Genomic DNA, 107,093 nt, shown 5'->3' with positions numbered 1-107,093 from the left:
TGCTCAAAACGGGCGTGAGCGCCCGCTACGAAACGGTGGAGGGTCAGGTTGTGTTCTTCGATCCGATCATGGCTGAAACGCGCTTTGGGTGCGGTTTGTCGGCTTCGGTTGCCGCGCCTTCGTCCGTTGAGCAGATGATGGAGCGTCTTAAAGGCCAAGATTTTGCTGCGCAGGCGTTCCCGATTCCCGGATTCGAAGATCTGAGCGCAGAGGGTCTTGCCTATGCGGAACTCCTGAAAGACCTGCGCCGTACCAGAAAAGCCGGTGGCGATGGGCGTGAGATCGACAGGGAACTTCGCCTGATGTTTCGCGAGCGTATCCGGATGCAGATCGAGTGGACATGGCAGGCATTGTTGCGCTGCACCTGGAGCGAGGACGGGTTTCGCGAGAGGCTTGTCGAATTCTGGTTCGATCATTTTTCTGCGACCGGCAAGAATCGTGAGTTCAAGAAACTTGTTTTTCCCTACATGGAGACAGCAATTCGCCCGCATCTGTCCGGCCGAATGGAAAATCTTCTGACTGCCGTCGTCACGCACCCGATGATGCTGCACTTTCTGGATCAGTCCGCGTCGGTTGGCCCCAACAGCGCCTTTGCGCAAAAGCGGGCCGAAAAGAATGTCTTGAGAGGGCTGAATGAGAACCTGGCGCGTGAAATTCTGGAGTTGCATACGCTTGGGGTGGACGGGCCCTACGGTCAAGAGGACGTGCGCCAGCTGGCCGAGCTTCTGACGGGGCTGGTCGCGACGCCGTCAAGACGAACCGAGTTCAGAAATGCCCGGTCCGAGCCGGGTGCGGAAACGGTTCTTGGGCGCAGTTATGGTGGAGACGCCGGTGCGATCGACGATATTCATGCGGTGTTGCGCGATCTCGCGCGGCACCCGTCGACGGCGGCCCACCTGTCGTGGAAGCTGGCGCGTCATTTCGTGTCCGATAGGCCGGACCCCGGCTTGGTGAAGGCCATGACCGGCACGTATCTGGAAACTGACGGCGTGCTTGCAGCCGTTTATGAGACAATGTTGCGCCATGATGCGTCCTGGGGGGATCTTGGGGCGCAAGGGAACGCCAAACGCCCGTTCACCTTTGTGGCCTCGAGCATGCGGGCGCTGGGTGTGCAGGCGGAAAGAACGCGCGAAATTGAGCCGGGACGCGCGCGTCAGATCGTTCTGACGCCAATGTCCCTGATGGGCCAGCCGCGTGAAACCCCGCCTGGGCCACAAGGGTGGCCGGAAGAAGATGCGCATTGGGTGACTCCACAGGGGGTGGCCGCGCGGCTGCAATGGGCGATGAGCGCGCCGTCGCTTTTGTCCGACCCGCTGCCGGACCCGCGGGAGTTTGTGGTGCAAGCACTGGGACCGCGGGCGCCTGCCGATGTCGTTTTTGCCGCGAAGGCCGCCGAAGACCGCAGGATCGGAACCGCACTTGTCCTTATGTCACCGGCGTTTCAGCGCCATTGAGGGAAGGGAGAGGAACCATGGCCAACATGTTGTCGAGACGTGCATTCCTGACCCGGGCGGGCGCTGTCGGGTGCTCTCTTGCCGCGAGCCCGTTTGTCACCACGGCGAGTTTTGCCGCGTTGCCGACGGACAATCGGTTGGTGGTGATCATCCTGCGCGGTGGAATGGATGGACTGGACGTTCTGCGCCCGTGGGGGGATGCTGCCTTTGCACAGGTCAGGCCGGGATTGGCAGCCGAGCGTGACCATGCGCTTGACCTCGACTCGTTTTATGGCGTGCATCCCCGAATGGCGCCGCTTTTGCCGTTGTGGCGGGCGGGGGAGCTGGCATTTGTTCAGGCGGTGTCGACACCCTATCGAAACAAGCGCAGCCACTTCGACGGGCAGGATATTCTTGAGGCAGGCACGCCCGGGCTTGAGGGGGGGGCAGAGCGCAGCGGATGGCTTAACCGGATGCTCGGCGGGATGCTGGGCGTGGATGCCCGCACCGCCTATACGATCGGAATTGATCCGATGCTTCTGTCCAGTGGCCCGTTCCCGATCAACAGCTGGTCGCCGGACGTGGATGTCGTGCTGAGCGCACAGGGGTTGAGCCTGTTGCGCGTGCTATACGAGGCGGACCCTGCCTATGGCTCCGCTTTGGAGCAGGCGGTTGCCCTTGCCGGTCAGGATGGTGATCGGGCAATTTTCGAGACGGCTGGGGCGCCGATGATGGATGCGATGCAATCGAACATGGACATGGGTGGCGCCACGGGCGGCAAGCGCCACGTGCGCGTTGCCGAGTTTGCGGCTCAGCAGCTGGCCAAAGATGCGCGGGTGGCCTGCTTTTCCTTGGGGGGATGGGATACACACCGCGGGCAGCTCAGCGCGCTGAACGCGCCGGTCAAGCGTCTGGCGGATGCGCTGGTTACGTTGAAAGCAGGGTTGGATGATGCTGCTTGGGGCAGGACGACCGTTCTGGCGATGACCGAGTTTGGCCGGACCGTGCGGGAAAACGGCACCAAGGGGACAGATCATGGCACGGGCGGCACTATGGTGCTTGCGGGCGGAGCGCTCAGAGGAGGGCGGGTCCTTGGGCATTGGCCGGGGCTTAACGAGGCCGATCTGTTCCAGCGCCGCGACCTGATGCCGACAGGGGACGTGCGGCACTGGGCGGCTTGGGCGATCCGGTCGAGCTTTGGTCTGGAGCGAGGGTTCCTTGAGGATACTGTCTTTCCGGGCGTGGAGATGGGGAAGGATCCGGGACTGCTTTCGTGACGCTTTGAGGCGCATCGCGGCCCTTTCCCCCCGTGCTGGACTGTGCAACAAATCGGTCTGGAGCAATGGGGAGTTCTGGACATGCGCGACGACAGGCCCGTGGGGGCGGCCGTACCCGGATGGACACCGCCGCCGGTTTCCGGTGGGGCGGTTCTTGAGGGGAATTTTGCCCGGCTCGAACCGTTGAATGCCGAGGCGCATGCCGCCTTGCTTTTCCGGGCATATCAGGCGGATGACTGGGTTTGGGACTACATGCCCTACGGCCCTTTCCACTCTGCGGCGCAATACCACCGCTGGGTGCGCGAAACCGTGGCTAATCCGGATCATTTTTTCTATGCGATCTATTCCAAGGAGGCGCGTACCTTTACCGGAGTTGCGTCTTATCTGCGGATCAAGCCCGCGGCCGGGTCGATCGAAGTGGGAAACATCAACTTCTCCCCGATGATGCAGGGCACGCGGGCGGCAACCGAGGCCATGTTCCTGATGATGCAATGGGCGTTCGAGGCCGGGTATCGCCGCTATGAATGGAAATGTGATGCGCTCAACGCGCCGTCGCGCCGGGCGGCGCAGCGGCTGGGGTTGAGCTATGAAGGCGTGTTCCGGCAGGCGCTGGTCTACAAGGGCCGGAACCGGGATACCGCGTGGTTCGCCGCGATCGACAAGGAATGGCCCGCGCTCAAGCAGGCCTTCGAGGTGTGGTTGTCGCCACGCAATTTCGATGCTGCGGGACGACAGAATGAAAGCCTGAGCGACCTGACCCGGCTGGTGCGCGTTGCCGAGGACCCGACGCTCTGAGCCACGTCAGATCGCGGAGGCCTGCGCCAGGCGATCCCGCATCATCCCATTGAGACGTGCCAGTTCCGAGACCGGCATCTGACCAGCCCGTCGTGCGCGGCTGATGGATTCGACCACGTTGAGAAGTGGTGTGTCCTCGGCGCTGCGCGCGATCCCGGAGAGGAACTGTGTCACATAGTCGATGGTGGTATCCTTCGCCCCATCCTGCAGCGCGTCGGCGGCGTGCAGAAGGTCGTCGCGATAGGCCACGGGATCGGCCAGGATCGTTTCGTCCGCCACTATGCGTGGTCCCGGCGGGCGGTGATCGCCGGGCAGGCGGGACAGGATGGCCTGCTGGAATGTGGCCAGGCTGGAGAGCGGCTTGGTCAGGAACCCATCCGCCCCGGCGCCAACGGCAAGCTTTTCGCCAAGATCATCGCCAGACGTCCCCAAAATAACGTCGATCCGCGGCGCGGCGTTGGTCAATTCCCTGATCAGGTCTGTCCCGGAGCCATCGGGCAGGCCGAGATCGACAATCGCGACATTGGGACGGTAGATCTGCAGGTGCCGACGCGCCGAGGCAAGGCAATCGGCCCGCCGGATGCGTGCGCCCGAGCGCAGACACATCAGCCGCAGCGCGTCGCAGGCGAAACGGCTGTCTTCGACAGCAAGGATGGTCAGGCCCAGAAGAGGGCGCTGTGGGGTGGGCACGTTAAGTGGATTAATGAGCGAGCGGTCATCCATTGCGAAACTCCTCTGGCAGTAAGGCGGTGAGACCGGATCAGAGTAGGGCCAACTTGCCTAACGAAGCGTTAAGCAAGCCGCGACCCCCTGACGCTTGCGCAGGCGCGCGGGGATGATCATAAGAGGTGCGGACTTGAGACCCTTTATGACATGAGGATACCGACATGATTGGACGTTTGAACCACGTGGCGATTGCCGTACCCGACCTTGAAGCCGCTTCGGAGCAATACCGCAGCGCGCTTGGCGCAAAGGTGGGAGCTCCGCAGGACGAGCCGGATCACGGTGTAACCGTGGTGTTTATCGAACTGCCCAACACCAAGATCGAACTGCTTTACCCGCTGGGAGAAAACAGCCCCATTCAGGGCTTTCTCGACAAGAACCCGTCGGGCGGTATCCATCACGTCTGCTACGAGGTGGAGGACATCATCGCCGCACGCGATCACCTCAAGGAGACCGGCGCGCGGGTGCTGGGAACCGGAGAACCGAAAATCGGTGCGCACGGCAAGCCGGTGCTGTTCCTGCATCCCAAGGATTTCAACGGCTGTCTTGTGGAACTGGAACAAGTATAACATATGAAGGGCGGGCGGCGATCAGGCCGCCCGCAGCTTTTGGGAGGCTCCCTGCATGACGATCACCTCGGCCATCGTGCTTTACGCGGTTCTCTGGTTCATGACTTTTCTGATCGTGATCCCGGTCCGTCTGCAGACGCAGGGGGATGTGGGGGAGGTCGTTCCCGGCACCCATGCCGGTGCGCCAGAGCATCACAACCTCAAGACCAAGGCCAAGATCACCACCGTCGCAGCGGCGGTAATGTGGGGCATCCTTTACTGGATCATCACCACGGGCGTGATCACCGTGCGGGATTTTGACTGGTTCAACCGGATGGGCCCGGCGCCTGTCGAGGCAACACAGTAGGGTCAGACGCCGCAGAACCGGCTCACCGGGGGTAGGGCGGGTGAAACCCGTGCCCTAGCGATCCCCGAGTTGGTGGTAGAGATGCGTGAAGGTCGCCGCGCCCAAGATCGGGATCAGCAGGTTCACTAGCGGAATGGACAGGGGCATCGCCATCAGCGTTCCGGCGAGCCAGATCGTGCCCATGTGTTTCTTGCGCAGGGCCTTGGCGCCTTCGCGTCCGATGCGGCGCATGGCGGCCAGCTGGAAGTATTCCCGTCCCAGCAGGAACCCGTTCATGCCCCAGAAAATGAAGAGGGCCATAGGCGGAAAAAAGGCATAAAGCACCAGTGCCAGCAGGTTGGCGGCGATCAGCACACCGAGGAAGTTCACGGTATCGCGCACCGCATCCCAGAAGGGCACCGGGTCCACGGCGGGCAGGTTGGGGTAGTGGCGGTCCTCGACCGCCTGTGCTACTTCGTCAAGGAACATGGAGGTGATGGCCGAGGCCACCGGCACCATGAGAAAGACCGAAAGTGCGATCATCACGAAGAACGAGGTCCAGGTGATCAGATCGGGCAGCCATGTGACCTCGCCAATCAGCTCCTGCACGGTTTCTGCGGCGCCAATCCAGTTCAGGAAGGCGAGAAAGGCAACATAGGCGGCCACCAGAAGCGCAAAGGTCAGCCCGACGCCCAGCAGGAGCACCCGGCGAAAGCGCCGGTCGCCCATCTGTCCGAGGGCCTTGAAAAACGAGGTGACGACTACTGTGAAACCCATGTGACCTTTTCCTCGATGTCGGGGCGGGGGCGTTCGGGGGGGGCGGCGCGTTCAGTGCCGATATGGATGAACCCGGCGACGCGTTCATGCGGGGCAAGGCCAAGGCCCTTTTCGACAAAGTCGCGATCATGGCTGGCCCAACCCGAGAGCCAGTTGGCCCCCCAGCCCGAGGCCAGCGCGGCATTCAGCAGTTGCAGGCAGACCGCGCCCGCCGAATAGGTCTGTTCAATGGCCGGGATCTTTTCGGCAATGACAGGGGCTTCGATCACGACGACGGCAAGGTCGGCATGGGCGAACTGATCGTGGTTCTTGGTGATCTTGTCCGGGTCAATGCCAAGCGCTGCGCCACGGTCTTTGACCAGCCCGGCAAGGCGGTTCAGGGCGGATTTCTCCAGCACGATGAGCCTCCACGGTTCCAGCTTGCCGTGATCAGGTGCGCGCAGGGCGGCTTGCAGGAGCGGCGCGAGGTCGTCGCGGTTCGGGATCGGGGTGGTCAGGGTTTTGGCGGGGCGCGAGCGGCGCGTCAGAAGAAAATCGAGCGCCTGCGGGTTTGGATCGGGCATATGTCTGGTCCTGTCGTTCCGTTGGATTTCATGTCGGCACGTGGCCGCAAAAGTTCAACCTTTTTCGGGTGATGTTGCGAAATAGGCGGCCAATTCGGTGATCTGCTCGGCGATGAAGGCGTCAAAGCGGGCGTTGGGCTGGCGTTTGCTAACGGTGGCGGCCATGGGATCGGGGGCGTGTTTGTCCGAGCCGGACAGTTCCTCGATCGTGGCATGGCCGCAGAAAGGGACGTAAGCCTCGGAATAGCCGCCCTCGTGCACCAGCACCAGTTTGCCGTCACAGAGTTTTTCGGCGGCCTGTTTCATCTGCCGGGTCATCTGGCGGAAGGTGTCTGCGGTGGCAAGCATGCGGGCCAGAGGATCAAAAATGCCCGCGTCATAGCCGCAGGCAACTACGATCAAGTCGGGCTGGTAGGCATCCAGCGCGGGCAGGACAATGCGGTTCATTGCGTCGAGATAGGCAACATGTCCACAACCCGGTGGCAGCGGGACGTTGATGTTGTAGCCCAGCCCGTTGCCGGTGCCGCGATCTTGTTTGTCACCCGTGTCGAGCGGGTAGTTGTATTCCTGATGCAGCGAGATCGTCAGCACGTCGTCGCGGTCATAGAAAATGGCCTCGGTGCCATTGCCGTGATGCACGTCCCAGTCGATCACGGCGATCCTCTTGCAGCGGTTTTCGGCAATGGCGGCTTCGATGGCGATGGCGATATTGGCCAGAAGGCAGAAGCCGTTGGGCCAGTCAGGCAGGCAATGGTGCCCCGGCGGGCGCGAGAGCGCATAGGCATTGTCCACCTCGCCGCTCAGCACAGCGCGGACGGCGGCGGTGGCCAGCCCAGCGGAGAGCGCGGCGAGTTGGAACCCGCCTTGGCCAAAAGGCGTGCGCAACCCGAGATCTCCGCCGCCCTGATCCGACATCTCCCTGAACTCATCCAGAAAGGCGCGGGGGTGAACGCGCAGAAGGTCATCCATGCTGGCCGCGTCGGCGCTGCGCAGATCAAGATCACCGCTCAGCCCGGTCACATCCATCAGGTTCTTGAGGCGACGCTTGGTTTCGGGGCTTTCGGGCAGACCACCGGCGGCCAGCGGCTGAACAAGCCCGCCAACGGGCAGGGTCAGCGCGTAGTTGCCTCCCGAATGCCAGAAACAACGCTCGTCCCAGAAAAACCCCGTTGCCATAAGCGCTTCCTCTTGATGCCCCGCATGGGTAAATAACCAGCTAGCCAGGGTGAAGTAAATCGCCCGCTTCGGAAGGGGCTCCATGAGTGAAGACCTGAAAACGCTGATCCGGCCCGGTGTCGAGTTTGCCGTGCGGGTGACGCCCCGCGCCGCACGTAACCGGATCACGGTAGAGGACGGCGCGGTCCGGGTCTATGTCACGGTGGTGCCGGAAGGCGGGAAGGCAAATGCCGCCGTGCAAAAGCTTTTGGCCAAAGCACTGGGCGTGGCCAAATCGCGCCTGATGCTGGTACGTGGCCAAAGCGCGCGCGACAAGACTTTCCGCTTGGAGACCGGGTGAGGCCCCGGCCGGAATCGCGCAGCCTTGCCGCTTCTCAATGGGTGCAAATACCCCAGGGAGTCGCAGCCTTGCTGTGACAGGGCAGCGCCCCGCTGTCGCTTTCAGTCCTCGTCGCGCTTGAGAATGTAGACCCCTTCGGGCAGGTCCAGCGCGGCCGCAAGATCCTGGGCCTGATGATTGGACAGGGTGATTTTCTGCACCGTATCCGTACGCGCATCATATTGTTCGATGGTGATGCAGTCTTCGAAAAGGTGGATGATCACATCTTCGCCCAAAGGCTGAGTGCCTTCGTCGACAAGGGTGACAATCGTGGCGTCAAATTCGTGCTCGATGCTGAACATGTTCCCAGAGTAGCGCGCCTGCGCCGGACTGCAAGCATTTCACACTGGAAACGGGGGCGGCGCAGGGCTAAATTTCCGGAACCCCAAAGGGAGAAGTGTCATGCGTCTGAGTGTATTACCCCTTGTTCTGTTGATTGCCGGATGTGTCAGCACGACTTCTGATCCCGCGCCGTCGAAACCTGCGCCAACACGGGCGGCGACCCCGGCCATCAGCCTGGACGAAGCCAACCGGCGCCTGGCCCCCGTCAAGTCGCGGCTGGAACCCGTGGCGGAACGTGAATGTCGCCAGCGCACGCGGCAAAACACCAATTGCGATTACGCAATTTCCGTCGACAAGCGTCTGAACCTGCCCGCCAATGCCTATCAGACCGAAGACCGTTCCGGTCGCCCGCTGATCATATTTACGGCGGCCCTGATTGCCCAGACCAGAAACCAGGATGAACTGGCCTTTGTCATGGGGCACGAGGCAGCGCATCACGTGGCTGGACATCTGAACCGCACCCAGCAGGATGCGCTGGCCGGGGCGGCGGTGGGCGCGATCCTGGCGAGTGTCATGGGGGGCAACGCCGAGATGGTCGACCTTGCGATGAACGTGGGTGCGGATGTGGGCGCGCGGTCCTTTTCCAAGGAATACGAGCTGGAGGCGGATGCGCTGGGTACGGTGATAGCGCATCGTGCGGGCTATGACCCAGTACGCGGGGCCGAGTTCTTCAACCGTATTCCCGATCCCGGCGATCAGTTCCTTGGCACGCACCCGCCCAACAAGGCGCGCATGGCCATCGTGCGCCAAACAGCGGCCAAGCTCTGAGTGATGCTGCAACTGAAGAATGTCGTCACGGATCGAGGATCGAAATACGCGGTTTCGGGGGGCGTGGCGCGGGACAGGCACGAAGTGGACGCCTTTCTCAAGGATCTGAAGCGGGACCGGAAATTCGCCAAGGCAACCCACAACACCTGGGCGGCGTTGTTTGCTGACGGAACGCCTCTCAAGGGGGATGACGGCGAGTTTGGCGCCGGAATGGTGATCTTGCGGATGCTCGAACGCGAGGGGCTTCATGATCATGTCGTGGTCGTAACGCGTTGGTATGGCGGCACAAAACTTGGTGGTGATCGGTTCCGACGGGTTCAGGATTGCGTGCGTGCCTATCTCGATGCACGCGGTTGATGCAAGTCAAGGGCACCTTTTGATGTCGGTGATATCGTGCCCTGCATGAGCATTTGCGGAGGCCGCGATGACAGACAGGATCAAGACGAGACGACATGCCGCGCTGCTGGACGGGGCCGCGCGCCGCGCTGGCGTTGATTTGCAGGAGGCGGCGATTGCCGGTGCCCTGCCGTTCGAAGGGATCGGGGAGGCCATGCAGCGTTGTATGGCCTGCGACGATCCGGATGCCTGTGCAAGATGGCAGGACAGTGTGTGTGGCGTGCTTCCGGCGGGCGCTGACGGGTTGCCGGGCTTCTGCCGGAACCGGAGATTGATGGCCGAGCTCGGGAGGCAGGGCGGATGAAGCCTCTTGGCGAAAGCAACACGCATTACTGGCTGGCGCAGCGCATGGCCAAGGTCACGGAAACCGACCTGGTTGCGGCAATGGCGCAGGCGGAGCTGACACAGGCGGAATGGGCCGAGATGGTGGAAGACTGCCGGGGGTGTGACTGGACCCGCGGCTGCAAGCGCTGGCTCGCGGAACATGACACCGAAAGCGCAGAGGCACCGCCGCGGGACTGCGTGAACCAGGACAAGTTTGAAAAGCTCAAGGATGCGTTGGAGGCGCTGGAGTAATGGGGATCGTGCAGCCGCTGGGAGACCCGGCAAAGCATTTCTGGCTGACGCGGAGCGTGGCGCGGGCCATGGGCCTGTCGCTCAGCGAAGCCATGGCCGAAGGGCATCTGTCGGCCAACGGCTATGCCGATCTGGTGACGCGCTGCCGGACCTGTCCGAGCGTGGCGCAATGCGAGGCATGGCTGGCTACGGCATCGGGGCCGGGGCAGGACGCGCCGGAGTGCTGCATGCACAAGGAACTACTGGATCGGCTGGCATCCCGCCGCTGATCCCTTGAGAGAGGACGAAAGATGGGACTTTTCAACAAGCTGGACAAGCATTCCGGCCTCGTGTCGGAGATGTCGGACCGGGTTGGCGTGGATTGGGAAGAGGTTTTGACGACCCGCCCGGAGTTGGCCGTGAAGTATCGCTCTGCAGTGATGAAATGCACCCAGTGCCGGGATGTGGGGGCGTGCCAGGGGTGGCTCAAGACGCACCACAGCGCCAAGCACGCGCCGGAATATTGCGAGAACCAGGACCTGCTGGACGAATTAAAGACCGGGTAAGGGGGCGTTGCCCCCGTCGCAGTTTTGACTGCGACTCCCCCGGGTATTTCTGGAAAAAGAAAGATATGGGCGTCTAGCCCAGACGGTTGTGTGATCCGTCGCAGAGCGGTTTTTTACCGCTGTGCTTGCACCCACAAAAGAAGACCTTCTTGCTGGCCTCGGCAGTGTATTTGACCGGAGTGAGGCCGGTATCCTTGTGCGAGCCATCACAGAACGGTTGTTTGCCTGAGCGTCCGCAGGCGCACCAGAAGTAGGTTTTGCCTTCTTCGACCTTGATGGGGAAGGGGGCTTTTTGCGCAATGATGGGTGTGTCTGTCATGCGGTTTCTCCGTTGCGATTGCGCTTGAGATGGCGGCGGTAAAGGGTAGGTGCAAGGACGTGATCGTAGGTGAAAGATGCGATCCGGTACAGCCCCGGCAGCCCGGTGAGCGTGGCGAGCCAGCGATAGCGCGGCATTTGTTTCCACAAGATGCGGAAGGCGTCGAGGCCGGAATAGACCAGCCCGAGATGCATGACATGCAGGCGTTGGGCCGCCATGTCCGGGTTGATGCCCCACGCGGCGCCGTCGGGGCCGTTCAGATCGTCATAGCGCACGGAGAGGGCGCGGGCGTCGGTGTGGCGCTGATAGTGGCAAATTTCGGCGTTGCAGACCGGGCAGTCGGCATTGAAGAGGACGCGGGTTTCGGCGGGCATGGGGGCTATTGGGTGATGGTTTCTAGACGATACGTGTGGGGAGGGGAACTGGTTGCAAATTTCATTTTTTTGGTGGCCGCTCATTTTGCCGCACACTCTTGTGCCAAAATATTTGGAACTGTAGGGTCAGGACTCATAGCCAGAAAATGACGAGTGCCGCCAGCGCGATGGCTGACAGGAATACCTTTGGGGATCTGTCGTAACGGGTCGCGACCCGCCGCCAATCCTTGAGCCTGCCGAACATGATTTCTATGCGGTTGCGCCGTTTGTAGCGGCGCTTGTCGTACTTCACCGTTTTCTTCCGCTGTTTTCGACCGGGGATGCAGGCGCGTATCCCTTTGTCTTTCAAAGCTTCTCTGAACCAATCGGCGTCGTAACCACGATCTCCGAGCAGCCAATCTACTTTTGGCAGGCTGCCAACGAGAACCCGTGCGCCGGTGTAATCACTGACCTGACCGGCTGTCACAAAGAGGTTCAGAGGACGTCCTTGGCTGTCGCAAATGGCGTGCAGCTTTGTGTTCATGCCGCCCTTGGTGCGCCCAATCAGACGCCCACGCCCCCCTTTTTCACGCCCAGACTGGACGCCGTGCGATGAGCCTTCAGATAGGTGGCGTCGATCATGACCGTTTTCTCTTCACCATGATCAGCAGCCAAACCAATCAGCATCTCGGCGAAGATGCCCTTGTCGCTCCAACGCTTCCAGCGATTGTAGAGTGTCTTGTGCGGGCCGTATTCCTTGGGAGCATCACGCCATCGTAACCCGTTGCGATTGATGAAGATAATGCCGCTCAGCACCCGGCGATCATCCACACGAGGTTTGCCATGGGACTTGGGGAAGAAGGGCTCAAGGCGCGCCATCTGCGCGTCGCTCAACCAGAAAAGATCAGACATGTTTACCGCTCGTTTTTCGAGTCGTGAATTATGCCGCCAACCGGAAATCAATGGGTCCTGACCCTAGGCTTTACGGGAGCTTTGGTTGATTTTTTTTGTTATGGGTGCAATGGAATGCTTTTGGTCAAGTACTGCAAGTCGGAACATAACATCACCAAAGGTTCGAAGCTACTCTTGGGAAACTTGTTTAAGTACCGCGATATTGAAAATCAGGAGCTTTTGGACGATGAAGAAGGAAAATACACTTTCAGATTGACTATCTCGGATGGAGTTGATCTGGATCAAAACTTCGCAAACCTATTGTTTCAAGGATAAATAGCATTTGGTGACACAAGCAAAACACCAAGGTTTCCCGGCAGCTTCTCGACATTTGTAAAAAAGCTAAACATTCAAAGCATAGGAGAAGACTCACTGAAAGTTTCCGAGGCGGAAGTTGACATCGAGATGTCTGTACCAAACTGCTACGTTTTTTGCATGACTTTGGCAGAAAACGCAGACCAAAACCCGTTCGAAAACTATGATGACTATTGGACAATCCATAGGGTCAGGACCCATTGATTTCCGGTTGGCGGCATGATTCACGACTCGAAAAACGAGCGGTAAACATGTCTGATCTTTTCTGGTTGAGCGACGCGCAGATGGCGCGCCTTGAGCCCTTCTTCCCCAAGTCCCATGGCAAACCTCGTGTGGATGATCGCCGGGTGCTGAGCGGCATTATCTTCATCAATCGCAACGGGTTACGATGGCGTGATGCTCCCAAGGAATACGGCCCGCACAAGACACTCTACAATCGCTGGAAGCGTTGGAGCGACAAGGGCATCTTCGCCGAGATGCTGATTGGTTTGGCTGCTGATCATGGTGAAGAGAAAACGGTCATGATCGACGCCACCTATCTGAAGGCTCATCGCACGGCGTCCAGTCTGGGTGTGAAAAAGGGGGGCGTGGGCGTCTGATTGGGCGCACCAAGGGCGGCATGAACACAAAGCTGCACGCCATTTGCGACAGCCAAGGACGTCCTCTGAACCTCTTTGTGACAGCCGGTCAGGTCAGTGATTACACCGGCGCACGGGTTCTCGTTGGCAGCCTGCCAAAAGTAGATTGGCTGCTCGGAGATCGTGGTTACGACGCCGATTGGTTCAGAGAAGCTTTGAAAGACAAAGGGATACGCGCCTGCATCCCCGGTCGAAAACAGCGGAAGAAAACGGTGAAGTACGACAAGCGCCGCTACAAACGGCGCAACCGCATAGAAATCATGTTCGGCAGGCTCAAGGATTGGCGGCGGGTCGCGACCCGTTACGACAGATCCCCAAAGGTATTCCTGTCAGCCATCGCGCTGGCGGCACTCGTCATTTTCTGGCTATGAGTCCTGACCCTAAGACACAGGCCACTCAATTCGGGATTAATCTCGCCAATCTGATTAGACGGCAGCTAAAGGTTTTGAGTGTGTCCGAGGCAATCGCAGAACGGCATTCGCTTGTAACTTTGCCACATGTTGCAATTGATGTTCGTCACCAAAAGGTGATTTATCGAGATAGAGACATTCACATTACACCTGAAAACCTCATTTCGTACGATGAACTTATTAGGATCTTCAGAGAGGTCGTATTCGTGAAACCATTAGACTACCAAAATGAACGCGAATACCGATTTATTTTCGACTTTCGATTTGAGAATGAAATCTACCCCGTAAAGAAGCAAGATCAATTTCTGGACTTGAATGCGTTGTTATTCGGCCTTGCCTGAAATAATACCCCACAAATCATACTCCCCCGCCTCGTCAACTTCAACGCGAACGATATCCCCAATCGACAACCCCTCGGTCCCTTCATCAATAAACAGGTTGCCGTCAATCTCGGGGGCGTCGGCTTTGGTGCGGCAGGTGGCGATGCCGTCGGCGTCGATGTCGTCGACGATGACGTCCATGGTCTGGCCGACCTTGGCGGCGAGTTTGGCCTCGGAGATGGCCTGCGCCTTTTCCATGAAGCGGTTCCAGCGGTCTTGTTTGACCTCTTCGGGGACGTGATCGGGCAGGGCATTGCTGCGCGCACCGTCGACGTTTTCGTATTGGAAGCAGCCGACCCGGTCGAGCTGGGCTTCGTCCATCCAATCCAGAAGGTGCTGGAATTCGGCCTCGGTTTCGCCGGGGTAGCCGACGATGAAGGTCGAGCGCAGGGTGATGTCGGGGCAGGTGGCGCGCCAGCGGGCGATCTCGTCCAGCGTTTTGGCCCCGGCGGCGGGGCGGGCCATGCGTTTGAGCGTGTCAGGGTGGCTGTGCTGGAACGGGATGTCGAGATAGGGCAGCAGCGCCGTATCCGGGTCGGCCATGAGCGGGATCAGGTCGCGCACATGCGGGTAGGGGTAGACATAGTGCAGGCGGACCCAGAGGTCCTTGGGCGTGCCCAACTGGCCCAGTTCACGGGCGAGATCGGTGATATGCGAGCGCACCTCGCGGTCTTTCCACGGGTGGGTGGAATATTTGCGGTCCAGCCCGTAGGCGGAGGTGTCCTGTGAGATCACAAGGAGTTCCTTGACGCCGTTTTCGACGAGTTTCTCGGCTTCGCGCAGGATGGCGTGGACGGGCCGTGAGGCGAGTTTGCCGCGCATGTCGGGGATGATGCAGAATTTGCAGGCGTGGTTGCAGCCTTCGGAAATCTTCAGGTAGCTGAAATGGCGCGGGGTGAGTTTCACGCCCGAGGCCGGGAGCAGGTCCACGAAGGGGTTCGGGTCAGGCGGGACAGCGGCATGCACCGCGTCGAGCACCTGTTCATATTGGTGTGGGCCGGTCACGGCGAGCACCTTGGGGTGGGCACCGGTGATGAACTCGGGCTCGGCGCCAAGGCAGCCGGTGACGATGACCTTGCCGTTTTCATTGAGCGCTTCGCCGATGGCGTCGAGGGATTCGGCCTTGGCCGAGTCGAGAAAGCCGCAGGTGTTCACGATCACCGCATCCGCGCCGGAATAGTCGGGTGAGATACCATAGCCTTCGGCCCGGAGCCGCGTGAGGATGCGTTCGCTGTCGACCAGCGCCTTCGGGCAGCCAAGCGAGACCATGCCAATGGTGGGCTGGCCGGGGCGTTTTTCGCCGGTGAGGGTGGCACGGGCGAGGTCGGGGCGGAGGTTGGGCGGGTTCGTGGACATGGGGGGCATATAGGGGATGATGGCGGGTTTGGGAATTGCTGAATTGTGGGGGTAGTGTTCGCGGGTGCGATCACTTCCAGCGCCAGGATCCCGCTCGTGAATTTCGTCAGAAACCCGTTTCGGGCTTGGGGAGGACTGGAAGGCATAAGTTGCCGTTTTTGGAACCGGGTGCAGCGCGCACAGCCGCTCTTCACGACCCACGCTCTTTTTCCTTGGTCTCGGATTGCGGCAGCGGTTTCGGTTGCGGTGAGGGGGCGCGGGCTTTTCCCCGTGGATACACGTGCGTTTGAGTTGCGTGGGGCGCTTGGGCGGGCGTAGGCTGAAACGAGAGCAGTCACAGGAGGGGCCCATGCGTCTGATCCGTATTCTTTTCATGGTCATTGTTGTCGTGGCGTTGGGGCTGGTGGGGCTGGTGATGCTGTTGCCGGGTGAGAAGATCGCCAGGCTGGCCGCCGATCAGGTCAAGGCGATGACCGGGCGGGATCTTGTGTTCGAGGGCGAGGTCGGGATCAGCTGGTATCCCGTGCTGGGGGTGTCGACTGGGCCGGTGACGCTCAGCAACGCCGACTGGTCCACTGGCGGCGCAATGTTCCAGGCCGAGAGCGCGGCGATCGGGGTGGATGTGATGAGCGCCTTGTCGGGCAATATCCGGATCACCCGGATCGAGGCGGTGGCGCCTGACGTTTTGCTGGAAAAGGCTGCGGATGGACGAGTGAACTGGGCGTTGGTGCCCGCAGGCGACGCTCCGGACGACGAAGGTGCGAAGGCTGCCGGGCCTGCGCGGCAGGTGTCGCTGGAATTGTTGAGCATCCGCAAGGCGCGGGTGCGTTATGTCGATCATGGCGGTGATCGTTTCGAGGTAGCGGATCTCGATCTGGACTTGCGTTGGCCCGGCGTGGACCAACCGGCAGAGATCGCGGTGACGGCGCGGCCCGCGGGCAAGGATGTGGAAGTCGCGGCGACGGTCGGGCGTCTGGACGATCTGCTCGCGGGGTCGGTATCGTCGCTTGTCGCAACGATCAAGGCCGCAGGTGGGCGCGTGGATTTTGACGGGCGTGTCGGCATGGCGCCCGAGGCGGCGGGGCGCGTCGTCGCCGATCTGCTGGATTCGGCGGCGTTTCTCCGGGCGTTGGGGCTGGAGGCCGGATTGACAGGGCGTGCGCGCATGGAAGGGGAGGTGACGCTGACGCGGGCGCAGACCCTGTCGCTGCGCAAGGGGATCGTGACCGCTTTGGGCAACACAGTGAATGCCGAGGCGGATGTGGCGCTTGGCGGCAAGCGGCCCAAGGTGACGGCCAATATCGTTGCCGGGAAGCTGAACCTTGATGCGATGATGGGAGGAGGTGCGGACAGCGGTACGACGGCGCCCGCCGATGGGTGGTCGAAGGCGCCGATTGATGCCAGCGCGCTTGGTCTGGTGGATGGTCGCGTCGTGTTTGGTGCCGAAGCAATTGACCTGGGCGGGATCGACATTGGCCGCACACGGGCCGTGGTGGAGATCGACAATGCGCGGGCGGTGGCCACGCTCAAGGAACTGGCGGCTTACGAGGGCGCGGTGCAGGGGACCTTTGTTGCCAACGGGCGCAGCGGGTTTTCCGTACGCGGTGATCTGAGCGTGCGCCAGATTGCGCTCAAGGGGCTTCTGGGGGCGACAGCGGGATTGAACCGGTTTACCGGCAAGGCGGACATGAAAATGGATTTCCTTGGGGCGGGCGGTTCGGTGCAGGCGATCATGGACAGCCTTCAGGGCAGCGGGAACGTGGCCGTGGGTCGTGGAACCATCGAGGGGATCGACCTCGACAAACTGTTTCGCGGCGATCCCACGGGGGGTACGACGGTGTTTGACCAGATGTCGGCAAGTTGGACCATCGACAAGGGCGTCATGAAAAACGATGACCTGCTGATGGAATTGCCCAGGGTGATTGCGCGGGGCAAGGGCAGCGTGGGGCTTGGCAAGCAACGTATCGACTACACGCTGACCCCGCAGCTGCGCCGGGAAGACGGCAAGGGGCTGGCGGTGCCGGTCAAGGTTGAGGGACGTTGGGACAACCCGCGGATCACGCCTGACATGGACGCGGTACTCAAGCAGAACCTTGCCGAAGAGCGTAAGGCGCTTGAGGAAGAGGCGACCAAGCGCGTGGAAGAGGAGCTTGGCATCGTGAAAGAGGAAGGCCAGTCGACCGAGGACGCGGTCAAGAAACGGCTGGAGGACGAGGCCAAGAAGGGGCTGTTGAAACTTCTGGGACAGGAGTAGTCGGGAAGATTTGACGGCACTGGGCAAGGGGCCCGGTCCGTGACAGAAAGGGCGTCATGATAACCGCCGCCCGTACCCCACCGCATGTGACGACGCTGGTCCTTTTGACCGCGATGTCGGTGGTATCGCTCAACATGTTCCTGCCATCACTGGCCCATATCGCCGAAGATTTTGATGTGCCCTATGGCGTCGCGAACCTGTCGATTGCGGGATACCTCGCGGTAACGGCCGCGTTGCAGCTGATCATGGGGCCGTTGTCGGACAGGTATGGACGGCGCCCGGTGCTTCTTGTCGGATTGGCGATTTTCGTTTTGGCCTCAGTCGGGGCGCTGCTGGCTCAGGATATCCGGGTTTTCCTGGGCTTTCGCATGGCGCAGGGTACCGTGATCGGTGCCATGGCGATCAGCCGGGCGATGGTGCGCGACCAGTTCGACGCGCGTGAGGCGGCCAGCCTTCTGGGCTATATCTCGATGGCCATGGCGGTGGCACCCATGACGGGGCCAATGCTGGGCGGGGTGCTGGATCAGGTCTTTGGCTGGCGGGCGAATTTCGTGTTTTTTGCGTTGGCGGGGGCCGGGTTGTTCATCCTCGCCTGGGCCGATCTGGGCGAGACCAATAGCTCGCCTTCGAAGACAATTCTGTCGCAGTTCCGCACCTACCCGGAGCTGTTCCGGTCGCGTCGATTCTGGGGGTATGCGATCTGTATCACCTTCTCGCTAGGGGCTTTCTATGTCTACGTCGCCGGGGCGGCGCTGGTCGGGGCAATGGTGTTTGGCCTGTCGACGGCCCAGATTGGCGTGACGGTTGGCGCGATCACCATGGGCTTTGCGCTGGGCAGTTTCCTGTCTGGGCGCATGGCGCGGCGGCATCCTTTGTTCGTCACCGTGCTTGCCGGACGGCTGGCTGCGACCCTTGGGCTGTGTCTTGGGGTTGTGTTGGTTCTGAGTGGGCTGGTGCATCCGGTGAGCTACGTGGGCTGCGTGATGTTCGTGGGATTTGGCAACGGGCTGACCATGCCCGCGGCCGGCAGCGGTGTGATGTCGGTGCGTCCGCAACTGGCAGGCAGTGCCTCGGGACTGTCGGGCGCGATGAGCGTGGCCGGGGGCGCCGTGCTGACATGGATGGCGGGATCTCTGCTGACGCCAGAGAACGGTGCATTGGCGCTTTTGCTGATCATGCTCTTGAGTGTGGCCATATCGCTTGTGGCAGCACTTTATGTGCGTTGGGTAGACCTGCGTGACCCGCTCCCGGCTTGACGAACCACATTGGCGCATGGCATGAGCAGGTCATGACACTGAACCGCCTCATCTCTGTTGTGTATTATCCCCTGACCACATAGTGGCGGGGCTTTTATCATGTTCAACCGCCGCCTGACCGGGGGTTGATGAGAGGCAAACATTGACAAATCGACATCCCGCGATGCGCGGCCCAAGGAAAGGGCCCCTGTCATGGGTGTTCACGAAAATCTGTCGCTCGGCCTCGTCGGCTTTGGCGCATTTGGCAAGCTTGTGGCGCGTGAGCTTGGCGCGCATTTCGATCTGGTTGTGAGTGATCCGGCCTATGTCGGCGCGGTGCTTGAGGACGGGCGCGCCTTTGCCATGGGGGAGCTGGAAGAGATCGCGGCTTGCGACGTGGTGGTGCTTGCCGTGCCGGTGGCGCGGATGGCGCATCTGTGTGAGAAGCTGGGGCCTATGTTGCGCCCGGGGACCCTGGTGCTGGATGTGGGATCGGTCAAGCTTGGTCCGATGCAGGTCATGGAAGAGCACCTGCCGCGTGACGTGGAAATTATCGGTACGCATCCGCTCTTTGGTCCGCAAAGCGCACAGGGCGGCGTTGCCGGGCGCAAGATTGCGCTCTGTCCCCTGCGCGGCACACGGTGGCGAGTCGTGGCGGCGTTTCTGCGGCGGCTGGGGTTGGAGGTGATCGTGACGACCCCCGAAGCCCATGATCGCGACGCGGCAACTGTGCAGGGGCTGACCCACCTGATTGCCAAAGTGCTGAGCGACCTGGGACCGTTGCCGGAACGGATGACCACGGCGAGCTTTGATCTGTTGCGGGATGCGATTGCCATGGTGAAGGATGATCCACCCACGGTGCTGCATGCGATAGAGGCCGCGAACCCGTTTGCCGCAGAGGTGCGCGATGCGTTTTTTGCCCGCGCGGAAAAGGTGCGCGCCCAGTTCGAGGCGTGATCCAAAGGAAAACCCCGGGCCGTCGCCCGGGGTTTGCAGGATTTGTTCGGGAGCGGCCCGGGGCCGCTCAGCGCTTGCGGTCGCGGCGTGCACTCATCGGCTGGAAGGCGACGCCGACATGGGCTTCGCAATAGGGTTTGCCCGCCTGCACAGGGAGGCCGCAGAACCAGAAATCCGGCGTCGCCGGGTCGCCCACGGGCCATTTGCAGGTGCGTTCGGTCAGTTCCATCAGCGACAGCTTCTTCGCCGTCTTTTCAACCTCGTTGACCTTGGCGAGAGCCTCGGGGCTGATCTCGTTGGCCGAAGGCTGCGGCGGCAGGGGCTGACCGGCAGGAATAATGGCCTTGCGCATCGGCTGCGCCGGACGCGCGGCGACCGCCGGTTCGGTTTTTGGTTCGGGTTTGGCCTCGGCCTCGGGTTTGGGTTTTGGCGCGGGTTTGGGTTCGGGCGCGGGTTTGGGCTTGGCCTCTGCCTTGGGCTTGGCTTCGGCCTTGGCGCCGCCGGAGGTTCGGTTGGACAGGCCAAGCCGGTGCACCTTGCCAATAACCGCGTTGCGGGTCACGCCACCCAGTTCCTTGGCGATCTGGCTGGCCGACTGGCCTTCGCCCCAAAGTTTCTTCAAAAGCTCTACGCGCTCGTCGGTCCAGGACATCCGTGTTTCCTCAGCTAAAAAGCGGCCCGCATCAGGCCGCCTCTGCATTTCTTGGTCAGGGGCCTATTCTAGCCACCCCATTCGGAGTTACAAGGCCGAGAATCACCCTCAGCCGTGTTCAGGCACAGGAGAAGACGATGAATCAGCTCGATATGGGTGTCAGACGCTTTGGCCGGGTCAATTGGTTGGGGCTTTGGACGCTGATGAGGCGCGAAGTCTTGCGCTTCTGGGTGGTGTGGACGCAGACCCTTCTGGCGCCCCTGGTGACGGCCGGGCTGTTCATGCTGATCTTCTCGATTGCTATTGGCCCGTCACGCGGGGCAGTGATGGGTGTGCCCTTCATCGAGTTCCTCGCACCGGGGATCATGACCATGACGGTCATTCAGAACGCCTTCGCCAATACTTCGTCCTCAATCGTGATTTCCAAGGTCCAGGGAAATATCGTGGATACGCTGATGCCGCCGCTCTCCCCGATGGAAATCGTGGTTGGTTATCTTGCTGGCGCTGTGGCGCGCGGCGTGGTGATTGCTCTGGGGATCACGATTGGGCTCGTGCTTGTGCTGGGAATCGGTGTGGCGCATCCCGTGTGGGCGCTGACATTCGTGACGCTCGGCGGTGCATTGATGGGGAGCGTGGGAATCGTCGCAGGGATCTTCGCCAACAAGTTCGACCAGATGGCGGCGATCACCAACTTCATCGTCACCCCGCTCGCCTTCCTGTCGGGCACTTTCTATTCGGTTTCAGCGCTTCCCGGCGGGCTGCAGGTGCTTACCCGGGTGAACCCGATCTTCTACCTGATTGATGGCGCGCGCTTTGGCGTGATCGGTGTATCCGACAGCGATCCAGTTCTTGGTCTGAGCGTTGTTGCCGGGGTCACACTTGTCGTGTCGGCTTTGGCCTGGCGGATGATCAGAACCGGCTATCGTCTCAAGAGCTGACCGGTCGCGCATGGGTATTTTTGACCATTGAGAAGCAGGAAGGCGTCTTGTTTTCTCAATGGTTTCAAATACCCCGGGGAGTCCCGCGCATTCTGCGCGGGGCGGGGCAGCGCCCCACAGGCTCAGCGTGCTGAGCCGCGCCCAAGCGGGATCGAGCAGCCTGCTGCGATGCATCCAGGGCGGGAGGGCTAGCGCCAGAAGGCGACCCATTCGATCAAGTCAAAGAACTTGCGGGCCAACACCATCGTGGCTTCGCCGTCATTCAGGAGAAGATCTGCGCCCAGCCCGGCGAGGATCAGGACAGCCAGAAAAACAGCGATAGGGTTTGTCATGACGCAATGCGCCCCCGGATAGTGGTCAGTCAGGACAGATATGCCCGACCGCCTCCGGGGGCGCAAGCGTTGTGGAGAGGATGGGTTCAGAGGCGACCCATCAGTGCAGCTACGTCCGCCATGCGGGCCGAGAAGCCCCATTCGTTGTCATACCAGGCCAGCACACGCACGAGACGGCCACCGATGACCTTGGTCTGGTCAGCTGCGAAGGTGGAGCTTTCGGTGGTGTGGTTGAAGTCGATCGACACCAGCGGCGCCTCGTTATAGCCCAATACGCCTTTCATCGGGCCGGCGGCGGCCTCGGCCATGACTGCGTTCACGTCGGCCTCGGTCACGTCCTTGCCCGCGGTGAAGGTCAGGTCCACAGCTGAAACGTTCGGTGTGGGAACACGGATTGCCGAGCCGTCGAGTTTGCCTTTGAGTTCGGGCAGTACTTCGCCAAGCGCCTTGGCGGCACCGGTCGAGGTGGGGATCATCGACATCGCTGCTGCACGGGCGCGATAGAGGTCCTTGTGGCGGCGGTCGAGCGTCGGCTGGTCGCCGGTATAGGCGTGGATCGTGGTCATGATCCCGGATTCGATGCCGAAGGCATTGTTGAGAACCTTGGCCACCGGTGCGAGGCAGTTGGTGGTGCAGGAGCCGTTCGAGATCATCGTGTCGCCGGCTTCCAGAGTTTCCTCGTTCACACCGAAGACGATGGTCTTGTCCACGTTCTTGCCAGGAGCAGACAGAAGCACTTTCTTGGCGCCGCGTTCCAGGTGTTTCTTAGCCTTTTCGCCATCGTTGAATTTGCCGGTGCATTCCAGCACCACGTCGACACCGCCCCAGTCCAACTCGTCCATGTCATAGGTCGAGTACATCTCGATCGGGCCGCGGCCCACGTCGAGGGTGCCGTCGCCGATCGTCACCTCGTTGGCAAAGCGGCCATGGACGCTGTCATAGCGGATCAGGTGGGCTGCGGTTTCCACAGGGCCGGTAGCGTTCAGCTTGACGACCTTGACGTCGTCGCGCGCTGCTTCGGCGATGTGCATGAGGGTGCAGCGGCCAATCCGGCCGAATCCGTTAATACCAACGGTAACAGTCATGATGTTCTCCTGACCAATATCAGATGCGTGTTCGATTTGGGGGTTTCCTATAGTGAACAGTGGTTGGGGGGAAAGGGCGAAATCACCAAGGAATGAAGGTGTTAGCGTTAAATGTGGCGGCGTGACGCCCGGTGGCGCTAACGATCGCGCTGTCGCTGCGGGCTTTGCCTCATTCAAGGATGCTTCGCTGCCCACAAATGCTCCATGCGCAAGCTTCGGGCAGGACTTGTGACAAAAATCCCCCTCGGTCAGACGCGCAGGCTGGCCCGACGATGGAAATGGGGCTAAAGCTTGGGGGATCGGGAGGGAATGGCGATTATTGCGCCATCGCGGGTCTGACCCGAAGGCTCTTTGAAGGAAGTGAATGATTATGTCTGATGTTTTGAGTTTTGACCGGCGTGCCCTGAGTCTTGCAGCCGTCCTTGTGGGAGCCACCGGCGTCGCCGCGCCGGGGTGGGCTGATGGGGCCGGGAGCGGTGCGGTCGCGAAGTCGCCCTTGGAGCAGCACTATCGCCACCAGTTCAACTTCCCCACCGGCGTTGTTCTTCCCAAGGGCGCCTTGGACACGTGGATCGGGGCGCTTCACACGATACCGGGCACCAACACAAATTCGACCGGGACCGGGAACCAGTTTTATTTCGGTGGTTTTCAATACGGGATTGCCGATCGGTTTCAGGCCGGACTGTCCTATTCGCTGTTTCAGGATCCGCCGCCAAAACCGATCAACGGCAGTATTCCCCCGATCCGGGTGGAGGTGCTGGCCCTGAGCGGTGCCTATCAGTTCGTCGATACCGGGAGCTGGAAAATTGCGGCGGAAGCGTCGATCGAGCATGCCCTGTTCGAAGGGTTGAACGGCAACGCCGCCGATGAATTCCGGGGGGCAATCGGCGCGCTGAACGTGCCGATCAGCTATGTGCCGAATGATCAGTGGATGTTCACGGTCACGCCGGGGGTGTCTTTTCTGCCGGACAAGATGGGAGGCGTGCCGCTTTATGGCACGCTTGGCTATATCGGGGCGGGAGTGAACTGGAAGCCGTCTCTGCGCTGGAGCGCCTATGGCTCGGTTACGGTGCCGGTGACCGGGAACAATACGATCCGCCAGTCCGGTGCGATGGACCGGGAGCCCGTCTGGACAGTGGGTGCGCGTTATAACGTGTCGCCCAAGACGGCATTGGATTTCTTTGCCACCAATGGCATGGGCGTGACACCGGCCACGCGGGCACTGACCTTCTTCCCGGATGGCGATACGACGCTGATCGGCGCGACGATGACATGGACGCCCGGCACCGGGCCGGGATACCGCCCCAATTACCGTGGGTTGTCGGGAGAGCCGCTGACCCGGCGCCAGACCGATCTGCAGTTGGACGGGTTCACGCTGAGTTCACCGGACACGATGACGCCGGGCACCTTTGCTGTCACCGGGTTTGGCGGATCGCAGGGTAGCTATGGCGGTGGGTTCAAGATCAGCCCCGATTACGATTTCCAGGTCGAGGTGGCTTATGAGAAGCGCGCCGATGACGGCACGACGGGCGCCAAGGTGCCCAGCACGGACGCGGTCTGGCTGGTTGGGGGAAGCGCGCGCTTCATGGACCAGAACAACGGCAGCCCGTTCTCGCTGGCGGTCAAACTGCTGATGGGGCGGGATACCAGCGCCAACCTGAATGGCACATTCTATGCCGGGTTGCCGATGTCCTACAAATCATCGAGCCGGCTGGCCTTCATGGCCGAGCCCAAGGTTTCAGCCTGGGGCCAGAACGAGTTTTTCGGCTTTGGTCTGGGGGTGAATTTCGAAGTGGCGAACGGGTTGAACGCGATTGCCGAGGTGACACCGGTTGCAGGGGATGCGGACGAGACTGTGTGGGCTGCGGGCCTGCGCTATCACGTGCCACGGTCACCATTGAGCCTGGAGTTGAGCGCGAGCAACGCAATTGGGCGCTATGGCCATGGCACGCTGATTGGACAGGACGACACCAAGGTGACACTAGGCGGGACATTGGTGTTCGATGGGAGATCCATGAAGTTCTGGAATTGATTCCAGTGAGTTAAAAGGGGCGCCGAAGGCATTTCCTGTGGGCGCCCCTTTTTGCGTTTGGCGCTATCTGTAGGTATTATGGCACGATCTGCGAGTTGAATTTGCCCAATCCTGCTTATGTTTCATCTCAGAACCAGAGCGCAGCGAACGGGAGAGCCAATTTGGAATTGATCGTGGATGGTCAGCGTCATGAAGTGGATGTCGAAGAGGACATGCCGCTTTTGTGGGTGCTGCGGGACGAACTTGGCATCAAGGGTGTGAAATACGGCTGCGGGATCGCGGCCTGTGGAGCGTGCACCGTTCATATCAACGGCGAGGCGGTCCGGTCCTGTCAGACATGGGTATCGGACGTGGACGGGCCGGTGACGACCATTCAGGGGCTGGGTCAGCCCGGAGCGCTGCACGCGGTGCAGGAGGCCTGGATCGAGTTGCAGGTCGCGCAGTGCGGCTATTGCCAGTCAGGGCAGGTGATGCAGGCGGCGGCTCTGCTTGAGCAGACGCCGATGCCGAGTGATGCCGAGATTGACGAGGCCATGTCGGGCAACCTGTGCCGTTGCGGCACCTATCCACGTATTCGCGCGGCGGTAAAGCTTGCCGCGCAGAAGGCACAGGGGGCCTGATCCATGGGAAAAGTTGGCAAGATTGCACGACGGTCGTTCCTGATTGGGTCAGCGGCTGTTCTGGGGGGGGTGGCTTTCGGTGTATACCGGGTCAAGACACCTTATGCGAACCCGCTTGAGAATGGACTGACCGCCGGGGCGGCGACCTTCAACCCATGGGTGGTGATTGACGGCGAAAAGATTACGCTTATCGGTCCGCATGGAGACAAGGGGCAGGGTGTCGCCCATTCACAGGCGCTTTTGATCGCCGAGGAAATGGACCTTGAACTGGGGCAGTTCGAGACCAGCTTCGGCAAGCCAGACAAAGCCTATTGGAATACCGCTATGGCCGAGGAGGGCGTCCCCTTCATGGCCACGGATACTGGGATGGTGGCCGAGTCCATGCGCGGAGTCATGGGCGGGGTGATGAAACTCATCGGGCTACAAGGCACCGGGGGATCGACCTCGATGCCGGACAGCTTTGACAAGCTGCGGCGGGCCGGGGCCATTGCGCGGGAAACGCTCAAGGCGGCAGCGGCACAGGAAACCGGGATCAACACCACGGCGCTCAAAACCGAAGCCGGCCATGTGGTCCTGCCGGATGGGCGCAAGCTGTCCTACCAGTCGCTTGCCGGGGCTGCGGCCGGGATCGAACCGGTGACGAAGGTTACGTTGCGCAGGCCGGACCAATGGCGCTTGATCGGCAAGCCGACGCAGCGGCTTGATATCGTGGCCAAGTCCACGGGTACACAGATTTATGGAATCGACGTTGAAATTCCCGGCGCGGTGAAGGCGGCGGTGCAGACCAATCCGCGCCAGGGCGGCGGATTGAACAGTTTTGACGCGTCTCAGGCGCGCAGCATGCGGGGCGTGAAAGATGTGGTCGAAGTGACCGGCGGTATCGCGGTGATTGCGGACAACACCTGGCGGGCGATTAGGGCCGCCGAGGCGGTTGAATGCGATTGGGGCAAGGCGCCATATCCGTCCGAGCAGGACGGGCATTGGGCGGCGATCGAAGCTTCGTTTTCTGAGGACAAGCTGGACAAGACCTGGCGCGATGAGGGGGATGTGGATGCAGCTCTGAGTTCCGGCGCGGAGGTCGAGGCCGAATACCGCGTGCCATATGTGGCACATGCGCCGCTGGAGCCATTGAACGCGACCGTACTGGTGGAAGAAGACGGCGTAACGGTGTGGACGGGTCACCAGTTTCCGCGCCTGCTGCAGCAACTGGTTGGCGCGATCACAGGGCATGATGCCGAGCAGGTCAATTTCATCAATCACTACATGGGTGGAAGCTTTGGCCACCGGCTCGAGTTCGAGCATGTCAAGCAGGCGGCCGAGATTGCCAGCAAAATGCGCGGCACGCCGGTCAAGCTGACGTATTCGCGCGAGGAAGATTTCGCGCATGATTTCCCACGTCATCCGGGCATGGCAAGGGCGCGTGGCGCAGTGCGCGACGGTAAGGTCGAGGCGCTGGACCTGCAGGTCGCAATGCCGTCGGTGACAACGTCGCAGATGGGGCGGGCCGGGTTGCCGGTGCCGGGGCCGGACAGCCAGATTGCCGCGGGTGCGTGGAACAACCCCTATGGCCTGCCGCATTTCCGCATGCGGGCCTACCGCGTGGAGGAATTGGCGCCGGTGTCGTCATGGCGCTCGGTTGGTGCCTCGGCGGGCGGGTTCTTCTTCGATTGCGCGCTGGACGAACTGATCCATGCCGCCGGAGCGGACCCGATGGAGGAACGTATTCGCCTGATGCAGCATGAGGTAAGCCGCAAAGTGCTTGAGGCAGTGGCTGAGATGTCAGACTGGGGTAGCCCGCTGGCGGCGGGAAAGGGGCGCGGAGTTGCCTTTGTCGAGAGTTTCGGCGTGCCTACGGCGGAAGTGATCGAGGTCAGCGCCACGGATGCGGGCATTCGTATTGACAAGGTCTGGGTTGCGGCAGAGGTCGGCACGGTGATTGACCCTGTCAATTTCGAAAACCTTGTTCAGGGGGGCGTTGTCTTTGGCCTTGGTCATGCAATCAATTGCGAGATCACCTATGCCGATGGTATGGCCGAACAGCGCAACTATGACAGCTTCGAAGGGATGCGGCTTTATCAATGTCCCGAGATCGAGGTACGGGGGCTGGAGAACGGCGATACAGTGCGCGGAATTGGCGAACCACCAGTGCCGCCGGCGGCACCGGCCCTTGCCAATGCGATCTTTGCAGCCACGGGACAGCGGATTCGCGAATTGCCGCTGTATCACCATATCAATTTCGTGTAAAAGTTGAGTTCCGGAAGTCTGCCGCATGTAAGGGCTGGTCTTCCGGGGCTGACTCTCATTGAGGTCAGCGTGACACAAATCTACTCTTTCGCGCCCGTTCGGGGCGTGACTAGGGTGCAGGCAACAATTGCACGGGGCCGACATGAGCGAACATCGAAAAATCCTGCACGTGGAGGATGACCCGGACATCCGGGAAATCGCCAAGATGGCATTGGTTGATTTCGGCGGGTTTGAACTCTTGCAATGTGAAAACGGAGAAGTGGCGCTGGCACAGGCGGAGAGCTTTGCGCCGGACGTGCTCCTGCTCGACATGATGATGCCGGGCATGACGGGGATTGAGACGCTGGCGGCTCTACGAGAAATCGAGGCTTTCAGAAACACCCCGGCGATCTTCATGACAGCAAAGGACGTGGCGACGGAATACGAGGAAGTTCTCAAGCAGGAAGCGGTAGGGACGATACAGAAACCGTTCGACCCCATTGCTTTGCCGGACCAGATTCGCGCGATTGCCGCGTCGTCGGTGTGACGCTTAGTCTTCGCCCACCGCGCGGCGCAGTTCCTCTGCCACCAGATCCGTTGCCAGAAGGATATCGTACAGCGCCTCTTCGCACAGGCGTGTGCTGCGTCTGGATACGATGACCGCTTCGGCCTGCGCCGCCTGGTTCCCAGCATCTGTCAAGCCGTAGGTGGCGCATATCCCCGCCAGTTTATGGATGGCCGTATGCAACAGGTCGAGTGTCTTGGGACAGTCCCCGCGCGTCAGAAGTATTGCGGTCAAATCTTCCAATTCGGCCTCGCGTGCGGGCAAACCGGACAGGAACTGGACACGCAACTTGGCGAACTTGTCCATGTGACTTGACGGGAAGTGACCGTTGTTGGTTTGGGAGTCGGGGAAATGCATCATTTGCCTGGCCCTTTAATGAGGGGGAACTCTATGTAAAAACGGGTGCCTTTGCCGGGTATGCTGTCGTAGTCAATATGGGCGTTGTGGTCCGTGACAATCTGTTCTGCGATCGACATGCCCAGCCCGGTGCCGTCATGGTCTCGCTTATCCGAACCATCGACCTGGGTGAACTTGCCAAAAACGGCGTCGCGAGAGTTTTCTGGAATGCCGATGCCAAAGTCACGGACTTCGAGAATGGCCAGATCACCCTCCCGGCTTGTGCTGATTTGGACTTCGGAACCGGGTGAGGAAAACTTGATTGCGTTGGACAGCAGGTTGTCGAGAACCTGCATCAGGCGTTCCCGGTCGGCCATGACATGCAGACCCGGATCAGTGCGGGTGATGGACAGGCGGACGTCGAACTTGTCACCATAAGGAGAGTTGGACTGTACCGCGTCGTCCAGCAGGTCGCTCAGTTCCAGTGGTGCGAAATCGTAGGTCATCTTGCTGGATTCCATTTTCTGGATATCCAGCAAGTCATTGATCAGCTTGCTCAGGCGCTGGCTGTTTTTGTGCGCGATGTCGATCATGCGGGCCGCGCTTTGCGGGTTGCCGGTCAGATCGGTGTCGCGCAGAAGACCCAGAGCGCCGTTGATCGAGGTCAGGGGCGTGCGCAATTCGTGGCTTACCACCGAAACGAACTGGGATTTGACCTCGTAGGCATCGCGGGCCTTGTCGCGTTCTGCGCGCAGTTCTTCCAACTGGTCAAGAGCGCGCTGGTAGAGACGCAGGAAGATCATCGAGCATTCCAACACGAAATAGAGCACGAAGATGGCGGTGGCAAAATGCAGCCACATCTTGGAGCCGTAACTGGGACCATGGTTCCAGATATCGTGCGCGGGGATATAGATGAAGAGCGCACCGTAGATGACCAGCCGGACAGCCAGGACCTGTGGCAGCTGATGGTTGTTCACAGCTGCGAAAAGCCCGGCGGCAAAAAGGAAGAACAGCGATGTAAAGTGCTCGGCCGGACCCTCAAGCTCGGCCACGAGCAAGGTAAAGATCGCCACGGCCAGCGAACTAAACGTGTTGGACGCGAATAGCGCCGCCAACAGGCGGCGCGTATGGCGAAAGGAGTGATCTTTTCTGTTGACGACCTTGAGAGATACGGCGCTGTCAAAGATGTCCGCCAGTTGGCACAGAAGGTAGCAAAAGCCTGCGACTGGCAGGCTGTAGTAGAACCCGCACAGCAAAGCGGCGCCGAAATAGATGCCCTGACGCTGCCAGAACAGGGCCAAGCCGCCGCTGGCAAAATCATGGACCTGTTTTTCCAGGCGGTGGGCTTTTTCCACGGTGGGCTTGCCGGTGTGAAAAACGATAGACGACAAGCGCTTCAATGCCCGTCTGACAGGGTGGGCATTGGAATGGCCTTTGGAATAGTCAGTGTGCATTCTGCGTCTACCGGTGTGGGAGGGGCCTTTTGCCCCGCTTATGTGAATTTCGCGTATATCAACATGGGATTATGGCCGAAGCGTGGTCGTGTTTCGGTATGATTTCGATAAGCCGTTCAGTGCATCCAGACAAGTTCGGGCATGTGATAGGTGCGTCCTGAATGGCTCAGGTCAGGCAGCCTGCGTGTGGCGCGGGTAAAGTCGAGCATCATGAACGTTGTGTCGATATGGCTTGTCTTGTGCGGGATGTAGCCGGACTGAGAGAAGGTTCCAGTCGCTTCGACAACATCACCGGGGCGCATTTCGTCCCGGAACCGCGTGATGAGTTCGGAACTGCGCAACGTGAAACAGACCCGTTCGGGATAGGCGTGTCCCGGCGCCTTGGCACCTGTGGTCGGGGCAGGGGACAGATCGATCAGAAGGCGGGGTTCTGGCTCTCGCAGGAACAGGGTTCCGGCAAGCTCACCCTTGACGTGAAAAGTCATGAAATATGGTGTCATGGCATCCTCTTGGCAGCGATCATCTTTGGGTCCGACTGCGGACCGGGTCAGGTTCGAGACTGCCGAGGCAAGGTGGCGAATTCGTGGTCAGGTCTGGGTAATTCCACGAAACTGGGTGCCATACTCTGTTCCGGGGCTCGCCAATTGGGGCGAATTACAGCTCAACTACCGTATAACGGGAAAATTTTCGGGGTGTTTCTGCCACAGTCAGTGCTCCGTCGCGTCAATTTGGACTTTTTTGGGTGGAAAGAACGGCTGTTATGTGTCTCTACTAAAAGAAAAACGTTGAGGCATAGTGTTGGTTTTCGGTTTTCGAATGCGATGTTCGGAATGCTCAGGGGGCGATCTGCCGCCTGTCGAGATGGCATTCGAAGCGTAGGGATCGTGGCAAACACGCTCGGGCTTGTCTGCACACAGGTGCACCGGGTAATCCTGAATTGTCTCGTGAAAATGTGCCCGATTTCGGCTAACCCGGGATCGGAGATGTCGGTAACGCCTGCGGTTCGGACGAAACCTGATACTTGAGGAGAGATGGGGATATGCTGACGACGACCCTGTCCTTTGAAAACATGCACAACCATGGCGAGCTTCTAGTCAAGCTTCTCAAGGCGCGCCGACAGAGTTTCATTGTTCAGAACAACTGGGACCTGCCCGAGGCCGAGGGCATGGAGTATGACCAGTATGATACGCCCGCGAGCCGTTGGATCGCTGTGCATGAGAATGGAGAGGTTCTGGCGGGGATTCGTCTCACGCCAACCACGGCAAAATGCGGTATGTACTCTTATATGATCCGCGATGCGCAGAAGGGAATGCTGGAGTCGATACCGTCGAACCTGTTGTATTTCGAGGCGCCAGTTGATCCGGATATCTGGGAATCGAGCCGCGTATTCATTTCCAACACCGTACCAGCCAAGATGCGCACCAAAGTTCAGGCGCAATTGATGAACCAGTTGATCGAAACAGCGCGTGAACTCGGGGCCAAGAAGGTGCTGGGGTTGGTCCCCGCAGTCTGGTCGCGCTGGATTGGACGACTGGGGTTGCTGGCGGAACCAGCGGGCCCGGTCATGGAGATGGACGGGGCCCGAGTGCAGGTGGCGCTGATGGATCTCGATCACACGCATCACTAATGAAAAAAGCGGCACCATCGAGCGCCGCTTTTGTTTTTTGTTTTATGAAAGGTCGGCGTCAGCTGAACGCCTTCGCGCCCTGATTGGGCGTATCGTCCTCTTGAAGCGCGTCCTGAAGCAGCACTTCATAGGCGCGGCGTTCCATTTCGCTCTGGAAACCAGAGCGGGGACGCACGCGCATGGACTTGCGCAGCATGGCCAATACCTCGCGTTGGTTTTTCACGCGCTGTTCGGCATTGGCCGACGCTTTCTGCAGCGAAAACAGGGCACCTGCGCGTGTAAGCGATCGCATGGCGACGGGTTCGCCGACGCAAATCTTGACGTGTTGGTTTTCCACATGCAGCGAGGGCACGTATTCAAGGCGGCTGTTGAGATCGACCTCGAATTTGGTGTGCGAGAAATCACGGATCCGCGGCACGATGCACAGGAACACGCCATTTCCACGGTACGTTGCCATGGCGTTGTTGTCGCCCAGGACCGAGACGGTTTCGCTGGCGATGTCGGTGAGGATCTGGCGGAAGGCGATATGGCTCACGTTTGAAAAAAGGCGTTCGACAGCGGCGATTTTCACCGCGAAGACCGACGCGCGCAGCAAGGAGCCGCGCGACAGTTGCATGATGTAGTTTTCGAAAGCCACATAGCCGACGACCTGGGTTACGCCAGTGAGTTCGACTGGTTCATTCAGGCTGTGGGCCGTGTTGGTGATCAGGTCGCGCTTGAGGGCGGACATCTCTGAGATGCTGTCACTGACACGCGCCTGTTCTTTGGACAGCTTGTCGGCGACGCTGATACGGCTGAATAGTTCGAGAAAATCGAATGGTTTGGTGACGTAGTCCGTGGCACCGGCCGCAAAAGCACCGTCGATGTATTTCTTCTGCGACATCGCCGTCAGCATGATGATGGGGGTTCGGGAATAGCCTTTCACCTTGCGGATCTTTCCACAAAGCGTGATGCCATCCATGACCGGCATCTGAATGTCGAGAAGAAAGCAGTCAAACGGTGTTTCTTCACGGGCCATGATACGGATCGCTTCGGGGCCCGATGGGGCGGTCATGATCGTGTGTGACGTCTTGGCGGCGACTGCTTCGGTGAGCAGCTCGCGGATGTTTTCGTCATCGTCGACGGCCAGAATTTTCATATCGTCAGCCCTTTCATTGGCTGTTCATTCTGCGGATCAACATAGAACTGAACCTTTACACACACACCGGACCGAAGGGTCTTCGGGCCAGTGCAGGTTAAAGGCTGCTAAAGGAATGCGTCGAGAAATGGGCGAAAGCTTGTTTATTCGAAATTGACACGATAATGCCGTGAATTTTCCACGTCATGACGCCTATTCGCATCAAAAATGGATCGAAAGTGCCTGAATTCAGCACGCTAGACCGTGTCGTTCATGCGAATCGGACGCCAGTTCAGCAGGTCAGTTGCTGCGCATCAGGTAGATATCCATGATCCAGCCATGCTCGGAGCGGGCCTTGGCGCGGGTCTCGACAATCGTTTCGGCGACATCTTGCAGCGGGCCTTGGAGAAGAATTTGCTGGGGCATACCGACATATGCTCCCCACCAGATATGGATGTCATTTGCGGGGAGGGTCTGAAAGGCGCAGTCGCCATCAAGCATGACGGCCACTGTAGCGGCGTCAGACGGCCAGCCCAGCATGCGCAGGTTGCGCCCGGTGGTGATCTGTACGGCACCAGCGAGCGTGTTGAGCGGGATGGCGTGGGCGGCGGTGAGCATTTGCAGTGATGTGATGCCCGGTACAACAGACACGTCAAAGGTCAGCCCGCGAGCACGCAAGCGATCGGCGATGCGCAGCGTGGAATCGTAGAGCGAGGGGTCGCCCCAGACCATGAGTGCCACATGGCCGTCACCGGGAGCATGTTCGCGGATCAGCGCGCTCCAGATTTCGGCCAGCGCGTCATGCCAGGTGTTTACCCCGTCGAGGTACTTTGGCGTATTGGCGTCGCGCACGGGATAGTCGAATTCGACAGTCTTTGGCGTCGTTTTGAGAATGTCGTTCGCAATCATCCTGCGAAGATCGGCCAGTTCGGTTTTCTCGTCTCCCTTGCGCGGCAACAGGATCAGGTCGGCGCCTTCCAGCATGCGGATGGCTTGCAGGGTGAGATGGTCGGGGTTGCCCGATCCGATGCCGACGAGAGAGAGGGTGCGCATTGAAGTGCCTCCGGGAGACGTATTTGCGGGACGGTGAAAGGTCAGGTGCTTTCGGCCAGTTCCCCGAACAGGATCAGGCCCGGCGCGTTCGAGATGGTTTCCGAGAGCTGGGTGGCCAGTTCCTCCATCGTGCTGCGCTGCAGGGTCTGGTCAGGGTGGCTGACATTTTCAGCAAGGAGCGCAGGGCAGTCGCGGCGCAGGCCCGTGGCAAAGAGCTTCTCTGCAAGAGCCGGAAAAGTTCGTTTGGGCATGAACAGGACGGTGGTGGCACCGGGATCGGCGAGGGATTGCAGGTGCAGGTCTCCGGGCAGGGCTCCGGCGACATCATGGCCGGTGACAAACTGGACCCGGCGCGCAACGAGGCGGCGGGTGAGCGGGATTTGCGCTGCTGCGGCGGCAGCGCAGGCCGAAGTGACGCCGGGGATGATTTCAAAGTTGATTCCGGCGGCGCGCAGGGCGTCGATCTCTTCCTCGAGTCGCCCGAAAATGCCGCTGTCCCCGGATTTCAGGCGTACGACATGGCCACCCGCCTTGGCATAGTCGACGAGAAGCTGGCTGACATGGTCCTGCTTTGGCGAGGGGCGACCGGCGCGTTTGCCGACACCGACAAGATCGGCCTCGGGGGACGCGTATTCGAGGATCGGCCCCGAAGAAAGGTCGTCAAACAGGATGGCGTCGGCCTTTTTCAAACGGTCAACGGCCTTGAGTGTCAATAGTTCCGGGTCGCCGGGGCCGGAGCCGACGAAACTGACAAATCCGCTCATGCGCTTGCCTCTGCTATCAGGTGGAAGAAGGTACCGGTGGTGAGGCCGCGTACGGAGCCGGTTTCGGGAACCGGGTTTCCGTCTGCATCGCCCACCTGCGCCAGGGGCGCGTCGGGTTCCTCCAGGATGGTGGAGTAGTGGAATTCGTGACCTCGGAGCCGGGCGCCACCGGCAAAGCCGGGCATGGGGGCCAGTAGCGTGGCCTGCCGATAGCCAAGGTGGAACTTGCGCTTTTCGTAAGACGTTACAAGGCCGAGTAGCCCGGCCATCTGGTGACGGGTGCCGTCCTTGTCGATCAGGGCTTCTCCCAACGCCATGTAGCCACCGCACTCGCCATGTACGGGCTTGGTCTGAGCGTGAGTGCGCAGTCCTTCGAGGTAGGCGGTGTTGGCAGCAAGGGTGCCTGCATGGAGCTCAGGATAGCCTCCGGGAAGCCAGACGAGATCGGCGTTTGGAGCGGGGGCTTCATTGGCCAGCGGCGAGAAGGGCAGAATTTCTGCGCCGGCGTTGCGCCATCCGGTCAGGACATGTGGATAGGTGAAGGAAAAGGCCGCGTCCTGGGCCAGTGCGATGCGTTGGGCCGGGGGCTTGGGCAGGGTGCCGGTCGCGGCGGGGCCCGCCTTGGCCGCAGCCTTGATCGCGTCGATATCGACATGTTCTCGCAGGAAGGCGGCATAGCCCCGGATCGCCTGTTCGAGATCGGGGTGCTCGACCGCCTGAATGAGACCGAGATGGCGCTCTGGCAGGGTCAGGTCGCCACGCCGGGGCAGCACCCCGAGCACGTTGATCCCGGCCTGATCCATGCCGAGGCGGGCCAGCCGCTCGTGGCGCGGTGAAGCGCAGCGGTTGAGGATCACCCCGGCAAAGGGCAGATCGGGGTTGTAGGATTTGAAACCGAGCGCCGTGGCGGCTGCGGATTGCGCCTGACCGCCGACATCAATCACTAGCACGACCGGCCAGCCCATTTTCAGAGTGGTTTCCGCCGAAGAGCCAAAGCCGCTTTCGCCGCGTGTGGCCACGCCGTCAAACAGGCCCATGGAGCCTTCGGCAATGATGATGTCAGCGCCTGATGATTGCTGTGAGATCCCGCCGATCAGGTCTTCGTGCATGGCCCAGGTGTCGATGTTGAAGGCCGGCCGGTGCGCTGCGGCGCGGTGAAAGGCGGGATCGATATAGTCCGGACCGGATTTGAAGGGCTGGACCGCGAGCCCGTCTTCGGCCAGCGCACGTAAGAGGCCGAGCATGACCGTGGTCTTGCCGGTGCCGGAAGAAGGGGCGGAGATCAGGAGGCCGGGGGCGGTGGTCATTTTCTTGCGGACCTTGCAATATGTTGGGAGCCGGGAACGGGGGCCAGCCCCCGGACCCCCGGGATATTTTTGGCAAAAGGAAGATGAGGGTTATTATTAATCATCGCCGTGACTCCAGCTCGACCAGGGGCTGTCCGCGGTTTGTGGGCGATAGCGGCGGTCGTATTCGGTGGCATAGAGGCAGGATTCGTCGAAGCCTTCACCCGCAAGAGCCGGACCGACGAGGATGAGCGCGGTGCGGGTGATGTTTTGTGTGACGTCGTCCTTGAGGGATGCGAGCGTGCTGCGGATCACCTGCTGATCAGGCCAGCTTGCGCGATAGACCACGGCCACGGGGCAGCCGGGACCATAGGCCGGGGTCAGATCAGTGATCACCGTGTCCAGATTGCCGATCGAGAGGTGTATCGCCAGCGTCGCGCCGGTGGCCGCGAAATTGGTGAGCGTTTCCCCCGAGGGCATTGAAGAGGCGCGGCCTGGTGTGCGGGTCAGGATCACGGATTGGGCAAGGCCCGGCAGGGTGAGTTCTGTTTGCAGCGCAGCGGCGGCGGCGGCAAAGCTGGGCACGCCGGGGGTGACGGAAACGGGGATGCCTTCGGCCCGCAAACGGCGGATCTGTTCGCCCATGGCAGACCAGACCGAAAGGTCGCCGGAATGCAGGCGGGCGACGTCCTGTCCCTTGGCATGGGCGGCCTTGCAATGGGCCACAATTGCGTCGAGATCGAGCGGGGCGGTATTGATGATCGTGGCGCCGTCCGGGCAGTGAGCCAGGATTTCGTCCGGCACGAGGGATCCCGCATAGAGGCAGACGGGACAGGCGGCGATCAGGTCGCGCCCCCGGAGTGTGATCAGGTCGGCGGCGCCCGGTCCGGCGCCAATGAAATGCACGGTCATGCGGGCGATCCTTGGGCAAGGGCGCATGTGGCGCGCCGGTCGGTTGAAATCTGGCGGGGTGCCAGCAGGGCCGCGTGTGCACCCGCTGCGGCAAGGGCGCAGGCTTCGGCCACGCTGCCCGTGGCGCGATGCTCTTGCGCCTTGGGCGATTGGGTCAGTGTCTGTGCCGATTCTAGCAAGGGGGCGGGAACTGGGAACACGGAGAGACCAAGCTCCTGGGCTAGCTGTTGGATGCTTGGGGCATACGCTTTGTCCGCGGGCGCTGCAAGCAGGGTGGGGACATGCGGCCCCGTCTGCGCGAGAGCGTCTCGCAGGCTTTGCGTGGTCGCGATGCCGCGAAATCCGAACCCGGCGACGATCATTTCACAACGCTCCATTGCACGATGGGATAAGCGGACTTCCAGCCGCGCTTGCGCCCGAGGGGGTGGGCATGGGCCAGTTCGATGCGCATCAGATCGCCGCCCCGATCACCGTGCCACAGTGCGAGCAAAGCCTCGGCTTCGAGCGTGACGGCATTGGCGACGAGGCGTGCACCCGATGGCAGCGCGGCCCAGACGGTTTCGAGCATGGTTTGGTTCAGACCGCCGCCAATGAAGACGGCATCCGGCGCCGGCAGATCTGTAAGCGCATCGGGCGCCGTGCCCGTGACAACGGTCAGGCGGTCTGCGCCGAGTTCGGCGGCGTTGGCGCGGATGCGCTCTGCGCGGGTAGGGTCGGTTTCGATGGCAGTGGCTTGCGTGGTCGGGTGAGACCAGAGCCATTCGATCGAGATCGATCCAGAGCCGCCGCCGATGTCCCAGAGATGCTCGCCCGGATGGGGAGCCAGTGCCGAGAGGGTCAGGGCGCGTACGGGGCGCTTGGTGATCTGGCCGTCATGGTCAAAAAGGTCATCTGGACGCCCCGTGGCCAACGGGAGGGCTGGGCCTTCGCCCGCTATGTCGAGGCCAAGACAAACCGGGTGTTGGATATCAGAGAGATTGAACGTTTGGGCCGTGGCATATCGAACACGCTGGCGCGGGCCGCCGAGGGCCTCCATGACGTGAAGGGTGGTTGGGCCAAAACCTTGTTGCACGAGCCAAGCGGCGAAATCCACGACAGAAGGGCCGTCCCGCAGGGTGACAAGCGCGCGCTGGCCGTGATGCAGGTGGGGACGCAGGCGGGCGAAGGGGGCGGCGTGCAGCCCCATGGTCAGGGTCTGTTCCAGAGGCCAGCCAAGGGCAGCGGCTGCCAGCGACATGGTCGAGGGGGCGGGCAGGGTGATGTACTCGCCCGGTACGAGGTGACGGGCGAGCGTTGTACCAGCGCCGTGCCAGAAAGGATCGCCTGACGCCAGGACGACAGTGGGTGTGCCCCGGTGGGTCAACAGTTGGGGGATGCCGTCGGCAAACGGGACCGGCCACTCTACCGTCTTGGCGGTCAGGTCGGATATGAGGGAAAGGTGGCGCGCGGCGCCCATCACCACTTGCGCTTCATCCAGCGCTTTGCGACTTGCGGGGGCGAGGCCATCCGGTCCATCTTCGCCCAAGCCCACGATGGTCAGCCACGGAGCGTCAGCCATGTCTTGCAAACTCCTTATTCTCGGCGGCACAACCGAGGCCAGCATGCTTGCCCGCGCGGTGGCGGAACGCGGCATGAATGCCGTGTTTTCCTATGCGGGCCGGGTTGCCGCACCCAGGGTCCAGCCGATCCCGCAACGGGTGGGCGGATTTGGCGGGGTGGACGGGTTGGTCCGCTATCTTCACGAGCATAACATTACGCATGTCATTGACGCCACGCACCCTTTTGCCGCGCAGATGAGTTGGAATGCCTATCATGCCTGTCGGAAAGCCGGGGTGGACCTTGTTGCCCTGACCCGCCCCGCCTGGCGCGCGCAAGATGGCGATGAGTGGACCTGTGTCGCGGATGTGTCGGGGGCAGTTGCGGCCCTGGAAGGACCGGCGCGGCGCGTAATGCTGGCCTTGGGCAAGCTGAACCTGCCTGCCTTCTCCGCGCAACCGCAGCATCACTATGTTCTGCGGTTGGTCGATACCCCCGGGGACGAGATTGCCTTGCCGCATCACACGGTTGTTGTCGCGCGTGGGCCGTTTGATGTGGCCGGGGATACGGCATTGTTCCGGGAACACCGTGTGGATGTGGTTGTGTGCAAGAATGCCGGGGGTGTTGGAGCAGAGGCCAAGTTGCAGGCTGCGCGAGACCTGAGGCTGCCTGTGATCATGATCGATCGACCGAAGCTGCCGCTGCGGCTGGAGCTGGCGGTGGTTGAAGAGGTATTGGAACGGGTTCAGCCGACCTGACACGGACGCCCCGTCCCCTCCCGTTTTGGGCGACCATGGGCCTTCACAGATCATACGTCTTCGACCGAGCGCGGCGTGTAGACGAAAGGCGCGCCGTTGCGCTCGATAATCCGGGTGCGGGACGAGCCCAGAAGAACCACCGTACGCATGTCTGCCATGTCCGGTGTGGCTTCGGTCAGAGGCACGATACCGATCCGCTGATCCGGGCGCGAGACATTGCGAGCAAAGATGATCGGACGAGCGTCGCCGCAGGCATCCTGAAGCGTTTTCAACGCCTTCTCAAAGCCTTCCGGGCGTGATTTGGAGCGGGGGTTGTAGAAGGCCATGGCAAAATCCGCCTCGGCGGCAAGGCGCAGGCGCTTTTCGATCAGGGCCCAGGGTTTGAGGTTGTCGCTGAGATTGATGGCGCAGAAATCATGCCCGAGCGGCGCTCCGCAGGCCGCGGAAGCGGCCAGCATGGCGGTAATGCCGGGCAGGACCTGAATGTCGAGGTCGCGCCAGTCGGGTTCTCCGTGCTCGACCGCTTCGAACACGGCGGCGGCCATGGCAAAGACGCCGGGGTCGCCGGATGAGACTACCACGACATGTTTGCCCTCCGAGGCCATTTCAAGCGCATGGCACGAGCGGTCGATTTCGACGCGGTTGTCCGATGGATGCAGCGTAAGGCCGGGGCGTTCGGCAACGCGCTCCACATAAGGGATATAGCCGACGATATCAGTGGCCCGGTCCAGTGCGGCCTGCACTTCGGGTGTGATCAGGGCATCGTTGCCGGGGCCGAGTCCGGCGATAACCAGCGAGCCGGTCATGGGCGTCGTCCTTGTCCATGCACGATGACGATGGAAAAATACGGCGTGCCGTGGTCGGTCATTTCAGAAAGTTTGGTCACGGTCTGTTTGCTGCCCATTGTTGCAAACTGCACAAGCCACGCGTTGTCGAATTTGCCGCCATCCTTGAGCGCGGCGACAACCTTGTCGTAGTTCGAGCCGATCTTCATGATCACCAGCGCGTCGGTGCGACGGATGTAATCGGTGAGCTTGTCCTGTTCGAGCGTTCCCATCAGCACGGTCAGCACATCATCGCCCCAGGTGATCGGGGTTTCGGTTGCAGTCCACGCGCCGGACATACCGGTGATGGCGGGTACCACGTCCACCGGGACCACGTCGCGTAGGCGCGCATAAAGATGCATGAAGGAGCCATAGAAGAACGGATCCCCTTCGCAGAGCACCACAACGTCTTCGCCCGCGTTTGCCAGTTCGATCAGGTGCTGCGTGACCTCGGCATAAAATGCGGACAATAGCTCATTATAGCGCGGATCATGCACCGAGATCTCGGTGGTCACGGGGTATTCCATCGGGAACTCGATGGCGTTTTCCGGCAAGAGGCCTTCGACAATCTGGCGCGCCTGTCCCTTGCGCCCCTTTTTACGGAAAAAGGCGACGTGCTTGGCATTGGTGAGGAGGCGGTGCGCGCGCACGCTCATCAAGTCGGGATCGCCGGGGCCAAGCCCCAGCCCATAAATCGTGCCCATGTTCATTCCTTGCGGCTGGCGATGGCGTTGATGGCGGCGACGGTCATGGCAGAGCCGCCCAGACGCCCCTCGACGATCATGCAGGGCACTGGCTGATCGGCCCAGAGCGCGTCCTTGCTCTCGCGTGCACCGACGAAACCTACCGGGCATCCGATGATCGCGGCCGGGCGCGGGCAGGCGGGGTCTTCGAGCATGTTCAGAAGGTGAAACAACGCTGTGGGGGCATTGCCAATGGCGACGATGGCGCCACCCAACCGGTCACGCCAGTGTTCGAGGGCTGCGGCAGAGCGTGTGTTGCCCATTTCAGCGGCCAGCGCGTGGATGCCTTCGGCGTGCAAAGTGCAGATCACCTCGTTGTTGGCGGGCAGGCGTGGGCGGGTGACACCCTCGGAGACCATGCGGGCGTCACAGAAAATCGGGGCGCCGTCTTCCATGGCCTTTCTGGCGGCGGCGACCATGCCGGGGGTAAAACGGACGTGTTTCTCAAGGCCGACCATTCCGGCGGCATGGATCATTCGAACAACGACCTGTTCTTCGTCGGCGTCGAAACCGGCGAGGTCGGCCTCGCGGCGGATGGTGGCAAAGCTCTCATCATAGATGGCCTGGCCGTTTTTTTCGTATTCATATGGCATCAAAACTCTCCGATGCGCTGGGCAAGGGTTTCGGGCGCAAGGCCGGTTTCGGTGGGCTCATCCCACGGGCGGCCATTGCGGACAAGGTTGAAAGCGCCGTTTTCGCCGACAAGGGTCGTGGAACAGGCGCGCGGGCGGGCGCAGCCTTTGGCGCAACCGCTGATATGCAGAGGGCGTCGGGCAAGCGGCGCCAGCATGCGCGCAAGCGCGCGGGTGTCGACGCTTGACGCGTTGCAAAGTGGCGCACCCGGGCATGCGTCGATCCTCAGGAGCGGGTCGTTGGCATCGTTGATGAAATCGGTGGTGGGCGCCATTTCGGTGTCTTCCAGAAGGAAGAGCCGCCATGGGGTCACGCGCATGGCCGTGGCCCGTGTCGCGTTGAGCAGAGCGGCAAGACGGGAGGTGGGCAGTTGGCCGAAGGCAGCGCCGTAAAGAGCGTCGGCTTTGGTCTGTCCCGGAGCCACCGGTTTCGCGGGGGCCGCTGGAAGTGCGGCTTGCCAGTCCGCCGGGGGCTGGGTGAAGGAAACGTGGTTGCCCATCCGTCGATGCACCGGGCCGCCGGTTGTCACGAACCAGTGGGCCATGTCGATCAGGGCGTCGATGGCCGTGTCCGGCGTAACAAGTCGCCCGCGTGACATACCGTCCGCGCGCAGGAGGATGTCGCCGGTCGAGGTCCGTTCGAGCCGAAAATCGGCCGAGTTGGCGGTGAACATCGGATTGGGCCCGAGGTCGATGGCATAGCCGACCTTGGCGGGCATCTCGGGCAACTCAGCGAGCCTTTCGGTCAACTCAATGGCAAGACGGTGGGTATCGTCGCCTTCCTGCCAGAATGGCGTAATCAGGATGTTTCGGCGGCTTTCCAATGCAGGATCGTCGGGGAGAAGATCAAGCGCATGCAACGCGCGCAGAAGCGGTTCGTGGTCAGCCGCGGCGACACCCCGGACCTGCAGATTGGCGCGACTTGTAAGGTCGATCAGGCCGGAACCGAAGCGCTCTGCTGCTGCGCAGAGTCCCAGCATCTGGTCACGCGTCAATCGTGCGAGGGTTGGGCGCACGCGCACCACCAGCCCGTCGCCGGACATCATCGGACGATAGGCGCCCGGGCACCATCCCTTGGCGTCGGGGCGGATCATGACAGGCGCTCCATATCTGCTAGGATCGAGTTCCGGCGGGTTTGCCACAACCCGGCTTCGTGCAAGGCGGCAAAGCGGTCCCGCATGGCGGCCAGTGCCTTGGGGTTCTCGCGTTCAAGAAAAGCGATGATTTCGTCACTGCCAAGGGTTGCGTCGTGATAGGCATCAAACAGTTGGGGGGGCACCGCCCCGGCGAGATGGGCAAAGGCGGCCATGTGATCGAGGGTGGCGGCCATTTCCGCGCCTCCGCGGAAACCATGGCGCATCATGCCCGCGAGCCAGTCGGGATTGGTGGCGCGCGCATGCACGACGCGGGCGATTTCCTCGGTCAGACCACGGGCGCGGGGTGCATCGGGGTTGGTGTTGTCGACGTGATAGAGCGCTGCGGTGCCACCGGTTATCTTCTGCGCGGCGGCAAACCCGGCCTCGTGCGCGGCATAGTCCGACGCGAGCAGGAGGTCGGTTTCGGGCAGGTCCTGAAGATGCACGAAACTGTCGGCTTGTGCCACGCGTTCCGCGATCCCGTCCCGATCCTGGGTTTCGGCGCCGGTATCCAGAGCCCAGGAGGAGGCGTTGAGCCAAGCCTCGCCCGCCGCGCGGCGGCCTTCGTCCGAGTAGTCTTCGATGTCATGGCCCATGCCGAGCCCATAGCTTCCCGGCGCGGGGCCATAGACGCGGGGCGCCGTGACGCGACCTGCAAACGGGTTCCAGTCGGTGGCTTCGTCGCGTTCGCTGAGCGCACGGATGGCCTGGCCGAAGAGGGCCGATAGTGTGGGGAACACATCGCGGAACAGGCCGGAGACGCGCAGGGTCACATCGATGCGCGGGCGTTCGAGCATTGCGATGGGCAGGATTTCAACACCGCTGACGCGTTCGCTGCCTTCGTCCCAGACGGGTTTGGCGCCAAGAAGATGCAGGGCCATGGCGAATTCTTCGCCAGCAGTGCGCATTGTGGCCGAGCCCCAGAGGTCGACGATCAGGTTCTTGGGGTAGTCGCCTTCGTCCTGCAGGTGTTTGCGGACCAGTTCCTCGGCCAGTTTCACCCCTTGCGCATAGGCGGCGCGGGTGGGGACCGACCGGGGATCAGTTGTATAAAGGTTGCGCCCGGTAGGTAGCACGTCATGGCGCCCGCGATAGGGAGAGCCAGATGGACCCGCTTCGATCCGCAAGCCATTGAGAGCACGCAGGAAACCTTGTTTCTCGGACGCAGCGGAAGGGGTCGCATCAAAGCTGCCCGACGCTTGGGGCGCGCGCCCAAAGATATGCAGACCGTCCCCGAATTGGCTTTCCTTGATGTCACACACAAATGTGTCGATGCGCGTGATCGCCTCGGCAAGGGATGTGGCGTCGCCTAGTCCAAGTTCCCTTTGTAATCCAAGTGCTTGTGCCTCATCGCTGATGTTTTGCTGCAACCTGTCGCGGCGCTTGGGATCAAGGCCGTCGGCGTTGGAAAACTCATCAAGCAAGGATTCCAGCCGGGCAAACCGCTGTGGGGTGGCTGATGTTTTCAACGGTGGGGGCACATGGCCCAAAGTGAGTGCGCCGATGCGGCGTTTGGCCTGTGCGGCCTCGCCGGGGTCGTTGACGATAAAGGGATAGATCACCGGCGTGCCACCGATCAATGCATCGGGCCAGCATTCACGGGAAAGAGCCACGGATTTGCCGGGCAGCCATTCCAGCGTGCCATGGGCGCCCACATGGATCAGGGCATCGGTACCTTGAATCAAGCGCAACCACAGGTAGAAGGCGACATAGGAATGGCGGGGTGTGCGGCTGAGGTCGTGATATTCGTCGTCGCGCAGCGTGTCTTGCCCGCGTTCGGGTTGTAAGGCGATAAGGACATTGCCGCGGGTTGTGGCGGCGAAGTGAAAGGCGCCATCGCGGAAAGTCGGATCGTCTTCTGGCGCACCCCATGTCTCGGTGAGCGCGCCCTGAAGCGTTTCAGGCAAGATCGCAAGCGCGGCTTTGTATTCTTCGAGCGGCCAGCACAGGGTTTCGGCTTGCAGGCTGTCGCGCACCGGGCAAGGGGAAGTGGCGGTATCGTACCCCTCGCTCGCAATGTCCTCGAGCATCGCCTCGACGCTTGCCAACGGGTCAAGGCCAACCGCATGGGCCATGTTCCAGTCTTTCCCCGGATAGGTGCTCAGGACGACGGCCAATTGTTTGTCAGAATTGGGTTTTTGGCCTAAGGACACCCAGCCCTGTACCTTGTCGGCCAACGCGCTGATGCGTTCGGATTCGGCTCGGTGGCCGAAGCGCGAATACTCAAGTGCAGCGTCTTTCTTGCCCGGCTCTTTGAACGAAGTGACGCCCGCAAACAGGCGTCCATCGACCTCGGGCAGAACCACATGCATGGCAAGGTCCGCCGGAGACAGACCGCGTTCGGCCTCGGCCCAGGCTTTGCGGCGAGATGTGGAAAGCGCGACCTGAAAAACCGGTGCGTCCGTAGCATCCAGAGGAGAGGTGCCGTCATCACCCTTGCCGGAGAAGGCCGTGGCGTTGACGATGGCGGCTGGCGTGAGCGTACGCAACTGATCAGCCAGCCATGCGGCGGCCTGAGGCTGTTTGAGTGAGGGGGCAAACAGGCCGATCACGTCAAAGCCGCGGCTTCGGAACGCGGCAAACATGGCCTCGATTGGCGCGGTGTCTGCGGCGCTGACATATGCGCGGTAGAAGGTCAGTGCGATCAGGGGCTTGGACGGATCGCAGATGTCCTCGGCTTTGCAAAGACCGGATTCGGGCGTCCATGCGCCGACATCGGGCAGGTTCTTGGAGCCGGGCACAGGGCGCGCATAAAGCCCTGCGGCCAAGGCAAGCTGTGCCAAGGCGGCCTGTGCGGCGATCGCACCGCCGGTGTCACAGAGGTGGGTCAGACGATGCAGCGTGCTCACCGGGAGGGTCGAGACCTCGTCAAGTCGTTCGTCGGGACGACCATCTGCGGGCAGCACGGCGAGCGCGATGCCCTTTTCCTGAGCCAGTGCCTGAACCTGTTGGATGCCATAAGGCCAATAGGAAATGCCGCCGATCAGGCGGATCAGGATGGCCTTGGCGCCGTGCAAGGTCTGTTCGATGTAGGTATCGACGGAAAGCGGGTGTTTTAGCGCCGCGAGATTGGCGAGCCGGAGCGAGGGCAGATCGCCACCCGCGCGGTGCCAGCCTGCCGCGAATGCGCCAAGGTCGGAATCGGAAAATGACAGCGCCACCAGATCGGCCGGGGACTGGCCCAGGTCGATCGGGGTTTCGGTCTCATCCAACCCGTGGCTTTCGCGAAAGACGACGTGCATGGGATTTAGTCTACCAGAGCGGCCCGGATCTTGTCGGGGTTGATGTCGTCATGCTCGGCAATGACCACCATGCGGCCCTGACGGGCTTCTTCCGGCCTCCACGGGCGGTCGAACTGATGACGGACGCGTGCGCCCACAGCCTGAACCAAAAGGCGCATGGGTTTGCCGGCGACGGCGGCGTAGCCTTTGACGCGCAGGATGTTCTGTTCCTTGGCCAGTTTCTCGATCTTGGCCGCGAATGCTACGGGATCCGATTGCTCTGGGATGTCGATCACGACGCTTTCGAAATCGTCATGTTCATGATCGTCATGGCCGTCGTGATGGGAGGGGCGGTTGTCCATATCATCCTCGGCAGCCGCGCCAAGACCCAGGATCACGCGCGGGTCGACTTCACCTTCGGCGACTTCGACCACAGGTAGGGGGCGTGGGGCTTCGGCGAGCACGATGGCCTTGGCCTTGGCCACGCCTTCGGGGCCAGCAAGATCGGGTTTCGTCAGTAGTACGATGTCAGCGCAGGAAACCTGATCCTCGAAGACTTCGGAAAGCGGGGTTTCGTGGTCCAGCCCTTCGTCCGCTTCGCGCTGCGCATCGACGGCGGCGACGTTGGGCGCAAAGCGACCATCGGCTACGGCCTCGGCATCGGCCAGCGCGATCACGCCGTCGACAGTGATTTTCGAGCGGATGTCGGGCCAGTCAAACGCTTTCAAAAGCGGTTTGGGCAGGGCAAGGCCGGATGTTTCGATCAGGATGTGATCGGGGCGCGGCTCAAGCGCCATGAGGGCCTCGATTGTGGGGATGAAATCGTCAGCCACGGTACAGCAGATACAGCCGTTGGCCAGTTCCATGATGTTTTCCGCCGGGCAATCGGGGATCGCGCAGGATTTCAGGATTTCTCCGTCCACGCCGACGTCGCCGAATTCGTTGACCACCACGGCCAGGCGTTTACCCTGCGGGTTCTGCATGAGGTTGCGGATCAGCGTGGTCTTGCCCGAGCCAAGAAAGCCGGTGATCACGGTGACGGGGAGTTTTTCGAGAGTGCTCATTCGGGGATCTCCAGGGGGGGAATTCGGGCGATGCAGTTCTTGCGGAAATGGATGGAGCGCTCGCGCCATGGCACAAGCCCATCGGCGGTTGCGGCGTATTTGGTGACGCCGTCGGCCACCAGTTCCGCGTCCTCGGCTCCGGTGAAATTGCCATAGACATAGGTCCAGCGTTCGTCGCCACCGCGCAGGGTGATGGAACAGCCGTGGTCGCAATTGGAAAAACACTCGACCCCGCGCAGGGTCACGTGGGACGGCAGGTCTGCCGCTTGCAGCGCCTCGAAAAGCCGGGTGCCGGGGCGGGGGCCTTCCTGATCGGTCGGGGCCCCGGCACGGCAGGTGGTGCAGACCAGCAATTCGACAGGTGCGTCGGCGTCGGCCATCTTGTCTTCCCTTGTCGGGGACGGGGAACAGCGACGGGTTGCATTGCATCAGCCCGACACCGGAAACACCCCGTCCGGTTCACGTCATCTCGTTTGCTGGCAGGTCTCCCGGCTTGCGGATTTCGGCGCTTTGGCCTGCGGTGGCCCGGCCTTCCCGGAAGAGATCCAGTGGCATCGGGCGACCTTTCCGGTCACGGTCGCGGGGGCGGCTGCGCTTGGGGGCAATGTCCTGCCCCGTGTCGCATTCCCTATTCACCTGTTCTACAAACAGGCACCAGCGCGCCCAAGTGAGGCAGCGTGGGGGTCTTTGTCAAGCAGGAGAGTGGGCCGTTGATGTCCCAGAACCCTACAAGCGACCGGGTGTGGCCCGAAACCGGCCTTTGGGTCGCATCTTTTCGCGTGATGTTCCCGCTGGCGGCGCTTTGGGCGGCGGTTTCGGTGGGTTTTTGGCAATGGGGCGCAGGGATCTGGCCGAATCTGGAAGCGGGTTTGGCGTGGCACATCCACGAGATGACATTCGGTTTCGGCGGGGCGGCGCTGGCGGGGTATTTGCTGACCGCATGCAGCAGCTGGACCGGGCGGGCTCCGGTTGGCGGCTGGCGGCTGATCGGGATTGCCGCACTGTGGATCGTGGCGCGGGCGCTGGTGCTTTTGGGCTCCGCGCTTGCAGCGCCATTGTCCACGGCGTTTTTTTGGAGCGTGGCGGGCTGCTTGATCTGGGAGGCCAAGCAGGGCGGGCGGCAGTGGCGCCCGGCCTTCATCACGATCTGTCTTTTGGCTGGTGTCGGGTCGGTTCTTTTCCTGTGGCGGGGTGAAGCGAGCACGTGGCCGGTATTGGGTTTTGCTGCCTTGTTGGTGTTCGTCGGTGGGCGAATGGTGCCGGCGTTTCTTTTCAATGCGGTTGGCAGAAAGTCTGTAGCGGGACCCTGGATGATCGCGGCGCTGGCGATTGGCGTTGCCGCAAGTGGCGTGGCACCGGGGGCATGGGCATTGGCCGTGAGCGTTCTATTGCTGGTGCAGGTCGCGAAGTGGCCGGTCAGGGTGGCAACGCGAGACACTCTATTGGCGATGCTGGTGGTTGCGTATCTTTGGCTGCCCGCTGGACTCTTGGCGATGGGCGTGGCACGGGCGATGGACTTATGGCCCGTGGCAGCAGGGTTTCATGCCTTGGCGATGGGTGCGATGGGCGGTTTGATCATGGCGGTCTCGGCGCGGGCGTTCGCTTGGCGCGCGACCGGCGTGTTGAAGGCGCGCCGGGGCGTGGGGGCGGCATTCGGGCTTGTCATGACGGCGGTGATCCTGCGCATGGGCGGGTTGCTTGATGCGGCGGCGGGGCTGTGGTGTGCAGGCTGGCTGATCTACCTCGTCGTCATGCTGCCGCATCTGCACGGGCCGGTGCCGCGCCCGGTGTTCAGCGGTGCACGCGGAAAATGAGGGGCGCTTGTACTTGGTGCAGCGCTATGGTTTCGTGCCGCGCAATACACCTTGCCCAAAGAGAGCGACATGACCGATCAGAACACGCGCCACACCGAAAAGATGAAGAAAATCAAGGCCGCGCGCGATCGCATGATGGCGACAAAGACGGACGAAAAGGGACTGATCATCGTGCATACGGGGCCCGGCAAGGGCAAGTCCAGCTCGGGATTCGGAATGATCATGCGATGTATCGCGCATGGCATGCCGGTTGCGGTGGTGCAATTCATCAAGGGGGCGATGGCGACCGGGGAACGGGCTTTTCTGGAGGAGCATTTTCCCGAGGAGGTGAAATTCCACGTCTCGGGTGAGGGGTTTACCTGGGAGACGCAGGACCGCGAACGCGACATTGCCAAGGCGCAGGCAGGTTGGGATTTGGCAAAAGAGCTGATCCGCGACCCCGCGAACCGGTTCGTGATGCTGGACGAGATCAATATCGCGCTACGCAATGACTATCTCGATATTGACGAAGTGGTGGACTTTCTTTTGAGCGAGAAGCCGGAGATGACCCATGTGCTTTGCACAGGGCGCAACTCCAAGCCCGAGTTGATCGAGGCGGCTGATTTGGTGACGGAAATGACGCTGGTCAAACACCCGTTCCGGGATGGTATCAAGGCGCAGGCGGGGGTGGAGTTCTGATGGCCGTCAAACGTCTGTTGACCGAGTTCGGAATGGGAACGTCGCTTCGGCGGCAGGATTACACCGAGGCTGCCTGTCGCGCGGTGCGCGACGCGTTGTGGCATAATTCGATCAACTTGGCCGAGCTTTTTGGTAAGCAAAAAAGCGAGATGCAAATCACTGTTGATGTGGCAGTTCAACAGCCGGATGCGGTGGATGTGGCCCAGGTGGCCGCGGTTTTTCCTTATGGCGAGGTCTCCGTCGCCGTGGCGCAGGGTGGTTTGGACGTGCAGCGCGCCGACGGCGGCAAGCCGACGGTTATTGCCAACGTCGCCATCTCGGTGGCGCTCGATCTGGAGGGTGCCGCATGAGCGAGCAGCGCTTCATTATCGAGATGGGTATGGGGAACGACCAGTACGGTCAGGATTATACAAAGGCCGCAGCGCGCGCGATTGAGGATGCGATCCGGCATTCGTCGATCCCGATGTTCGATGCACTTGGTATGGATCACGCGGCCATGCGCGTCCAGGTGACGGTTGGGGTACAAGAGCCGGACAAGGTTGATTGCGGAGTACTTTTGACGACGCTGCCGCGTGGGCAAGCCGAGGTTAAGGCGGTGTTTGGTGGGCAGAACGTGACCAACCCGGACAGCGGCAATGTGCTGGTGATTGCAAGCGCGGCGGTGGAAGCTTTCCTGCCGAAACAGGGGTAGGTCATGTCACGTGCGGTGATGATACAGGGAACGGGGTCCAACGTCGGCAAGTCGATGCTTGTGGCCGGGCTGTGCCGGGCGGCGGTGCGGCGGGGGCTTTCGGTATCGCCGTTCAAGCCGCAAAACATGTCCAACAATGCCGCCGTGACCAGCGACGGTGGCGAGATCGGGCGGGCGCAGGCGTTGCAGGCGTTGGCGTGTGGCAAGCCTCTGACGGTGGACATGAACCCGGTGCTTCTGAAGCCCGAAACAGACGTTGGTGCGCAGGTCGTGGTGCAGGGCAAAAGGCTGACTACGGCCAGGGCACGGGACTATGCCAAGTTGAAGCCGACCCTGATGGGGGCTGTGCTTGAGAGTTTCAACCGATTGAAATCACATAATGATCTGGTGATTATCGAGGGCGCGGGCAGCCCGGCCGAGGTCAATCTGCGCAAAGGCGATATTGCCAATATGGGTTTTGCGCAGGCGGCGGATGTGCCGGTGATCCTTGCGGGGGATATTGACCGGGGCGGGGTGATCGCCCAGATTGTTGGAACTCAGGCGGTCATGGATGCTGACGATACGGCGCGTGTTGCGGGGTTCCTCATCAACAAGTTCCGCGGCGATCCGAGCCTGTTTGACGATGGCTATGCCTTGATCGCGGAGCGGACCGGGTGGCCGGGGTTCGGCGTGTTGCCCTATTTCGCCGATGCCTGGAAGCTGCCTGCCGAGGATGCGCTGGACATCGCCAATGCGGAACGGGATGGCGGGGTGAAGGTCGTGTGCCTGAGTTTGAGCCGCATTGCAAATTTCGACGACCTTGATCCGTTGGCGCAGGAGCCGGGCGTGAACCTGACCATGCTGCGTGCGGGGCAGGCGTTACCCGGTGACACCGACGTGGTGATCATTCCCGGCAGCAAGTCGACACGCGGCGATCTTGCCTTTCTGAGGGAACAGGGCTGGGACGTCGATCTTGCCGCACATGTGCGGCGTGGTGGTCATGTACTTGGGATTTGCGGGGGATATCAGATGCTTGGGCAGGTCGTGCGGGATCCAGAGGGAATTGAAGGGCCTGCTGGAGAGACCAAAGGGCTGGGGCTTTTGGACGTTGAAACGGTGATGACACCGGACAAGCGGTTGAGCGAGGTCATGGCCAAGCACACAGGGTCCGGGCAGGTTTTTCGAGGGTACGAAATCCACATTGGCCGAACCGAAGGTACGGATCGTGTGCGGCCCTTTGCGCGAGTGGATGGGCGCGATGAAGGGGCGATCAGCGCGGACGGGCGCGTGGCGGGAAGCTATCTACATGGCATGTTCCGCGAGGACGGGTTCCGGACAGCCTGGCTTGGGGGGCTTGGCGCCTCGGTCGGGGGTGTCGGATATGATGCCACCGTCCAAAGCGTTCTGGATGCATTGGCGGACCATGTCGAGCAGCACCTTGATGTCGCGGGGCTTTTGGCCGTCGCGCGTTGAGATTTAGGGCCTTCGGCGAGAGTATTTTGGGCAAAATGAAGATCAGGGCCGCGCCATGGATTGGCGCAGGGCGCGGGTGGAAGTGCCATAGGCGGATCGGAAGGCGCGGGCAAAGCTGGCCGGGGAGTTGAAGCCGGTGACCAGCGCGATGTCGCGGGACGGGAGCGCGGTGTCGGTTGCCAGGCGATGTGCTTCAGCAAGGCGCAGAGACAGGTAGTGAGACTTGGGGGATTGGCCCAGGTGTCTTTTGAACCGAAGCTCCAGGCTGCGCAGGGTCAGGCCGCAGCGCGTCGCGATTTCCGACAGGGGCAAGGGGTCGTCGAGCGTTGTCTCCATCAGCTCCAGCGCGCGGGCGATTTGGGGGTGATGTCGCAGGGGGCGGGGGACCGATCCGGGGCTTTGCTGACCGGCGGGCATGGGATCGTAGAGAAAAGCGCCTGCGACCCGGCGCGCGAGATCGTTGCCATGGCGTGTGGCGATCAAGTGCAGCATCATGTCGATGCAGGGCGCAGCACCGCCGCTTGTTGCGTAAGGGCCGGAGAGGCAGAAGCGGTCGCGACGGGTGTCGACCAGCGGGAAGCGGCTGGCGAACTCGTCGAGATCCTCCCAGTGGGTTGTGGCCTGATGGCCGTCGAGCAGGCCCGTGCTCGCCAGGATCCAGGGGCCACCGTCGATGGCGGCCATGGGTGTGCCGAGCCGCGCCAGACGGCGCAGGCTGGACAGAAGGCGTGGCGTGGCGTGGTCCTGCAGACGGAATCCGGCCACGATGATCAGGAGGTCGCAGTGGCTGAGCTCCGTGATGGGCGTGCCGGTCACGGCAAGACCGCTGGTCAGGTGGATGGGGGCAGGGGTGGGCGTGTGAAACTGCCATCGGAACAGCGCCTTGCCCGCGCGGCGGTTGGCGGCGCGCATCGGGTCGACGGCGGCGGCAAGGCTGAGCGTGTTGCAGTCATCAAACACGAGCAGCGCCGTGTTGAGCGGTCTGGGATCAGGTGAAAAGACGGTTTTTTCGATTCTCATCAAGTTTACTTCGTAAAATGTAAAGTGGCGGGCGGCAAGTAGGTGAATACTGGATCAAACGACCGGAAAGGAATCGCTATGCCGCTGGAAATGAATCGCGAGGTTTTTATCACCTGTGCCGTGACCGGATCGGGGGGGACGCAGGATCGCAGTCCACATGTACCGCGTTCGCCTGAAGAGATCGCAAACAGTGCGATCGCTGCAGCCAAGGCGGGGGCGGCGATTGTGCATTGTCATGTGCGTGATCCCGAAACCGGGGCGCCGAGTCGTGATCTTGGTCTTTACCGCGAGGTCACGGACAGGGTGCGCGACAGCGCGACGGACGTGGTTCTGAACCTGACGGCTGGTATGGGGGGTGACATTATCTTTGGCGGGGTTGAAGCGCCGTTCCCGGTGTCGAACGCGAGCGACATGGTCGGCGCGACCGAACGGGTGGCGCATGTGGCCGAATGCCTGCCGGAAATCTGCACGCTGGACTGCGGAACGATGAACTTTGCCGAGGCTGATTACGTCATGACCAACACGCCGGGCATGCTCACGGCGATGGGAAAAATGATGACAGATCTGGGGGTTAAGCCCGAGATCGAAGCCTTTGACACCGGGCATCTTTGGTATGCCAAACAGCTTGTGAAGGACGGCGTTCTGGACAGTCCGGCGCTTGTGCAGCTGTGCATGGGGGTGCCGTGGGGCGCGCCGGATGACCTGAATACTTTCATGGCGATGGTCAACAACGTGCCGGATGACTGGACCTTCTCGGCCTTTGGGCTGGGGCGGAACCAGATGGCCTTTGTGGCGGCCTCGGTGCTGGCCGGGGGCAATGTGCGCGTTGGTCTGGAAGACAACCTGTGGCTCGACAAGGGGGTGCTGGCGGAGAACTGGCAACTGGTCGAGCGGGCGCAGACCATCATTGAAAACATGGGCGCGCGGGTGATCGGACCGGACGAAGTCCGCGCCAAGCTGGGGCTTGAAAAGCGCGCGCCGCAGGGGTGATCCGGGGCTGAAATGGTCAATGGTTAACGCGTGGTATAGGCGGGGAACGGCACGTCGGTATGACGTCGGTATTGTGTCGGTATCGCATCGGTACCGGTTTCGTGCCGCTTCGAGTGGCGCCAAAGCGTTAACCGGCGCGGACCACGCGGCATTGAAAGCAATTGTTGGCCGCGCTGCGCACATCGACAAAGGCGATGTCGGCCCGTGCCAGCAATTGTGTGGCATAGTCGGCAATCAGGTTGGTCGGGGTCACTTGTCCGGTGCCGTAGACAATCCTTTCCTTCGCATCATAGCCACGCAGGATGTAGCCCGGCGATTTGAGGATTGCCGGGACATGGGGCGAAGACGCCGCGCGTGTGCAGGCATCGGCACAAAGAAAGATCGGCCCCGTTTCGGTATAGGCGTGCAGCCTTTGAAAGGGGCGATGCGCGAGGATCAGATAGTCTTGCCCGGGCGGCGTTTCGCCAAGGCAATGGCGGCAGGGATAGGCGCCGCCGTCGGACAGGTGGCGTTCAACCGGGTGCCCATGGGCGTCAATGCCGGTGGTGCGGATGGCGGTGACGGTGTCGGTGGGCAAGGCCTGAAACAGAATGGACATGAGCGCTCTCCTTAGCATGGGGGAACGCTAGGGGGGGCGGCGCTGTGCGGCGACCCGAATCTTGCGGGAAAGGAAGACCCAAAATGAAGACGGCAGCGATTATTGGCGGCGGGGTAATTGGCGGCGGATGGGCCGCGCGGTTCCTGCTGAATGGCTGGGATGTACGGGTGTTCGACCCGGACCCCGAGGCGACCCGCAAGATTGGTGAAGTGCTGGACAATGCGCGCCGGTCTTTGCCGGGGCTGAGCGATACGGCCATGCCCGAAGAAGGCAGGTTGAGTTTTCACGAGACGATGTCCGAGGCGGTGCAAGGCGCGCAGTGGATTCAGGAAAGCGTTCCGGAGCGGCTGGAGCTGAAGCAGAAAGTGTACCAGACGCTTCAGGAACATTGTGATGCGGGCGCGATCCTGGGTTCGTCGACCAGCGGGTTCAAGCCGAGCGAGCTGCAGGGCTGCGCCAGCCGCCCCGAACAGATCATGGTCGCGCATCCTTTCAACCCGGTCTACCTGATGCCGCTCGTGGAACTGGTGCCAACGGACAAGAACCCGCCCGAAATGGTGGAAAAGGCCAAGGAGATCCTGACGGGTGTTGGCATGTTCCCGTTGCATGTCCGCAAGGAAATTGATGCCCATATCGCGGACCGTTTCCTTGAGGCGGTGTGGCGCGAGGCGTTGTGGCTCGTCAAGGACGGGATCGCGACCACGGAAGAGATCGACGAGGCGATCCGAATGGGGTTCGGCATCCGCTGGGCGCAGATGGGGCTGTTCGACACCTATCGCGTGGCCGGGGGCGAGGCGGGCATGAAGCATTTCATGGCACAGTTTGGCCCGGCGCTGGAATGGCCGTGGACCAAGCTGATGGATGTGCCGGAATTCACCGATGAGCTGGTCGACCTGATTGCGGGGCAGTCGGATGCGCAGTCGGGACACATGAGCATTCGCGAGATGGAACGCATTCGCGACAACAATATCGTGTCGATGATGCGGGCGCTGAAGGCGCAGGATTTTGCCAGCGGCGCGGTGCTGAACGCGCATGACAAACGACTGTCGAGCGAAGCTGGCATGGTGCGGCAGATGGCCGACATTGCCGATCCGGCTCAGCCGGTGGTGACGGTGGCGCGGGCGGTGCCGGTGGATTGGCTTGATTACAACGGCCACATGACCGAGAGCCGCTATCTGCATGCCTTTGCCGACGCGACGGATCGGTTGATGGAGATCGTGGGGTGTGATCAGGAGTATATCGCAACGGGAGGCAGCTTCTTTACCGCCGAGACCCATATCCGCCATATCGACGAGGCACATCTGGGCGCGCGGATCGAAGTGCGCACGCGGGTGTTGAACGCCGAGGGCAAGAAGATGCATGTCTGGCACGAGATGTATGCCGGAGAGCGGCTTTTGGCGACGGGGGAGCATATCCTGATCCACGTGAGCCTTGAGACCCGTCGTCCGGCACCGCCGAGTGACGAGATCGCACAAAACCTTGCGACCCTCGCCGGGGCGCAGGCCGGATTGCCGTCCCCCGAAGGCGTGGGGCGGTATGTCGGGCAGCCGCGTTGAAGCGGGTTCTGATCACCGCCGGGGCCTCGGGCATCGGGCGGGCAATGGGCGAGGCGTTCGACCGGGACGGTTGGCAGGTTTGGATCTGTGACGTGGATGTTGGCGCAGTTGCGTCCGTACCGGACCATTGGCGTGCGAACGTCGTGGACGTCACAGATGAAACTTCGGTAGCCGCGCTTTTTGCCGAGATTGCCTCGGAGTGGGGTGGGATGGATGCCTTGTGCGCCAATGCCGGGGTCGCGGGACCGACGGCGGCGGTTGAGGAGATTGCCCTGAGGGACTGGCAAGCCTGTGTCGCGGTGAACCTCGAAGGTGCATTCCTTGCCGCGAAATACGCTGCCCCCATGCTGAAGGCGGCCGGGCGGGGCGCGCTCATCGTGACCAGTTCGACCGCTGGTCAGTATGGTTACCCTTATCGCGCGCCCTATGCGGCGGCGAAATGGGCGGTGATCGGATTGACCAAGACATTGGCGATGGAACTGGGGCCGTTTGGCGTGCGGGCAAACGTGATCTGTCCCGGATCGGTCGAGGGGCCGCGCATGGAAGGGGTTCTCGCGCGCGAGGCCGCGGCCAAGGGCATGACGCGGGACGAGGTTTATGCCGGTTATGCGTCAGGGACGGCGATGGGGTCGTTTATCGAGGCGCGGGATATTGGCGAGATGGCGGTGTTTCTGGCATCGGACGCGGCGCGGTTCGTGAGCGGGCAGGTGATCGCGGTGGACGGGTTTACCGTCAACCCGGACCCGAAGGTCTAGGGGGCGCTGCCCCCGTCGCCATGGGCGACTCCCCCGGAGTATTTCCGGCAAAATGAAGTTGTGTGGTCAGATCAGCGACTTGAGGTCCGCGATATGGTCCGGGATCTGGCGGGCGGTGATGTCGGATTGTCGGACCAGGTTGTCGAAGTGTTCGGTGAAGGCGGTCACGCGTTCGGTATCGCGGAAGGCTAGGTAATTGCGCCCGAGGTAGAGCACGGCCAGCAATGGGCCGAAGATGGTGATCGGGCTTGAATAAAGCCGGTGCGCGTCGAAGAGATAGAGGCGCAGGCGGGGGTAGAGCTGGGCGGTGAGGTCGGCAAACATGTCGAGCTGGCGGCGGCGGATGTCACCGTCGAGGCCCTGATAGTAGCCGACACCGCGTGCGAAGGCGTCAACCTCGTGGCGGGGCAGGGCGATTTCATAGTCCGATTGCGAGGAGCGCATCCAGTTCAGGCGATCTCGGGAGGCGTTGATGGCCTGTTCCGTCGTACGCCCCAGATGGGGCGTGTATTCCCATTCGAGCATGTCGTCTGTCTTGAGCATGTCTGGCAGACCCGCGGGGACGTGGCGGATCTTGTAGCCCGCTGCCTCCTGATGCCAGCTGAAGATCTGTTCGTCCACCAGCGCGCGCGGCGCTGCGGTCAACGATAGTGCGTTGGCGAGGATGTCGGCGGTGCTTTCGGGGCGATCGGTGAGGGAGAGCAGCCAGTCCGCCGAGACCCCGAGCGCCGCAGCGCATTCGCCCACCACCTGGGCATTGGGCAGGCGGGCGCCGTCGTCCTTGAGCAGTTGTGACACGGTAGAACGGTCTACGCCGATGCGGCGGGCCAATGCGCTTTGAGTCATGCCCTGATCCTGAAGCGCGATGGCAAGGCGTTGGCGGAACCGGGTGGCGCGCAGACGTTTGTCGATAAATTCACTCATATGGTGTTTTTTATCACGGATGTCGAGTTTTGTTAATCATATTCGGAATTCCGCGGCAGGGCGCGCGTTGGTAACGGTTTTGTGAAGCAAGACATTGGAGACGACATGGAGACCCGGGGGAGAACAGTCCTCAAGGCCGTGATCTGGAACATCATTGGCCTCTGCGTGATGTCGGTCGTGGGCCTTGTTGCAACCGGATCGGCAGCGGTGGGTGGGACGCTGGCCATCGTGAATACGGCGGTCGGGCTGATGCTCTATTTCGTGTACGAGCGGATCTGGTCGAAGATCCACTGGGGGCGGCGTCATGCGTAACATGCACAGGCAGGCCCCTGCCGGAATCGAGTGGCCGACTTTCGGGCTGGTGGTCCTCTGTTATGGCGCCTTTGTCACCGGGACGGTGTGGCTGGCGTCATGGTGGTTGCCGGCAGGCATGATCGTGACGGCGCTGGCGTTGGCGCTGCATTCCTCGCTGAGCCACGAGGTTTTGCACGGACATCCGTTCCGTTCGCGATTTTTGAGCGAGGCGTTGGTGTTTCCTGCGATTGGCCTCTTCATCCCCTATATTCGGTTTCGGGACACGCATCTGGCGCATCATCTGGACTCGCGGCTGACCGATCCGTACGACGACCCGGAAAGCAATTACCAGGACCCGGCGGTCTGGGCGCAGCTTCCGGCGTGGCGGCAGAAGGTGCTGACTTTCAACAACACCCTTGCCGGAAGGCTGTTGATAGGACCGCTGGTGGCGCAAGAGGCGTTCATGCGGACCGACTGGCGGGCGATCCGGGCGAGGGACCGGGCGGTCCTGAACGGGTGGCTCTGGCATATCCCGTCGCTGGCGCTGGCGTTGTGGTGGATGTTCGCGGTGTCGCAATTGCCGGTCTGGGCCTATCTCGTCTCGGCCTATGGAGCGCTTTCGATCCTGAAAATCCGCACCTTCCTTGAGCATCAGGCGCATGAGCGCGCGCGCGGGCGGACCGTGATCATCGAGGACAAGGGGCCGCTGGCGTGGATTTTCCTCAACAACAATCTGCATGTGGTGCATCACATGCATCCGCGCATGCCGTGGTATCGCCTGCCCGTGCTGTTTCGCGAAAACCGGGACCGGTACCTGTCGCGAAATGATGGGTATTATTATCGCTCTTACGGTGAGATTTTCCGCCGCTATCTATGGGCGCGCAAGGACCCGGTGCCACATCCGCTCTGGCCAAAACAGTGAGGAGCGGGCACTAACGCCCCATGGAATTGTGGATCATTGCCTCGGTCGCGGCCGCGCTGTTTCAGTCGGTGCGTTTCATGCTGCAGAAGCATCTCGCACAGGTGAAGCTATCTGCGGCAGGGGCGACCTTTGCCCGGTTTGTTTACTCAGCGCCCCTGGCGGGCTTGATCTTGGCGGTCGTATTGCGGAGCCAGCGCCCCGACATGGCTTGGCCGGGCGCGGCGTTCTGGGCCTTTGGCGCGGTTGGCGGCGCGGCGCAGATCACGGCGACGGTGTGCACGGTGATGCTTTTTGGGCGGCGTAATCTGGCCGTGGGCATGACCTTTATCAAAAGTGAAGTGTTGTTGACGGCGCTCATTGGCTTTGTGGTGCTGGGCGAGGCGGTGTCCGGAATTGGGCTGCTGGCGATTGTGCTTGGGGTGATTGGCGTACTGGTTCTGTCCGGACCTTTGGAAGGCGGGCGGGGCTGGCGGCGGTTCCTGTCACCCTCGGCGGCGCTGGGCCTTGGGGCGGGGGCGCTTTTTGGCGTATCGGCGGTGTTTTATCGGGCGGCGTCGCTGGAGGTCGCCTCCGATGCGCCGATGTTGCGTGCGTTGGTGACGCTGGCGGCGGTCACGATGATGCAAATGCTGGGCATGTGGGTCTGGTTGCGCTTCCGGGAGCCGGGCGAGGTTGGCCGCGTGCTGGGCGCGTGGCGCAGCGCGGGGTTCATTGGCCTGACCAGCATGGCAGGGACGTTTTGCTGGTTCACGGCCTTCACGCTGCAGAATGCGGCCTATGTGAAAGCCGTGGGGCAGGTGGAGCTGATCTTTGGCGTGCTGGCGACGCTCTTGGTTTTTCGAGAGCGTATCAGCGGGCGTGAATATCTTGGTATCACGCTGCTGGCGCTGTCGATCCTGGGGCTTGTGGCGCTGGCCTGATTATTCGTCGGCCATGTTGGGTTCGCGGCCCTTGAGTCGCAGGAAAAGGCTTTCTTCATCGCCATTCTTGAAAAATGGGACATTCGCGGGCGGCGTCGGGTCCTTCACACGGCCTTCGACCTCGGCCAGAACGACCTCGGTGATGAAGGGCAGGTCAAATTCGCGCGCCTTTTGCAACGGAATCCACTGAAGATGAGAAAGCTCGTCACAGGCGGCGGAGAAATCATCCAGATCGGTGGCAATTTCGTCAGCGTCCAGAAGGAAGAAACGCGCATCAAAGCGGCGCGGGCGGCCCGGGGGGGTGATTGCACGAAACACGAATTGCAGGGGATGCGCCGTGGGCACGTGGCCGGTGGCGGCGTAGGTTTCCCAATCCGACGGCGGAGTGATGTCCCATGTCCCCTGCTGACCGAGGATGAGCCCGGTCTCTTCCCAAAGTTCGCGGATGCAGGCCACGCCAAGCGGGTGCACGAGCGATCCGTCCGCGTCTTCCTGCAGGCGGTCCCGGCAGACGGCGGGCATCTGCGTGGCCAGCGGGATATCCGCATCGGCCGCATCCACCGCGCCGCCCGGAAAGACGAACTTGTTGGGCATGAAGGCCGCCTTGGCCCCACGCTGCCCCATCAGGATATGGGGGTCGCTACCGCGATCGCGCAGGACGATCACGGTGGCCGCATTGCGGATGGCGGTCTTGTCAATAGTCATGTCTGCCCCTGCTTTCTTGTTCGGGGCTAGCCGCGCGAGTTGTCGAACCCGTGCATCCGTCGCGCCCATTGAAACGCGACAACCGCCCCCTTCAGTCTTGGCAGAAGGTAAAGCGAGAGCGCGACCGCGCCAACCGCAAAAATGGTGAACATGATCAGGGGCTCGGGGCGCCAGGTCACGAACACGATATGCAGAAGCGGCGCCATCAGGTGCCCGACGAACAGGATCGTCAGGTAGGCGGGGCCATCATCGGCGCGCTGGGGCGTGAAATCCTCTTTGCAGACGGCACAGTGATCGCGCACTTTGAGATACCCTTTGAGAAGGGGGCCGTTTCCGCAATTGGGACATTTCCTGCGCCAGCCCTTGATCAGGGCCGGCCAGATTGGTCGGTCTTCCGCTGTGGCGGTCATGGTGTTCATTTTTTCCCTCGCTGTATCGGCACAAAATGTGGGCATTCGGCCCATATTTAAAGGGTGCAAAATGCCTTGCGTCCCGATGTCGCAAAAACGCGTTGCCAAGTTGTTGCATTTTTTTCGACGGAAAGCGGTGGCCGGCACGTTTCAGATGCAACGAACCGGGCAGGAGGCCGGGTTCGGAACACTGGACACCACGGAACCGACCAAAGGAGTTCTGAGACATGAAACGCAATTATTTCATCGCTGGTATTGTTGCCACGGCATTGGGTTTGACGGCAGTCAGCGTTGCCGCCAGCGGATATGGCGGCAAAGACAAGGGACCGCGCGGTCCGAAGATGAGCTTTGAGGAACTGGATTCGAATGGAGACGGGTTCGTCACCCAGGACGAACTGGATGCGCATCACAAGGCGCGGTTCGATGCCATGGACGCCAACGGTGATGGCGTGATCAGCGCCGAAGAGCTCAAGGCGGGCATGATGAAACGCGCCCAGGAACGCGCCGAACTGCGCAGCGCCAAGATGATGGAGCACATGGACGCCGATGGTGACGGTGCGCTGAGCATGGAAGAGATGCAGCAGGGCCGAAAGGGCATGGGCATGAAACGGGCCGAGGGCAAGGGCACAATGATCGAGCGGTTCGACAGCGACGGGGACGGCAAGATATCGAAAGCAGAGTTCGATGCAGCCCGCGAGCAGATGGGCAAGCGTCATGGCAAGATGCATGGCGGCATGCACGGCGGCATGAAGGGTCAAATGAAAGGTGTGGACCAGTAAGGTTGATGGTCGGGCGGGCATGCGTTTTGCCCGCCCGGCAATTGCAAGATCACGCGTGAACAGCTAGCCATCGGTCCCAATGGACATGCCCTACGATACGCAAGAGGATATTCCCGACGACGCCTTGTTGGTGCTTTATGCCAACGGGGACGCTGCGGCGGCGCGCGTCCTGACGCTGCGGTTGACGCCTCGGGTATTTTCCCATGCCTACCGGGTTCTGGGCGACCGGGACGAGGCCGAGGACGTGGCGCAGGAGGCATTGATCCGGTTGTGGAAGGTCGCGCCGGACTGGCGGCAAGGAGAAGCCAAGGTCACGACATGGCTTTATCGGGTGGTGGCCAATCTCTGCACGGACAGACTGCGCAAGGCGCGGGGTGTGGCGCTGGATGCGGTGGCCGAACCGGCGGACGAGGCGCGTGGGCCGGCAGAAACCTTGCTTGAGCAGGCGCGGATGGATGCGTTGCAGGCTGCGCTTGGAGGCTTGCCCGAGCGGCAGCGTCAGGCGGTGGTGCTGCGCCACATCGAAGGTTTGGGCAATCCCGAGATTGCCGAGATATTAGAGATCAGCGTCGAGGCGGTGGAAAGCCTGACGGCGCGGGGAAAAAGGGCGCTGGCGGTGGCATTGGCCGGGCAGCGCGCAGCGTTGGGGTATTCGGATGACTGAGAAAGACACGGACGACAAGATGCTGGACGCCCTGTTTGACGCTGCGCGTGAGGATGCGGCGGCCTCCCCGTCAGCGTCACTGATGGCGCGAGTGCTGGAAGATGCGTCGGCGTTGCAGCCATCTGCTGAGCCCGGGGCAGTGCAGGGGCGACGTGACGGGTTCTGGCGGGCGCTTTTGCGCAACCTGGGTGGATGGCCATCGGTAGGTGGTCTGGCAACGGCGGCGGTCGCCGGGCTCTGGATCGGGATCGCAGGATCGACCAGCCAGATCGGCAGCACGCTTGGAGCGCAGGTGTTGTCAGGAGGGCAGGACGCGGTTCTGTCCGAGTTTGACAATAGTTATGCGTTCCTGTTGGACTAGGGGAAGATCATGACGCAAGACACGGAAAAGAAACCCGGAATGCGGCGAGGACTGCGGTTGTTGCTGATCGGCTCGCTGGCGCTCAACCTTTTGGTGGTGGGTGTCGTCGGCGGCGCAGTGATCTCGCACCAGCGGGGCGTGTTTGGCAGCCACCCGGACCGGTTCGGTTCTCCCTATGTGCGCGCCTTTTCGCACGAACACCGGCGGGAGATGGGCAAGGCGTTGCGGCAGGCCTATCGACAGGCGGATGTGGACCGGCGCGGTGATCGGCAGAGTTTCGAGCGTGTGGTCGCCTTGTTACGCGCGACACCGCTGGATCGGGATGCCTTGCGCGAAGAACTGGTCAAGCAGGCCATGGGAAGTGCGGTTCGCCGCGACATGGCGCAGGGGCTCTGGCTTGAAAAAATTGAAGCCATGAGCGGTGCGGAACGTGCCGACTATGCGGATCGGCTGGAGGATAGCCTCAAACACGGCAACAGGAAGAAGTACGACAAGCGCGACTGATCGCCGTCAGGCCTAGGCCGGGGCCTGTCCAAGTGTGACCTGGTCGCGGCCATGGGCCTTGGCGCCATAAAGCGCCTGGTCGGCGAGATCGATCAGGTCCGTGGCGCTGTGGGCAGGGCTTTCCCCGGCCTTGGGCAAAGCGGGTGGATTGCCGACGGTGACACCGATGCTGACCGTGACCGGGATCTGGATGTCGCGCCCTTGCAGGTAGACCGGATCGGCGCGCACGGCTGCGCAGAGGCGGCGAGCAACTTTAGTGGCGTGTGCCCTGTCTGCCCGCTGCAACACGATCAGGAATTCCTCTCCGCCAATCCGGGCAATCAGGTCGGCTTCGGTCAGGGTTTCTCGCATGCGGCGGGCGATCTCTGACAGCACGACGTCGCCCGCCGCGTGGCCGTAGCGGTCGTTGATGGACTTGAAGTGGTCCAGATCGGCCACCATCACCGCGAAGCTTCGGTTCATCGTGCGGGCCTGGCGGGCGATGCGCGCCAGTTGCGGCAACGCGTAGCGGCGGTTGTGCAGACCGGTGAGCGGATCGGTCACGGCGGCGTTCAACCCGTCCTGCACGTTCTGGCGCAAGCGATCAACGAGACGCTTGCGTTTGATCAGTGTCGCCAGTCGGAAAGACAGCTCCTCGGCGTCGAACCCCTCGGTCATTACGTCATTGGCCCCAAGGTCAAGCGCGTCGACGCAGGTTCCGTTATCCGGGGTGGACAGGACGGCAAGGATGACCGCCTTACGGGTTGCAGAGCGCGCGCGGATCTCGGCGATGAAACGAAGCCCCTCTTCGGGAGCGCTGGGATCGAGCGCGATCACGAAGGCATCGGGCACCGGATATTTGGCGAGGTTGGAGAGTGCCACGCTGAGCGGATGGTGACGCAGTTCGTAGGGAACTAGTGGTTTGAGATGGGTGCGCCAGCGCACCCCCTGGTCCGGTGCCGCAGTTGCAAAAAGCACCGATGCCGGGTGTTCGAATCCCGGCGCGACTTCGGCAAAGCCCAGCATCCGGGCGGTGGTATCGCGCAGGCGCAACTCTTCTATCGTATCGTGCCCCCGCATCAGGCTGCGGATGCGCGCCAGTAACACAGCGTCTTCGGGCGGTTTGCAGATCACGTCATCCGCCCCCGCATCAAGACAGGCAAGCCGGGTGCCCCGGCTGTTATCCGGCGCCACCATGATCACCGGAATCTGCCCGGTCACTTCGCGCGTCTTGAGCCGTTGGCAAAGCGACAGGCCGGTCATATCGGGCAGGTCATTGCCCAGAAGGATCAAATCGGGTGCGGTACGGGTGATCTGGGCCAGTGCATCCTGGGCGGTCGCGGCCTGTTCAACCTGGTAAAAGGCCGAGGACAGCTTGACCTTGAGTACGATGCGGTTCGTGGCAACGCTGTCGATGATCAGAATACGTCCGGGCATGAAAGAACCTGGGAAGTTGCCAAAGGGTTGAATCAATTTGTATGTGCATTGGTTAAGAAAACATTTCGAAAGCTGTGAAAAATGTCCTTGTCTGTCGAAACCGCCGAAACGATTGCTCTTCGGGCCCTGACCTGGCTTGTGGCCAATGACGAGTTGCTTCCCGTGTTTCTGGGGGCGACAGGGGCGTCCGTGGATGACCTCAAGGGGCAGGCTGCTGATCGCGGTTTTCTCGGGTCGGTTCTGGAATTCCTGACGATGGATGACGCCTGGGTGGTGGCATTCTGTGATGCGGAAGGCTTTCCATATGAAACGCCAATGATGGCGGCGCAGACACTTTCGGGCGAGGCGCGGATGCACTGGACCTGAGATACATGTCATCCAAGCGTATTGCGCTTGTGCCATGGCACTTGGCGGGGCAGTGTGCGTCCTGAAGTAAGAGAGAGGCAGATCATGCGCGCAGATGGAATCTTGTTCGACAAGGACGGTACGTTGTTCGATTTCGGGGCGACGTGGAATGTCTGGGCGGCGGATGCGATCCGGGGATTTGCAAAGGGTGATGAAGCGCTTGCGAGGCGGATCGCGCAGGAACTGGTTTTTGACCTTGAGGCGGGCGCTTTCCTGCCCGAAAGCTTCGTGATTGCCGGGACCAACCGCGAAGCCGCCGAGGCGGTGGCGCGGGCGCTGCCGGGGGCGGACGTGGGCGAGATCGAGATCAAGCTCATGGAGGATGCTGCCGAGGCACCGCTTGTGCCGGCGGTTGACCTTGCGCCCTATCTTGAGGGGTTGGCCGCGTCGGGGCTTCGCCTTGGGGTGATGACCAATGACACCGAGTTTGCCGCGCGCGCGCAACTGCGCACTGTGGGGGTCGAGGGCCATTTCGATTTCATAGCCGGGTTTGACAGCGGGTTCGGGGCCAAGCCTGACCCCCGCCCGCTTCTGGCTTTTGCCGACGCGCTGCAGCTTGATCCGGGACGTGTCGTGATGGTCGGAGATAGCACTCATGACCTGATCGCCGGGCGCAGGGCGGGGATGCAAACTGTGGCCGTGCTGACCGGCATGGCAAGAACCGAGGAGCTTTCTCCGCACGCGGACGTGGTGCTGGACCACATCGGGTATTTGTCAGAGTGGCTGCGGGCCTGAGCATTGACGGGGATCGGCCCAGCCATCGCGAGAGAATTCGAAGTCACAATGGGCGGGCGCGGCGCTTGATGCATCAAATGCGACAGGGCGTGTCGTAAAGACACAGGTTCGCGGCGCGGGCTCGTGATCTTCTGAATCGTGACAGCGATACGGGAGGCCGAAATGGGCGAAGGCGAAACACGTCGGCGGCGCGGTGGTGGACGTGCCGGAAATGCAGCGCGGCGCAAGGTGAAGGGGGCGATCGAACAGATGCCCTGGCGCTTGCCCGTCAATATGGACCGCCCAACCGAACCGCTGAGTGCGGAGGGGGTCGAGCGCATCCATGAAGGCGCGATGCGCATTCTCGAAGAGATCGGTATCGAGTTCTACAATACCGAGGCGCGCGATATCCTGAAGGAAGCAGGCTGTATCGTTGACGGGGACAACGTGCGCATGGGGCGCGAGTTCATCATGGAGATGGTGAAGAAAGCGCCGCCAAGCTGGACCCTGACTCCGCGCAACCCGGACCGCCAGATCGTGATGGGTGACAACCACATCCTGTTTGGCAATGTCAGCTCGCCGCCGAATTTCTGGGACATGGAAATCGGGCGTAAGGTGCCCGGCACGCGCGAGATGTGCGCCAATCTGTTCAAGTTGAGCCAGTATTTCAATTGCATCCATTTTGTCGGCGGCTATCCGGTCGAACCGCAGGACATCCATGCCAGCATTCGCCATCTGGACGTGCTTTATGACAAGCTCACGCTGACCGACAAGGTGGCGCACACCTATTCGCTGGGTAAGGAGCGGGTGGAAGACGCGATGGAGATGGTGCGCATCTCCGGTGGCTGGACGGACGAGGAGTTCGAAGCCAGTCCGAAAATGTATACGAACATCAACTCCACGTCGCCGCTCAAGCATGACGAGCCGATGATGGATGGCTGGATGCGGATGGCGCGCCGCAATCAGGGATTGGTCGTCACACCGTTCACGCTGGCCGGGGCCATGGCGCCCGTAACCATGGCGGGCGCGGTGGCGCAGTCTTTGGCCGAGGGGCTGTGTGCAATTGCGCTGGCGCAGTATATCCGGCCCGGTGCGGCCTGTGCGATCGGGACATTTACCAGCAATGTCGACATGAAATCGGGTGCCCCGGCCTTTGGTACGCCGGAATACATGCGTGCCACGCAGATGACGGGACAGATGGCCCGGTATTATGGCTTGCCGATGCGGGCAAGCGGTGTTTGCGCCGCCAACGTGCCAGACGGGCAGGCAATGTGGGAGACAAGCAACAGCCTGTGGTCGGCGGTGCAGTCCGGGGCCAACATGGTTTACCACGCGGCGGGCTGGCTTGAGGGCGGGTTGATCGCGTCGCCCGAGAAATTCGTCATGGATTGCGAAGTACTGCAGATGATCCAGCGCTATATGGAGCCAGAAGTCTGGGCGACAGGGCCAGACGAAATTGCTATCGACGCAATCAAGGCGGTGGGGAGCCAGGGGCATTTCTTTGGTATCCAACACACGCAGGACCGCTATACGAGCGCGTTTTATCAGCCCTTCGTGTCGGACTGGCGCAATTTCGAAGCATGGGAGGCGGCCGGGGCAGTCTGGACTCCAGAGCGCGCGCATCAGGTTTACAAGGAAATCCTGGCCGATTTCGAGGAACCTGCCATGGATGTGGCAATCCGCGAGGAACTGGCCGAATTCGTGGCGCGGCGCAAGGCCGAAGGGGGCGCGCCGACAGATTTCTGATGTCGTGGCGGCACTTGCGAGAATGGCGCATTGTTCCGGGACGCAAAACGGGCCTAGACTGAGGCAGTTTCGCGGGAGAGCATGATGCGGGCCAAAGACAGACAGAGCCTTGTGGGGCGCGCCGAGCTGACACTGATCGGGGCGCTGGCAGGGCTGGCCATGTGGGTGCTGATCGAAAAGGCACCCGATGTCCTAACCAATCCGCACATGTTCCTGACCGTGGCCAGCGCCGTGGCCGGGTATTTCGCGGTACTGCTGGCGCTGGCCGGTCCGGCAAATATCCGGCGAGCCGGTGTGGCGGCGGGGGTGCTCAGCCTTCCTGCCGCAGGGCTGGCGGGTTGGGCCAGCATGCGATTTGATACGCTGGAGGCCTTTTTCGATGCGGGGCATCCGGTGATTGCCTGGATCGTGCTCCTGTTTGTCGGCACACCATTCCTTGCCGCCTGGCTCGAAAGGCCGCGCGAGGTCTGGGACTATGCGCGGCTGTTTGACTGCGCGTGGGGCATCGTGGTGCGCTATGGCGCGGCATGGCTGTTTGTGGGCGTATTCTGGGCCGTGGTATTCCTGTCGGACGCTTTGCTGCAGCTAGTTGGCGTGTCGATCATCGAGGATCTGCTGGATCATGATCTGGTGCCGCATCTTATCATCGGTGCCGTGCTTGGGCTGGCGCTGGCGGTCGTCTACGAGATGCGCGAGTACCTGTCTCCCTTCCTGTTGCTGCGCCTGTTGCGGCTGCTTGTGCCGGTCATGCTGGTGGTGGTGATCGTGTTCGTCGGGGCGCTTTTGCTGCGCGGACCCGGAACGTTGTTTGGGGGGCTGAGTCCGACGGCGACGCTTTTGGCGGTGGCGCTGGGCATGGTGTCGCTGGTTAGTATCGCAATCGACAAGCAGGATGACAGGGCAGTGCGCGCAGGCTGGATGCGGAGCGCGTCGGCGCTTTTGGCGCTGCTGCTGCCGGTGATCGGGGGCATGGCGGCCTATGCGCTGTGGCTGCGTGTTGGGGAACACGGCTGGACGCCGGGGCGGCTTGCCGCGGTGGTGATTGCGCTGTTCGTGCTGGCCTATGCCGTGAGCTATGCCGTTGCGGTGGCGCTGCGTGGTGCGTGGATGGCGCATATCCGGCGTGCGAACATGATCATCGCAGGGGGCATTCTGGTGGCTTGTGCAGTGTGGTTGACCCCGGTGCTTAATGCAGAGGCGATTGCGGCGAGAAGCCAGATCAAGCGTATTCTGGACGGTCGGGTCGTGATCGCACAAGGCGCGGTTTGGGAAATGACCCATGAATGGGGGCGTCCGGGGCGTGAAGCACTTGAGCGCGGTCTGGCCAATGCCGGAGAAAAGGCCGAAGCGTTGCAAAAGGCGATGGTGGCGGCCAAATCCGAGCGCGCGACGCCAGTCCCCGATGGCGGATTGCGTGGTGAGGCGATTTTGGCCTTGCTGCAGGTTCTGCCCGAAGGGGCAGCGCCGGGTGTGGATGTGCTGGGTACGCTTCCGGCCTATCTGGTCGAGGATTGGCAACGGCTTTGTGGCGCGGCGCGGGCGCCGGGTTGCGTGCTGGTGATGGCGGATTTCGACCCGTCCCGGACCGGAGATGAGGGTATCGTGTTCCTGCCCGGTCGCAATGAGACCTATGATGCCATGCATGTCTGGGTCGAAGCGGACCGTATGATGGTGGGCAGCTACATCGGAGGCTATGGCTCCGGCATCCTGAGCCGGAGTGATGTCGCGGCGATTGCAGCGGGGCAATACCGCGTTGCGCCATCAAGCAAGCGGTCGCTGTGGGTCGGCGAAACGGAACTTTTCCCCGAGAACTGATCCCGTTGGGATTTTCTTAAGCCCCTTCTGCCTAGACTGCTTGGGCAATGCAGGGGAAACAGTCATGCACGGGCTGATCAACAGGGCGATTCAATGTTTCGTTCAAGATAGTTATGGACAGCAGCGATGGGTCGATGTGACCGAGCGCGCGGGACTAGATATTCTCGAGTTCGAGGCCATGCTGCATTACGAGGATGCCATAACGGACCAGTTGATTGATGCGGCGGCTGTGGAAATCGGCGCCCCACGCGAAACCGTTCTGGAAGATATCGGTACCTACCTGGTCTCGCACCCCAATGTCGAAGCGCTGCGCCGGTTATTGCGGTTTGGCGGGGTGAATTTTGTCGAGTTTCTGCATTCGCTGGATGACCTCCCGGACCGCGCGCGACTGGCCGTGGATGACCTGCGCCTTCCGGCGCTGGAACTGCGGGAACATGCAAGTGACCGGTTCAGCCTGACCTGTCGCTATTCGCATCCGGGTTTTGGTCACGTGATGATGGGAATTTTGCGAACGCTTGCGGATGACTATGGCGCGCTCGTATTTCTGGAGCATCAGGGCGGGCAAGAGGGCTTTGAGGTGATCGACATCACCCTGATCGAAACCGCGTTTGCACGGGGGCGGCAATTCGATCTTGGGGCGAGGGCCGGGTAGACGATGACTTGTCAGCGCACTCTGTTCGCATTGTTGGACGTGCTGTGCCCGATGCATGTGGTATTGAATACATCGGGCCATGTCAGTCATGCGGGGCCGACCGCCGTGAAGATTGCCGGCGATCGCCCGCTGGTTGGAGAGCGGTTTCTGGAACTATTCGAGCTGCTGCGCCCGCGCGCGGTGACGTCTATGGCCCAGCTTCTGCAGGTGGCCGGGGTCAAGCTTCATCTACGTACCCGCGAGCCAATGCAGACCGGGATCAAGGGCGTTCTCGTGCCGCTTCCGGATGGGGGCGGGGCGGTTGTCAACCTGAGTTTCGGGATCTCGATCCTGGATGCCGTGCGGGATTACGCGCTGACTTCGGCGGATTTTGCGGCGACCGATCTGACGATCGAGATGCTCTACCTTGTTGAGGCCAAGTCGGCGGCAATGGCCGCGTCACGTAAGCTCAACCAGCGGCTTCAAGGAGCGATGATCGCAGCGGAGGAGCAGGCCTTTACCGATACACTGACCGGTTTGAAAAACCGCCGGGCGTTGGATCATATCCTGCCCCGGTTGGTGCAGGAGCGGCGTGCCTTCGGGCTGATGCACCTGGACCTGGACTTCTTCAAGGCGGTGAATGATACGATGGGCCACCCTGCCGGCGATCACGTCCTGCAACGCGTGGCGCGGGTTCTGGTGGAGTCAAGCCGTGATGACGATTGTGTGGCGCGGGTCGGCGGGGATGAGTTCGTCTTGGTTTTTCGCGGGATCACCGATGACGAGACCTTGGGGCGGATTGCGCAACGCATTATCAGTGAAGTTGAAAAACCCATCGCGTTTCAGGAACATACCTGCAAAGTTTCCGCCAGCGTCGGAATTGCCGTCTTCCCCGGAGATGTCGAGGCAACGGTGGACCAACTGATGGCCGACGCAGACCGGGCCCTTTATGCCTCCAAGCACAAAGGGCGGGCGACCTATACGATTTTTGCACCTTGTCCGCGCCAGAAAGACTCGCCAGACGTCCTTTGAGATGAAACCGTCACCCGTTGGCGATCATGTCCATGCGTTTGCGGGCCTCGGCGGTCATGAAATCGACAAACAGGCGGATCTTGGGGTCCTGAAACTTGCGGTGCGGATAAACGCAGCCAAAGCTGGCGGGCAGGGGCGGGGTGGTGGGCAGCACTTCGACCAGCGCTCCCGCAGCGATGTGTCGGGCCACATCGAAACGTGGTTTGTTCGCGATGCCTGCCCCATCAAGAGCCCACTGCGTGAGAACATCACCATCATCGGCATCAAAACGCCCCTTGGCCTCGATCTTGCGCACTCCAGCTGGGGTCTGCAGGGTCCAGAAATACTCGGGTGAGCGGGGGAAGCGCAGCAAAAGACAATTGTGCCCGCTCAGCAAATCGTCGGGCGTCTGCGGCGTGCCTTTGTTTTCGAGGTAGGACGGCGCGGCGACAAGGATGCGGTCGCAGTCGGCGATTTTGCGCAGTTTGAGGTTGGAGTCCTTGAGCTCACCAAGAACAAAGGCTACGTCGAGTCCGTCCTCGAACAGGTCGACCTTGCGGTCCGACAGACGCAGGCGCACGTCGACCATCGGGTAGAGTGTTGTGAACTCCGGGATCAGCGGTGCGATCACGCGCCGTCCAATCCCCAACGGGGCCGTCACCCGAATGGTGCCACGTGGTGAGTCCGAAAATCCGGCGACCACGGCCTCGGCCTCTTCCAGCGCGTCGATCACCTTGCGCGCGTGGTCATAGAACACCTTCCCTACTTCGGTCGGTGAAAGGTTCCGCGTGGTGCGGTTGAACAGGCGCACGCCAAGACGGGCTTCAAGTTCCTTGACCCTGTTCGAGGCCACCGCCGGGGTCAGGCGCAGATCACGCCCGCCCGATGTGATCGAACCAAGCTCGACCACACGCACGAACACTTTGAGGCTTTCCAGATAGGGCATGGCGGTCTCTTGCATCTGCGGAGCGGGGGATTGTCATGAGTATAGCGCATTGTGAGCGCGGCACTTTCAATGATTTTTTGAAAGAGCATTGCAGGAGTTCCGCGTTCGAGGTCCGGCGGACCGCGCGGGCTAGACACTCAAGGCGAGAACACGCGAAATCTGTGTCAGGCCGCGTCCGGACTGCTCCATCCAAGTGTTGAAGGCGGATTGAACTGCCCGCATTGCCCCCTTGGAACTGGGTTGCTTGTCGATTACCCCTTCGGCAATTAGGCGGGCCACGACGTCGCGGCTCAAGATGAAACTGTCGCGCCCCATGAAGCGCATGGCGTATTGGCCGGTATTGCCGCCAATACGCGAGCCACCCTTTTTCATGAATTCCAACAGACCAACGTAATCGGTCGAGGGCCATCCGCCCAGCACCACGCCCGCGCCGCCCTGATCACGCAACCCTTGCAGGAAATGGGCGTTGTCGATCACGGTGCGTATTTTGGGACCATTGCGCACAATGGCGGTGTTGGACATCAGGCGGTCCATGTCCTCGTCATGCAGAAAGGCGCAGCGGTCAACGTCGAAACCGTGGAACGCTTCTTCGAACCCGTCCCACTTGTTTTCGATGACCTGCCAGTTGAACCCGGCCTGAAACACGCCCTTGGTCAGTTGAGCGAGCCAGCGATCCTCGGGAATTTTGGCAAGTGCCTCGGGCGGGGCAGGGATCGGCAAGAGGGCTTCGAGGGCGTCAAACCCGCCCTTGCGTCCGGCAGAGATGGCATAGAGGTCGTCGAAAGAGCGCATCAGTGTTTCCTTGTGGATAGGGCGGGCTGCCTCGGGCGGGAGTATTTTTGGCAAAATGAAGATCGGCCCGCCAGGGTAGTCATTCCGCGACCTGGAACCCTTCGATCAGCTGGCGCAGGCCAAAGGCGGCCCCGGCGAAGATCGCCAAAAGGGTAATCGGGGCAGAGATGGCCAGAAGCGAGAAGGCGGTGATGCCCTGTCCGACGGTGCAGCCAAGGGCGATGACTGCGCCGACGCCCATGATCACAGCGCCGAGGATCTGGCGGCGCAGCTCACGTGGGTCTTCGCAGGCCTCCCAGCGGAAATGGCCGCGGATCATCGAGCCGATAAACGCACCTAGCCAGACGCCCGCGACCGATCCGACGGCGAAGGAGAGCGGGCGTACAGAACCTGTCATTGCAAAAAGGATGCTTTCGCCGACCGGGGCGGAAAAGCTGTGCGAGACCAGCTGCAATCCCTCAAAGCCGTTCCGATAAATCCAGAACGTGCCAACCCAGCCCGACACGACGGCAAACGCCACAGCGAGAGCCCAGAAGATCGAAACCGGTTCGCGCAGGAAGTCGCGCGATGCCAGGGCCGCAATGGTGATCACGCTTCCGATGGCGAGGCCGATGGAGATCGGCGACAGGCCAAGTGACGCGCCGAGGTAGTGGGCGATGCCGGGGGGCGTGCCGGTAACGTCGACCTGTGGAAAGACCATGTTGCGCAAAGGCGCCAGCGGGCCTGCCAGAACGACATAGGCCGAAACCCCCATGACAAGAACGATCACGAAAGACCGCAGATCGCCGCCGCCAAGCCGGGCGATGGCGCCGTAGCCGCAATTCCCGGCCAGCGCCATGCCATAGCCGAACATCAACCCACCCAGGACCGAGGCAACCGGCATCCATCGAATCGAGAAGTAGAAAGAGGTTTCGGGCTGCAGGCCGCCAAGTGCCATGGCGGCAAAGCTCCCAAGGATGGCGGCTCCGATGGCAAGCATATACATGCGCATGCGCAGTGTGGAACCACCATAGAGCAGATCTTCGATTGCGCCGAGCGTGCAGAACCTGCCCAAACGCGCTGCAAGTCCCAGTAGAATGCCGCCTAGCAGGCCGATCAGGGTCGCGAGGTTGTTGTCGCCCAGCGTCTCAATCAGCGAATCCATCATTGGCCAGAGCCTCCCCACTCGCACAACCACACAGGGGTCTGACCGGGTTCCGCAGTCACTCGTCGTTGCAGAAAAGGTCGTAGACCACTTCGAGTATACGGCGGGGACGATGGTCTGCCAAACGGTAATAGATCGTCTTGCCTTCGCGGCGAGGAATCACCAGGCCTTCGAGGCGGAGGCGGGAAAGTTGTTGCGATACAGCCGCCTGACGGGCGGACAGCAGGTCTTCGAGTTCGGTCACGGATTTTTCACCCGACACGAGATGGCATAGGATCATCAGACGCCCTTCGTGGCTGATCGCCTTCAGGAAGTTCGAGGCCGTGGTCGCGTTATCGACCATGCGGTCCATTTCTTCGACTGTGATGTCGTCACTGAAGACGGGTAGTGCCATTGGTCTGTCCCCTTTTGGTGAGCCGGACCCGGGGTGATTTCGGGGGGCGACGGGCCGGTTTTGTGGCGCTCGTTAATTTATTTGTCCGTTTTTGGCCAGTGGGCCGATTGGGTTTCCTTGAAAAGCGCAGCGATAAAGCAACGCTTTGGGGTGCTTTACCGGGTTGCGCCTTTGAACCCGGCATGTTCGGTCAGCATGTTTTCCACATGCCACCAGAAGAAGTCCTCGCCGGGATAGCCTTCGAGCCGCGTGATCTCTGCACCGTCCTCGACAAGAATGAAAGTCGGGGTGAAGTTCACGCGACGCGCATAGGTCACGTCATCCGGTTTTTCGCGCAGCTGTGCGCGGCGCAAGGGTGCGAATTGACCAGCTTCGGTCTTGGGATAGATACCGGCGATCTCTGCGTTCCACTGTTTGCAGGTATAACAGCCAGGCTGTTCGACGATGATTAGTTCAACCGCCCACGCGGGAAGGGCCGCAAGCGCGGCGAAAGCTGTCGCAATCAGGGATGAGCGCAAAAACATGATTGCCTTCAAACATTGTCTCGTTACACTCAACATAATATGAATATGTGAATTGATCAAGGAGCGTGCATGCTCGAGATTTCCTATGCCGGGGCGGCCTTGGCGGGGTTGCTGTCGTTCTTCACGCCCTGCGTGTTGCCGATGGTGCCGTTTTACCTGTGTTATATGGCGGGGATTTCAATGGCGGAGCTGCATGGGGATGGCGGTATTGCCCCCGGCGCGCAGAAAAGGCTGGTGGTTTCTGCGATCTTCTTTGCCTTGGGCGTGACGACAATCTTTGTTCTGCTTGGGATGGGGGCGACCGCGTTGGGGCAGGCCTTTGCCCAGTGGCGCGATCCGCTTTCCTATGTGGCGGCGGCGGTGCTCGCGCTGTTCGGGCTGCACTTTCTTGGCGTGATCAAGGTGCCATTCCTTTACCGCGAAGCGCGGCTGGAGAGTACGGCTGAACCGACCACGATCATTGGCGCCTATGTGATGGGGCTGGCCTTTGGCTTTGGCTGGACGCCCTGTGTGGGGCCGGCGCTGGCGTCGATTCTCATGGTGGCCAGCGGCATGGGCGACATCTGGAAGGGCGCGTTGTTGCTGTTGGTTTACGGGCTGGCCATGACGGCCCCGTTTGTCATCGCAGCCTTGTTTGCCAAGCCGTTCCTGCGCTGGATGCAGCGCAACCGGAAATATCTGGCCTATGTGGAGAAGGTCATGGGGGCCATGTTGATCATTTTTGCAATCCTGATCGCGACGAATGCGGTTAACCTGATTGCACAGTTCATGATTGAATGGGTGCCGGGCTTCGGCGCCTTGGGGTAGGATTTTTCGGGAGGAGTGCGACAATGAAAGCTTGGATAGGAGCGCTTGCGGGCGCGATGATGGCGCTGCCGGTCTGGGCGGCCGAGTTAGGTGATGACGGGCTGCATAAGACGGCTTGGTTCAGAGATACCTTCAAGGATTTGCAGGAAGATGCCGCAGAGGCGGCGGCCGAGGGCAAGCGGCTCTTGGTGGTCATCGAACAGCGCGGCTGTATCTATTGCACGAAGATGCATGAGACCACGTTTCTTGATCCCCGTGTGATGCAACTGTTGGAAGAGGACTACTTCCCTGTGCAGGTCAACTTGCATGGCGCGACGGAAATGATCGACACTGATGGGGATGAACGCAGCGAACGCGACATGGCTCGCAAGTGGGGCGTCATGTTCACGCCGACCATGATTTTTATGCCGCCCGAAGTGGACATGGAAACGCCAGCCACGGCGCAGGCGGTGGCGATCATGCCGGGAGCTTTTGCGCCGGGAACCACGCTGGACCTGCTGACTTGGGTCAAGGAAGAACGCTATCTCGACCAGTCCGAGGAGGATTTTCAGCGCTATCACGCGCGTATGATTCGAGAGCGCAACGACGGCCATACCGACTAGGGCCAAATAAGGTCGAAACCGCAACCTTGCGCAGGATTCGACCTTCTCTCATTCCTTAAGGATTAATAATCTACCTTGTTTCACTGGGGCGGGGTAAGAAAATTGCTTTCAAAAATTCATGTTCATGAATTTGTTGTTGCGTTCAGCATAGCCGGTGGACTACGGTATGCCGAGCTTACCCAGGGAACGAACAGGGAGCCAAGGGAGGAAACATGAAGCTTTCAACACTGACAGCGGCGGCGGTTCTGGTCGCAGGCATCGCCCAGGCCGAAACAGTCGCGCCGACGAATGTCGTCTTTACCGAGGGTGGGGCCGTAGAGGCCTCGCTGACCGGCAAGCCGGGTGATGCGGCAAAGGGCGCAGAGGTTTACGGCTCCAAGAAACTGGGCAACTGCGTTGCCTGTCACGAGATCACCACTCAGGATGTCGCCTTTCCGGGCAACGTGGGGCCGCAGCTGGACGGCGTTGCGGACCGTTGGAACGAGGCCGAGTTGCGCGGTATCCTGACCAATTCCAAGATGACCTTCGAAGGCACCATGATGCCTGCCTATTACAAGGTCGAAGGGTTCATCCGCCCCGGCAAAGCCTATACCGGCAAGGCGGCTGACGACAGTTTTGGCCCGCTCCTGAGCGCGGAACAAATCGAAGACGTAATCGCATTCCTGATGACGCTCAAAGAAGAGTGATCAGGGTATTCTGACGAAGGAGACAGAAATGGACTTCACGAGACGTGAAACCCTGGCCCTCGGCGCGGGTGCTGCTCTTGCAGCCGCTCTGCCGCTGAAGGCATTTGCCGGTTCGCATGGCGGTCTGGCGGACGAAGCCATTGCCGCCTTTACCGGTGGCGCAGACGTGGGCGAGGGCGGCATCGAGCTGACCGCGCCTGAAATCGCGGAAAACGGCAACACGGTTCCGATCGAAGTGTCGGCACCGGGCGCCTCCGCCATCATGGTGCTGGCCGCCGGCAACCCGACCCCGGGTGTCGCGACCTTCAACTTCGGCCCGCTGGCCGCAAGTCAGGCCGCGTCGACCCGTATCCGCCTCGCGGGTACGCAGGACGTGGTGGCCGTGGCCAAACTGGCCGATGGCAGCTTTGTGAAAGCGTCGTCGACCGTGAAAGTGACCATTGGCGGCTGCGGCGGCTAAGGCAAAGGAGTTAGAGACATGGCATCTGGTGTAAAACCCCGCGTTAAGGTCCCGAAAACAGCTGCTGCTGGTGAGGCGATCACCATCAAGACCCTGATCAGCCACAAGATGGAATCGGGTCAGCGCAAGGATAAAGAGGGCAACCTCATTCCGCGTTCGATCATCAACCGCTTCACTTGCGAGTTTAACGGCGAGTCGGTGATCGACGTTGAGATCCATCCTGCGGTTTCGACCAACCCCTATTTCCAGTTTGACGCGACAGTCCCGGAAGCGGGCGAGTTCAAGTTCACCTGGTACGATGATGACGGGTCGGTCTACGACGAGACCAAGAAGGTTGCGGTCGGCTAAGCGCCCCGGAAAAACCTAGGCAAGAAAGTTCCGCCCCGCTGAGGGGGCGGGACGGACCCAAGGGAGGAAATGCGATGAAATTCAAGGCAATGAGCACAATTGCCGCGCTGGCCATAACGGTGCCGATGTGGGCCATGGCCGATCCGGACGACGACGTTCTGGTGCTGAACGGCGAGACCGAAATGGTCACGAAAACCGCCGCACCCGCGCATCTGTCGGACGCGATGGACGAGGTCATGTCGGGCTGGCACTTCCGCTCGGACGAAACCCAAGTGATGCAGGCGGACGATTTCGACAACCCCGGCATGGTGTTTGTCGAAAACGCGATGGCTGCGTGGGAAACACCCGAGGGTAGCGAAGGCAAATCCTGCGCAAGCTGCCACGGAGCTGCCGAGGAATTGGCAGGCGTGAAGCCGACCTATCCCAAGTGGAACGACGGTGCGGAAACCGTGTACACGTTGCAGATGGCAATGAACGATTGCCGCACCAAGCGCATGGGTGCCGAAGCCTGGGGCTATGACAAAGGGCCCGCGATCGAGATGGAAGCCCTTCTGTCCAGCGTGTCGCGCGGCATGCCCGTGAACGTGGCCATCGACGGCCCCGCGCAGGCCACCTGGGAACTGGGTAAAGAGCTTTACTATACCCGGACTGGTCAGCTCGAACTGAGCTGCGCCAACTGCCACGAAGACAACTATGGCAACATGATCCGTGCTGACCACCTCAGCCAGGGCCAGATCAACGGCTTCCCGACCTACCGTCTGAAGAATGCCAAGCTGAACGGTGTTCACAGCCGCTTCAAGGGCTGCGTGCGTGACACCCGCGCCGAAACCTATAGCCCCGGTTCTGCCGAGTTCATTGCGCTGGAGCTTTATGTCTCCTCGCGCGCCAACGGTCTGTCGGTCGAAGGTCCGTCGGTTCGTAACTAAAGACATTCTGAACCCGCGCCGGGAGACTGGCGCGGGTTTTTCTGCTTAAACAAATTCACACATGCGAATGTTTGTCGCATTGACACTTGGAAAGGCTTGCCCCTGATGATCTCCCGTCGTGATTTCCTCCAGGTCTCCATGGCTGCTTCGGCAATGTTGGGCACCAGCGGTTTTGGCAACTGGGCCCGTTTGGCCGCGCAGCAGGCGCTGACGCAGGACCAGCTTCTGGAATTCGAGACCTTTGGCAATATCTCCCTGATCCACGTCACGGATATTCATGCCCAGCTCAAGCCGATCTATTTCCGCGAGCCGTCGGTCAACCTCGGGGTAGGGGCCAACAAGGGCCACGTCCCGCACATCACCGGTGCGGATTTCCGCAAAGCCTATGGCATCAATGACGGCAGCCCGTCGGCCTATGCGCTGACCCATGATGATTTCTCGTCGCTGGCGCAGGCCTATGGCCGTGTGGGTGGGCTTGATCGGGTGTCGACCGTGATCAACGCGATCCGCGCGGATCGGCCTGATGCGCTGCTGCTGGATGGTGGCGACACGTGGCATGGCTCTTATACCTGCTATCAAACCGAAGGGCAGGACATGGTCAACGTGATGAACGCGTTGAAACCGGATGCGATGACCTTCCATTGGGAATTCACGCTTGGCTCCGAGCGGGTGAACGAGATTGTCGAGGGGTTGCCCTTTGCCGCTCTTGGCCAGAACATCTTTGACGCGGAGTGGGATGAGCCGGCCGAGCTGTTCAAGCCTTACAAGTTCTTTGAACGCGGAGGCGCCAAGGTGGCCGTGATCGGGCAGGCGTTCCCTTACATGCCGATTGCCAACCCGCGCTGGATGTTCCCAGAGTATTCGTTCGGGATTCGCGACGAGAACATGCAGGAGATGGTGGACGAGGTCCGTGGCATGGGTGCTGACGTGGTTGTCGTGCTGTCCCACAACGGGTTCGACGTCGACAAGAAGATGGCGAGCGTTGTCTCGGGCATCGACGTGATCCTGTCGGGGCACACCCATGACGCGCTTCCCGAGCCGGTGCTTGTGGGTCAGACCCATATCATCGCGTCTGGCTCAAACGGCAAGTTCGTCAGCCGCGTGGATCTCGATGTGCGCGACGGCAAGATGATGGGCCTCAAACACAAGCTGATCCCGATCTTCTCGGACGTGATCGCGCCCGATCCGATGATCACCAAGCTGATCGACGAACAGCGCGCGCCCTTTGCCGAGCAACTGGCCGAGGTGATCGGTCAAACCGACAGCCTGCTGTATCGTCGCGGCAATTTCAACGGCACATGGGACGACCTGATCTGTGATGCGCTGCTGAGCGAGCGCGAGGCCGACATCGCCATGAGCCCCGGTGTGCGCTGGGGACCGAGCCTTGTGCCGGGTGACGACATAACGCGAGAGGACATCTGGAACGTCACGTCGATGTCCTATGGTGAGGCGTATCGCACTGAAATGACGGGTGAATTCATCAAGGTTATCCTTGAGGACGTGGCCGACAACATCTTCAACCCGGACCCCTATTACCAGCAGGGTGGCGACATGGTGCGGATCGGTGGCATGGGCTATCGCATCGACATCAACAAGCCGCAGGGCGAGCGGATCAGCGAGATGACGCTTTTGAGCACGGGTGAAGCGATTGATCCGGCCAAGACCTACAACGTGGCGGGCTGGGCCTCGGTCAACGAGGGCACCGAAGGACCGCAGATCTGGGATGTGGTGGAAAGCCATATCCGCAAGCTGGGCACGGTTTCCGTGACCCCGCGCGACAATGTGAAAGTGGTGGGCGCGTAATTTCGCGTCCCCCTCAAATCCACTTAAATTTTTAGGAGGCAAAGCCAGATGACTGAGAGCTTCAAAGGCATGAAGCCCTCGCGCCGTCAGTTTCTGACCGGTGCGGCGGCAGCCGGGGCAGGGGCCGTGGCTGCGGGTGCGGCCAAGGCAGCGGGCGATCCGCTTATTACCGAGGTGCAGGAATGGGCGCAGGCCACGGGCGAAGGCGTTGACGCCACCCCTTACGGTCTGCCGATCCAGTACGAGAGCGACGTTGTGCGTCGCAACGTGGAGTGGCTTACGGCTGATACGATCAGCTCGATCAACTTCACGCCGATCCACGCGTTGGACGGGACGATCACGCCGCAGGGCTGTGCGTTTGAGCGTCATCATTCGGGTGCGATCGAACTGAAGAAGGAAGATTATCGTCTGATGATCAACGGCTTGGTCGACACGCCGCTGGTGTTCACCTACGAAGATCTGGAGCGGTTCCCGCGTGAAAACCACGTGTATTTCTGCGAATGTGCGGCGAACACGGGCATGGAATGGGCCGGGGCGCAGCTCAACGGCGCGCAGTTCACCCACGGCATGATCCACAACATGGAATACTCGGGCGTCAGCCTGCGCACCCTGCTGGAAGAAGCGGGTCTGGATGCGGCGGGCGACCTCAAGGACAAATGGGTGTATGTCGAAGGCGCGGATGCGTCTTCGAATGGCCGCTCGATCCCGATGGAAAAGGCGCTCGACGACGTTCTGGTGGCATTCAAGGCCAATGGCGAAGCGCTGCGCAAGGAGCACGGTTATCCGGTGCGCCTCGTGGTTCCGGGCTGGGAAGGCAACATGTGGGTCAAGTGGCTGCGCCGCATCGAAGTGACCAACCAAGCCGTTGAAAGCCGGGAAGAAACCAGCAAATACACCGACACGCTTGAAGACGGCACCAGCCGCAAGTGGACCTGGGTCATGGACGCCAAGTCCGTTGTCACCTCGCCCAGCCCGCAAGCGCCGATCAAGCATGGTCATGGTCCGCTGGTCATCACTGGTCTGGCGTGGTCGGGCCGTGGCGCGATCACCGGCGTGGACGTGTCGATTGATGGTGGCAAGAACTGGCAGGAGGCCCGTCTCGCCGCGCCGGGGACCGACAAGGCGCTGACGCGCTTCTATCTTGATATCGAGTGGAACGGTGAAGAGATGTTCCTGCAATCGCGCGCCCGCGACAGTTCTGGCTATGTCCAGCCGACCAAGGCCGAACTGCGCGAGGTGCGCGGTCTCAATTCGATCTATCACAACAACTGCATCCAGACCTGGTGGGTCAAGGCAAATGGGGAGGCAGAAAATGTCGAAGTTTCTTAAGCTTGTCGCGGGGACTGCGCTGGCCTCGACCCTGATTGCCGCCCCGGCGATGGCGGAGAAATACGGCCTTGGCCGCCCTGCGACGACCGACGAGATCGCCGCATGGGATCTGGACGTGTCGCCCGATGGCACCGGCCTGCCGGTTGGCTCTGGCGACGTGTTCACCGGCGAGGAAGTCTTTGCCGACAATTGCGCAATCTGCCACGGTGATTTCGCCGAAGGTGTCGACAACTGGCCCAAGCTGGCTGGGGGTATGGACACCCTGAACCACGACGATCCGCTCAAGACCGTGGGATCCTATTGGCCTTATCTGTCGACCACGTGGGATTACGTGAACCGCTCGATGCCGTTTGGCAACGCGCAGTCTCTGACCCCGGATGAGGTCTATGCCATCGTGGCTTATATTCTCTATTCCAACGATCTGGTGGATGACGAGTTCGAACTTTCGAACGAGAACTTCCTTGATGTGGAAATGCCCAATGCGGGCGGGTTCATCATTGATGACCGCGAAACCAGCGAGAAGCATTTCTGGAAGGCCGAACCTTGCATGAGCAACTGCAAGGAAAGTGTTGAGGTCACCATGCGCGCTGCGGTTCTGGATGTGACCCCTGAAGAAGAAGCTGGCGAAGAAGCTTCTGCCGCCCCTGCCGAAGAAGCCGTGGTGGAAGAGGCCAAGATCGAGGAAGCTACGCCCGCAGTCGAAGAAGTGGCCGTGGCCGCTCTTGACGAAGAGCTGGTGGCCAAGGGTGAAAAGGTCTTCAAGAAGTGCAAGGCTTGCCATCAGGTTGGCGAGGGCGCCAAGAACAAGACAGGTCCAGTGCTGACCGGTATCGTTGGCGCACCCGTTGGGGTGGTTGAGGGCTTCAAGTATTCCAAGCCTATGGCGGCTTTGGGTGAAGCCGGTGCTGTATGGGGCGAAGGTGAACTGTCTGCTTTTCTCGCCAAGCCGAAAGCCTATCTCAAGGGCACGAAGATGTCCTTTGCCGGTCTGAAGAAAGAGCAGGAAGTCGCGGCCGTCCTCGAATACCTCAAGAGCGTGCAATAAACAGTGCGCGCGCTTGGAGGAGCATTGATTGTCTGGGCGGCGCTCGCTGGCGTGGCCCAGGCCGAGGAAACTGCCACCGCGATTGGGGATACCGATCGTGGTGAGCGGTTGTTTTTTCAGAAATGCGGAAGCTGTCACGAGGTAGGTGATGGCGCGGCCCATGGGACGGGCGAAGGCGAGGGGCCGCATCTCAACAATATTTTTGACCGCAAGATCGCCCAGTTCGAAGATTTCACTTATTCCGAAGGTATCAATCGTGCGCGGCGTGATGGCATGGTCTGGAACCTCGCCAATCTTGACGCCTACCTGACCAACCCGAAGCTCTTGGTGAGCGGCACCAACATGAATTTCTCGGGGATGGAAGAGGCCAAGGATCGCGGCGACGTGCTCGCCTATCTGCGTTAGTTTTCATCCAGCCCGCAGGACATTCCCGAAGCTGCTCCAACGGCTGTGCCACAGGAAGTGGCTCTGTCCCCGGAAATTCTCGCCATTGTGGGAGATCCGGACTACGGCGAATACCTGTCAACCGAATGTACCACCTGTCACCAGACCAGCGGCGACTATGACGGTATTCCAGTGATCACAGGATGGTATGACGAAGATTTTGTCCTTGCCATGCATGCATATAAACGGGGCATTCGCAAACACCCGGTGATGCAGATGATGGCCGGGCGGCTCTCGGATGAAGAGATTGCGGCACTGGCATCCTATTTTGGTGCGCTCGAGTAAATCTCGGGCGCTTTTTTTCTTGTGGAGGAGAAAAACATGACATTGAACAGACGGACATTCATCGGCACCGGGGTCGCTGCGGCGGCGTCGCTTTCCGCCCCGATGGTAATGGGCGCAAGTCACGGCAAACCGCGTGTCGTGGTGATTGGTGGCGGTGCGGGTGGGGCGACCGCCGCGCGTTACCTCGCCAAGGGCAGCAAGGGCGAGATTGACGTCACCCTCATTGAACCGACCCGCAGCTATTACACCTGTTTCTTTTCGAACCTTTATATCGGCGGGTTCCGCGAGCTGTCTTCGATTGCCCACAGCTATGGCACGCTGGCCAGCGAATATGGCATCAACGTTGTGCACGATTGGGCCATCGGGATCGACCGCGACGCCAAGATGGTCAGCCTAGCTGGCGGCGGAAAGCTGCCTTATGACCGGCTGGTGCTATCACCGGGGATCGATTTTGTCGATGGCGCGGTTCAGGGCTGGGATGTGACCAAGCAGAACAAGATGCCCCATGCCTACAAGGCCGGGTCGCAGAGCGAATTGCTCAAAGCGCAGATCGAGTCGATGCCGCAGGGGGGCGTCTATGCGATGGTGGCCCCGCCGAACCCGTTCCGCTGCCCTCCGGGACCCTATGAACGCGTGTCCATGGTGGCGCATGTTCTGAAGGAAAAGAACCCGACCGCCAAGATCATCATTGCCGACCCCAAGCCGAAATTCTCGAAAATGGCGCTTTTCCAGGAAGGTTGGGCCAACCATTACAACGGCATGATCGACTGGATCGGTCCGGATTTCGGGGGCGATGTGGTTGAGGTCAATGCTGACGAGATGACGGTGAGCATTGATGGCGAAGTGACCAAGGTTGATGCCTGCAACGTGATTCCGGCGATGAAGGCGGGCAAGATTTGCGAGATGGCGGATATCACCGAGGGCAACTGGGCACCGGTGAACCCGCACACGATGCAGAGCCGTGCGGACGAGAACATTCACGTATTGGGGGATGCCAGTTCGCAAGGCGACATGCCGAAATCCGGCTTCTCGGCCAACAGCCAGGCCAAGGTCGCGGCGATGGCCATTCGCGGCGCGCTGACCGGGTCGAAAGTGTTCCCGGCCAAGTTCTCGAACACCTGCTGGTCGCTTATTGACACCGACGATGGTGTCAAGGTGGGGGCGACTTATGAGGCGACCGACGAGAAGATTGCCAAGGTTGACGGGTTTATCTCGGCGACCGGTGAGAGTGCGGAACTGCGCGCGCGAACCTTCGAGGAATCGGTTGGCTGGTATGCGGGGATCACCAGCGACATGTTTGGCTAAGCCGGATCACAGACTTCTCCACTGGGCCGCCGGTTGGCGGCCCTTTTTTGTTGGAAAAGCAGCGCGGTTTGTCAGGGGCAGGAGTGTCGTACCGCTAACGCCGCGCACAGGAGCTTTACCAGGTGTTAACCCTAAAATTGTCTGCTGGTCTTGCAGCCCCTTTTGCGCAGCACTAAGACTCTGGGGGAGGGAGCCAATTGATGGCCCCAGGCGAACAACAGGCAGGCGGATATGAAAGACCCTTTCGAGACATACATGAATACCCTGGTGCCCATGGTGGTGGAACAAACGAGCCGGGGCGAACGCGCATACGATATCTTTTCCCGCCTGCTCAAAGAGCGGATCATTTTCCTGAACGGTCCCGTGCATGACGGTATGTCGAGCCTGATCGTTGCGCAGCTGCTGCACCTGGAGGCCGAGAATCCCTCGAAGGAAATCAGCATGTATATCAACAGCCCCGGTGGCGTCGTGACCTCGGGCCTGTCGATCTATGACACGATGCAATATATCAAACCAAAGGTTTCGACCTTGGTAATTGGTCAGGCGGCGTCGATGGGTTCGCTTCTGTTGACTGCAGGTGAGGCTGGAATGCGCTTCTCGCTTCCCAACAGCCGGGTCATGGTGCACCAGCCTTCGGGTGGCTACCAGGGGCAGGCGACGGATATCATGATCCACGCCGAGGAAACGCTGAAGCTTAAGCGGCGCCTCAATGAAATCTACGTCAAGCACACCGGCCAGAAATTGGAAGATGTGGAAGCCGCGCTTGAGCGCGACAACTTCATGTCGCCGGAAGAAGCCAAGGCGTTCGGCCTGATTGACGAAATCGTGGAAAGCCGCGCCAAGGGTGACGACGCAGAGAGCTGATGCGTGACGCCCCGCGCATGCACATCGCGCGGGGCAATTTCACATTGTACCCGCCAAACGGCTGGCCTAAGCTGGCCGAAACGCGGGCGCCAACCGGGAAACCGGGCGGCTTCACAGGGCCTGAAAGGTAGGATATGGCGAACAATTCCGGCGGAGACAGCAAGAACACCCTCTACTGCAGCTTTTGCGGTAAGAGCCAGCACGAGGTGCGCAAGCTGATTGCGGGCCCGACGGTGTTCATCTGTGACGAATGTGTCGAACTCTGCATGGACATCATCCGTGAAGAGACCAAGGCCAGCGGGCTGAAGGCTTCGGAAGGTGTTCCCAGCCCACGCGAGATCTGCAACGTTCTGGACGACTATGTGATCGGTCAGGCGATGGCCAAGCGTGTGCTTTCGGTGGCGGTTCACAACCACTACAAACGTCTGAATCATGCGTCGAAATCCGGTGATATCGAGCTGGCGAAATCCAACATCCTGCTGATCGGCCCGACGGGCTGCGGCAAGACTCTGCTGGCTCAGACTCTGGCGCGAATCCTTGATGTGCCCTTCACCATGGCCGATGCGACCACGCTGACTGAGGCGGGGTATGTAGGCGAGGACGTGGAAAACATCATCCTCAAGCTGCTTCAGGCCAGCGAGTACAATGTCGAGCGCGCGCAGCGCGGAATCGTCTATATTGACGAAGTCGACAAGATTACCCGCAAGTCGGAAAATCCCTCGATCACTCGCGACGTTTCGGGCGAGGGCGTGCAACAGGCGCTGCTGAAGCTGATGGAAGGCACCGTGGCCAGCGTACCGCCTCAAGGCGGGCGCAAGCATCCGCAGCAAGAATTCCTGCAGGTGGACACCACCAACATCCTGTTCATCTGCGGCGGTGCCTTTGCCGGGCTGGACAAGATCATCTCGGCTCGCGGTAAGGGCAGCGCTATGGGCTTTGGGGCCGATGTGCGCGACAATGATGAGCGTGGCGTTGGTGAGATTTTTCAGGATCTTGAGCCGGAAGATCTTTTGAAGTTCGGCCTGATCCCGGAATTCGTGGGGCGTCTGCCGGTTCTGGCAACGCTGGAAGATCTGGACGAAGACGCGCTGGTCACGATCCTTACCGCGCCCAAGAACGCTCTGGTCAAGCAATATCAGCGCCTGTTCGAACTCGAAGACACACAGCTGACCTTTACGGATGATGCTCTTCAGGCCATTGCCAAGCGTGCCATCGAGCGCAAGACGGGCGCCCGTGGCTTGCGTTCGATCCTCGAGGATATTCTGCTGGACACGATGTTCGAGTTGCCCGGTATGGATAGCGTGACCGAGGTTGTCGTGAACGAAGAGGCCGCGACCGGGGCCGCTGCGCCGCTGATGATCCACGGTGAAGCCGAGAAAGAGCCCGCAACGGCGGGCTGAGGTTAAACGGAAGAAATTTGAGAGGGGTTGGCAATTTGTCCGCCCCTTTCCCTTTCGGCGACCACTGGACCTTTGGTGCGGAATGGTTCATATGGAAGAGGAATTTGCGGAGGCATCCATGGGCATTCTGAGCACGATCAACAGCGTCCTGACCTGGTGGAACGGTGGCACCCTGAACACGCGGCTTTATACGCGTCGCAAGGGTATCAAAGTGGGCGAGGACGATCAGGGCAACGTCTATTATCGCAACGCCGATGATTCGAAGCGTTGGGTGATGTTTAACGGCGAAGTCGAAGCGAGCCGGATCGGCGCCGACTGGCATGGCTGGCTGCACAACACTTTTGACGAAGCGCCCAGCGACAAGCCGCTCAAGCACAAGGACTGGGAAAAGCCGCATCAGGAAAACCTGTCGGGTACCGCATTGGCCTATGCACCTGCCGGTTCGATCCGCGCTGGCACCCCGCAGGAGCGCCGCGACTACGAGGCGTGGAGCCCCGAGTAAACCATGTCGGCCGTTCGTACAGAGGCTGCCGTTGGTGCTGCGGTTGTTGCCGTGGCGATCGGGTTTCTGGTCTATGCCAGCCAGTTCACGACCCTGCGCAGTGACGGCTCCGGCTATGCGCTCACTGCGTCGTTCCGTTCGATTGAAGGGGTCAGCGTGGGCACCGATGTGCGGTTGGCCGGTGTCAAGATCGGCACGGTCACGGACATTACCCTGAACCCCGCGACGTTCCGCGCCGACGCCGAGTTTACCGTTGCGGAGGGGGTTGAGCTTCCCGATGACAGCGCGGTCGTGATCTCTTCCGAAGGGCTGCTTGGCGGGAACTATGTTGAAATCCTGCCGGGCGGCTCTCCCTTCAATTTCGCCGAAGGGGATGAGATCGAGGATACGCAAAGCTCGGTCAGCCTGGTTTCGCTTTTGTTGAAGTTTGTCACAGGCGGGGACGAAGAGGGATGAAGCGGTTCCTGACAGCAATGGCGATTTGCGCGCCGTTTGTGGCTAGCGCGCAAGAGATCGTTGTTGAAACGCTTGAGATCGAGCCGCAGACCTTTGAGTCGTTGCGCCAACCATTAGGTGATGTCACCAGCGAAACCGTTGTCGGGGCCGTGGTCGCAGAAGGTGCGCTGCTGCGTGGGCTGGACAAGCTGACGGGTGATCTGGTCGATTTCGAATTGCAGAACGGCTATAGTCTGAACTTCGGCGCGCTGCGTGTGGACATGGCCCAATGCCGCCACCCCGAGGACAATGCCACGGGCGAGGCTTATGCCTATCTCACCATCCTGGAAAACAACGGCGAAGGGGCATCCGTTTTCGAAGGATGGATGATTGCCTCATCTCCCGCACTCAACGCGCTGGATCACCCGCGCTACGATGTCTGGGTTCTGCGTTGCAAGACATCCCTGGCGGACGGCAACGACTGAGCCGTGATATCGGCCTGCTGCCCCGTCGCCCAGGTCAGCGCCTTGTGATAGTCCGCCCGCGGGATTTCCAGAGCGCCAAGGCTGGCCAGGTGGTCTGTGATGAACTGTGTGTCAAACAAGGTAAAACCGCAGCGGCGCAGATGTTCGACCAGATAGGCCAGCGCGATCTTTGATGCATTGGGGCGCCGCGAGAACATGCTCTCCCCAAAAAAGGCCGCCCCGAGCGTCACGCCATAGACGCCGCCCGCAAGGGTCTCATTGTGCCAGATTTCCAGGGAATGCGCATCGCCCCGTTCGTGCAAAGCCATGTAAAGGCGCCGGATTTCCGCGTTGATCCATGTTTCCGCCCGGTTGGCGCATCCATCCACGACGCCGGAGAAATCACGGTTGAGCGTGACTGTGTAATCCGCGCGGCGAATGGCGCGGGCGAGAGACCGTGAAATGTGGAAGCGGTCGAGAGGGATGATTCCCCGGCGGATCGGGTCGACCCAGAACACCTCGGGGTCGTCGCGATGCTCGGCCATGGGGAACACCCCCATGCCATAGGCGCGCATCAGCAGGTCGGGTGTCAGTTCACCCATGCCGACGCGCGCCCATTTGGTTCAGCCTTCGTTCAGGTTGGTTTCCAGCCAGCGTTCCAGCCAGTGGATATTGTAGTTGCCTGAATGAATATCGTCCTCGCCCAGAAGGGCGTGGAACAGCGGCACAGTCGTATCGATGCCGTCGACGATCAACTCTCCCAGGGCCCGGTTCAGACGCGCCAGTGCCTCGGTGCGGTCGCGCCCGTGCACGATCAGTTTACCGATCAGCGAATCGTAATATGGCGGGATCGAATAGCCGTCATACAGCGCCGAATCAATCCGCACGCCCAGCCCACCGGGGGCGTGGTAGTGCGAAATGCGCCCCGGGCAGGGCGAAAATTTCGGTAACCGTTCGGCATTGATCCGTACCTCGATGGCGTGGCCGTTGATCTCGAGATCGTCCTGCGTGAAAGACATGGGAAGACCTTCGGCCACCCGAATCTGTTCGCGCACCAGATCGACGCCAAAGATGGCCTCGGTCACGGGGTGTTCCACCTGAAGCCGGGTGTTCATCTCGATGAAGTAGAACTCGCCATTTTCGTAAAGGAACTCGATCGTACCTGCGCCGATATAGTTGATCTTGGCCACAGCGTCGGCACAGACCTTACCGATTTGGGCGCGCTCTTCTGCGCTGATGCAGGGGCCGGGGGCCTCTTCGAATACCTTCTGGTGGCGGCGCTGCAACGAACAGTCCCGCTCGCCCAGATGCACCGCGTTGCCCTTGCCGTCGCCAAAGACCTGGATCTCGATATGGCGGGGCGTAGTGAGGTACTTCTCGATATAGACTTCGTCATTGCCAAAGTTGGCCTTGCCCTCGGCGCGCGCGGTCTGGAACGCCGATTTCATCTCGGTGGCGTTGTTGGCCACCTTCATGCCCTTGCCGCCGCCACCAGCCGTGGCCTTGATGATGACCGGATAGCCGAACTCTTCGCCGATTTTCAGCGCGGCGTCGAGATCGGGTACACCTCCGTCAGAGCCGGGAACGCAAGGCACGCCAAGCGCCTTCATCGTGTCCTTGGCGGTGATCTTGTCGCCCATCACGCGGATATGCTCGGCGGTCGGGCCAATGAACGTCAGGCCGTGATCCTCGACGATCTGCACGAAATTGGCGTTCTCCGACAGGAAGCCATAGCCGGGGTGGATGGCCTGTGCGCCGGTGACTTCGCAGGCCGCGATGATCGCGGCCATGTTGAGATAGCTTTCCGTACCCGGCGGCGGACCGATGCAGATGGCCTCGTCAGCCATGCGTACATGCATCGCGTCGGCATCGGCTGTCGAGTGCACGGCGACCGACTGGATGCCCATTTCGCGGCACGCACGGATCACGCGCAGGGCGATTTCTCCGCGGTTGGCGATCAGGATTTTCTGAAACATGTCAGTGCCTTATTCGATGATAACCAGAGGCGCACCATATTCGACGGTGTCGCCATCCCCGACAAGAATCCGTTTCACCGTGCCCGAGGCCGGGGCGGGAATGTGGTTCATGGTCTTCATGGCTTCCACGATCAGAAGTGTGTCGCCTTCGCTCACCTGTGCACCAACGCTGATGAAGGTGGGCGAGCCGGGTTCGGGTTGAAGATAGACAGTGCCAACCATCGGCGACGTCACTGCGCCGGGGTGGCTGGCAGGATCGTCATTTGCCCCTGCGGTCGGGGCTGCTGGGGCCGCTGTGGCGGGGGCGGGAGCTGCGGCAGGGGCCGCGGCCACTGCGACGGGGGCCGCGGCGATGGGGGCGGGCTGTTGGCGGCTGACGCGCACGTTCAGGCTGTCATCTTCGCCATAGTCGCGCTTGACCTGAAGTTCGGTCAGATCGTTTTCGCGCAGAAGTTCTGCAAGCGCCTTGATGAAGGCGACATCGGACTCGTGATTGGATTTGCTCATATTTGTTATACCCTGTGCGGCGCTTTTGCGCGTTTCCAGTCGTTGGTTGGTTTCCCCTGCGGCGCTTATAGGTGAAAAGCGCGGGCGATGAAAGCTGAACTGACTGTGCAAAATAGGGATGTGGGCGCAGTTTTTCGAGGGGAAACGCGGAAAGAAAACAGCCTCAGAGCGGCATGCCCGAGAGTTTTGCCACCAGCTCGGCCAGCTTGCGCGCGCCGAACTTGCGTAACAGCCGGGCACGGTATTCTTCGACGGTGCGATAGGAGATGTCGAGTTCGAGCCCGATCTCCTTGGAGGTCAGGCCCCGGCAGGTCAGGATCGCCACTTCGCGTTCGCGTTGGGTCAGCTCGACAATCGGGCGTTCGTCCGAAAGATCGGCAAAGGACCAGATACCGCGCTGGAAAGGGCTGTCCGGGGTAAGAGATTGGCCACGCACCCGGCACCAGAACAGTTCGCCATTGCGCCGGCGCATGACACGTTCGTCGTGATACCGACCGCTTTCGCGCATGGCCGCCAATCCGCGTTCCCCGATGGACTGAAAGTCTTCCTCGGAGGCGTAGAATTCACCAAGCGAGACATCGACGCAGGAGGCAGGGTCTTCGCCGAACATCTCGCCAAAATGCAGGTTGCACCGTCGGATGATGCGGTTTTCAAGGATGGCAAGGCCCACTGGGGCATGTTCAAAGGCGAGGGTGTCCAGTTCCATGGGCCTGTTGATGGCACAAGCCGTCTTAAAGGCCAAGGGGCGGCGTATTTTTACGAATTGTCGCTTGGGACACGACGCGGCATAGCTCTATGGTCATGTTAGGGAGGGATGGGACATGAATATAGCGTCATGGCTTGAGCGTACCGCGCGGCTGGACCCGGAACGCCCGGCGATTTTCCTGGGAGAGGATTGCGCCGAAACTTATGGCAGCTTTCATGCCAAGGCGCTTTCTGTGGCCGGCTGGTTGCGCACGCATGGCATCGCGCCGGGCGACCGGGTCGGGATATTCATGAAGAACCTGCCCGAATATCTGATCGCGCAATATGGTGCGTGGTGTGCCGGGGCTGTTGTTGTACCCATCAATGCGAAACTGCACGGGCGCGAAGCGGCGTGGATTCTGAAAGACGCGGATGCGGCCATGTGCTTTACCTCTCCGGGATTACATGGCGCGCTAAGTGATGTGTGCGATATGCCCTGTGTGGATGTCACCGGATCCGTCTGGGCCACGGCGATTGAGAATGGACCGCTCGAAATGGCGACCCCGCGCGAAGCCGAGGACCTGTGTTGGCTGTTCTACACCTCTGGCACCACGGGGCGGCCCAAGGGCGTGATGATCACCAACCGCATGCTGGTGGCGATGGCGCTCAGCTACTTTGCCGATGTAGATGAGGTGACAGGTGAGGATGCTGCGCTTTATGCCGCGCCGATGAGCCACGGGGCAGGGATCTACAACGTGATGCATGTGCTCAAGGGTGCGCGCCATGTTCTTCCCGTCAGTGGCGGATTTGACGAAGCCGAGATTTTTGCACTCGCTCGGCATCATGGGCGGGTGCACATGTTTGCCGCGCCTACCATGGTCAAACGCCTCACGATGGTGGCCAAGGCATCGGGTGAAAGCGGCAAAGGGCTGCGCACGATCGTGTATGGCGGAGGGCCGATGTACGTGGCCGACATTGTCGAGGCAGTGGACCATTTCGGGCCGATTTTCGTGCAGATCTACGGCCAGGGGGAATGCCCGATGTGCATCACGGCACTTGGCCGTCAGGAGGTGTCGGACCGCATGCATCCCCGCTGGGAGGCGCGGCTGGCCTCGGTTGGTCGGGCGCAATCGGTGGTCGAGGTGGCCATTGCTGATGAGAACGGATTGCCCCTGTCCGCAGGCGAGGTTGGCGAGATCATGGTGCGCGGCGATGCGGTGATGCCGGGCTATTGGCGGAATGAGGAAGCCACGGCCAAGACGGTGGTCGATGGCTGGCTCAAGACTGGAGATATGGGCAGTCTGAGCAAAAATGGGTTCCTGACGCTCAAGGACCGATCCAAAGATATGATCATCTCGGGGGGCACCAACATCTATCCGCGCGAGGTGGAAGAGGCGCTTTTGACCCATCCTTCGGTGATCGAGGTGTCCGTCGTGGGGCGTCCGCATCCCGAATGGGGCGAAGATGTTGTCGCTTTCGTGGTGGCCAAGGGCGAGATGGATGCGGCGGCGCTTGATGCGCATTGCCTTGAACAGATCGCTCGTTTCAAACGCCCAAAGGACTATTTCGCGCTGACCGAATTGCCCAAGAACAATTACGGCAAGGTCCTCAAGACCGAGCTGCGCAAGATGATGGAGGACATGTAAATGACGGAACTGGCAGGAAAAACCGCGTTGATCACAGGGTCGGTGCAAGGCATCGGTCTGGCGGTCGCAGAGGCTTTGGCGGAGGCGGGTGCACGGATTGCGGTGCACGGGATTGCAGGGGATGCGCAAATCGAAGAGGTCTGCCACCATCTGCGTGACAAGGGAGCGCCACAGGCCGAGTTCTTTCGCGGCGATTTGCGCCACCCCCAACAGATCGACGATTTGATGACGGCGGTCGCAGCGTGGGGCGGGGCGGATATCCTGGTGAATAACGCCGGTATTCAACACACAGCGCCGCTTGCCGAGATGCCGCTCGAAAAATGGGACGCGATCCTTGCCATCAACCTTTCGGCGGCCTTTCACACCATGCGTGCCGCGATGCCGGGGATGGCGGAACGGGGCTATGGTCGAGTGATCAACATTGCAAGCGTACACGGCATCGTCGCCAGCAAGGAAAAGGCGCCCTACTGCGCGGCCAAGTTTGGCCTTGTCGGTCTGAGCCGGGTGGCCGCATTGGAATATGCCAACCAAGGAAGGAAATCTGCGGGCGGTGTCACGGTGAACTGTATCTGTCCGGGTTGGACGGAAACCGCGATCATCCAGCCGCAGATCGAGGCGCGGGCAGCCGAATTTGGCGGCGACCGGGACAAAGGGATCGCTGATCTTTTGGCGGAAAAGCAGCCCTCGCAACGCACGTCGGACCCTTCGGAAATCGGGGCGCTTGCGCGGTGGCTCTGTGCGCCGATTGCCCATAATGTGACGGGCACGTCGATTCCCGTGGATGGGGGCTGGACGGCACAATAAGGAACGGATCAATGCGGAAATGGCTGTGGCTTTGCGTCGGGGCGTTGGCGGCCTGTGCGGCGGGGCTTGCACCTTTTGGGGCAAGCGCGCCCTACGTGGCACGTTATCCAGATCCGATCGCGGTCGAGGTTCCCCGCAACGCGCCGTCCATCACACAGCAGTTCCGCGCGCCCGACACCCATTCGCCACGCGGGCAGGAATGGGGCGAACATGCGGGTATTGATATTCACACCGATGTCGGCACACCTGTACTCGCTGCAGCATCCGGAAAAGTCGATCAATCCTTCTTTGATCCGGCTTATGGCAATGTCGTATTGATTGCGCATGGCGGATCGCTGCGCCGCTGGACGCGCTATGCCCATATGGACAGTCGGCTTGTCAGCCGCGGGCAATCCGTGGCCCGTGGGGCGCAGATCGGGACGCTGGGCAAAACAGGCGCGCTTGCCGGGGGTTTTCCGCACCTGCATTTCGAGCTTTGGCAGGACATGCCGGGGCAGGGGCGGGTGGCCATTGACCCGCATCGCAAATGGGCCGGCGGTGTCGGCAAGGTAAGCTGTCTTGGCGCGCCGATTTCGGGAGGCTTCGCGCTGACCTATCCCGTCGCTTGCCGCTGATCGCGCGACCCCAGGGGGCACATACTCTGTCCGCTTTTTTATTTTGCTTTGACCTGCGGTGTGCCTAAGCTGGCGCAAGCAGACCGTTGAGACAGGGAAGCCCCATGAAACGCAGAGACTTCATGATGATGAGCGGTGCGGTCTTGGCCGCGCCCGCGTTGATTGCCAGCCGCGCCTTTGCGAGCGATGTCCCGGTAAGCGTGGCGGGGTATCGCCTTGATCGTACTGCCGCGCTGTTTGACGGGACCGTGTCCATTGACGGCGTAAAGGCCACCTTTGTGGAAGCTGGCATCGGCGACATGAACACCTTGGCTTTCTCGGGTGAGGGCCCGCATCAGATCACCGAAGTTGGCTTGCATCCTTTCATGCTGGCCCATGCCAATGAGGGGTTCCGCGATTACGCTCTTTTGCCGGTGTTCCTGCTGCGCCAGTTCCGCCACAAGAGCATCTTCGTCCACACAAATTCGGGCATCGAACACCCGGAAGACCTCAACGGGCGCCGGGTGGGCACGCCCGGTTATTCCTCGACCTCGCTCACATGGATTCGCGGCCTGCTGGAAGATGAATACGGGGTCAAGCCTTCAGACATGACCTGGGTTATTTCAAACAAGGACAGCTCTGCCGCCGAGGCGGGAAAGATCTCCGCGCAGGAACAGCGCAGGGCGGATGGGGTTGATATCATTTCGGGCCCTGCGGGGATGGATGAATCCGAGTTGCTTCTGGCAGGAGAGGTCGACGCGCTGATCCATGCTGCCACGCCCGCGGCCTATCTTCAGGGCGATCCCCGGATCAAACGCCTGTTTCCGAATGTGCGCAGTGTCGAGCAGGATTATTTTCGTCGCACCGGTGTCTTTCCGATCATGCATGTATTGTCGATCCGGCGTGACTTTGCCGAGGCCCATGCGGAAGTTCCGATGGCCGCTGTCAGGGCATTTTCCCAAGCCAAGGAAGCCGCCTATGCGACCAAGACGCGGCTGAGCTGGGCAACCGACATGTTGCCCTGGTACGCTTCAGAGCTTGAAGCAACCCAAGAGTTGATGGGGCGGAATTTTTACCCTTATGGCATCGAAGCCAACCGCAAGACGCTGGAAACCTTGTTCCGCTATTCGCATCAACAGGGATTAGCGTCCCGCGAATTGACGATTGAGGAATTGTTCCTGCCCGGCACGCTGGAGTTTTCAGAAGCGTGAAAAAAAGCCCGGCGCAATTGCCGGGCTTTTTCAATGAGATAAGGCGTGTTTAGTTGACCAGAGTTGCCTGCGTTGCAGCGCGGAACTCTTCCTCGCTTACGCCATCAGCCAGTTCCACCAGCTTCAGCCCGCCTTCGACCACGTCCATCACGCCAAGGTTGGTGATGATGCGATCCACAACAGCCTTGCCGGTGAGCGGCAGGGTGCATTCCTTCAGCACCTTGGAGTCGCCGTGTTTGTTGGTGTGATCCATCACGACCACCACGCGGCCAACACCGGCCACGAGGTCCATCGCGCCGCCCATGCCCTTGACCAGCTTGCCGGGGATCATCCAGTTGGCAAGGTCGCCATTCTCGGCCACCTCCATCGCGCCAAGGATCGCCATGGCAATCTTGCCGCCGCGGATCATGGCAAAGGACTGCGCACTATCGAAATAGGCGGTCTGGGGCAGTTCGGTGATGGTCTGCTTGCCGGCGTTGATCAGGTCGGGGTCTTCTTCGCCTTCATAGGGGAAGGGGCCCATGCCCAGCATGCCGTTTTCCGACTGCAGCGTCACTTCGACACCTTCGGGGATGTAGTTGGAAACCAGCGTCGGGATACCGATGCCAAGGTTCACATACCAGCCGTCCTGAAGCTCTTGTGCGGCCCGTGCCGCCATCTGGTTACGATCCCAAGGCATTATGCTTCCTCCCGCTTGCGCACGGTGCGCTGTTCGATGCGTTTTTCCGCAGTGCTCTTGATGATGCGGTGCACGTAGATTCCGGGCAGGTGGATGCCATCGGGGTCCAGTGTGCCGGTGGGCACGATTTCCTCAACCTCGACAACGCATACCTTGCCACAGGTTGCGGCGGGGGCGTTGAAGTTGCGCGCGGTCTTGCGGAACACAAGGTTGCCGGTTTCATCGGCTTTCCATGCCTTGACGATAGCGAGATCGGCAAAGATGCCTTCTTCCATGATGTAGTCTTCCATGGCACCGTCGGGGCCGGTGGGGAATTGTTTTTCCATCTTGCCTTCGGCAATCACGGTGCCCACGCCGGTGCGGGTGAAAAAGCCGGGGATGCCTGCACCGCCGGCGCGCATACGCTCGGCCAGTGTACCTTGCGGGGTGAATTCCAGTTCAAGCTCACCCGAGAGATACTGGCGCATGAACTCCGCGTTTTCGCCCACATAGGACGAGATCATTTTGCGCACCTGCCGGGTTTCCAGCAGGATGCCGATGCCCGCGCCGTCAACGCCCGCGTTGTTGGAGGCAAAGGTCAGGTCCTTGACGCCCGACTCCTTGATGGCTTCGAGAAGCATGTCGGGGATGCCGCAGAGACCGAAACCGCCAGACGCGATCAGCATGTCATCCTTGAGCAGCCCGTCGAGTGCCTCGGTGGCATTCGCATAGACTTTTTTCATGGAATTCTCCCTCAAATCCGGAATTGTACGGGTTTTGACGCCACGTCGCCCCGGAGTCAATGCGGCTTTGTTATGGCCGTATTACTACGGGAGAAGGATCAGATCAGGCGGACCTGGGCACCAATGGGCGTGATCTCGAACAGCTCTGCAATCGCTTCGTTGTAAAGGCCGATACAGCCATCCGAGCTGCGCCGCCCGATCTTGCGCGTGTCATGCGTGCCATGGATCAGGTAGGCGGGCCAGTCGAGATACATCGCGTGAGTGCCTAACGGATTGTCGGGGCCCGGGGGCATGTATTTCAACTCGGGGTTGCGCTCGATCATGCTGGGCGTCGGGGTCCAGTCGGGGCCAACGCGTTTGCGCACGATCTTGGTATATCCGCGCTTGGTCAGCTCTTCCGAGATTGGCACGGAGGTCGGGAACATCCGGTAATCGCTGCCGTCCCCGCTCCAGAAATGCAGGGCACGCGAGGCGGTGTCGGCCACGATGGTGGCGACACCGAGCGTGTCAAAATGATCGCGCCAATCCTGTGTGCGGAAAGACGAAATATTCCGAGGCACGGGCGGGACGGACGTGTCGCGCTCGTCTGCGTGGGCGGGCAGTCGCGAGAAGGCAAGGGCTGGGGCCGCAAGCAAAAGCGCGCGGCGTGTGAAGCGCGTGTCGGTCATGAAATGGTCCAGAATCTGCTCGTTTTGACGCGAAAATGTCGAGGTGCAGTGACGAATTCAAATCACGAGTTGTTGAGGCAGTCGCGAGGTGCCCCCCAAAAAAGGCGGCGCCGGACATCCGGCGCCGTCTGACATTCATGGCAAAGAGTCATTATTTGGCTGCGGCCTTTTTCGCCGGGGTCTTTTTCTTGGCCGGCGCCTTTCGCTTGGTGCCCTTCTTGGCGGCCTTTTCGGCAATCCATTCCATGGCTTGCTCCATGGTAACATCTTCAGCCTTGATGTCCTTGGGAATGGTCGCGTTGACCTTTTCCCATTTCACATAAGGGCCATAGCGCCCATCCATCACGTTGACGGCGCCGCCGCTCTCGGGGTGTTCGCCCAGCTCCTTGAGCGGCTTGGCAGCCGCGCGCCCGCCCCGGCGGCCCGGGTTGTTGCGCTTTTCGGTGAGCAGCTCGACCGCGTGGTTCATGCCGATTTCAAAGACGTCGTTGGGGTCCTTGAGGTTGGCATAGACCGGCTTGGCCTCGTCGGGCAGCTGGTGCATGACATAGGGCCCGAACCGACCGAAGTTGGCGCTGATCATGCCGCCTTCAGGGTGATCGCCGATCTCGCGCGGCAGGCTGAGCAAGGTCAGGGCCTTTTCAAGGTCCATGTCATCCTTGTTCCAGCCACGCGGTAGCGACGCACGCGGCGGTTTCTTGTTCTCGGGCGTGGGTTCGCCGCGTTGCACATAAGGGCCAAAACGCCCCGCCTTGAGCCAGATCTCGTCGCCCGCATCTTCGCCCAGAACCCGCTCGTCTCCATCTGCGCCTTCGCCTGCGATTGGGCGGGTATAGGTGCATTCAGGATAGTTGCCGCAGCCCACGAACCCCCCCGTGCGCGAGGTCTTGAGGTGCAGTTGCCCCTGGCCGCATTTCGGACAGACACGCGGATCGGATCCGTCTTCACGGGGCGGATAAAGCTGTGGGGCCAGCGCGTCGTCAAGTACATCAAGAACCTCGGTGATGCGCAGTTCCGAGGTCTCTGCAATGGCAGCCGAGAAATCCTTCCAGAAGCGGGCCAGCACGTTCTTGTAGTTGCGGTTCCCCGCCGAAACGTCATCGAGTTCTTCCTCGAGATTGGCGGTGAATTCGTAACCGACGTACTGGCGGAAGAAGTTCAGCAGGAAGATCGTGACGATCCGGCCCTTGTCCTCGGGGAAAAGGCGGTTCTTTTCCTTGCGGACATATTCACGGTCCTGGATCGTGGTGATCACGCTGGCATAGGTCGAGGGACGGCCAATGCCCAGTTCTTCCATTTTCTTGACCAGCGTCGCTTCGGTGTAGCGGGGCGGGGGCTGGGTGAAATGCTGTTCCGGTGTGACCGACTTCTTGGTCGCGGCCTCACCCTCCATGATCTGTGGCAGACGCTTGTCGTCGTCGTCCACCACGTCGTCGCGCCCCTCTTCATAAACCCGCAAAAAACCGTCGAACAACACCACCTGACCGGTGGCACGCAGACCGACCTGTTCGTCGCCGCTGGCGATATCGACGGTGGTGCGCTCCATGCGGGCACCCTCCATCTGGCAGGCGATCGTGCGTTTCCAGATCAGGTCGTAAAGTTTGCGCTGGTCTTCGTCTGACAGCTTCAGCGCGGCGGCATCGCGCGCCATGTCGGTGGGGCGGATACATTCGTGCGCTTCCTGCGCATTCTTGGCCTTGTTCTTGTACATGCGCGGTTCGGACGGCACATATTCGGCGCCATAACGATCCTTGATTGCGTCGCGCGCGGCCGCGACCGCTTCGGGGGCCATGTCGATGCCGTCGGTCCTCATATATGTAATGTGTCCGGCCTCGTAGAGCCGCTGGGCAGTGGACATGCATTGACGCGCACCCATGCCGAATTTGCGACTGGCTTCCTGTTGCAGGGTCGAGGTCATGAAAGGGGCCGAAGGGTTGCGGCTGGCCGGTTTGGCTTCGACCTTGGCAATCGAAAGGTCGCGCGAATTGATGGCCTGCACCGCCAGTTCGGCGGCTGTTTCGTTGGCGATGTCGAACTTGTCGAGCTTGTTGCCGCCCAGAACCGTCAGGCGGGCTTCGTATTCCTGACCCCGCGGCGTGGTGAGCACCGCCTTGACCGACCAGTATTCACGCGCGTTGAAGGCTTCGATCTCCATCTCGCGTTCCACGATCAGGCGCAGGCAGACCGATTGCACACGCCCGGCCGAGCGCGCGCCGGGCAGCTTGCGCCAAAGCACCGGCGAAAGGTTGAAACCGACAAGGTAGTCGAGCGCGCGTCGGGCGAGATAGGCATCGACGAGCGGCTGGTCCACTTGTCGTGGGTTCTGCATCGCCTCGGTTACGGCGGACTTGGTGATCGCGTTGAACACCACGCGTGATACCGGCGTGTCCTTCTTGATGGCGCGGCGTTTGCGCAGCGCTTCTTCAAGATGCCAGCTGATCGCCTCGCCCTCGCGATCGGGGTCGGTTGCGAGGATCAGGTTGTTGTCATCCTTGAGCGCGTCGGCAATCGCCTTCACATGTTTGCGAGAGTCGGTGCCGACCTCCCATTTCATCGCAAAGTCATCATCCGTGTCGACCGACCCGTCCTTGGGTGGCAGGTCGCGCACATGGCCATAAGACGCCAGCACCGTGTAATCGGACCCCAGGTACTTGTTGATTGTTTTGGCTTTGGCCGGGGATTCGACAACGACAACGGGCATGAAAATTCCTCTCGACTCGGGACGAGCGTTATGGCGGCGAAAAATGTGGGGTGAAAGGGGGAATTGTCAATGCGGTGGCATTTTCGCCGTGGCAAGGTGATGTGCAAAGGATGCAGAAAGAGGTATGGCGATGTTGAGAGCGATGATGATCCTGTTGGCCATGGCCGTGACGTTTCCCGCCTGGGCGTGGGAAGAACCGGCGCGCGGTACGGCAACGCGCGCGGCGTTGATGGACGCCATCCGCCCCCATGCAGAATGGCAGCTGGGCGCGCCGGTGCAATTCGTGGTCGAAGACTTGCGCCGCGCAGATGACGTCGCCTTTGCCTCGTTGCGGGCGCAGCGCCCGGGCGGTGGTGCGATCAACCTTTATGACACACCGGCCTATCAGCGCGGAGAGCTCTATCCCGAAGACATGGATGGGGCCTGGTACCATGTGCTTTACAAGAAATCGGGATCGACATGGGTTGCGGTGCAATGGTCGGTGGGGGCGACCGATGTCTGGTGGGCTTGGGCACCGACCTGTCGGGCGTTCCGGCCGGTGATCGCCGAGTTCTGCACCGGGATCAACTAGGCCCGGCTCAGCAGCCCGCCGGATTGTCGGGTGATCTTGCCATCAAGCTCGAGGTCGACAAGCGCAGGGGCCACGTCTTCGGACTCGGCCTGCAGGTCCCTGACCAGTTGATCTTCGGCTACGGGGGCCGGGCCCAGCCGGTTCAGGATTTGCATGTGCAGGTTCGAAATCTCCCGCAGGCTGCGCTTCCGGGGTTTCGGGGGCGGTGGCAAGTTGGGAAGTTCCGGCTGGGTATCGGGTTGCAAACCTGCCAGCGGTCCGAGCGCCTCGATCACATCTTCCGCCGACCGCACAAGCTGTGCGCCGTCGCGGATCAACAGGTTGCACCCGGAGGCCCGTGCATCAAAGGGATGGCCGGGCACGGCCAGAACCTCTCGGCCCTGGTCAAGGGCGTTGCGCGCGGTGATCAGGCTGCCGGACTTGACTGCGGCCTCGACCACCACGACGGCGCGTGACAGGCCCGAGATGATCCGGTTGCGCGCCGGGAAGTGGCGCGCCTGGGGCATCAGGCCGGGTGGCTGTTCGGACAGCCGCAACCCTTGTCGGGCGATATCCTCAGCAAGTCGCGTGTTTTCGGCTGGGTAAACGATGTCGATCCCGCTTGCAAAAACGGAAATGGTGCCGGTGGGCAGGGCGGCAATGTGGGCGGCGGTGTCGACGCCACGCGCAAGGCCGGAGACCACGACGAATCCCTTCTGCCCCAGATCGCGGGCAAGCGCGCGCGCCATGCGGGTTCCCAGCGACGACGCATTGCGTGCGCCGACCATGGCAATCATCGGTTTTTGCAATAGATCTGCGCGCCCCTTGGCCCAGAGGACCGGCGGGGCATCTGCAATATCGCGTAAAGCGTCAGGATAGTCCGGATCACTGCGCAGCAAAAGCCGCGCCCCCGCCGCGTGTCCTGCTTTGAGTTCGTTATTGATCACGGCTTCGGGGCAGGGTTCGTAATTCTCGACACCGGCGGCGCGGGCAATTTCGGGTAGGGCGACAAGCGCCGCATCTGCGGTAACGTGCTCCTCCATCAGTCGATTGAACGTGGAAATGCCAACCCGGCGAGAGCGCAAGAGACGGAGCCACGAAAAACGAACTTCTTCCGTGGTGGGTGGGAGTTGGGGGTGAGTGGAAGAATAATTGTCTTCAGTCATCCGTGGCTCCATCCGCTTGCAGAATCAGATGTAGCGCGTGGGTGGTTAATGGCGCGTAAACCGTAAACAGATTTAGCCAACAAATGCGCCTGGCACTGACAAGCGCAGGCTGATCCAATAGATCAAGGCTAGAAACGGCCCCATCGCCAGCGCGATGGGCATGGAAAGAACCAGCGCGACGACCTGCCCAACGGCCGCCCCGGCAAGCAGCGCCATTCCCCAGCCTGCGATCCCGCGTTTCAGGGCCGCGATGGCAAGTGGGACGCCCATCAATAAACCTATCCATGAGAAGTAGAAGGAAAAGGCAGCAAAGCTTGCAAACAGGCTGATCGTCAGCCCGTCAACACCGCCCCAGCTCAATGTGGCCTTGGTCTCGGATGAGATAAAGAGGATCAGGTATATGTAGCCCAGGAGCGATGGGACTATGAGAACAGCAGCGCAGGCAATCGCATGGTGCCGCCAGAAAACCTTTCTGGCGGCTTCTTTGTCGGTTCGAAAAACCGGCCATCCGCTCAAGCTGCAGAACCGCCCACCGTCAGCCCATCCATCAACACCGTTGGCTGACCAACCCCGACGGGCACCCATTGACCGGCCTTGCCGCAATTGCCCATACCGGGATCAAGCGCCATGTCATTGCCAAGGCCCCGGATTTGCGTCATGGCTGTCGCCCCGTCCCCGATCAGGGTCGCGCCCTTGACCGGGGCGCCGACCTTGCCGTTTTCCACGCGGTACGCCTCGGTGCAGGAGAACACGAACTTGCCATTGGTAATGTCGACCTGCCCGCCGCCAAAGCCCACGGCATAGATCCCGTCCTTGAGCGATGCCACCAGATCCGAAGGATCGCTGTCGCCGCCCTCCATATAGGTGTTGGTCATGCGCGGCATCGGCGTGTGGGCATAGCTTTCGCGCCGTCCGTTGCCCGTCGGTGCCACGCCCATGAGCCTGGCATTCTGGCGGTCCTGCATGTAGCCGACAAGGATGCCGTCCTTGATCAGTGTCGTCTTGGTGGACGGCGTTCCCTCGTCATCCACGGTGATCGAGCCACGCCGGTCCGGGATGGTACCGTCATCCACAACGGTCACGCCGCGCGCGGCGACCTGTTGGCCGACCATGCCGGTGAACTTGGAGCTGCCCTTGCGGTTGAAATCGCCTTCAAGCCCGTGCCCGACGGCTTCATGCAACAGGATCCCAGGCCAGCCTGGGCCAAGCACAACCTGCATCGGGCCGGCTGGGGCCGGAACCGCTTCAAGGTTGACCAGCGCAATGCGCAGCGCCTCTTGTGCCTTGGCTTGCCAGTCGGCGGGGTCGAGCAACCCATCGAGGCCGATGCGCCCGCCGCCCCCAGCGCTACCGGATTCCCGGCGTCCATTCTGTTCGACGATTACCGAGACATTGACGCGCGTCATGGGGCGGGTGTCGGTGACATGCGTGCCATCGGGGCGCAGGATCACCACTTCCTGATGCGATGCGACGAGCGTGGCCGAAACCTGAACAACGCGCGGATCAAGAGCACGGGCAAAGGCGTCGATCTCGCGCAGGGTCTCGATCTTGACCGGAAAGGCGATGCCGCCGATCGGGTCGGCATCCGTATAGAGCTTGCGGTTGGTCGGTTGCGGCCCCTCGGCGAGCACGCCTCCGCCCGCGCCAACGGCCAGCCGGGCGGTTTCCACGGCGCGCGCAATCGCGGCTTCGGAGATGTCCGAGGAATGGGCATAGCCCGACACATCCCCTTTGACCGCGCGGAGACCGAAACCTTCGCCCGCGTCATAACTGGCGGTCTTGAGGCGCCCGTCATCAAACACCAGCGCCTCCGAACTGCGGCGCTCGAAGAACAGTTCGCCATCCTCGGCCCCGTCTGTCGCTGCGCGCAGGTGCCGCAGCGCAGCGCCCTCGTCCAGGGCGGTCTCGAAAGGGCGAAAGTTGTTCTGAGTCATGTGTGGTTTTCCCTCGGTTTTTGATCTAAATCAAAAAAAGCGCCTGTTTGCCGCATGCTTCGATCTTTATCTGTGGGATAGAATATGGTTTCTAGGCGCGAAACAACAGCGGGATTGTGCCGGTTTTCCGGTGCGACTCGCCGACTCGTAATAGAACAACACAGTAACCGATCAGGGTGAAACATGCGCATTCTCTCGACAATCCTGGGCCTCCTGGCAGCCTTTACCGCCGTTCCGGCGTTCGCACAGAGCGTTGAAACCGTTGGCAAACCCACGCCCGGCGGCCTCGGCTTTCAACCGGCCGCCACCGAACTGGCTCGCCAGATCCACTCGTTGGACCACCTTCTCCTGGTGATCATCACCGCCATTGTGGCCTTTGTCAGCCTGCTGATTCTGATCGTGATCGTGCGTTATAACCGTCGCGCCAACCCGAACGCTGCGACCTTCACTCACAACACCCCGATCGAGATCGCCTGGACGCTGGGCCCGATCATCATCCTGGTGTTCATCGGTGCCTTCTCGCTGCCTGTTCTGTTCAACCAGCAGGAAATCCCGGAAGGCGAGGTCCACATCAAGGTGACGGGCTATCAGTGGTACTGGGGCTACGAGTACACCGACCACGAGTTCGCCTTTGACAGCTTCCTGCTGCCGAAAGAGGAACTGGCAGAGAACGGTTACAACAGCGATGAGTACCTGTTGGCCACCGACACCAAGGTTGTCGTGCCGGTTGGCAAGACCGTCGTCATGGACGTGACCGGTGCGGACGTGATCCATTCCTGGACCATCCCTGCCTTTGGCGTGAAACAGGACGCCGTCCCGGGCCGCATCGCGCAGCTGTGGTTCAACGCCGAGCGCGAAGGCATCTACTTCGGCCAGTGTTCGGAACTTTGCGGCAAGGACCACGCCTACATGCCGATCACCGTTCAGGTGGTTTCGCAGGCCGACTATGACAAGTGGCTCGAGGGCGCGATCGAAGAATACGCAGGCGACAAGTCGACCCTGCCTTCGGTCAAGGTGGCCGCGGCTGACTGATCTTGATGGCGGGGGAGACCCCGCTTTCGACCATCCGAACGGCAGCGATTGAACAGGACGCAGTCATGAGTGACACAAGCATCAACACACGGGCCGACACTGGCGAGGCGGGCTTCGGCGATTACTTCGCTCTGCTCAAGCCGCGCGTGATGTCGCTGGTGGTGTTCACCGCCGCGGTGGGTCTGCTCGCCGCACCCGGCGGGGTACATCCCTTCGTGGCGTTCTGCTCGATCCTGTTCATTGCAGTGGGCGGCGGCGCCTCGGGCGCGCTCAATATGTGGTGGGATGCGGATATCGACCGGGTGATGAAACGCACCCAGAACCGCCCCATCCCCTCGGGCAAGGTAACGCCGGACGAAGCCATGGCGATCGGTGTGGCGCTGTCGGGATTTGCCGTGGTGATGCTGGGGCTGGCTGCCAACTGGGTGGCCGCAGGGCTTCTGGCCTTTACCATTTTCTTCTACGTGGTGATCTACACCATGTGGCTCAAGCGCTGGACACCGCAGAACATCGTGATCGGCGGCGCGGCCGGGGCGTTCCCTCCGATGATCGGCTGGGCCGTGGTGACCGGGGGCATCTCGATCGAGAGCGTTTTGATGTTCACCCTGATCTTCATGTGGACCCCGCCGCATTTCTGGGCGCTCTGCCTGTTCATGAAATCCGACTACAAGGACGCGGGCGTGCCGATGCTGCACGTGACCCACGGGCGCCGCGTGACCCGCAACCATATTCTCGTCTACACGATCCTTCTCTCAATCATCGCGGTGGGCATGGCTTTCACCGGAGTGGGCGGTCCGATCTACCTCGTGACCTCGCTGGTGCTGAACGCGCTGTTCCTGGCAGGGGCTGTGGCAATCTGGCGGCGCGACGAAACCGTGGCCGAGCGTGACGGTTACAAGCGCGAAAAGGCATTCTTTGGCCTGTCGCTTCTGTACCTGTTCCTGCATTTCGGTGCGATCCTCGCCGAAGCGGCGCTGGCACCCTACGGGTGGGGAGGCTGGTGAGCATGAGCTTTCGTGACGATCATGAACTGCACAAGCGCCGGTTCGGGCGCAATCTGGGTGTGGCGCTGGTTCTTGTCGGCTTCATCGTGATCGTGTTCGGCCTGACCGTGGTCAAGGTTACGCGCGGTGACTACGAACCTGAAAACGCAGTGGTGAGCAACTGATGGCGATGGAAGGCAAGAACAAGACCCTGTTCCAGACCGTGGGCGTGGTCGTGCTTATGGGGGCGCTCGCTTGGGCGTCGGTGCCCTTTTATGACTGGTTCTGCCGGGTTACAGGCTTTGGTGGGGAAACGAATGTCGCAGATAGCGGCTCGGACGTAATCCTCGAAAAAACCATCAAGGTGCGCTTTGACGCTTCCAAGGAACGCGGCATGCCGTGGGAGTTCAAGCCGCTGCAGCGCGAAATGGAGATCCGCATCGGCGAAACCGGGCTGGCCTTTTACGAAGCCTACAACCCGACCGACCGCCCGATTGCCGGTTCTGCCAGCTACAATGTCGCCCCGTTTGATGCGGGCGGCTACTTTACCAAGATCGACTGTTTCTGCTTTGAAGAGCAGGTGTTGCAACCCGGCGAACGGGTGACGATGCCGGTGAGCTTCTTTGTGGACCCCGAGATCGTGAACGACCGCGACGCCAAGTTCGTCAAGTCGATCACGCTGAGCTACACATTCTTCGAAATTGATCTTCCCGAGGAAACCGCGTCCTTGACGCGGGCGGGGGAGACCGACGTAAACTAAGGCAAGCCTTCCAACGAGGGAAAAGAAAAAAATGGCGCACGCTAAAAATCACGACTATCACATTCTGGCCCCCTCCTGGTGGCCCTTCCTGGGTTCGCTGGGCGGCTTCATCATGCTGTTTGGTGCGGTCCTGTGGTTCCACGACAATGGTCCGTGGATGTTCCTGATCGGCCTGATTGCCGTTCTTTATGTCATGTTCGGCTGGTGGGCTGACGTGATCGCGGAAAGCAATGCCGGGGATCACACACCCGTCGTTCAGATCGGGCTGCGCTATGGCTTCATCCTGTTCATCATGTCCGAAGTCATGTTCTTCTCGGCATGGTTCTGGACCTTCTTCAAACACGCCATGTACCCGATGGGCCCCGATAGCCCCATGGTGGACGGCGTCTGGCCGCCCGCAGGGATCGAGACCTTCGATCCGTGGCACCTGCCGCTGATCAACACGCTGATCCTGCTGTGTTCGGGCGCGGCCGCC

Annotated in this window: 122 protein-coding genes and 1 riboswitch (1 of these 123 only partly in view); of the genes, 71 read left to right on the top strand and 51 right to left on the bottom strand. The window is 61.0% G+C overall.

Going from position 1 to position 107,093, the window contains the following annotated elements:
- The first annotated feature begins 14 nt into the window (after positions 1–14).
- The 3 genes from ACS3QZ_RS07200 to ACS3QZ_RS07190 all read left to right on the top strand — a co-directional run bounded on the left by ACS3QZ_RS07200 (position 15) and on the right by ACS3QZ_RS07190 (position 3,505).
- Positions 15–1,454, top strand: a complete 1,440-nt coding sequence (locus ACS3QZ_RS07200; RefSeq protein WP_456037219.1) for a DUF1800 domain-containing protein — start codon at positions 15–17, stop codon at positions 1,452–1,454.
- Between the two features lie 17 nt (positions 1,455–1,471).
- Positions 1,472–2,710 (top strand): DUF1501 domain-containing protein, encoded by a 1,239-nt coding sequence (locus ACS3QZ_RS07195; protein ID WP_456037218.1) that lies wholly within the window; start codon positions 1,472–1,474, stop codon positions 2,708–2,710.
- A gap of 81 nt (positions 2,711–2,791) precedes the next feature.
- A complete protein-coding gene (locus ACS3QZ_RS07190) occupies positions 2,792–3,505 on the top strand; it encodes a GNAT family N-acetyltransferase (RefSeq protein WP_456037217.1) in 714 nt (237 codons plus the stop codon).
- Positions 3,506–3,511: 6 nt separating this feature from the next.
- Here the strand turns inward: ACS3QZ_RS07190 and ACS3QZ_RS07185 are convergent, their stop codons facing one another.
- Positions 3,512–4,228: a response regulator gene (locus ACS3QZ_RS07185; protein WP_456037216.1), complete on the bottom strand. Its 717-nt coding sequence runs from the start codon at positions 4,226–4,228 to the stop codon at positions 3,512–3,514.
- Between the two features lie 164 nt (positions 4,229–4,392).
- On the opposite strand from ACS3QZ_RS07185, the gene mce reads away from it, so the two are divergent.
- Positions 4,393–4,797 (top strand): methylmalonyl-CoA epimerase, encoded by a 405-nt coding sequence (gene mce / locus ACS3QZ_RS07180; RefSeq protein WP_456037215.1) that lies wholly within the window; start codon positions 4,393–4,395, stop codon positions 4,795–4,797.
- Positions 4,798–4,852: 55 nt separating this feature from the next.
- Positions 4,853–5,143 (top strand): DUF1467 family protein, encoded by a 291-nt coding sequence (locus tag ACS3QZ_RS07175; protein WP_456037214.1) that lies wholly within the window; start codon positions 4,853–4,855, stop codon positions 5,141–5,143.
- Positions 5,144–5,197: 54 nt separating this feature from the next.
- Here the strand turns inward: ACS3QZ_RS07175 and ACS3QZ_RS07170 are convergent, their stop codons facing one another.
- From ACS3QZ_RS07170 to ACS3QZ_RS07160, 3 genes are read right to left on the bottom strand one after another with little or no spacing between them, the layout of a single operon-like run.
- Positions 5,198–5,899 carry an EI24 domain-containing protein gene (locus tag ACS3QZ_RS07170; protein ID WP_456037213.1) on the bottom strand — a complete coding sequence of 234 codons (702 nt, stop codon included), beginning with the start codon at positions 5,897–5,899 and terminating at the stop codon, positions 5,198–5,200.
- Positions 5,884–6,462, bottom strand: coding sequence for a nitroreductase family protein (locus tag ACS3QZ_RS07165; RefSeq protein ID WP_456037212.1), 579 nt, complete (start codon positions 6,460–6,462; stop codon positions 5,884–5,886). The genes ACS3QZ_RS07170 and ACS3QZ_RS07165 overlap by 16 nt, the downstream gene beginning before the upstream one ends.
- Positions 6,463–6,516: 54 nt before the next feature.
- Complete coding sequence (locus ACS3QZ_RS07160) at positions 6,517–7,638, bottom strand: histone deacetylase-like amidohydrolase (RefSeq protein WP_456037211.1); 1,122 nt, start codon at positions 7,636–7,638, stop codon at positions 6,517–6,519.
- Positions 7,639–7,720: 82 nt separating this feature from the next.
- Here ACS3QZ_RS07160 and ACS3QZ_RS07155 point away from each other — a divergent pair, with 82 nt between their 5' ends.
- A complete protein-coding gene (locus tag ACS3QZ_RS07155; protein ID WP_456037210.1) occupies positions 7,721–7,978 on the top strand; it encodes a DUF167 domain-containing protein in 258 nt (85 codons plus the stop codon).
- 101 nt (positions 7,979–8,079) lie between these two features.
- Here the strand turns inward: ACS3QZ_RS07155 and ACS3QZ_RS07150 are convergent, their stop codons facing one another.
- On the bottom strand, positions 8,080–8,319 hold the full coding sequence (locus ACS3QZ_RS07150) for a DUF8831 family protein (protein WP_456037209.1): 240 nt from the start codon (positions 8,317–8,319) through the stop codon (positions 8,080–8,082).
- A gap of 100 nt (positions 8,320–8,419) precedes the next feature.
- Here ACS3QZ_RS07150 and ACS3QZ_RS07145 point away from each other — a divergent pair, with 100 nt between their 5' ends.
- From ACS3QZ_RS07145 to ACS3QZ_RS07120, 6 genes are all read left to right on the top strand, one after another.
- Complete coding sequence (locus tag ACS3QZ_RS07145; protein WP_456037208.1) at positions 8,420–9,127, top strand: M48 family metalloprotease; 708 nt, start codon at positions 8,420–8,422, stop codon at positions 9,125–9,127.
- A 3-nt stretch (positions 9,128–9,130) separates the two neighbouring features.
- Positions 9,131–9,484: a YigZ family protein gene (locus tag ACS3QZ_RS07140; protein WP_456037207.1), complete on the top strand. Its 354-nt coding sequence runs from the start codon at positions 9,131–9,133 to the stop codon at positions 9,482–9,484.
- Between the two features lie 67 nt (positions 9,485–9,551).
- On the top strand, positions 9,552–9,827 hold the full coding sequence (locus tag ACS3QZ_RS07135) for a DUF6455 family protein (protein ID WP_456037206.1): 276 nt from the start codon (positions 9,552–9,554) through the stop codon (positions 9,825–9,827).
- Positions 9,824–10,099 carry a DUF6455 family protein gene (locus ACS3QZ_RS07130; RefSeq protein WP_456037205.1) on the top strand — a complete coding sequence of 92 codons (276 nt, stop codon included), beginning with the start codon at positions 9,824–9,826 and terminating at the stop codon, positions 10,097–10,099. The genes ACS3QZ_RS07135 and ACS3QZ_RS07130 overlap by 4 nt, the downstream gene beginning before the upstream one ends.
- Positions 10,099–10,368 carry a DUF6455 family protein gene (locus ACS3QZ_RS07125; RefSeq protein WP_456037204.1) on the top strand — a complete coding sequence of 90 codons (270 nt, stop codon included), beginning with the start codon at positions 10,099–10,101 and terminating at the stop codon, positions 10,366–10,368. Before ACS3QZ_RS07130 ends, ACS3QZ_RS07125 begins: the two co-directional genes overlap by 1 nt.
- A gap of 21 nt (positions 10,369–10,389) precedes the next feature.
- Positions 10,390–10,644: a DUF6455 family protein gene (locus tag ACS3QZ_RS07120; protein WP_456037203.1), complete on the top strand. Its 255-nt coding sequence runs from the start codon at positions 10,390–10,392 to the stop codon at positions 10,642–10,644.
- A 73-nt stretch (positions 10,645–10,717) separates the two neighbouring features.
- Here the strand turns inward: ACS3QZ_RS07120 and ACS3QZ_RS07115 are convergent, their stop codons facing one another.
- The 3 genes from ACS3QZ_RS07115 to ACS3QZ_RS07105 form a co-directional block, all read right to left on the bottom strand.
- The gene (locus tag ACS3QZ_RS07115) at positions 10,718–10,963 is read right to left on the bottom strand and encodes a CDGSH iron-sulfur domain-containing protein (RefSeq protein ID WP_456037202.1); all 246 of its coding nucleotides are present in this window, start codon (positions 10,961–10,963) and stop codon (positions 10,718–10,720) included.
- Complete coding sequence (locus ACS3QZ_RS07110; protein WP_456037201.1) at positions 10,960–11,337, bottom strand: thiol-disulfide oxidoreductase DCC family protein; 378 nt, start codon at positions 11,335–11,337, stop codon at positions 10,960–10,962. Before ACS3QZ_RS07110 ends, ACS3QZ_RS07115 begins: the two co-directional genes overlap by 4 nt.
- A gap of 133 nt (positions 11,338–11,470) precedes the next feature.
- Positions 11,471–12,228, bottom strand: a protein-coding gene (locus ACS3QZ_RS07105) for an IS5 family transposase (protein ID WP_456036452.1) whose coding sequence is annotated in 2 segments (ribosomal slippage) — positions 11,471–11,907 and positions 11,907–12,228 — 759 coding nt in all. Because the reading frame shifts where the segments join, the coding sequence is not laid out codon by codon here.
- A 605-nt stretch (positions 12,229–12,833) separates the two neighbouring features.
- Between ACS3QZ_RS07105 and ACS3QZ_RS07100 the strand changes: the two genes are divergently transcribed.
- Positions 12,834–13,591 (top strand): IS5 family transposase gene (locus ACS3QZ_RS07100; protein ID WP_456037200.1). Its coding sequence is split into 2 segments (ribosomal slippage): positions 12,834–13,152 and positions 13,152–13,591, totalling 759 coding nucleotides; the frame shifts between segments, so codons are not numbered across the junction.
- 362 nt (positions 13,592–13,953) lie between these two features.
- On the opposite strand, the gene rimO is transcribed toward ACS3QZ_RS07100, so the two are convergent.
- Entirely contained in the window at positions 13,954–15,366 is a 1,413-nt protein-coding gene (gene rimO / locus ACS3QZ_RS07095; protein WP_456037199.1) for a 30S ribosomal protein S12 methylthiotransferase RimO, read from the bottom strand.
- 349 nt (positions 15,367–15,715) lie between these two features.
- Here rimO and ACS3QZ_RS07090 point away from each other — a divergent pair, with 349 nt between their 5' ends.
- The 3 genes from ACS3QZ_RS07090 to ACS3QZ_RS07080 all read left to right on the top strand — a co-directional run bounded on the left by ACS3QZ_RS07090 (position 15,716) and on the right by ACS3QZ_RS07080 (position 19,812).
- On the top strand, positions 15,716–17,620 hold the full coding sequence (locus ACS3QZ_RS07090; RefSeq protein ID WP_456037198.1) for an AsmA family protein: 1,905 nt from the start codon (positions 15,716–15,718) through the stop codon (positions 17,618–17,620).
- A 56-nt stretch (positions 17,621–17,676) separates the two neighbouring features.
- The gene (locus tag ACS3QZ_RS07085; protein ID WP_456037197.1) at positions 17,677–18,876 is read left to right on the top strand and encodes a multidrug effflux MFS transporter; all 1,200 of its coding nucleotides are present in this window, start codon (positions 17,677–17,679) and stop codon (positions 18,874–18,876) included.
- Positions 18,877–19,068: 192 nt separating this feature from the next.
- Complete coding sequence (locus ACS3QZ_RS07080) at positions 19,069–19,812, top strand: prephenate dehydrogenase/arogenate dehydrogenase family protein (protein WP_456037196.1); 744 nt, start codon at positions 19,069–19,071, stop codon at positions 19,810–19,812.
- Between the two features lie 67 nt (positions 19,813–19,879).
- Here ACS3QZ_RS07080 and ACS3QZ_RS07075 read toward each other — a convergent pair whose 3' ends face one another.
- Positions 19,880–20,464, bottom strand: coding sequence for a GcrA family cell cycle regulator (locus ACS3QZ_RS07075; RefSeq protein WP_456037195.1), 585 nt, complete (start codon positions 20,462–20,464; stop codon positions 19,880–19,882).
- A 137-nt stretch (positions 20,465–20,601) separates the two neighbouring features.
- Here ACS3QZ_RS07075 and ACS3QZ_RS07070 point away from each other — a divergent pair, with 137 nt between their 5' ends.
- Positions 20,602–21,402, top strand: coding sequence for an ABC transporter permease (locus ACS3QZ_RS07070; RefSeq protein WP_242654829.1), 801 nt, complete (start codon positions 20,602–20,604; stop codon positions 21,400–21,402).
- 188 nt (positions 21,403–21,590) lie between these two features.
- On the opposite strand, the gene ACS3QZ_RS07065 is transcribed toward ACS3QZ_RS07070, so the two are convergent.
- A complete protein-coding gene (locus tag ACS3QZ_RS07065) occupies positions 21,591–21,734 on the bottom strand; it encodes a hypothetical protein (protein WP_093095050.1) in 144 nt (47 codons plus the stop codon).
- A gap of 86 nt (positions 21,735–21,820) precedes the next feature.
- Complete coding sequence (gene gap, locus ACS3QZ_RS07060) at positions 21,821–22,819, bottom strand: type I glyceraldehyde-3-phosphate dehydrogenase (protein WP_093095047.1); 999 nt, start codon at positions 22,817–22,819, stop codon at positions 21,821–21,823.
- Between the two features lie 370 nt (positions 22,820–23,189).
- Between gap and ACS3QZ_RS07055 the strand changes: the two genes are divergently transcribed.
- From ACS3QZ_RS07055 to ACS3QZ_RS07040, 4 genes are all read left to right on the top strand, one after another.
- Positions 23,190–24,851: a hypothetical protein gene (locus ACS3QZ_RS07055; protein WP_456037194.1), complete on the top strand. Its 1,662-nt coding sequence runs from the start codon at positions 23,190–23,192 to the stop codon at positions 24,849–24,851.
- A gap of 161 nt (positions 24,852–25,012) precedes the next feature.
- The gene (locus ACS3QZ_RS07050) at positions 25,013–25,471 is read left to right on the top strand and encodes a (2Fe-2S)-binding protein (RefSeq protein ID WP_456037193.1); all 459 of its coding nucleotides are present in this window, start codon (positions 25,013–25,015) and stop codon (positions 25,469–25,471) included.
- Between the two features lie 3 nt (positions 25,472–25,474).
- Positions 25,475–27,715, top strand: coding sequence for a xanthine dehydrogenase family protein molybdopterin-binding subunit (locus tag ACS3QZ_RS07045; RefSeq protein ID WP_456037192.1), 2,241 nt, complete (start codon positions 25,475–25,477; stop codon positions 27,713–27,715).
- 142 nt (positions 27,716–27,857) lie between these two features.
- The gene (locus tag ACS3QZ_RS07040; protein WP_456037191.1) at positions 27,858–28,241 is read left to right on the top strand and encodes a response regulator; all 384 of its coding nucleotides are present in this window, start codon (positions 27,858–27,860) and stop codon (positions 28,239–28,241) included.
- Between the two features lie 3 nt (positions 28,242–28,244).
- On the opposite strand, the gene ACS3QZ_RS07035 is transcribed toward ACS3QZ_RS07040, so the two are convergent.
- The 3 genes from ACS3QZ_RS07035 to ACS3QZ_RS07025 form a co-directional block, all read right to left on the bottom strand.
- Positions 28,245–28,619 carry an Hpt domain-containing protein gene (locus ACS3QZ_RS07035; RefSeq protein WP_110680264.1) on the bottom strand — a complete coding sequence of 125 codons (375 nt, stop codon included), beginning with the start codon at positions 28,617–28,619 and terminating at the stop codon, positions 28,245–28,247.
- Entirely contained in the window at positions 28,616–29,986 is a 1,371-nt protein-coding gene (locus tag ACS3QZ_RS07030) for a sensor histidine kinase (RefSeq protein WP_456037190.1), read from the bottom strand. Before ACS3QZ_RS07030 ends, ACS3QZ_RS07035 begins: the two co-directional genes overlap by 4 nt.
- Before the next feature lie 179 nt (positions 29,987–30,165).
- Entirely contained in the window at positions 30,166–30,549 is a 384-nt protein-coding gene (locus tag ACS3QZ_RS07025) for a hypothetical protein (RefSeq protein ID WP_456037189.1), read from the bottom strand.
- A gap of 539 nt (positions 30,550–31,088) precedes the next feature.
- On the opposite strand from ACS3QZ_RS07025, the gene ACS3QZ_RS07020 reads away from it, so the two are divergent.
- On the top strand, positions 31,089–31,676 hold the full coding sequence (locus tag ACS3QZ_RS07020; RefSeq protein WP_093095029.1) for an acyl-homoserine-lactone synthase: 588 nt from the start codon (positions 31,089–31,091) through the stop codon (positions 31,674–31,676).
- A gap of 58 nt (positions 31,677–31,734) precedes the next feature.
- Here ACS3QZ_RS07020 and ACS3QZ_RS07015 read toward each other — a convergent pair whose 3' ends face one another.
- The 7 genes from ACS3QZ_RS07015 to cbiE all read right to left on the bottom strand — a co-directional run bounded on the left by ACS3QZ_RS07015 (position 31,735) and on the right by cbiE (position 38,366).
- On the bottom strand, positions 31,735–32,814 hold the full coding sequence (locus ACS3QZ_RS07015; protein WP_093095026.1) for a response regulator transcription factor: 1,080 nt from the start codon (positions 32,812–32,814) through the stop codon (positions 31,735–31,737).
- Between the two features lie 279 nt (positions 32,815–33,093).
- Positions 33,094–33,846: a precorrin-6A synthase (deacetylating) gene (gene cobF / locus ACS3QZ_RS07010; protein ID WP_456037188.1), complete on the bottom strand. Its 753-nt coding sequence runs from the start codon at positions 33,844–33,846 to the stop codon at positions 33,094–33,096.
- Between the two features lie 41 nt (positions 33,847–33,887).
- On the bottom strand, positions 33,888–34,610 hold the full coding sequence (gene cobA, locus ACS3QZ_RS07005) for a uroporphyrinogen-III C-methyltransferase (protein ID WP_456037187.1): 723 nt from the start codon (positions 34,608–34,610) through the stop codon (positions 33,888–33,890).
- Complete coding sequence (locus ACS3QZ_RS07000; RefSeq protein WP_456037186.1) at positions 34,607–35,917, bottom strand: cobyrinic acid a,c-diamide synthase CobB; 1,311 nt, start codon at positions 35,915–35,917, stop codon at positions 34,607–34,609. The genes cobA and ACS3QZ_RS07000 overlap by 4 nt, the downstream gene beginning before the upstream one ends.
- Before the next feature lie 96 nt (positions 35,918–36,013).
- Positions 36,014–36,808 carry a precorrin-4 C(11)-methyltransferase gene (cobM, locus tag ACS3QZ_RS06995; protein WP_456037185.1) on the bottom strand — a complete coding sequence of 265 codons (795 nt, stop codon included), beginning with the start codon at positions 36,806–36,808 and terminating at the stop codon, positions 36,014–36,016.
- Positions 36,805–37,170, bottom strand: coding sequence for a cobalamin biosynthesis protein (locus ACS3QZ_RS06990; protein ID WP_456037184.1), 366 nt, complete (start codon positions 37,168–37,170; stop codon positions 36,805–36,807). Before ACS3QZ_RS06990 ends, cobM begins: the two co-directional genes overlap by 4 nt.
- Positions 37,167–38,366 carry a precorrin-6y C5,15-methyltransferase (decarboxylating) subunit CbiE gene (gene cbiE, locus ACS3QZ_RS06985; RefSeq protein WP_456037183.1) on the bottom strand — a complete coding sequence of 400 codons (1,200 nt, stop codon included), beginning with the start codon at positions 38,364–38,366 and terminating at the stop codon, positions 37,167–37,169. Before cbiE ends, ACS3QZ_RS06990 begins: the two co-directional genes overlap by 4 nt.
- On the opposite strand from cbiE, the gene ACS3QZ_RS06980 reads away from it, so the two are divergent.
- A complete protein-coding gene (locus tag ACS3QZ_RS06980; RefSeq protein ID WP_456037182.1) occupies positions 38,365–39,102 on the top strand; it encodes a cobalt-precorrin-6A reductase in 738 nt (245 codons plus the stop codon). The genes cbiE and ACS3QZ_RS06980 overlap by 2 nt on opposite strands.
- Before the next feature lie 50 nt (positions 39,103–39,152).
- On the opposite strand, the gene cobJ is transcribed toward ACS3QZ_RS06980, so the two are convergent.
- Genes cobJ through ACS3QZ_RS06945 form a run of 7 tightly spaced genes read right to left on the bottom strand, consistent with a single transcriptional unit; the run spans position 39,153 to position 47,102 of the window.
- Positions 39,153–39,908 (bottom strand): precorrin-3B C(17)-methyltransferase, encoded by a 756-nt coding sequence (gene cobJ / locus ACS3QZ_RS06975; protein ID WP_456037181.1) that lies wholly within the window; start codon positions 39,906–39,908, stop codon positions 39,153–39,155.
- Positions 39,905–40,636 (bottom strand): precorrin-2 C(20)-methyltransferase, encoded by a 732-nt coding sequence (gene cobI, locus ACS3QZ_RS06970; protein WP_456037180.1) that lies wholly within the window; start codon positions 40,634–40,636, stop codon positions 39,905–39,907. The genes cobJ and cobI overlap by 4 nt, the downstream gene beginning before the upstream one ends.
- Positions 40,633–41,262, bottom strand: a complete 630-nt coding sequence (locus ACS3QZ_RS06965; protein WP_456037179.1) for a precorrin-8X methylmutase — start codon at positions 41,260–41,262, stop codon at positions 40,633–40,635. Before ACS3QZ_RS06965 ends, cobI begins: the two co-directional genes overlap by 4 nt.
- A complete protein-coding gene (cobG, locus tag ACS3QZ_RS06960; protein WP_456037178.1) occupies positions 41,262–42,395 on the bottom strand; it encodes a precorrin-3B synthase in 1,134 nt (377 codons plus the stop codon). The genes ACS3QZ_RS06965 and cobG overlap by 1 nt, the downstream gene beginning before the upstream one ends.
- On the bottom strand, positions 42,392–45,679 hold the full coding sequence (cobN, locus tag ACS3QZ_RS06955) for a cobaltochelatase subunit CobN (RefSeq protein ID WP_456037177.1): 3,288 nt from the start codon (positions 45,677–45,679) through the stop codon (positions 42,392–42,394). The genes cobG and cobN overlap by 4 nt, the downstream gene beginning before the upstream one ends.
- A 5-nt stretch (positions 45,680–45,684) precedes the next feature.
- Entirely contained in the window at positions 45,685–46,722 is a 1,038-nt protein-coding gene (gene cobW / locus ACS3QZ_RS06950) for a cobalamin biosynthesis protein CobW (protein ID WP_456037176.1), read from the bottom strand.
- Positions 46,719–47,102, bottom strand: coding sequence for a DUF1636 family protein (locus ACS3QZ_RS06945; RefSeq protein WP_456037175.1), 384 nt, complete (start codon positions 47,100–47,102; stop codon positions 46,719–46,721). The genes cobW and ACS3QZ_RS06945 overlap by 4 nt, the downstream gene beginning before the upstream one ends.
- An 81-nt stretch (positions 47,103–47,183) precedes the next feature.
- Positions 47,184–47,396, bottom strand: a riboswitch (cobalamin riboswitch).
- Positions 47,397–47,435: 39 nt separating this feature from the next.
- On the opposite strand from ACS3QZ_RS06945, the gene ACS3QZ_RS06940 reads away from it, so the two are divergent.
- The 5 genes from ACS3QZ_RS06940 (at position 47,436) to ACS3QZ_RS06920 (ending at position 51,357) form a co-directional block, all read left to right on the top strand.
- A complete protein-coding gene (locus ACS3QZ_RS06940; protein ID WP_456037174.1) occupies positions 47,436–48,536 on the top strand; it encodes an NnrS family protein in 1,101 nt (366 codons plus the stop codon).
- A 69-nt stretch (positions 48,537–48,605) separates the two neighbouring features.
- Positions 48,606–49,214 (top strand): cob(I)yrinic acid a,c-diamide adenosyltransferase, encoded by a 609-nt coding sequence (gene cobO / locus ACS3QZ_RS06935; protein ID WP_456037173.1) that lies wholly within the window; start codon positions 48,606–48,608, stop codon positions 49,212–49,214.
- The gene (locus ACS3QZ_RS06930; protein WP_456037172.1) at positions 49,214–49,564 is read left to right on the top strand and encodes a Lin0512 family protein; all 351 of its coding nucleotides are present in this window, start codon (positions 49,214–49,216) and stop codon (positions 49,562–49,564) included. Before cobO ends, ACS3QZ_RS06930 begins: the two co-directional genes overlap by 1 nt.
- On the top strand, positions 49,561–49,905 hold the full coding sequence (locus ACS3QZ_RS06925) for a Lin0512 family protein (protein ID WP_456037171.1): 345 nt from the start codon (positions 49,561–49,563) through the stop codon (positions 49,903–49,905). Before ACS3QZ_RS06930 ends, ACS3QZ_RS06925 begins: the two co-directional genes overlap by 4 nt.
- Before the next feature lie 3 nt (positions 49,906–49,908).
- Positions 49,909–51,357, top strand: coding sequence for a cobyric acid synthase (locus ACS3QZ_RS06920; RefSeq protein ID WP_456037170.1), 1,449 nt, complete (start codon positions 49,909–49,911; stop codon positions 51,355–51,357).
- Positions 51,358–51,399: 42 nt separating this feature from the next.
- On the opposite strand, the gene ACS3QZ_RS06915 is transcribed toward ACS3QZ_RS06920, so the two are convergent.
- Positions 51,400–52,377, bottom strand: a complete 978-nt coding sequence (locus tag ACS3QZ_RS06915; RefSeq protein WP_456037169.1) for a GlxA family transcriptional regulator — start codon at positions 52,375–52,377, stop codon at positions 51,400–51,402.
- A gap of 78 nt (positions 52,378–52,455) precedes the next feature.
- Between ACS3QZ_RS06915 and bcoG the strand changes: the two genes are divergently transcribed.
- On the top strand, positions 52,456–53,367 hold the full coding sequence (gene bcoG / locus ACS3QZ_RS06910) for a 3-dehydrocarnitine:acetyl-CoA trimethylamine transferase BcoG (protein ID WP_456037168.1): 912 nt from the start codon (positions 52,456–52,458) through the stop codon (positions 53,365–53,367).
- Positions 53,368–53,494: 127 nt separating this feature from the next.
- On the opposite strand, the gene ACS3QZ_RS06905 is transcribed toward bcoG, so the two are convergent.
- Positions 53,495–53,965, bottom strand: coding sequence for a DUF1203 domain-containing protein (locus tag ACS3QZ_RS06905; protein WP_456037167.1), 471 nt, complete (start codon positions 53,963–53,965; stop codon positions 53,495–53,497).
- Positions 53,966–54,048: 83 nt separating this feature from the next.
- Between ACS3QZ_RS06905 and ACS3QZ_RS06900 the strand changes: the two genes are divergently transcribed.
- Both ACS3QZ_RS06900 and ACS3QZ_RS06895 read left to right on the top strand, forming a co-directional pair.
- Positions 54,049–55,521: a carnitine 3-dehydrogenase gene (locus tag ACS3QZ_RS06900; RefSeq protein WP_456037166.1), complete on the top strand. Its 1,473-nt coding sequence runs from the start codon at positions 54,049–54,051 to the stop codon at positions 55,519–55,521.
- Positions 55,518–56,276, top strand: coding sequence for an SDR family oxidoreductase (locus ACS3QZ_RS06895; protein WP_456037165.1), 759 nt, complete (start codon positions 55,518–55,520; stop codon positions 56,274–56,276). The genes ACS3QZ_RS06900 and ACS3QZ_RS06895 overlap by 4 nt, the downstream gene beginning before the upstream one ends.
- A 66-nt stretch (positions 56,277–56,342) precedes the next feature.
- On the opposite strand, the gene ACS3QZ_RS06890 is transcribed toward ACS3QZ_RS06895, so the two are convergent.
- Complete coding sequence (locus ACS3QZ_RS06890) at positions 56,343–57,200, bottom strand: helix-turn-helix domain-containing protein (RefSeq protein ID WP_456037164.1); 858 nt, start codon at positions 57,198–57,200, stop codon at positions 56,343–56,345.
- A gap of 105 nt (positions 57,201–57,305) precedes the next feature.
- Here ACS3QZ_RS06890 and ACS3QZ_RS06885 point away from each other — a divergent pair, with 105 nt between their 5' ends.
- From ACS3QZ_RS06885 to ACS3QZ_RS06875, 3 genes are read left to right on the top strand one after another with little or no spacing between them, the layout of a single operon-like run.
- Complete coding sequence (locus tag ACS3QZ_RS06885; RefSeq protein ID WP_456037163.1) at positions 57,306–57,512, top strand: DUF2061 domain-containing protein; 207 nt, start codon at positions 57,306–57,308, stop codon at positions 57,510–57,512.
- A gap of 1 nt (position 57,513) precedes the next feature.
- Positions 57,514–58,416, top strand: a complete 903-nt coding sequence (locus tag ACS3QZ_RS06880; protein ID WP_456039315.1) for a fatty acid desaturase — start codon at positions 57,514–57,516, stop codon at positions 58,414–58,416.
- Between the two features lie 20 nt (positions 58,417–58,436).
- On the top strand, positions 58,437–59,336 hold the full coding sequence (locus tag ACS3QZ_RS06875; RefSeq protein WP_456037162.1) for an EamA family transporter: 900 nt from the start codon (positions 58,437–58,439) through the stop codon (positions 59,334–59,336).
- On the opposite strand, the gene ACS3QZ_RS06870 is transcribed toward ACS3QZ_RS06875, so the two are convergent.
- Both ACS3QZ_RS06870 and ACS3QZ_RS06865 read right to left on the bottom strand, forming a co-directional pair.
- A complete protein-coding gene (locus ACS3QZ_RS06870) occupies positions 59,337–60,041 on the bottom strand; it encodes an NUDIX hydrolase (RefSeq protein ID WP_456037161.1) in 705 nt (234 codons plus the stop codon).
- Between the two features lie 26 nt (positions 60,042–60,067).
- Positions 60,068–60,460, bottom strand: coding sequence for a DUF983 domain-containing protein (locus ACS3QZ_RS06865; protein ID WP_093094948.1), 393 nt, complete (start codon positions 60,458–60,460; stop codon positions 60,068–60,070).
- Positions 60,461–60,678: 218 nt separating this feature from the next.
- Between ACS3QZ_RS06865 and ACS3QZ_RS06860 the strand changes: the two genes are divergently transcribed.
- The 4 genes from ACS3QZ_RS06860 (at position 60,679) to ACS3QZ_RS06845 (ending at position 62,759) form a co-directional block, all read left to right on the top strand.
- Positions 60,679–61,230, top strand: coding sequence for an EF-hand domain-containing protein (locus tag ACS3QZ_RS06860; RefSeq protein WP_456037160.1), 552 nt, complete (start codon positions 60,679–60,681; stop codon positions 61,228–61,230).
- 79 nt (positions 61,231–61,309) lie between these two features.
- Entirely contained in the window at positions 61,310–61,894 is a 585-nt protein-coding gene (locus ACS3QZ_RS06855; RefSeq protein WP_456037159.1) for an RNA polymerase sigma factor, read from the top strand.
- Positions 61,887–62,255 carry a hypothetical protein gene (locus ACS3QZ_RS06850; RefSeq protein ID WP_456037158.1) on the top strand — a complete coding sequence of 123 codons (369 nt, stop codon included), beginning with the start codon at positions 61,887–61,889 and terminating at the stop codon, positions 62,253–62,255. Before ACS3QZ_RS06855 ends, ACS3QZ_RS06850 begins: the two co-directional genes overlap by 8 nt.
- Positions 62,256–62,264: 9 nt before the next feature.
- Positions 62,265–62,759, top strand: a complete 495-nt coding sequence (locus tag ACS3QZ_RS06845; RefSeq protein WP_456037157.1) for a periplasmic heavy metal sensor — start codon at positions 62,265–62,267, stop codon at positions 62,757–62,759.
- A gap of 12 nt (positions 62,760–62,771) precedes the next feature.
- Here the strand turns inward: ACS3QZ_RS06845 and ACS3QZ_RS06840 are convergent, their stop codons facing one another.
- A complete protein-coding gene (locus ACS3QZ_RS06840; RefSeq protein ID WP_456037156.1) occupies positions 62,772–64,175 on the bottom strand; it encodes a diguanylate cyclase in 1,404 nt (467 codons plus the stop codon).
- 81 nt (positions 64,176–64,256) lie between these two features.
- Between ACS3QZ_RS06840 and ACS3QZ_RS06835 the strand changes: the two genes are divergently transcribed.
- The 6 genes from ACS3QZ_RS06835 (at position 64,257) to ACS3QZ_RS06810 (ending at position 70,518) form a co-directional block, all read left to right on the top strand.
- Positions 64,257–64,541: a DUF3572 domain-containing protein gene (locus ACS3QZ_RS06835; protein WP_456037155.1), complete on the top strand. Its 285-nt coding sequence runs from the start codon at positions 64,257–64,259 to the stop codon at positions 64,539–64,541.
- Between the two features lie 84 nt (positions 64,542–64,625).
- A complete protein-coding gene (locus ACS3QZ_RS06830; RefSeq protein ID WP_456037154.1) occupies positions 64,626–65,315 on the top strand; it encodes an HAD family hydrolase in 690 nt (229 codons plus the stop codon).
- A gap of 162 nt (positions 65,316–65,477) precedes the next feature.
- Entirely contained in the window at positions 65,478–67,040 is a 1,563-nt protein-coding gene (locus ACS3QZ_RS06825) for a trimethylamine methyltransferase family protein (RefSeq protein WP_456037153.1), read from the top strand.
- Between the two features lie 84 nt (positions 67,041–67,124).
- On the top strand, positions 67,125–68,855 hold the full coding sequence (locus ACS3QZ_RS06820) for a DUF4153 domain-containing protein (protein ID WP_456037152.1): 1,731 nt from the start codon (positions 67,125–67,127) through the stop codon (positions 68,853–68,855).
- Between the two features lie 64 nt (positions 68,856–68,919).
- Positions 68,920–69,507, top strand: a complete 588-nt coding sequence (locus tag ACS3QZ_RS06815) for a heme NO-binding domain-containing protein (protein ID WP_093094920.1) — start codon at positions 68,920–68,922, stop codon at positions 69,505–69,507.
- Positions 69,508–69,510: 3 nt separating this feature from the next.
- The gene (locus ACS3QZ_RS06810; RefSeq protein ID WP_456037151.1) at positions 69,511–70,518 is read left to right on the top strand and encodes a diguanylate cyclase domain-containing protein; all 1,008 of its coding nucleotides are present in this window, start codon (positions 69,511–69,513) and stop codon (positions 70,516–70,518) included.
- Positions 70,519–70,528: 10 nt separating this feature from the next.
- Here ACS3QZ_RS06810 and ACS3QZ_RS06805 read toward each other — a convergent pair whose 3' ends face one another.
- The 5 genes from ACS3QZ_RS06805 to ACS3QZ_RS06785 form a co-directional block, all read right to left on the bottom strand.
- On the bottom strand, positions 70,529–71,443 hold the full coding sequence (locus tag ACS3QZ_RS06805) for a LysR family transcriptional regulator (RefSeq protein WP_456037150.1): 915 nt from the start codon (positions 71,441–71,443) through the stop codon (positions 70,529–70,531).
- A gap of 129 nt (positions 71,444–71,572) precedes the next feature.
- Entirely contained in the window at positions 71,573–72,235 is a 663-nt protein-coding gene (locus ACS3QZ_RS06800; protein ID WP_456037149.1) for a DNA-3-methyladenine glycosylase I, read from the bottom strand.
- A gap of 79 nt (positions 72,236–72,314) precedes the next feature.
- A complete protein-coding gene (locus tag ACS3QZ_RS06795) occupies positions 72,315–73,382 on the bottom strand; it encodes a YeeE/YedE family protein (protein ID WP_456037148.1) in 1,068 nt (355 codons plus the stop codon).
- Positions 73,383–73,437: 55 nt separating this feature from the next.
- A complete protein-coding gene (locus tag ACS3QZ_RS06790; RefSeq protein WP_456037147.1) occupies positions 73,438–73,773 on the bottom strand; it encodes an ArsR/SmtB family transcription factor in 336 nt (111 codons plus the stop codon).
- A gap of 155 nt (positions 73,774–73,928) precedes the next feature.
- A complete protein-coding gene (locus tag ACS3QZ_RS06785; RefSeq protein ID WP_456037146.1) occupies positions 73,929–74,297 on the bottom strand; it encodes a thioredoxin fold domain-containing protein in 369 nt (122 codons plus the stop codon).
- A gap of 69 nt (positions 74,298–74,366) precedes the next feature.
- Between ACS3QZ_RS06785 and ACS3QZ_RS06780 the strand changes: the two genes are divergently transcribed.
- The 17 genes from ACS3QZ_RS06780 (at position 74,367) to ACS3QZ_RS06700 (ending at position 88,023) form a co-directional block, all read left to right on the top strand.
- Positions 74,367–75,104 (top strand): cytochrome c biogenesis CcdA family protein, encoded by a 738-nt coding sequence (locus tag ACS3QZ_RS06780; RefSeq protein ID WP_456037145.1) that lies wholly within the window; start codon positions 74,367–74,369, stop codon positions 75,102–75,104.
- A gap of 23 nt (positions 75,105–75,127) precedes the next feature.
- Positions 75,128–75,706: a thioredoxin family protein gene (locus tag ACS3QZ_RS06775; protein ID WP_456037144.1), complete on the top strand. Its 579-nt coding sequence runs from the start codon at positions 75,128–75,130 to the stop codon at positions 75,704–75,706.
- A 212-nt stretch (positions 75,707–75,918) separates the two neighbouring features.
- On the top strand, positions 75,919–76,392 hold the full coding sequence (soxX, locus tag ACS3QZ_RS06770; RefSeq protein ID WP_456037143.1) for a sulfur oxidation c-type cytochrome SoxX: 474 nt from the start codon (positions 75,919–75,921) through the stop codon (positions 76,390–76,392).
- Between the two features lie 28 nt (positions 76,393–76,420).
- Positions 76,421–76,852 (top strand): thiosulfate oxidation carrier protein SoxY, encoded by a 432-nt coding sequence (soxY, locus tag ACS3QZ_RS06765; protein WP_093094898.1) that lies wholly within the window; start codon positions 76,421–76,423, stop codon positions 76,850–76,852.
- Between the two features lie 18 nt (positions 76,853–76,870).
- Complete coding sequence (gene soxZ, locus ACS3QZ_RS06760; protein WP_456037142.1) at positions 76,871–77,200, top strand: thiosulfate oxidation carrier complex protein SoxZ; 330 nt, start codon at positions 76,871–76,873, stop codon at positions 77,198–77,200.
- Positions 77,201–77,274: 74 nt separating this feature from the next.
- Entirely contained in the window at positions 77,275–78,126 is an 852-nt protein-coding gene (soxA, locus tag ACS3QZ_RS06755; RefSeq protein WP_456037141.1) for a sulfur oxidation c-type cytochrome SoxA, read from the top strand.
- A gap of 105 nt (positions 78,127–78,231) precedes the next feature.
- Positions 78,232–79,929 carry a thiosulfohydrolase SoxB gene (gene soxB, locus ACS3QZ_RS06750; protein ID WP_456037140.1) on the top strand — a complete coding sequence of 566 codons (1,698 nt, stop codon included), beginning with the start codon at positions 78,232–78,234 and terminating at the stop codon, positions 79,927–79,929.
- A gap of 48 nt (positions 79,930–79,977) precedes the next feature.
- Positions 79,978–81,258 (top strand): sulfite dehydrogenase, encoded by a 1,281-nt coding sequence (gene soxC, locus ACS3QZ_RS06745; RefSeq protein ID WP_456037139.1) that lies wholly within the window; start codon positions 79,978–79,980, stop codon positions 81,256–81,258.
- A complete protein-coding gene (locus ACS3QZ_RS06740; RefSeq protein WP_456037138.1) occupies positions 81,242–82,303 on the top strand; it encodes a c-type cytochrome in 1,062 nt (353 codons plus the stop codon). The genes soxC and ACS3QZ_RS06740 overlap by 17 nt, the downstream gene beginning before the upstream one ends.
- Before the next feature lie 24 nt (positions 82,304–82,327).
- Positions 82,328–82,708, top strand: a complete 381-nt coding sequence (locus ACS3QZ_RS06735) for a c-type cytochrome (protein WP_456037137.1) — start codon at positions 82,328–82,330, stop codon at positions 82,706–82,708.
- 57 nt (positions 82,709–82,765) lie between these two features.
- Positions 82,766–83,032: a c-type cytochrome gene (locus tag ACS3QZ_RS06730; RefSeq protein WP_456037136.1), complete on the top strand. Its 267-nt coding sequence runs from the start codon at positions 82,766–82,768 to the stop codon at positions 83,030–83,032.
- 36 nt (positions 83,033–83,068) lie between these two features.
- Positions 83,069–84,337 (top strand): FCSD flavin-binding domain-containing protein, encoded by a 1,269-nt coding sequence (locus ACS3QZ_RS06725; protein ID WP_456037135.1) that lies wholly within the window; start codon positions 83,069–83,071, stop codon positions 84,335–84,337.
- Between the two features lie 231 nt (positions 84,338–84,568).
- Positions 84,569–85,201 (top strand): ATP-dependent Clp protease proteolytic subunit, encoded by a 633-nt coding sequence (locus tag ACS3QZ_RS06720; RefSeq protein ID WP_456037134.1) that lies wholly within the window; start codon positions 84,569–84,571, stop codon positions 85,199–85,201.
- 134 nt (positions 85,202–85,335) lie between these two features.
- On the top strand, positions 85,336–86,601 hold the full coding sequence (clpX, locus tag ACS3QZ_RS06715; RefSeq protein ID WP_093094868.1) for an ATP-dependent Clp protease ATP-binding subunit ClpX: 1,266 nt from the start codon (positions 85,336–85,338) through the stop codon (positions 86,599–86,601).
- Positions 86,602–86,719: 118 nt separating this feature from the next.
- On the top strand, positions 86,720–87,103 hold the full coding sequence (locus tag ACS3QZ_RS06710; RefSeq protein WP_093095142.1) for an NADH:ubiquinone oxidoreductase subunit NDUFA12: 384 nt from the start codon (positions 86,720–86,722) through the stop codon (positions 87,101–87,103).
- 3 nt (positions 87,104–87,106) lie between these two features.
- On the top strand, positions 87,107–87,559 hold the full coding sequence (gene mlaD / locus ACS3QZ_RS06705; protein WP_456037133.1) for an outer membrane lipid asymmetry maintenance protein MlaD: 453 nt from the start codon (positions 87,107–87,109) through the stop codon (positions 87,557–87,559).
- Positions 87,556–88,023 (top strand): DUF2155 domain-containing protein, encoded by a 468-nt coding sequence (locus ACS3QZ_RS06700; protein ID WP_456037132.1) that lies wholly within the window; start codon positions 87,556–87,558, stop codon positions 88,021–88,023. Before mlaD ends, ACS3QZ_RS06700 begins: the two co-directional genes overlap by 4 nt.
- Here the strand turns inward: ACS3QZ_RS06700 and aat are convergent.
- From aat to ACS3QZ_RS06680, 4 genes are all read right to left on the bottom strand, one after another.
- Positions 87,969–88,604 (bottom strand): leucyl/phenylalanyl-tRNA--protein transferase, encoded by a 636-nt coding sequence (aat, locus tag ACS3QZ_RS06695; protein WP_456037131.1) that lies wholly within the window; start codon positions 88,602–88,604, stop codon positions 87,969–87,971. The genes ACS3QZ_RS06700 and aat overlap by 55 nt on opposite strands.
- 21 nt (positions 88,605–88,625) lie before the next feature.
- Positions 88,626–89,978, bottom strand: coding sequence for an acetyl-CoA carboxylase biotin carboxylase subunit (accC, locus tag ACS3QZ_RS06690; RefSeq protein WP_456037130.1), 1,353 nt, complete (start codon positions 89,976–89,978; stop codon positions 88,626–88,628).
- A 9-nt stretch (positions 89,979–89,987) separates the two neighbouring features.
- On the bottom strand, positions 89,988–90,485 hold the full coding sequence (accB, locus tag ACS3QZ_RS06685) for an acetyl-CoA carboxylase biotin carboxyl carrier protein (RefSeq protein WP_456037129.1): 498 nt from the start codon (positions 90,483–90,485) through the stop codon (positions 89,988–89,990).
- Positions 90,486–90,648: 163 nt separating this feature from the next.
- Entirely contained in the window at positions 90,649–91,185 is a 537-nt protein-coding gene (locus ACS3QZ_RS06680; protein ID WP_456039314.1) for a helix-turn-helix transcriptional regulator, read from the bottom strand.
- Between the two features lie 121 nt (positions 91,186–91,306).
- Between ACS3QZ_RS06680 and ACS3QZ_RS06675 the strand changes: the two genes are divergently transcribed.
- The 4 genes from ACS3QZ_RS06675 (at position 91,307) to ACS3QZ_RS06660 (ending at position 95,423) form a co-directional block, all read left to right on the top strand.
- Entirely contained in the window at positions 91,307–92,815 is a 1,509-nt protein-coding gene (locus tag ACS3QZ_RS06675) for a class I adenylate-forming enzyme family protein (protein WP_456037128.1), read from the top strand.
- Positions 92,816–93,619 carry a 3-hydroxybutyrate dehydrogenase gene (locus ACS3QZ_RS06670; RefSeq protein WP_456037127.1) on the top strand — a complete coding sequence of 268 codons (804 nt, stop codon included), beginning with the start codon at positions 92,816–92,818 and terminating at the stop codon, positions 93,617–93,619.
- Between the two features lie 11 nt (positions 93,620–93,630).
- On the top strand, positions 93,631–94,233 hold the full coding sequence (locus ACS3QZ_RS06665; protein WP_456037126.1) for a M23 family metallopeptidase: 603 nt from the start codon (positions 93,631–93,633) through the stop codon (positions 94,231–94,233).
- A 104-nt stretch (positions 94,234–94,337) separates the two neighbouring features.
- Complete coding sequence (locus ACS3QZ_RS06660) at positions 94,338–95,423, top strand: ABC transporter substrate-binding protein (RefSeq protein WP_456037125.1); 1,086 nt, start codon at positions 94,338–94,340, stop codon at positions 95,421–95,423.
- Positions 95,424–95,472: 49 nt separating this feature from the next.
- Here the strand turns inward: ACS3QZ_RS06660 and ACS3QZ_RS06655 are convergent, their stop codons facing one another.
- From ACS3QZ_RS06655 to topA, 4 genes are all read right to left on the bottom strand, one after another.
- The gene (locus ACS3QZ_RS06655; RefSeq protein WP_456037124.1) at positions 95,473–96,102 is read right to left on the bottom strand and encodes a CoA transferase subunit B; all 630 of its coding nucleotides are present in this window, start codon (positions 96,100–96,102) and stop codon (positions 95,473–95,475) included.
- Positions 96,102–96,824: a CoA transferase subunit A gene (locus ACS3QZ_RS06650; RefSeq protein WP_456037123.1), complete on the bottom strand. Its 723-nt coding sequence runs from the start codon at positions 96,822–96,824 to the stop codon at positions 96,102–96,104. The genes ACS3QZ_RS06655 and ACS3QZ_RS06650 overlap by 1 nt, the downstream gene beginning before the upstream one ends.
- A gap of 98 nt (positions 96,825–96,922) precedes the next feature.
- Entirely contained in the window at positions 96,923–97,492 is a 570-nt protein-coding gene (locus ACS3QZ_RS06645) for a L,D-transpeptidase (protein ID WP_456037122.1), read from the bottom strand.
- Positions 97,493–97,643: 151 nt separating this feature from the next.
- Positions 97,644–100,193 (bottom strand): type I DNA topoisomerase, encoded by a 2,550-nt coding sequence (gene topA, locus ACS3QZ_RS06640; RefSeq protein WP_456037121.1) that lies wholly within the window; start codon positions 100,191–100,193, stop codon positions 97,644–97,646.
- Positions 100,194–100,317: 124 nt separating this feature from the next.
- Here topA and ACS3QZ_RS06635 point away from each other — a divergent pair, with 124 nt between their 5' ends.
- Complete coding sequence (locus tag ACS3QZ_RS06635; protein ID WP_456037120.1) at positions 100,318–100,764, top strand: hypothetical protein; 447 nt, start codon at positions 100,318–100,320, stop codon at positions 100,762–100,764.
- Here ACS3QZ_RS06635 and dprA read toward each other — a convergent pair.
- The 3 genes from dprA to tldD all read right to left on the bottom strand — a co-directional run bounded on the left by dprA (position 100,761) and on the right by tldD (position 103,843).
- A complete protein-coding gene (gene dprA, locus ACS3QZ_RS06630) occupies positions 100,761–101,909 on the bottom strand; it encodes a DNA-processing protein DprA (RefSeq protein ID WP_456037119.1) in 1,149 nt (382 codons plus the stop codon). The two genes, ACS3QZ_RS06635 and dprA, sit on opposite strands and share 4 nt — an antisense overlap.
- Positions 101,910–101,981: 72 nt before the next feature.
- Positions 101,982–102,425, bottom strand: coding sequence for a hypothetical protein (locus ACS3QZ_RS06625; protein ID WP_456037118.1), 444 nt, complete (start codon positions 102,423–102,425; stop codon positions 101,982–101,984).
- Positions 102,422–103,843 (bottom strand): metalloprotease TldD, encoded by a 1,422-nt coding sequence (gene tldD, locus ACS3QZ_RS06620; RefSeq protein WP_456037117.1) that lies wholly within the window; start codon positions 103,841–103,843, stop codon positions 102,422–102,424. Before tldD ends, ACS3QZ_RS06625 begins: the two co-directional genes overlap by 4 nt.
- Before the next feature lie 183 nt (positions 103,844–104,026).
- On the opposite strand from tldD, the gene coxB reads away from it, so the two are divergent.
- The 5 genes from coxB to ACS3QZ_RS06595 form a co-directional block, all read left to right on the top strand.
- Complete coding sequence (coxB, locus tag ACS3QZ_RS06615) at positions 104,027–104,875, top strand: cytochrome c oxidase subunit II (RefSeq protein WP_456037116.1); 849 nt, start codon at positions 104,027–104,029, stop codon at positions 104,873–104,875.
- 65 nt (positions 104,876–104,940) lie between these two features.
- Positions 104,941–105,879: a heme o synthase gene (gene cyoE, locus ACS3QZ_RS06610; protein ID WP_456037115.1), complete on the top strand. Its 939-nt coding sequence runs from the start codon at positions 104,941–104,943 to the stop codon at positions 105,877–105,879.
- A gap of 2 nt (positions 105,880–105,881) precedes the next feature.
- A complete protein-coding gene (locus tag ACS3QZ_RS06605) occupies positions 105,882–106,043 on the top strand; it encodes a cytochrome c oxidase system small membrane protein (protein ID WP_165610104.1) in 162 nt (53 codons plus the stop codon).
- Complete coding sequence (locus ACS3QZ_RS06600; protein ID WP_093094838.1) at positions 106,043–106,618, top strand: cytochrome c oxidase assembly protein; 576 nt, start codon at positions 106,043–106,045, stop codon at positions 106,616–106,618. The genes ACS3QZ_RS06605 and ACS3QZ_RS06600 overlap by 1 nt, the downstream gene beginning before the upstream one ends.
- Before the next feature lie 31 nt (positions 106,619–106,649).
- Positions 106,650–107,093, top strand: the 5' portion of a protein-coding gene (locus ACS3QZ_RS06595) for a cytochrome c oxidase subunit 3 (protein WP_093094837.1). Its footprint extends 357 nt past the window's final position; only the first 444 of its 801 coding nucleotides appear in the window; its start codon is at positions 106,650–106,652; its stop codon lies beyond the right edge, outside the window.

Source organism: Shimia sp. W99 (genome assembly GCF_053851455.3).
The sequence above is the reverse complement of the archived record's forward strand: the minus strand, read 5'-3'. Positions and strand labels throughout refer to the sequence as shown.

Excerpts from the sequence above, each read along its gene's own strand:
- ACS3QZ_RS07195 (WP_456037218.1), top strand. The coding sequence starts at position 1,472 with ATGGCCAACATGTTGTCGAGACGTGCATTCCTGACCCGGGCGGGCGCT.
- ACS3QZ_RS07190 (WP_456037217.1), top strand. The coding sequence starts at position 2,792 with ATGCGCGACGACAGGCCCGTGGGGGCGGCCGTACCCGGATGGACACCG.
- ACS3QZ_RS07185 (WP_456037216.1), bottom strand. The coding sequence starts at position 4,228 with ATGGATGACCGCTCGCTCATTAATCCACTTAACGTGCCCACCCCACAG.
- mce (WP_456037215.1), top strand. The coding sequence starts at position 4,393 with ATGATTGGACGTTTGAACCACGTGGCGATTGCCGTACCCGACCTTGAA.
- ACS3QZ_RS07175 (WP_456037214.1), top strand. The coding sequence starts at position 4,853 with ATGACGATCACCTCGGCCATCGTGCTTTACGCGGTTCTCTGGTTCATG.
- ACS3QZ_RS07170 (WP_456037213.1), bottom strand. The coding sequence starts at position 5,899 with ATGGGTTTCACAGTAGTCGTCACCTCGTTTTTCAAGGCCCTCGGACAG.
- ACS3QZ_RS07165 (WP_456037212.1), bottom strand. The coding sequence starts at position 6,462 with ATGCCCGATCCAAACCCGCAGGCGCTCGATTTTCTTCTGACGCGCCGC.
- ACS3QZ_RS07160 (WP_456037211.1), bottom strand. The coding sequence starts at position 7,638 with ATGGCAACGGGGTTTTTCTGGGACGAGCGTTGTTTCTGGCATTCGGGA.
- ACS3QZ_RS07155 (WP_456037210.1), top strand. The coding sequence starts at position 7,721 with ATGAGTGAAGACCTGAAAACGCTGATCCGGCCCGGTGTCGAGTTTGCC.
- ACS3QZ_RS07150 (WP_456037209.1), bottom strand. The coding sequence starts at position 8,319 with ATGTTCAGCATCGAGCACGAATTTGACGCCACGATTGTCACCCTTGTC.
- ACS3QZ_RS07145 (WP_456037208.1), top strand. The coding sequence starts at position 8,420 with ATGCGTCTGAGTGTATTACCCCTTGTTCTGTTGATTGCCGGATGTGTC.
- ACS3QZ_RS07140 (WP_456037207.1), top strand. The coding sequence starts at position 9,131 with ATGCTGCAACTGAAGAATGTCGTCACGGATCGAGGATCGAAATACGCG.
- ACS3QZ_RS07135 (WP_456037206.1), top strand. The coding sequence starts at position 9,552 with ATGACAGACAGGATCAAGACGAGACGACATGCCGCGCTGCTGGACGGG.
- ACS3QZ_RS07130 (WP_456037205.1), top strand. The coding sequence starts at position 9,824 with ATGAAGCCTCTTGGCGAAAGCAACACGCATTACTGGCTGGCGCAGCGC.
- ACS3QZ_RS07125 (WP_456037204.1), top strand. The coding sequence starts at position 10,099 with ATGGGGATCGTGCAGCCGCTGGGAGACCCGGCAAAGCATTTCTGGCTG.
- ACS3QZ_RS07120 (WP_456037203.1), top strand. The coding sequence starts at position 10,390 with ATGGGACTTTTCAACAAGCTGGACAAGCATTCCGGCCTCGTGTCGGAG.
- ACS3QZ_RS07115 (WP_456037202.1), bottom strand. The coding sequence starts at position 10,963 with ATGACAGACACACCCATCATTGCGCAAAAAGCCCCCTTCCCCATCAAG.
- ACS3QZ_RS07110 (WP_456037201.1), bottom strand. The coding sequence starts at position 11,337 with ATGCCCGCCGAAACCCGCGTCCTCTTCAATGCCGACTGCCCGGTCTGC.
- rimO (WP_456037199.1), bottom strand. The coding sequence starts at position 15,366 with ATGTCCACGAACCCGCCCAACCTCCGCCCCGACCTCGCCCGTGCCACC.
- ACS3QZ_RS07090 (WP_456037198.1), top strand. The coding sequence starts at position 15,716 with ATGCGTCTGATCCGTATTCTTTTCATGGTCATTGTTGTCGTGGCGTTG.
- ACS3QZ_RS07085 (WP_456037197.1), top strand. The coding sequence starts at position 17,677 with ATGATAACCGCCGCCCGTACCCCACCGCATGTGACGACGCTGGTCCTT.
- ACS3QZ_RS07080 (WP_456037196.1), top strand. The coding sequence starts at position 19,069 with ATGGGTGTTCACGAAAATCTGTCGCTCGGCCTCGTCGGCTTTGGCGCA.
- ACS3QZ_RS07075 (WP_456037195.1), bottom strand. The coding sequence starts at position 20,464 with ATGTCCTGGACCGACGAGCGCGTAGAGCTTTTGAAGAAACTTTGGGGC.
- ACS3QZ_RS07070 (WP_242654829.1), top strand. The coding sequence starts at position 20,602 with ATGAATCAGCTCGATATGGGTGTCAGACGCTTTGGCCGGGTCAATTGG.
- ACS3QZ_RS07065 (WP_093095050.1), bottom strand. The coding sequence starts at position 21,734 with ATGACAAACCCTATCGCTGTTTTTCTGGCTGTCCTGATCCTCGCCGGG.
- gap (WP_093095047.1), bottom strand. The coding sequence starts at position 22,819 with ATGACTGTTACCGTTGGTATTAACGGATTCGGCCGGATTGGCCGCTGC.
- ACS3QZ_RS07055 (WP_456037194.1), top strand. The coding sequence starts at position 23,190 with ATGTCTGATGTTTTGAGTTTTGACCGGCGTGCCCTGAGTCTTGCAGCC.
- ACS3QZ_RS07045 (WP_456037192.1), top strand. The coding sequence starts at position 25,475 with ATGGGAAAAGTTGGCAAGATTGCACGACGGTCGTTCCTGATTGGGTCA.
- ACS3QZ_RS07040 (WP_456037191.1), top strand. The coding sequence starts at position 27,858 with ATGAGCGAACATCGAAAAATCCTGCACGTGGAGGATGACCCGGACATC.
- ACS3QZ_RS07035 (WP_110680264.1), bottom strand. The coding sequence starts at position 28,619 with ATGATGCATTTCCCCGACTCCCAAACCAACAACGGTCACTTCCCGTCA.
- ACS3QZ_RS07025 (WP_456037189.1), bottom strand. The coding sequence starts at position 30,549 with ATGACACCATATTTCATGACTTTTCACGTCAAGGGTGAGCTTGCCGGA.
- ACS3QZ_RS07020 (WP_093095029.1), top strand. The coding sequence starts at position 31,089 with ATGCTGACGACGACCCTGTCCTTTGAAAACATGCACAACCATGGCGAG.
- ACS3QZ_RS07015 (WP_093095026.1), bottom strand. The coding sequence starts at position 32,814 with ATGAAAATTCTGGCCGTCGACGATGACGAAAACATCCGCGAGCTGCTC.
- cobF (WP_456037188.1), bottom strand. The coding sequence starts at position 33,846 with ATGCGCACCCTCTCTCTCGTCGGCATCGGATCGGGCAACCCCGACCAT.
- cobA (WP_456037187.1), bottom strand. The coding sequence starts at position 34,610 with ATGAGCGGATTTGTCAGTTTCGTCGGCTCCGGCCCCGGCGACCCGGAA.
- ACS3QZ_RS07000 (WP_456037186.1), bottom strand. The coding sequence starts at position 35,917 with ATGACCACCGCCCCCGGCCTCCTGATCTCCGCCCCTTCTTCCGGCACC.
- cobM (WP_456037185.1), bottom strand. The coding sequence starts at position 36,808 with ATGACCGTGCATTTCATTGGCGCCGGACCGGGCGCCGCCGACCTGATC.
- ACS3QZ_RS06990 (WP_456037184.1), bottom strand. The coding sequence starts at position 37,170 with ATGATCGTCGCCGGGTTCGGATTTCGCGGCATCGCGACCACGCAAAGC.
- ACS3QZ_RS06980 (WP_456037182.1), top strand. The coding sequence starts at position 38,365 with ATGTCTTGCAAACTCCTTATTCTCGGCGGCACAACCGAGGCCAGCATG.
- cbiE (WP_456037183.1), bottom strand. The coding sequence starts at position 38,366 with ATGGCTGACGCTCCGTGGCTGACCATCGTGGGCTTGGGCGAAGATGGA.
- cobJ (WP_456037181.1), bottom strand. The coding sequence starts at position 39,908 with ATGACCGGCTCGCTGGTTATCGCCGGACTCGGCCCCGGCAACGATGCC.
- cobI (WP_456037180.1), bottom strand. The coding sequence starts at position 40,636 with ATGAACATGGGCACGATTTATGGGCTGGGGCTTGGCCCCGGCGATCCC.
- ACS3QZ_RS06965 (WP_456037179.1), bottom strand. The coding sequence starts at position 41,262 with ATGCCATATGAATACGAAAAAAACGGCCAGGCCATCTATGATGAGAGC.
- cobG (WP_456037178.1), bottom strand. The coding sequence starts at position 42,395 with ATGATCCGCCCCGACGCCAAGGGATGGTGCCCGGGCGCCTATCGTCCG.
- cobN (WP_456037177.1), bottom strand. The coding sequence starts at position 45,679 with ATGCACGTCGTCTTTCGCGAAAGCCACGGGTTGGATGAGACCGAAACC.
- cobW (WP_456037176.1), bottom strand. The coding sequence starts at position 46,722 with ATGAGCACTCTCGAAAAACTCCCCGTCACCGTGATCACCGGCTTTCTT.
- ACS3QZ_RS06945 (WP_456037175.1), bottom strand. The coding sequence starts at position 47,102 with ATGGCCGACGCCGACGCACCTGTCGAATTGCTGGTCTGCACCACCTGC.
- ACS3QZ_RS06940 (WP_456037174.1), top strand. The coding sequence starts at position 47,436 with ATGTCCCAGAACCCTACAAGCGACCGGGTGTGGCCCGAAACCGGCCTT.
- cobO (WP_456037173.1), top strand. The coding sequence starts at position 48,606 with ATGACCGATCAGAACACGCGCCACACCGAAAAGATGAAGAAAATCAAG.
- ACS3QZ_RS06930 (WP_456037172.1), top strand. The coding sequence starts at position 49,214 with ATGGCCGTCAAACGTCTGTTGACCGAGTTCGGAATGGGAACGTCGCTT.
- ACS3QZ_RS06925 (WP_456037171.1), top strand. The coding sequence starts at position 49,561 with ATGAGCGAGCAGCGCTTCATTATCGAGATGGGTATGGGGAACGACCAG.
- ACS3QZ_RS06920 (WP_456037170.1), top strand. The coding sequence starts at position 49,909 with ATGTCACGTGCGGTGATGATACAGGGAACGGGGTCCAACGTCGGCAAG.
- ACS3QZ_RS06915 (WP_456037169.1), bottom strand. The coding sequence starts at position 52,377 with ATGAGAATCGAAAAAACCGTCTTTTCACCTGATCCCAGACCGCTCAAC.
- bcoG (WP_456037168.1), top strand. The coding sequence starts at position 52,456 with ATGCCGCTGGAAATGAATCGCGAGGTTTTTATCACCTGTGCCGTGACC.
- ACS3QZ_RS06905 (WP_456037167.1), bottom strand. The coding sequence starts at position 53,965 with ATGTCCATTCTGTTTCAGGCCTTGCCCACCGACACCGTCACCGCCATC.
- ACS3QZ_RS06900 (WP_456037166.1), top strand. The coding sequence starts at position 54,049 with ATGAAGACGGCAGCGATTATTGGCGGCGGGGTAATTGGCGGCGGATGG.
- ACS3QZ_RS06890 (WP_456037164.1), bottom strand. The coding sequence starts at position 57,200 with ATGAGTGAATTTATCGACAAACGTCTGCGCGCCACCCGGTTCCGCCAA.
- ACS3QZ_RS06885 (WP_456037163.1), top strand. The coding sequence starts at position 57,306 with ATGGAGACCCGGGGGAGAACAGTCCTCAAGGCCGTGATCTGGAACATC.
- ACS3QZ_RS06880 (WP_456039315.1), top strand. The coding sequence starts at position 57,514 with ATGCACAGGCAGGCCCCTGCCGGAATCGAGTGGCCGACTTTCGGGCTG.
- ACS3QZ_RS06875 (WP_456037162.1), top strand. The coding sequence starts at position 58,437 with ATGGAATTGTGGATCATTGCCTCGGTCGCGGCCGCGCTGTTTCAGTCG.
- ACS3QZ_RS06870 (WP_456037161.1), bottom strand. The coding sequence starts at position 60,041 with ATGACTATTGACAAGACCGCCATCCGCAATGCGGCCACCGTGATCGTC.
- ACS3QZ_RS06865 (WP_093094948.1), bottom strand. The coding sequence starts at position 60,460 with ATGAACACCATGACCGCCACAGCGGAAGACCGACCAATCTGGCCGGCC.
- ACS3QZ_RS06860 (WP_456037160.1), top strand. The coding sequence starts at position 60,679 with ATGAAACGCAATTATTTCATCGCTGGTATTGTTGCCACGGCATTGGGT.
- ACS3QZ_RS06855 (WP_456037159.1), top strand. The coding sequence starts at position 61,310 with ATGGACATGCCCTACGATACGCAAGAGGATATTCCCGACGACGCCTTG.
- ACS3QZ_RS06850 (WP_456037158.1), top strand. The coding sequence starts at position 61,887 with ATGACTGAGAAAGACACGGACGACAAGATGCTGGACGCCCTGTTTGAC.
- ACS3QZ_RS06845 (WP_456037157.1), top strand. The coding sequence starts at position 62,265 with ATGACGCAAGACACGGAAAAGAAACCCGGAATGCGGCGAGGACTGCGG.
- ACS3QZ_RS06840 (WP_456037156.1), bottom strand. The coding sequence starts at position 64,175 with ATGCCCGGACGTATTCTGATCATCGACAGCGTTGCCACGAACCGCATC.
- ACS3QZ_RS06835 (WP_456037155.1), top strand. The coding sequence starts at position 64,257 with ATGTCCTTGTCTGTCGAAACCGCCGAAACGATTGCTCTTCGGGCCCTG.
- ACS3QZ_RS06830 (WP_456037154.1), top strand. The coding sequence starts at position 64,626 with ATGCGCGCAGATGGAATCTTGTTCGACAAGGACGGTACGTTGTTCGAT.
- ACS3QZ_RS06825 (WP_456037153.1), top strand. The coding sequence starts at position 65,478 with ATGGGCGAAGGCGAAACACGTCGGCGGCGCGGTGGTGGACGTGCCGGA.
- ACS3QZ_RS06820 (WP_456037152.1), top strand. The coding sequence starts at position 67,125 with ATGCGGGCCAAAGACAGACAGAGCCTTGTGGGGCGCGCCGAGCTGACA.
- ACS3QZ_RS06815 (WP_093094920.1), top strand. The coding sequence starts at position 68,920 with ATGCACGGGCTGATCAACAGGGCGATTCAATGTTTCGTTCAAGATAGT.
- ACS3QZ_RS06810 (WP_456037151.1), top strand. The coding sequence starts at position 69,511 with ATGACTTGTCAGCGCACTCTGTTCGCATTGTTGGACGTGCTGTGCCCG.
- ACS3QZ_RS06805 (WP_456037150.1), bottom strand. The coding sequence starts at position 71,443 with ATGCCCTATCTGGAAAGCCTCAAAGTGTTCGTGCGTGTGGTCGAGCTT.
- ACS3QZ_RS06800 (WP_456037149.1), bottom strand. The coding sequence starts at position 72,235 with ATGCGCTCTTTCGACGACCTCTATGCCATCTCTGCCGGACGCAAGGGC.
- ACS3QZ_RS06795 (WP_456037148.1), bottom strand. The coding sequence starts at position 73,382 with ATGATGGATTCGCTGATTGAGACGCTGGGCGACAACAACCTCGCGACC.
- ACS3QZ_RS06790 (WP_456037147.1), bottom strand. The coding sequence starts at position 73,773 with ATGGCACTACCCGTCTTCAGTGACGACATCACAGTCGAAGAAATGGAC.
- ACS3QZ_RS06785 (WP_456037146.1), bottom strand. The coding sequence starts at position 74,297 with ATGTTTTTGCGCTCATCCCTGATTGCGACAGCTTTCGCCGCGCTTGCG.
- ACS3QZ_RS06780 (WP_456037145.1), top strand. The coding sequence starts at position 74,367 with ATGCTCGAGATTTCCTATGCCGGGGCGGCCTTGGCGGGGTTGCTGTCG.
- ACS3QZ_RS06775 (WP_456037144.1), top strand. The coding sequence starts at position 75,128 with ATGAAAGCTTGGATAGGAGCGCTTGCGGGCGCGATGATGGCGCTGCCG.
- soxX (WP_456037143.1), top strand. The coding sequence starts at position 75,919 with ATGAAGCTTTCAACACTGACAGCGGCGGCGGTTCTGGTCGCAGGCATC.
- soxY (WP_093094898.1), top strand. The coding sequence starts at position 76,421 with ATGGACTTCACGAGACGTGAAACCCTGGCCCTCGGCGCGGGTGCTGCT.
- soxZ (WP_456037142.1), top strand. The coding sequence starts at position 76,871 with ATGGCATCTGGTGTAAAACCCCGCGTTAAGGTCCCGAAAACAGCTGCT.
- soxA (WP_456037141.1), top strand. The coding sequence starts at position 77,275 with ATGAAATTCAAGGCAATGAGCACAATTGCCGCGCTGGCCATAACGGTG.
- soxB (WP_456037140.1), top strand. The coding sequence starts at position 78,232 with ATGATCTCCCGTCGTGATTTCCTCCAGGTCTCCATGGCTGCTTCGGCA.
- soxC (WP_456037139.1), top strand. The coding sequence starts at position 79,978 with ATGACTGAGAGCTTCAAAGGCATGAAGCCCTCGCGCCGTCAGTTTCTG.
- ACS3QZ_RS06740 (WP_456037138.1), top strand. The coding sequence starts at position 81,242 with ATGTCGAAGTTTCTTAAGCTTGTCGCGGGGACTGCGCTGGCCTCGACC.
- ACS3QZ_RS06725 (WP_456037135.1), top strand. The coding sequence starts at position 83,069 with ATGACATTGAACAGACGGACATTCATCGGCACCGGGGTCGCTGCGGCG.
- ACS3QZ_RS06720 (WP_456037134.1), top strand. The coding sequence starts at position 84,569 with ATGAAAGACCCTTTCGAGACATACATGAATACCCTGGTGCCCATGGTG.
- clpX (WP_093094868.1), top strand. The coding sequence starts at position 85,336 with ATGGCGAACAATTCCGGCGGAGACAGCAAGAACACCCTCTACTGCAGC.
- ACS3QZ_RS06710 (WP_093095142.1), top strand. The coding sequence starts at position 86,720 with ATGGGCATTCTGAGCACGATCAACAGCGTCCTGACCTGGTGGAACGGT.
- mlaD (WP_456037133.1), top strand. The coding sequence starts at position 87,107 with ATGTCGGCCGTTCGTACAGAGGCTGCCGTTGGTGCTGCGGTTGTTGCC.
- ACS3QZ_RS06700 (WP_456037132.1), top strand. The coding sequence starts at position 87,556 with ATGAAGCGGTTCCTGACAGCAATGGCGATTTGCGCGCCGTTTGTGGCT.
- aat (WP_456037131.1), bottom strand. The coding sequence starts at position 88,604 with ATGGGTGAACTGACACCCGACCTGCTGATGCGCGCCTATGGCATGGGG.
- accC (WP_456037130.1), bottom strand. The coding sequence starts at position 89,978 with ATGTTTCAGAAAATCCTGATCGCCAACCGCGGAGAAATCGCCCTGCGC.
- accB (WP_456037129.1), bottom strand. The coding sequence starts at position 90,485 with ATGAGCAAATCCAATCACGAGTCCGATGTCGCCTTCATCAAGGCGCTT.
- ACS3QZ_RS06675 (WP_456037128.1), top strand. The coding sequence starts at position 91,307 with ATGAATATAGCGTCATGGCTTGAGCGTACCGCGCGGCTGGACCCGGAA.
- ACS3QZ_RS06670 (WP_456037127.1), top strand. The coding sequence starts at position 92,816 with ATGACGGAACTGGCAGGAAAAACCGCGTTGATCACAGGGTCGGTGCAA.
- ACS3QZ_RS06665 (WP_456037126.1), top strand. The coding sequence starts at position 93,631 with ATGCGGAAATGGCTGTGGCTTTGCGTCGGGGCGTTGGCGGCCTGTGCG.
- ACS3QZ_RS06660 (WP_456037125.1), top strand. The coding sequence starts at position 94,338 with ATGAAACGCAGAGACTTCATGATGATGAGCGGTGCGGTCTTGGCCGCG.
- ACS3QZ_RS06655 (WP_456037124.1), bottom strand. The coding sequence starts at position 96,102 with ATGCCTTGGGATCGTAACCAGATGGCGGCACGGGCCGCACAAGAGCTT.
- ACS3QZ_RS06650 (WP_456037123.1), bottom strand. The coding sequence starts at position 96,824 with ATGAAAAAAGTCTATGCGAATGCCACCGAGGCACTCGACGGGCTGCTC.
- ACS3QZ_RS06645 (WP_456037122.1), bottom strand. The coding sequence starts at position 97,492 with ATGACCGACACGCGCTTCACACGCCGCGCGCTTTTGCTTGCGGCCCCA.
- topA (WP_456037121.1), bottom strand. The coding sequence starts at position 100,193 with ATGCCCGTTGTCGTTGTCGAATCCCCGGCCAAAGCCAAAACAATCAAC.
- ACS3QZ_RS06635 (WP_456037120.1), top strand. The coding sequence starts at position 100,318 with ATGGCGATGTTGAGAGCGATGATGATCCTGTTGGCCATGGCCGTGACG.
- dprA (WP_456037119.1), bottom strand. The coding sequence starts at position 101,909 with ATGACTGAAGACAATTATTCTTCCACTCACCCCCAACTCCCACCCACC.
- tldD (WP_456037117.1), bottom strand. The coding sequence starts at position 103,843 with ATGACTCAGAACAACTTTCGCCCTTTCGAGACCGCCCTGGACGAGGGC.
- coxB (WP_456037116.1), top strand. The coding sequence starts at position 104,027 with ATGCGCATTCTCTCGACAATCCTGGGCCTCCTGGCAGCCTTTACCGCC.
- cyoE (WP_456037115.1), top strand. The coding sequence starts at position 104,941 with ATGAGTGACACAAGCATCAACACACGGGCCGACACTGGCGAGGCGGGC.
- ACS3QZ_RS06605 (WP_165610104.1), top strand. The coding sequence starts at position 105,882 with ATGAGCTTTCGTGACGATCATGAACTGCACAAGCGCCGGTTCGGGCGC.
- ACS3QZ_RS06600 (WP_093094838.1), top strand. The coding sequence starts at position 106,043 with ATGGCGATGGAAGGCAAGAACAAGACCCTGTTCCAGACCGTGGGCGTG.